Below are 115,343 nucleotides of genomic sequence, written 5' to 3'. Positions count from 1 at the left end.
TTCAAATGCCCTATCGCACAAGGCTTCCGAAAGGGGTCTGCAATGATCTATTTGCAGTTAGTGTTCGCTAACCAAAATAATTATATCACAGCTCCCCTTCCCTGTCAATAGCTCAAACCGCGTCATTAGTACCGATTATAAAACGTTAAAATCCCGAAAAAATGTACTAAGATACGATATTTCGTATGCCCCTTGACATTGACCGAAGGATGTGTTATACTGTGGTTAGTTGTAACTAATTATTTAAGCGGCATCATGCTGCTTTTCTTCCGAAGCAGAGTTAGCTTTAGCTAATTCGATCATTTCTATGAATGAAAGGTCAGATAAACAATGTATAGAACAACAGTTAAAATAGACGGTATGATGTGCAGTATGTGCGAGTCACACATCAACGATGCTATACGCCGCAAAATTGAGATCAAAAAGGTAACATCTTCACACAAGAAAGGTGAAACTGTTATCATCAGCAATAGTTCCCTCACCCGTGAGGAGATCGATGCTACACTTGCTGACAGCGGTTACAAGGTGACAGGCTTTGTGTGTGGGACATACGAGAAAAAAGGTTTGTTCCGTAGGTAAGTAATTTGACGCAATTTTATATAAAAGGAGAATAATGATATGAAAAAAATCAAAGCCCTTACCGAAAGCAGACTGAACGAAATATCGGCTATGATCGGCGAATCATTCTGGGACTATCCATATGAGGAGGGAGAGGGCGGACTAAAGCCATTTTTCCCTAACAAGCAGGCAATGTCTGACTATATGAAAACACTTGTAGTTGCAGGAATTGAAAGCGGTACTTTTTACAGTACTGACGGAGACGAAGGATATATTCTTATCACCGATACCGAGGGTAATCATCCCGGTTTCTTTAGCATCATACGCATGATGAGAGGTATGAAAACAGCTATTGGCGGCTGGAAAAAGCTGTTTGCGTTTTTAAAGGCAGCTAACTGCGGTGATGAAACGCTGGAACAGCATCTAAAGAAAAAAAAGCAGAAGTATATTAAAGTTGAAATGCTGATCGTAACTAAAGAACATCAGGGACAGGGCTATATGCGAAAGCTGCTGACTTATGCTTTTAAAATAGCTGAAAAAAAGAACTGCCCATGCATTCTTGACACAGATGCAAAGGGTAAGTGCGAGAGATACAAACACCTTGGTATGAAGCTTGAGAAAACACGATACGTTGCCGGTGCAAAAATCTATGATCTGATATGGAGACCTTGAGCTTATTTTTTCAGGGAAACCATACAAACACCTTATGAAGAATCAAATAGTGCAATAAACAGTCGATATCGATAGTTTGCAGTATTCTTCCCAACGCCGTAGGTAAGGAAAGAATACATCTCAAATATTTATTTTACCGGCATATGAAGTGTTGTGCTAAAGTGATAGCCCTGATATGACTTAGAAAAAAAACGGCGATGCGTTCAAAATCAAATCAACGCATCGTCGTTTTTTTGTTCGTTTATACAAATCATCAGAATAGCTTCTTGACATTGCAGTTAACATATGCTACAATGATAATCGGATTATCGATAATCCAATTTTCATAGGAGAACCAAAATGGCAATACCTGATAAAAGAATCGACCCACGACTTCTTGCCAGTGCACAGGCAGAATTCATGAAACATGGCTATCTCAAAGCAGAATTGAAAACTATCTGCGAGAATGCCGATATCACAACAGGTGCAGTTTACAAGCGCTACAAAGGCAAGGAAGATCTGTTCAATGCAGTTGTTGAAAACATCGTCAATGAACTGAATAACTTCGTTGAAAGCCGTTCAAATACTGATTTTTCTGCTTTTTCGGACGATGAAATATACAATTCATGTGAGATGTCGTATGAATCAATGATGCCGCTTTTCAAACTGCTTTATAAAAACCGTGAAACAGTTTCTTTACTGATAGACAAGGCAGCAGGCACACGTTACGAGAATTTCAACCACGAATATGTCACGAAAATGAGCTATGCATATGAGCAGTTTTATTATGAAGCATATAAAAGAGGACTTGCTCATGCAGAAGTCACCAGAGAAGAATTTCATGTTCTGATATCGTCTTTCTGGACTTGTGTCTGTGAGCCTATCATTCATGATATGTCATGGGAGCAGATCGAGGAGCATTGCCGTATCGTCTGTCGGTTTTTCAACTGGCAGGATGTAATAATGCTAAAGAAAGGCGATGAAAACAATGTTTAACAAGATAAAGCCATATATGGGAGGCTATATCAGATATACATATACGGCATTGGCGGTCATGTTTGCGGGACTGATCGCTTCAGCTGTGCCGTTTTTTATGCTGTACCGCATCATAAAACCGCTTATCGACGGTGAAAATCTTTCAGCCGGCTATTATGCAGTACATATAGCCATTATTTTTGTGTGCGAGTTAGTTTATTCTAACTTATATGTACTTGGACTGAAATACTCCCACATATCCGCATACAACACATTGAAAAATATCCGTATATCATTGCAGAAAAAGCTGGAGCGTCAGCCGCTCGGCACAATACAGGATATGGGCAACGGCAGGATAAAAAAGCTGTTCACCGATGATATAGATCAGGTAGAGCTGTTACTGGCTCACGCAATTCCCGAAGGTATATCCAACCTTGCAATGGCACTGATAGCAATTATATGTATGTTCTTTGCAGACTGGAAGCTGGCACTGCTGTCGCTCTGCTCTCTGCCGCTCGGACTGTTTGCAATGGGCATGATGTTCCGCACGGGTATGAAACGAATGAACGCCTACTACGCCGCATCAGCAAAGATGAATGCAACGATAATCGAGTATGTAAACGGTATGGAAGTTGTTAAGGTCTTCGGTCGTGACGGCGAATCCTATCAGCGATATGAAAGCGATATCAAAAGCTACCGTGATTTCACGCTTGCGTGGTATAAAGCTTGCTGGGGCTGGATGGCACTTTATAGTGCGATACTTCCATGTACGGCTCTTTTCATGCTCCCTGTCGGAACACTGTTTGTTATCAATGGTACATCTACACTGGCTGATCTGATACTGGTGTTCTGCCTGTCGCTGTCGATCGGTGTACCACTGCTGAAAGCGCTGAGCTTTGCAGGCAAATTCCCACAACTCGGCTATAAGATAGACGAGATCGAAAAGGCTATGGATCATGAGCCTTTAAAAAGTAAAGATAATCAATTTATCGGTAATTCACATATCGTCAGATTCGATGATGTCCGTTTTGCTTATCAAGAACAGGAAGTCCTGCACGGCGTTTCACTCGAACTCGGAGAAGGGACGCTTACGGCGCTGGTCGGCGAATCGGGCAGCGGCAAATCAACTCTTGCAAAGCTGCTTGTCCATTACTATGATCTGAACGGCGGACATATCACCCTCGGCGGTCAGGACATCACCGATATGAGCATTGAAGCGCTGAACGACAACATCTCCTATGTATCGCAGGAGCAGTTTCTGTTCAACACCACGCTGTATGAGAATATCCTCATCGGAAAGCCCGATGCGTCCCGTGAGGAAGTACTGGCAGCGGCAGAAAAAGCACAATGCGGTGAGTTCCTGAAACGTCTGCCGAAAGGCATTGACACAATGGCAGGCGACGGAGGTAAAATGCTTTCGGGCGGTGAGCGACAGAGAATTTCTCTTGCAAGGGCGATATTGAAAAATGCACCTGTCATCGTGCTTGACGAGGCAACAGCCTTTATTGATCCCGAAAACGAGGAGAAAATGAATGCCGCCATTGCCGAGATAATCAAGGGAAAGACCGTCCTTGTCATTGCACATCGCTTGCAGACGATAGTGAACGCCGACAAAATTTGTGTTATGAAGGACGGAAATATCATTGCCGCAGACACACATGAAAAGCACCTGCAAAGCTGTGCGGAATACCAGAAATTATGGAACAGCAGCGAAGCAAGAGCCAACTGGACTATCGGAAATGAGGTGAGGGCATGATAGGAATGATAAGACGTATCCTCGGCGTTTCGGGGAAATACAAGGGCAGGATATACGGTGCTATGGGCTTTTCATTTCTGAAAGGTCTGCTCATGAAAGTACCGATAATTCTCACATATTTCATCGTTACAACTTACATTGACGGTACGCTTACGAAGAAAACCGCTCTTTACGGAGCAATAGCACTTGTGGCAAGTATCATCGTGCAGGCAGTGTCCCAGTACCTCGCCGACAGGCTGCAAAGCGGCGCAGGCTACCTGATATTCGCCGATATGCGAATGAAGCTTGGCGAGCATCTGCGCCGCCTGCCGATGGGCTATTTCACCGAGGGCAACATCGGCAAGATAAGCTCTGTGCTGTCAACAGACATGGTGTTCATCGAAGAAAACTGCATGATGGTGCTTGCGGACATGATGAGCTATCTGTTCTCGCAGGCGATCATGAGCGTGTTCATGTTCGTGTTCGATTGGCGGCTCGGTATTGCTTCGCTCTTGATAACAGGATGTATGGTCATACTCGGCAGGCACATGATGAAAAGCGACCTCGTTCATTCCGATGAAAAGCAGGAAGCCGCTGAGATACAGACGCAGGCGGTGCTTGATTTCACCGAGGGCATCGGCATTATCAAGACCTACAATCTGCTCGGTGAAAAGTCAAAGGAGCTGACCGACAGCTTTGAAACCAACTGCCGTGTGAACCTTGATTTTGAGTTTTCTCACCACCCGTATAAGAGTGGCGTGTTCCTTATCTACGGTATCGGCACGGTCGTTATGCTTGCGCTTTCGGCATTTCTCTATACAAAGGGACTTATGGAACTGAATTTCTTTCTCGGAATTATGCTGTGTCTGTTTGACCTTTTTGTGCCGATAAAGTCATTCTACGATCAGGAGGCAAGGCTGACGGTGATGAGTGCTTGTATGGACAGGATAGAATCCCTCTTTGCTGAAAAGGAACTTGAAGATAACGGTACTCAGCTGCTTACAGACAGCAATGCCCCAGAGATAGAGTACCGCAATGTCACATTTGCCTACGGCGAAAAGGACGTGCTGAAAGATGTGTCATTCAAATCCGGTAAAGGCACAATGACTGCTTTGGTCGGACCGTCAGGCGGCGGCAAATCTACTATCGCAAGTTTGCTGACACGTTTCTGGGACGTAAAAAGCGGCGAGATACTTCTGCGTGGTACGGATATCCGAAAAATACCGCTTTCTATTCTCATGGATAATATCAGCATGGTCTTCCAGAGAGTATATCTGTTTCAGGATACGGTGTACAACAATATCGCTCTCGGCAGACCGGATGCAAACCGTGAAGAAGTCATCGAAGCTGCAAAAAAGGCTCGATGCTACGATTTCATTATGGAACTGCCCGACGGATTTGATACAGTCATAGGCGAGGGCGGTGCAAGCCTTTCGGGTGGGCAGGCACAGCGTATTTCTATCGCAAGGTGTATACTGAAAGATTCGCCAATTGTCATTCTAGATGAAGCAACTGCAAGCATTGATGCTGACAATGAAAGCTATATCCAGCAAGCGATTTCAGAACTATGCAAGGGTAAAACGCTGCTTGTAATCGCACACAGGCTCAATACTATCGCTCATGCTGATAACATCATGGTTATCAAAGACGGCGAGATAGCGGAATCCGGAAATCATAAGCGGCTTATGGATATGGGCGGTATCTATCATAACATGGTCACAAAACGAGCAGTCAGCACGGGTTGGAAGAATTAAAAAGTAGTATATTTATGTAAAAGAAATTTGAGATCCAAGACCTTATCACGGTAGGTGTTTTTACCGCACTGTATTTTGCGGTAACATTTGCCGTCACTTGTATCGGATTTATCCCGAAATTCATGGTATTTATGCCGTCGCTTGTTCAGATATTTGCAGGAATATCGCTTACAAATCCTGCAAACAATCCGAATCAATGGCTCAATGAAGATAATAAAAGTATTTGAAATTGCATTTTCACTTTTGATCTAGCCGTATTTTTCCCGATTTGCACGAAAGTACCGATATATATTTGTTAAGGTTTGCCCTTGTTTCTTAGGATTTTTCATGATATAATACATTGTTATGACAGTCAGATATTTGTCACATATCATTTTTATCAAATAAGAGGTCGATCTCATGAAAAAACAAATTATCTGCGGACTTGCAGCGGCAGTGCTCACTACATCAGGCGGCGGAACAGCACTCGGAAATGCAGTTGAAATGAATTTTGAGATTTCGGCAAGTGCGGCTCAAAATCTTGCATTCGGGGATTTCAGGTATGTAAACAGCGATACAGGTGTTACGATAACAAAATATGTCGGCGAGAATAATAAAGTCATTATTCCTGATACTATTGACGGAAAACCTGTTACGGCCATCGGGGACAATGCGTTCAAGTCGTGCTTTGATATTACAAGTGTAACTATACCGAATGGTGTTACAAGCATCGGAAACCAAGCATTTTACTCTTGCTGGAATCTTGCAAGCATAAATATCCCGTACGGTGTAACAAGCATCGGAGATTATGCGTTTGAAGATTGCCACATAACAAGCATAAACCTTCCCGACAGTGTTACTAGCATCGGAGATTATGCATTTTCATCATGTTCAAAACTGACAAGCATAGATATCCCGCGCAGCGTTTCGAGCTTTGGAAAGAATGTGTTCGCTGTATTCATTGATGGCTCCAATCTTAAAAGTATAAACGTTGATCCCGACAACAGTTACTATACCTCAGTAGACGGTGTAATGTATAATAAGGATATGACAGAACTCGTGGCTTTCCCTAATGGCAAAACAAGTGTGGTGATCCCGGACACTGTTAAGAGTATAGACGAAGCCGCTTTTCGATCCTGTAGAAATCTTGAAAGCGCGACTATTCCGGGCAGCGTTAAAAGTATAGGTAAAGAAGCTTTTTACGAATGCAGTAAACTTAAAAGCGTGACTATCCGTAACGGAGTTAAGCATATAGAAAAATCCGCTTTTGAAAGCTGTGAAAAGCTCGAAAGCGTATCTATCCCGAACAGCGTTGAGAGCATTGGTGATAATGCGTTTTATGACTGCAAGGCTATGACAAGAACGACTCTCCCAAATAGTAATGTTAGCATTGGTAAATACGCTGTCGGTTACTACTACTATGAAAACTGGGATAATCCATATGCTGACAATTCCGGGACACGCTTGCTCAAGAACTTCAAGATATACTGCTACGAAGGCACAAACGGCGAACAGTACGCGAAAGACAATAAGATCGCCTACGAACTGATCGAATCTGCAACCCCTGTCGTTACATACACCCCTGACAAAGGCTGTGTTACCCTCAACTGGGAAGAGGTCGCAGGCGCGGAAAAGTACGCGGTAGGGATCAAAATAAACGGCAGATGGACTGCCATAGAAAAAACATACGACACTTCATATGTGCTGAAAGGTCTAAAAGCAGGCGTTAAATACAACGTTGCGGTCATTGCGATGCTTAACGGCGAGTGGTACACCAATTTAAAGGGTGCAATAACCGTTACCCCAAATGAGCCTGTTGACAACTACCCTACGGTAACAGGTATCGAATACAATGAGCAGTTCCAACGGTTCAGACTGACCTGGGACGCAGTTGAAGGCTCGACAGAGTATGGCGTTGCATTGAAAATCGCGGGCAAGTGGAAAGTTCAGGCTTGTACCGACAAGACCACATATACTTCACCCAAACTCAAACCCGGCAGTATTGCTGAAGTAGTGATCTGTGCCAAGATAGACGACGAATGGGATACAAGAAATATCGACGGCAGGGCTTTCAAGGTCGCAACAAGTGACAAAACGGTTGTAGATAGTGGCACTTGCGGCAAGAAAGTGATATGGACGCTTGATGATGAGGGTACACTTACTTTCTGCGGCACGGGATCTATAGTACGTTCCGAATATAATAATAAAGATGTAAAAAAAGTCATCATCGGTGATGGTATAACAAGCATCGGCGGCGGCGCTTTCTCCGACTGCAAAAACCTTTCAAGCATCAATATTCCGGACAGTGTTAAGATCATCGGCAGTTACGCTTTTACCGGATGTACAAGTCTTAAAACCGTAACTATCCCCGAGACTGTTACGTTCATCGGCTATAAGACCTTTGGTTACATGGATGACAATTACTTGTATGGAGAAGGGATCTACGGCTTCAATATCCGTTGTTATAAAGGCACTGCCGCTGAGGAGTATGCTTACGATAATGGAATACCCTACACAATTATTGACGATAAGGTACCCGATCTTACAGCCGTTCCGGGCAAATATTGGGCAACGCTCAACTGGAAATCTGTCAAAAACGCAGAGAAGTATGCTATTGCTGTCAAAGTCGACGGAAAGTGGACTCTTGTCGAAAAGACAATAGACACTACATACACGCTGTATGGTTTAAAAGCAGACACAAATTACAACGTTGCGGTCATTGCAATGTTTAACGGCGAGTGGTACACCAATTTTTCTGGCGCTGTAACCGTTAAACCTAATGCACCTGTTTATATGTACCCAAAGGTAACTGATATTGAATACAACGAACAGTTCCATCAGTTCAGACTGACCTGGAACGAAGCCAAAGGTGCGGAAGAATACGGCATTGCAGTGAAAATTGCCGGCAAGTGGAGAATTCAGACTTATACCGACAAGACCACCTTCACATCTCCAAAGCTTAGACCTGACAGTATTGCCGAAATGGTCATCTGTGCCAAGGTAGACGGAAAGTGGGATACGAGCAATATAAACGCAAGAGCATTCAGTGTTACCGTGAAATAAAAACCCACCGAAATATATTTCATCTAAAGCCAAAAGAGGGACAGTATTTTCAGCTGTTCCTCTTTTGGTTTTCCAAACCGCATACACTGCGTTTATCTCGGTCTTATGCATTAAGCTTGACTTTTCAGATGGAGCATGGTATACTGATACTATCCAAAAAAACAGACTATCTTTTGATTTCAGACAAGCTTTACGGTTTTCTATGAGGTGAAAATATGGCTCAAAATGCTAAACGAGGCTTTATGCCCACAGATGAACGGGATTTTTCCGAAAAGGCGATACCAAAGCTTCGCAAAGCGGCTGAGGAGGTCTATTATCTGCTGAACCGCGGCTATCCTGTAACAGGCACCACAAGGTTCATCGGCGACCATTATCAGCTGTCCGAGCGTCAGCGCCTTGCACTGGCACGCACCGTATCCCCCGAGGAAAACATCATTTCCCGCAAACATCGCCAGCTCACGGATATCATAGGAAAGACCATTTATATCGACGGATTCAATGTCATCATCGGTCTGGAGATCGCCTATTCCGATTCAATGCTTTTCCACTGCATGGACGGCACTATCCGCGACCTGGCAGGTCTGCACGGCACATACAGGCTGATACCCCAGACGGATCAGGCAATTCATGCTTTGCTTGCATCTCTGGAGACCCTTGGCGTGGAAAAGGCAGTCATCTATCTCGACCAGCCTGTATCCAACTCAGGCAGACTAAAACAGAGGATACTTGAATTAACGAAACAGCTCCCCTTTTCACTTGAAGTTGAGATCGAGAATCCCGTTGATGCCATACTTAAAACCAAGCCCCTTGTCGCATCAGCTGACGCCATAATCCTTGATGAATGTCAACAGTGGTTCAACCTCGTGAAATACGTCATTGAAAAGCAGATAGGTGATTATCCTTACATTGAGATCACCCCAGGATTAGAGCTTATTTAAAATACTCCATTTGCCGTCATGAAATAAGTGACGGCTTTTGTTTTACTGCATTTTGATCATCTGATTTTTGTCAGTTAATCAACCACAGTCATGTTTTTTCTCAATTCACATAAAGTTCTTATTAAATTAACGTAGCTTTTGTAACTTTCCGGTGATTTGCTCGTCTAATATAGTGTATGATAGCAGAGCACATGGTCGAAAACTATTTATTTGAAAGTGAAGGTAATAAAAATGAAGAGAAAACTATTCTGTGAAATTTCCCCACTAACTTACGCATTATCAGTCAAAAAGTGCGAAGCCCTCAGGTTTTTGCACGATATCAAGGACAAGCACACATTCGCACGCACATTCTCCGAAAACAAACTTGAATACCTGATCTACAAGCACAACTCCCTTATCCGCAGAAGACTTGGCAACGTTGATATGCATCTTCAGGAAAACAAAGCTGTCAACCTTTCCCTTGCCGCACCCAAGATAAATACCGTGCTTATCCGCCCCGGTGAAACTTTCTCATTCTGGAACCTTGTGGGCAGTCTCACGGTGAAGAAAGGCTACCGCGAGGGTCTCACCATATTCTCCGACCACCCCTCATCTGGTCTCGGCGGCGGTATGTGCCAGATGACTAACCTTATCCACTGGATGATACTCCATTCCGAACTCACCATCACCGAGCACCACCACCACGACCAGATCGACCTCTTCCCCGATTTCAACAGGACCATACCATTCGGCACAGGCACTTCCATAATGTATAATTACCTGGATTACCGCTTCCGCAACGATACCGACAACACCTACCAGCTGATAATCTATACCACCGATGAATACCTCTGCGGTGAGCTGAGAGCCGAAAAAAGGCAGTCCTACAAGTTCCATATACAGGCTGAGAACGTGTACTTCTCCCGTGAAGACGGCATAGTATACCGCAACGGCGATGTTTACCGCGACAAGATAGACCGCCGTACAGGCGAGCACGTTTCAAGAGAACTGATAAGGCACAACCACGCAAGAGTATGCTATGATACAACAGGTCTGACAATCGTCGAGGAGAAGACAGCAGGCTGATAAAGCAAAAAGACAGATATCCACGCAGGATACCTGTCTTTTCTTTATATAATATCATCAGGTGAGGAAATCAAACCAATCAGTCCAGCAGTTCCAGCAGCTTTTCAGCCGCTTTCTCGGTGTCCTCGGGGCTGCCGAAGGTGGAGAATCTCAGATAACCCTCGCCGCACTTGCCGAAGCCCTCGCCGGGTGTGCCGACTATCTGTGCTTCGTTCAGCAGCTTGTCAAAGAACTCCCAAGAACCCATGCCATTAGGGCACTCCATCCAGATGTAAGGCGCGTTCTTGCCGCCTGTGTACCAGATGCCCAGCTTGTCAAGAGCCTTCATCAGGGTGCGGGCATTCTTCTTGTAAACGTTGATGTTCGCGTGTATCTGCTGCTGACCCTCAGGGGTGAATACCTCGCAGGCAGCGCGCTGTATAATGTAAGATACACCGTTGGTCTTGGTGGTGCGGTTGCGTACCCACATATCATTGAAGTTCATGCCGTTGCGCACAAGGTCCTTGGGTATAACGGTGTAGCCCAGACGTGTACCTGTGAATCCAGCAGTCTTTGAAAGTGAGCATATCTCAATTGCACAGGTACGTGCACCCTCGATCTCGAATATGGAATGAGGCAGACCTTCTTCCTCGATAAAGGATTCATAAGCCGCATCGAACAGTATAACAGAACCGTGAGCGTTAGCCCAGTCCACCCAGACCTTCAGCTGTTCCTTGCTGAATACAGCACCTGTGGGGTTGTTGGGGGAGCACAGGTATATCAGCTCAGCAGATGTATCATCATCGGGCAGGGGCAGAAAACCGTTCTCTCTGGAAGAAGGCAGATGAACTATCTCTCTGCCACCCATGATGTTTGCATCAACATATGCAGGGTATGCAGGCTCGATTATCAACGAACGGTTTGAACGGTCAAAGATATCAAGGATATCACCCAGTTCGTCCGAAGCACCCGAGGATACGAATACCTCGTCATCTTCAAGGACTACTCCCCTGCCGCGGTAATAGTCAGCGATAGCCTTTCTCAGGAAAGGCGCACCGCACTCTGGCATATAGCCGTTGAAAGTCTTGGCATCAGCCTGATCGTCAGCCGCCTTGTGCAGACCCTTGATAACAGCGTCGCAAAGTGGCAGAGAAACATCGCCTATGCCCAGACGAAGGATATGCTCATCGGGGTGTGCAGCCTGATAAGCCTTAACTTTCTGACCTATGTTATAAAAAAGGTACGAAGCCTTTAAATGGGAATAATTCATGTTAGGTGTAAGCATTTTTATCACTCCTGTATCTTCATTTCGTATTTATCCTTGTGTGCTTTTTCGGGAACGGGTGTGGGATAGCTTCCGTTGAAGCAAGCCTTGCAGCAGCCCGCACCCAGATTCAGCTTGTCCAGCGCTTCCATGGGCAGATATCCCAGACTGTCAGCGCCCATCTCAGCCGCTATCTCTTCGGGGGTACGGCGTGCCGCTATAAGGTTCTCTTCCGAATCTATATCAGTGCCGTAGTAGCATGGGTGCAGAAAAGCAGGTGCAGATACGCGGAAATGTATCTCCTTTGCTCCCGCCTCTCGGAGAAGCGCAACTATTCTGCCCCCCGTAGTGCCGCGGACTATGGAATCATCCACCAGTACAACGCGCTTGCCCTTTACAGTTTCTTCCACTGCCGAAAGCTTTATTCGCACCTTGTCAACACGGCTCTCCTGCGTGGGGGATATGAATGTCCTTGCAACATACTTGTTCTTGATAAGCCCTATGCCGTAGGGTATACCCGACTCCTGTGAGAATCCCAGCGCTGCATCAAGTCCCGAATCAGGCACGCCTATAACGATATCTGCATCAACAGGACAGCTCTCAGCCAGTATATGTCCCGCTCTCAGCCTTGCGGAATGTACCGATACACCGTCGATAACGGAATCGGGACGGGCAAAGTATATGTACTCGAATATACATATGCTCTTAGGCTTTTTGCCGCAGTGTGAACGGTCTGAACGCACACCGTCCTTGGAGAATACCAGCATCTCTCCCGCTTCGATATCACGGACGAACTTCGCACCCACAGCAGTAAGCGCACAGCTCTCCGATGCCACCACATAGGTGCCGTCAGGCATCTGTCCGAAGCATAAAGGTCTGAACCCGAATGGGTCACGGCAGGCGATGAGCTTTGTGGGGCTCATCACCACAAGGGAATAAGCGCCTTCGATTATGTCCATTGCGGAAAGCACTGCTTCCTCGATAGAGCCTCTGATAAGACGCTGCTTTGTTATTATGTAGGCGATGGTCTCAGTATCGGAGGTTGTATGGAATATAGCCCCCGAAAGCTCCAGCTCGCTTCTCAGCTCTCCCGCATTGGAAAGATTTCCGTTGTGAGCCAGCGCCATGCGCCCTTTCATGTGGTTGACAACTATTGGCTGACAGTTGCGCCTTTCGTTGCCGCCTGTTGTGGAATACCTTACGTGTCCCACAGCCATATTGCCCTCGGGCATATCAGCCAGTACGCGGTGGGTGAATACCTCACCTGCAAGCCCTACATCTTTGTGTGCGGTGATGACACCGTCCTCACAGACTGCGATGCCGCAGCCCTCCTGACCTCTGTGCTGCAAGGCGTAAAGTCCGTAGTATACTATCTCGGCAAGATGGGATTTCTGCGGGGAGTATAAGCCGAATACTCCGCACTCCTCATGCAGACCGCTCATTTGCTGCTCCTCTCTGCCGCCGCGGAAACGAACCCCATAAACAGCGGATGAGGACGGTTGGGACGGCTCTTGAACTCTGGGTGGAACTGTACGCCCACATAGTAATCACGGTCGGTGAGTTCAACAGTCTCCACCAGTCTGCCGTCAGGGGACATACCGCTGAGGGTAAGACCCGCATTTGAAAGTGTATCGCGGTAATCGTTGTTAAATTCGTATCTGTGGCGGTGACGTTCGCTTATCTCATTCTTTCCGTAGCATCTCTCCATGGTAGTACCCTGAGAGATAACACAGGGGTAAGCACCCAGACGAAGCGTGCCGCCCTTGTCGATGCTGTCGCTCTGACCGGGCATAAAGTCGATGACCTTGTGCTTGCATACCTCGTTGAATTCGCCCGAATCAGCATCGCTGATACCGCATACATTTCTGGCATATTCGATAACAGCTATCTGCATACCAAGGCATATACCGAAGAACGGGATATTGTTCTCTCGTGCGTACTTGACAGCCTGTATCATGCCCTCAATACCTCTTCCTCCGAAGCCGCCGGGGACTATAATACCGTTAACGCCTGCAAGGGACTCGCCGATATTTTCAGCAGTGAGCTTTTCGGAATCCACCCAGCTGATATCAACGTGTGTACCGATGGAATATCCCGCATGGCGAAGTGCCTCAGCCACCGAGAGATAAGCATCGTGAAGCTCGGTATATTTACCTACCAGAGCTATCTTTGTGGTGGTGTCAGCAGACTTTATCCTCTCCACCATCTCGCACCATTCATCAAGATGCGGGCGGGGAGCTGTTATTCCCAGTCTGTCACAGACAACATCGGAGAATTTAGCTTTCTCCAGCATCAGCGGAGCTTCATAAAGATCAGGCAGTGTGATGTTCTCTATAACACACTCGGGGCGAACGTTGCAGAAAAGTGCTATCTTCTGGAAGATAGAAGGCTCCAGAGGTCTGTCACAGCGCAGTACGATGATATCGGGGTTTATGCCCATGCCCTGAAGTTCCTTTACGGAATGCTGTGTAGGCTTGGACTTGTGCTCGTCCGAACCGCTCAGGAAAGGCACCAGTGTAACATGGATAAACAGCGCGTTCTCCCTGCCCACTTCAAGGGATATCTGCCTTACTGCCTCGATAAAGGGCTGAGATTCGATATCGCCGATAGTACCGCCTATCTCGGTGATTATAACATCAGCGTCGGTCTTCTTCCCCACCGAGTATACGAATTCCTTTATCTCATTGGTGATATGAGGAATTACCTGCACCGTGGAACCCAGATATTCGCCTCTGCGCTCCTTGTTAAGAACATTCCAGTATACCTTACCCGTGGTCAGATTTGAATACTTGTTCAGATCCTCGTCGATGAAACGCTCATAGTGTCCGAGGTCAAGGTCTGTTTCCGCACCATCCTCGGTAACGTATACCTCACCGTGCTGATAAGGGCTCATGGTACCGGGGTCTACATTTATATAAGGGTCTAGCTTCTGTGCTGCCACAGTCAGCCCACGGGATTTCAGCAGTCTTCCCAGAGAAGCCGCAGTGATACCCTTGCCAAGTCCCGAAACGACTCCTCCCGTAACAAATATATATTTTCTCATCAGGCTGTCCTCCTTATTCTGCACTTGCGCCGTAGTTTGAAAGTACTCTTGCCGAAGGGTCGTTGACGTTGCAGCCTTCCCAAGACTTGTTAGGCATCCAGAAATCAACGATCATCTCGCTTTGACCCTCGTAGTATTTCTCGAATATCTCGCGGTAAAGCAGAGATTCCTTAGTAAAGGGCTGAGCATGGGTGTACTTCTTTCTCAGTGTTTCAAACTCTTCCTCAGTGTAATAATCCTCAGCATAAGCTTTCAGATAGTTTACAAGAGAATGTCCCACAGCGTCGGAGAACGCAGCCTTTTCTCTCCAAAGTATGTTCTCGGGAAGAACTCCGTAAGCCTCAAATGCCTTACGCAGCAGGAACTTGCCCTTGCCGTAGGTGTTGAGTTTCTTTTCAGGGTCTATCGCCATTACATATTTTACAAAATCAAGGTCGCCGAAAGGTACTCTTGCTTCAAGAGAGTTTACAGATATACATCTGTCAGCACGCAGAACATCATACATATGGAGCTCGCGAACACGCTTCTCGGCTTCACGCTGAAATTCCTCAGCAGAGGGTGCAAAATCAGTGTACTTGTATCCGAAAAGCTCATCGGATATCTCACCTGTCAGCAGTACGCGGATATCGGTCTGCTCATGTATAGCCTTGCAGATAAGGTACATACCCATGCTTGCACGGATAGTGGTTATATCAAATGTTCCCAGCAGATGCACAACATCGTCCAGCGCCGCAATAACATCGTCCTTTGTGATGATTACCTCAGTATGCTCAGAGCCGATATAATCAGCGGTCTCCTTAGCATATTTCAGGTCGATGGCGTCTTCCGACATACCGATAGCGAAAGTCCTGATGGGCTTATCGGATTTCTGCTGTGCGATAGCGCATACCAGTGAAGAATCCAGACCGCCCGAAAGCAGGAAGCCTACCTTTGCATCAGCCACCAGACGCTTCTCGATACCAGCCACAAGCTTGTCATGAATGTTCTTGTAGATAGTCTCATGATCGTCATGACATACATGGTCAGGTCTTGCGATATCATTGTAGCAGTGGAACTTGCCGTCTATATAATAGTGTCCCGGAGGGAAAGGCATGATCTTGTCGCAGATGTCCACAAGGTTCTGTGGCTCGCTGGCGAATACCGCAGCACCCTCCTTGTCATAACCATAATAAAGGGGACGTATACCAATGGGGTCACGGGCAGCGATGAACTTGCCTGTCTCGCCGTCAAAGATTATGCAGGCAAACTCAGCGTCCAGCATAGCGAACATATCGGTCTTGTACTGCTCCCACATGGGTAGAAGTATCTCACAGTCCGAATCGCTCCGGAAGCGGTATCCCTTCTTTGCAAGGTCATCTCTTATCTTCTCAAAGCCGTAAAGCTCGCCATTGCATACAACATAGCTGTTACCCAACCTGAATGGCTGCATTCCATCGGGTGTAAGACCCATTATCGCAAGTCTGTGGAACGCCAGTATACCGCCGGGTACAGCCTCATAACGGCTGTCATCAGGTCCTCTTGATTTTGTCCTTTCAAAACATTTTTCCATAAGGTCACGGTCAGCTTTGACCGAGCACCAACCCATAATACAACACATAATCTGATTCCTCCGAAAAACGGAACTTGGCTGTCGCATTTCTGTGGCAGCCATTTCCTTATAATTTAAGATAGGATTTTAGTATAACGCTTATTTAACACCGAACAGCAGCTCGTCGTAGGTCGGGAACGGCCAGAACTTTGCAGCTGTGATCTTTTCTGCCTCATCGCAGGAAGCACGAAGCTTTTCCATAACACCGAGAAGTTCATCTCTGATGATGTAAGCGGTATCGGTAACGCTGTCTGAATCCTTCACCTTATCGAGAACGCTGTCAAGTTCGTCAAGGCTCTGATAAGCCTCTCCTGCATAGCCCGAAAGCTTCTTCACTGTCTCGGTCTCATAGGTGCAGGCAAGATCGGTAGCAAGTGATTTCTTTGCATTTGCGGTCTTTGCAACGAATGCTGCATATTCCTCAATAGCGGGAAGTATCTCGCGGCGAGCCAGCATCTCCATGGTCTTGGCTTCGATAACAACAGCCTTGCAGTAGTTCTCAAGAGTGATCTCTGTACGGCTGCGGAGCTCAGCTTCGGTGAATACCTTGTGAGCAGTCAGCATCTTGACGTTCTTCTCGTCAAGCAGATGAGGGATAGCATCGGGAGTTGTGCGGTAGTTCAGCAGACCGCGAACCTCAGTAGCTTCCTTGATCCATGTATCATCATAGCCGTTGCCATTGAAGACGATGCGCTTGTGATCGGTGATTGTCTTCTTGATCATCTGGTGGAGAGCGTCCTCGAAGTTGTCAGCCTTCTCCAGTCTGTCAGCGTAGATCTTCAGGCTCTCTGCAACTGCTGAGTTCAGCATGATGTTAGCACAAGCGATGCTGTCAGCAGAACCAACCATTCTGAACTCGAACTTGTTGCCTGTGAATGCGAAAGGCGAAGTACGGTTACGGTCGGTGGTATCTCTTGTAAATCTGGGCAGTACGCTTACACCCAGCTTCATTACAGTCTTTTCAATGCCCTCATAAGGAGTATCGTTCTCGATAGCCTCAAGGATGCCCTCAAGCTCCTCACCAAGGAAGATGGAGATAACTGCGGGAGGTGCCTCGTTTGCACCCAGGCGGTGATCGTTGCCCGCGGTAGCAACGGAGATCCTCAGCAGATCCTGATAATCGTCAACAGCCTTGATAACTGCACACAGGAACAGAAGGAACTGTGCATTCTCATAAGGTGTCTCACCGGGAGTCAGCAGGTTAACGCCTGTATCGGTGGCGATAGACCAGTTATTGTGCTTACCTGAACCGTTGACACCGTCAAAAGGCTTCTCATGCAGCAGACAAACCAGTCCGTGCTTCTGTGCCACCTTCTTCATGATCTCCATAGTCAGCTGGTTGTGATCGGTAGCGATGTTTGTGGTAGCGTAAATGGGTGCAAGCTCGTGCTGTGCAGGTGCGACCTCGTTGTGCTGGGTCTTTGCGAGGATACCCAGCTTCCACAGTTCCTCGTTCAGGTCGCTCATATAAGCCTCAACTCTGGGCTTGATAACACCGAAGTAGTGGTCGTCCAGCTCCTGACCCTTGGGAGGCTTAGCACCGAACAGTGTTCTGCCTGTATAAATAAGGTCTTTTCTCTGATCGTAAAGCTCCTTGGGGATGAGGAAGTATTCCTGCTCGGGACCAACAGAAGTTGTAACGTGTCTTACCTGATCGTTGCCAAAAAGCTTCAGGATACGCAGTGCCTGCTTGTTGAGAGCTTCCATCGATCTCAGCAGAGGTGTCTTCTTGTCGAGAGCCTCACCGCCGTAAGAACAGAAAGCAGTAGGGATGCACAGTGTCTTGCCCTTGATGAATGCATAAGATGTAGGATCCCATGCGGTGTATCCTCTTGCTTCAAAAGTAGCTCTCAGTCCGCCCGAAGGAAACGATGATGCATCAGGCTCGCCTTTGATGAGTTCCTTGCCCGAGAAGTCCATGATAACTCTTCCGTCGGGAGAAGGGCTTATAAAACTGTCGTGCTTTTCAGCAGTGATGCCTGTAAGGGGCTGGAACCAGTGAGTATAATGTGTAGCTCCCTGCTCGATCGCCCAGTCCTTCATAGCCTCGGCAACTGCATTGGCAACAGTGATGTCAAGCTTCTCGCCGATATCAATAGTATTTTTCAGTGAATTGTAGACCTTAGATGCCAGTCTTGATTTCATAACTCTGTCATCGAAGACCTTGCTTGCAAACAATTCGGGTACCGTACTCATTATGATTTCCTCCGTTCGTTATAAACAAAAGCGTCCCCGATGAACAGAGAGTATTATCCCTGTACACGAAGACGCCATTGCCTTATAATATAGAAATTATATTTAGGAAAGACTCTATACTTTACTTTCCATATGCCTTTCCAATGTCAACAAAAAAAGACAAAGAGCCTTGAAACCTAAGCTTCATTCAAGACCTCTTTGCCTTCCATGGTTTGTATTATACACCATGCCGAAGCATTTGTCAAGCACGTTTTTCACAAAACTCTTGAAAGTTTACAAAGCAAATCTTGCAAAAATTTCACAAATCTTGCAAAACCCCTTGACAAAAATGAAATTGTGAGATATAATACTTGCAAATACTGCATGAGCAATGGCGTTCATTCTTTTTTATTGCCGTGAAGCGATTCACGCCGATAAAAAAGGGTGAACGTTTTTTTATGATAAGGAGTGCTGAAAATGAAACTTGAAGGCGAAGTTCGTATACCGTCCGGCTGTGCGATAGCGGCAGTCATTTCAAGAGAAGGTAAAGGGATAACGGGAGATGTTATCTATAATGCCATGAAACCCATGCACGACCGTTCAAACGGTCTGGGCGGAGGATTTGCGGCTTACGGTATCTATCCCGAATACAGAGATCTGTATGCTTTCCATATCTTCTTCGATCACCGTTCCACACGCAAGGAATGTGAAGCTTACTTAAAGGAACGTTTCGAGATCGTAAAGGGTGAGCTGATACCCACCCGCAAGATCCCCCAGATCACTAATGAACCTATTATATGGAGATACTTCTGCGCACCGCTTGGTTCAATGGTTGCTTCCGAGCAGGTTGACGAAAATGAGTTCGTAGCCCGCACGGTAATGAAGATCAACACCGAGATGAAGGGTGCATACGTATTCTCCAGCGGAAAGAATATGGGATGTTTCAAAGCCGTTGGTTATCCCGAAGATGTCGGTGTATTCTATAAACTGGAAGAGTACGAGGGCTATTCCTGGACAGCCCACGGACGTTACCCCACAAACACCCCCGGCTGGTGGGGCGGCGCACATCCCTTCTCCCTGCTGGACAGCTCAATCGTCCACAACGGTGAGATCTCTTCCTACGATGCAAACCGCCGTTTCATCGAAATGTTCGGCTATAAATGTACATTACAGACCGATACCGAGGTCATCACCTATATCCTCGACTATCTGCTGAGAAGACAGGGTCTTACTATGGAGGAAGCTGCTTCCGTTATCGCAGCGCCTTTCTGGTCTACGATCAACTCGAAGCCCGAAAAGGAAAAAGAAAAACTTACATTCTTAAGACAGGTGTTCCCAAGTCTGCTGATAACAGGACCTTTCTCAATAGTATATGGCTGGAACGGAGGACTCATGGCACTCAATGACCGCCTGAAGCTACGTTCGATGATAACCGCCGAAAAGGACGATAAAGTATTCATAGCCAGCGAAGAAGCCGCAGTAAGGGTAATGGAGCCCGATGCCGAGAACTTCTACGCACCTGCGGGCGGAGAGCCTGTCATAGTAAGAGTCAAGGAGGGTAAATTCTGATGATAGATCATTTTATATATCCCGAGTTCGAGGTAGTGCGCAACGATAACCGCTGCATACAGTGCCGTGTCTGTGAAAGACAGTGCGCCAACGAAGTACACAGCTTTGACCCCGACCGCGGTATCATGCTTTCAGACGAAACTAAATGCGTAAACTGCCAACGCTGCGTATCTCTATGTCCCACAAGAGCGCTCAAGATAGTAAAGAGCGACTGCCGTCTCCGCGAGAACGCAAACTGGGCTGACGATACTATCAAGGAAGTTTATAAGCAGGCAAACAGCGGCGGTGTGCTGCTGTCTTCAATGGGTAACCCCAAGCCCCTGCCCGTTTACTGGGATAAGATCCTGATAAACGCTTCTCAGGTAACAAACCCGCCTATCGACCCCCTGCGTGAACCTATGGAGACCAAGGTCTTCCTCGGAAAAAAGCCCGAAAAGATCAAGCGCAACGAGGACGGCGAACTCATCACCGAGACATCTCCTCAGCTAGAACTCTCCATGCCTGTTATGTTCTCTGCTATGAGCTACGGCTCAATCAGCTATAACGCTCACGCTTCCCTCGCACGCGCAGCTACCGAGCTTGGTATCTGCTACAACACAGGTGAAGGCGGTCTGCACGAAGATTTCTACGTATACGGACCCAACACCGTAGTTCAGGTAGCATCAGGACGTTTCGGTGTTCACAAGGATTACCTGGAAGCTGCCGCAGCTATCGAGATAAAGATGGGTCAGGGTGCAAAGCCCGGTATCGGCGGACATCTCCCCGGCGCTAAGATAGTCGGCGACGTATCCAAGACCAGAATGATACCCGAAGGCTCAGATGCTATCTCCCCCGCACCTCATCACGATATCTATTCCATCGAAGACCTCCGTCAGCTGGTATTCTCCCTCAAAGAGGCTACCGAGTATAAAAAGCCTGTTATCGTAAAGGTCGCAGCCGTTCATAACATCGCAGCAATTACCAGCGGTATCGCCCGCAGCGGTGCGGATATAATCGCTATCGACGGCTTCCGTGGAGGTACTGGCGCAGCTCCCACACGTATCCGCGATAACGTTGGTATCCCCATAGAACTTGCACTGGCATCCGTTGACCAGCGTCTGCGTGACGAGGGCATCAGAAACAACGTATCCCTGGTAGTAGGCGGCAGCGTCCGCTCCGCAGCAGATGTTGTTAAGGCAGTAGCCCTTGGTGCAGATGCAGTATATGTTGCAACAGCAGCACTGCTGGCTATGGGATGTCACCTCTGCCGTACCTGCCAGAGCGGCAAGTGCAACTGGGGCATCGCTACCCAGAGACCCGAGCTCGTTAAGCGTCTGAACCCCGATATCGGTTCACGCAGACTTGTAAACCTCATGGACGCATGGCGCCACGAGATCAAAGAACTTATGGGCGGCATGGGTATCAACTCCATCGAGAGCCTCCGCGGCAACAGACTTATGCTGCGCGGCGTAGGGCTCACCGATAAGGAACTCGAGATACTGGGTATCTCCCACGCAGGCGAATAAGGAGGGTCATTAATATGAAAAGAGTATTTGTTAATGAGGAATGGTGCCTCGGCTGCCACCTCTGCGAATATAACTGCGCTTATGCCAATTCGGGACTTTCCGATATGGTAAAAGCGCTCAAAGGCAAGGATATATATCCCCGCATACACGTCGAGGAATCCGACGGCATAACCTATGCGGTATCCTGCCGCCACTGTAAAGACCCCCTCTGCGTCAAGAGCTGTATAGCAGGTGCTATCTCCATCGAAGACGGTACAGTAAAGATAGATAAGACCAAGTGTGTCGGCTGTCTTACCTGCGTACTCGTATGTCCCTACGGCGCAGTAGCAGCAGGTCCCGAGGGCGCAGCACAGAAGTGCGAGCTTTGCCTTGCAAACAGCTGCGGAGCTCCCGCCTGCGTAAAGGGATGCCCCAACAATGCCATAGTTTATGAGGAGAGGTGAGCAAAGTGGCTGAATATGTTATCATAGGAAACGGAACAGCCGCAGTCGGCTGCATAGAGGGTATAAGGAGCATCGACAGCGAGGGTGCTATCACCGTTATCTCAGGGGAAGAGCACCACGTTTACTCCCGTCCTCTTATATCCTATCTGCTCGAGGGCAAAACAGACCTCGAAAGAATGAAATACCGCCCCGCGGATTTCTATGAGAAGAATAAAGTAAATGTAGTATACGGCAAAGCCGCAAAGATAGATATCGAAAAAAAGGTAGCAGTTCTTGAAGGCAAAGGAAAATTCGGTTATGACAAGCTCTGTATCTGTACAGGCTCTTCTCCCTTCGTCCCCCCTTTTGAGGGTCTCGATAAGGTCAAGAAGAAGTATTCTTTCATGACCCTTGATGATGCTCTTGCACTTGAAAAAGTCCTCACAGAAAAGTCCCGTGTGCTGATAGTCGGCGCAGGTCTTATCGGTCTTAAATGTGCCGAGGGTATCGCTGAAAGAGTTGGCAGCATTACCGTCTGCGACCTTGCCGACAGAGTTCTCTCCTCTATCCTCGATGCTGAGTGCGCAGCATATATGCAGAAAGAACTGGAAGCCCACGGCGTAAGCTTCATGCTGGGCGATACCGCTGTAAAGTTCGATAAAAACAAGGCTTATATGAAGAGCGGTGCCGAGGTTGAATTCGATATCCTCGTCCTGGCAGTAGGTGTAAGAGCCGCGACCGAACTTGCAAAGCAGGCAGGCTGTGAAGCCAACAGAGGTATCATCATCGATACAAAAATGCAGACCACCGCAGCAAATATCTATGCCGCAGGCGACTGTTCCGAGGGTTATGACAGTTCCATCGGCGCAAACAGAGTACTGGCTATTCTGCCAAATGCCTATATGCAGGGCAGATGCGCAGGCATAAATATGGCAGGCGGTTTTTCCGAAATGACCGATTCCATACCCATGAACTCCATAGGCTTCTTCGGTCTGCACTGCGCAACAGCAGGTGCTTATCCCGAAGACGGCGAAGTTTATGAAGAACGCACCGATAAGGGCATCAAAAGGCTGTATTTCAAGGACAACAAGCTCGCAGGCTATATGCTCATAGGCGATGTCAACAGAGCAGGTATCTATACTTCTCTTGTACGTGAAAAAACAGTCCTTGATGAGGATGAGACCGAAAAGGTCAAGAAAATGCCCTCGCTAGCTATCTTCTCCAATGATAAGCGCAAAACAAAACTCGGAGGTGTGGTATGATGAATATAAATGCAACAGGGCTCGATTATAAAGAGCTCAACGAATCTTTAAGACAAGTACACGGCAGCTGTACCATAACAAACTGTCTCGGACAGAGATTCATCGCCGCAGGCATCTCCGATAAGACCCTGAAGATAAGCGGCATCCCCGGCAATGCCCTCGGCGCATACCTTAACGGCGCCAAGATAGAAGTTATGGGCAATGCTCAGGACGCTGTGGGTGATACCATGAACGACGGCACCATCGTTATACACGGCAACGTAGGCGACGCTGTGGGTTATGCAATGCGCGGCGGACATATTTATGTTCAGGGCAACGCAGGCTACCGCTCGGGTATACATATGAAAGCCTATAAGGAGAAACAGCCCGCCCTCATCATCGGCGGACGCGCAGGCAGCTTCCTCGGCGAATACCAGGCAGGCGGAACCATCATCGTCCTCGGTCTTAACAGTGATGATAAGCCTATAGTCGGCAACTTCCCCTCCACAGGTATGCACGGCGGAAAAATGTTCCTGCGTTCCGAATGCAAGGGTATCCACTTCCCCCATCAGGTACACGCCCGCCCCGCTACCGAAGAAGATCTCAAGGAGATATCTCACTATCTAAGAAGATTCTGCGTCTACTTCGGTCACGAACTCAACGAGGTACTTGACCACCCCTTCACTGTCGTTACCCCCGACAGCAGCAACCCCTACAGACAGATGTATGTTGCAAACTGATCATCATTACTGTTGACCAACATTGTTTAGCCCATAAGAATCAACACATATCGAAAAGCCCTTGCTCTCACCCCCTGAGAGCGGGGCTTTTTGCTTTAACCAAATAGCGATTTTCTGTAAACTGTCAAGAAAGAGAGCTTTGGCTCAAGCCTTTCGCGAAAGGCTTGCGGGAGTTAGAGGGCAGAGCCCTCAACTCAAGGAGCAAAAGCGACGTGGCAACAAAGCAATAAATAGCACAGCAATCTCCTGACCAAATAGGCGCGGCAATAACAAAAATCCGAGCGTGGACAATCGAACAGTCCACGCTCGTTCTTTTCGCGTAAAATATTGCCGCGCCCGCTGTCAAACAGCGAAGCGTCTTTGACAGCTCGACCCGAGAAACGATAGACGAAAACAAGCAAATAACCGCCTACCCCAATAACAACCGATGTATCTTAGCATAACTTCTAAATTCTTACCTGCCACATTGTGCAAACAACTGTTTTTAAATTTAACTCGGATATATTTCTGCAAGAGTTGTACAAAAACGTACAACTTTTCCGCCAAAAACACTGATAGTGAAAAGTATCTGCTCCCCACATCAGATACTTTCAAATCTTTCCCCACTGTGCGCACGTAGGCAGGCAGCTGCCCACTATGACTACGGCATACGAGGCGGCGTGCGGTACTGTACAGCGGGCAGCATCTTGACAATCAAATATTATCGTTCAAAAAGCAGAAACAAATTATGGGAAACTATCAGAAAAAAGCGCGTGAATTGTTGGATTTAACCATATCTGACAACCATTTTATCTGTATTTGTCACATTGACTTTCTTGCACAATTGTGATATAATATAATTAGTAATTTAGGTATTTTTATATACTATTAACAATATTTTAAGGAGGTATAACTAATGAGAAAACCGGCACTCAATAAAATTGCTGCCCTCGCTGCAGCTGTCTGTATGATTTTTACTTCTATCCCTGCGTGGGCGGCAACACAGACCGATCCATCAATGATAGATTACGACCAGAGCATCTCAGAAAAACGTGAGAACTATATCGAACTCGTCGGCAAAGCTGCGCTTTCCTACAGCACTGACTTTATAGATGTCAGCGCACTGAAACTAAGGGCAAATTCGGACGATATCAGCGATTTTCAATCGGCTGTTCAGGCTAATTATCCCGAGCTTTTCTACTGGAGATCCACAAGCTATTATTCCAGCGGTTCATATGTCACTAAGATCAGACCTGTGTATTCGTATGATAAAGATACTGCCATGAGTATGCTGGCAGAGTTCTACAATGAAGCTGACAAGTATCTTGCACTGGTGAATGACAGTATGTCTAACCTCGAAATAGCCATCGTTCTCCATGATGCCATAGTAAACGATGTAGCTTATGAGTATCCCGATGTGGCTGACAAGGAAACTTACAGCTTATTGATAGAAAAAGTCGGCTACTGCGACCTCTATTCAAAGGTCTATGCATACCTACTTTCACAGTGCGGTATACGTTCCGAGATAGTTTTCTCCGATGCGATGAACCATGAATGGCTGAAAGCCGAGCTTATCCCCGGCAGATATTTCAATATCGATATCACCTGGGACGACCCAACTCCCAACGTCAACGGCAGGGTCACACACACATATTTCGGACTCAGCGATACCGCCCTGCAAAGCGATAACTCCCACTATGATTATAGTACCATATATCCGGATGATAAATACTTCGACAACTCGGGCATAAAAGACTTGGATACCGCAATAGTCGAGCTGAACGGCGATCTGTACGCTATATATTCAAATTCCTCCAACTGGACAAGACAGCTTGTAAAGCTGAACATAGTTCTCGGTCAGAACAGCGGAAAGATCGAACGCAACACCGTTTCAAACCTTAATAATATGGTCTGGTCGGCAGGCAGTCAGGGCTACTGGACAGGCGTCTATACAGGTTTTTTCAAGCACGGCAGCAAGCTTTATTACAACACCCCCGATTCCATCTGCTGGTTTGATCCTGCAACTTCCGAAAGCGGTGTTCTTGTAAAGCCAAGCAAGCCATCGGGCAAGAGCATTTACGGCTGCTATACCGATAACGGCACAGTCTATGCGGTATACAAATCCTCACCAAATGATTCGGGAACTCCCACATACTCGGCTGTGTACGATCTCGGCGATGAACCATATGTACCGCCCGTACATGAGCACAGCTATTCCGGTGCAACGTGGAAATGGTCAGATGATATGAGCAGTGCCACTGCAAGTTTCAAGTGTATCAGCTGCACCGATACCCAGACAGTCAATGCAAAAGTCGTATCATCCTATAACAGCAGCGGCGACCTCATCTATACTGCCACTGCTCAGTTTAACGGCAAAACTTACACCGATGTTAAGACAGTTTCGCTGTACACGCTGACTATCTCCGAGGCGCTGGAGATAGTTGGTTCAGACAGACCCGCAGTAAACGGGAAGTATTACAGCGGCACAAAGGTCACTGTAAAGGCACGTGATGAGTTCAGTATTTCAAGATTGATCGTGGTCAATATCTCGGAATACAAACAGAACTCCGACGGTACGCTGACCGTTACCGTTTCGGGCAATTCTGAGATAAGGGCTGAATACAAGGTCAGCACTACATTTATAGAAGGCTTCAGCGTTACCCTTGGAAGTCAGATTGGGCTGAACGTTTATTTCAAACCCGAATATGATATTGTTGATGACGGCTATATCACTTTCAGCGGAAAATCAGGTGAAATCAGGATCGCTATAAGCGATATCACCCCCGATGAGAACGGCAGATACAAGGCGACTTTCTATATGTCCGCCAAGGATATAGATGAAAAGGTAAATATCAGTTTCGGTAACGGCAGCGGCAATAATGTTGAGTTCTCTCTGCTGAACGGCAAGCCCTTTGTTGAGAGCATAGCTTACAGCCCCACGGACTACCTCAACATTCTCAGCAAAAGCAGTGACAAAAAGCTTGCAGCCCTTGCCGATTCGGTAAAGGTTTACGGCAATAATGCTAAAGCTTTCTTTGATGGTATCACACCAGATAAGATGGTGACTGGTCTCACAGCCAGCGATATCAATAGCTTTGCTCCTTCCGTGACCGCAGGCAAGTCCACAAAATACTACGGACAGTCCTTGCTGCTTCGTTCAAATACGGCTCTCAGACTGTATTTCAAAGGCGATATCAGCGGATGCAAGGTAACAGACAGCAAAGGCAGAAACGTTTCATATGTTACTGGTACAGCATCGGGAATGAACTATGTTGAGATACCCGATATCACAGCCGACAACCTTGAAAGCAAATTCACCGTTGCCCTCGCAGACGGCGGCAAGGTGACACTCAGCCCCATGACTTATGTTTATGAAACTCTTCTCCACTACGAGAAAGATTCTTCAAATGCACAGCTTTGCAGCACAGTCAGGGCGCTGTACAACTACAATAAGGCAGTACAGAATTATCTGAGCTGACGATCAAAAGCCATAAATTTCCCCGGGAACGATACAATATCGTCCCGGGATTTTTATACGCAAAAAGGAGCTGTCCGCCAAGGAACAGCTCCATAGCTTTTATTCTGTTCTGAGTGCAATAACAGGGTCTTTCTTCGCCGCGATACGTGACGGGAACAGACCTGCAAGCAGAGTGAGAACAATGCTTATCGCAACCAGTATGACCGCTGCCGCAACGGGTATCGATGCCCTCATGGGTACGGTGGTAAGGTGTGCGATTATCATGTTGATGGGTATGGTCAGCAGGTAGGAAAGACCTACGCCAAGCACGCCCGCTACAAATCCGACTATCACAGTCTCGGCATTGAATACACGGGAGATATCGCGCTTTGAAGCACCTATGCTTCGCAGTATGCCTATCTCCTTCGTTCTTTCGAGAACAGAGATGTAAGTAATTATGCCTATCATGATAGATGATACTATCAGTGAGATAGCTACAAATGCTATCAGCACATAGCTTATTGCATTGATGATGGATGTCACTGAGGACATCATTTTGCCAACGATGTCGGTGTACTCTATCTTTGATGATTCATCTGCTTCTTTGTTGTATTCGTCGATTATCTCAACTATGCGCTCCTTAGCGGCGAAATCCTTGGGGTAGATATTGATACCGCTGGGACTTTCAAGTGTAGCATAACCCAGTGTGAGCATATTGGCATCATAGGTGGAAGTTGAATACTTTCCGCTGTTTGCCAGAGCCTCTGCGTTATCCTTTGCAGACTCGGTTATCATGTTCTGCATCATTTCCAGCTGCTCATCTGTCAGGCTTGCAAGGAACTCTTTCTGCTGGTCGGTGAGACCGCCCATGATACTTCCGCTGCCGCCGTTCTGCAAAGCGCTCATATCCAGTCCCGACATAGCATCCATGCCCATATTTGTGAGGTCGGACATCTGCTGCTGTGTACCGCCCTGAGCCATCAGCGCAGCAGCTTCTTCCTCGGTCATACCCTCGGGAAGCTGACCTGCCATAAGTGCGGCAAGCTGTTCATCGGTGAGCTGAGCCTGCTGTGCAGAAGCAGGAACTTCGGAAGGCATCTGAGACATCAGCGCTGCGAAATCCTCATCGCTCATGCCCTCGGGCTTCTGACCCTGCATCAGAGCCGCTTTCTGTTCATCGGTAAGTCCAGCCATAAGGTCGGTCTTGTCAACCTGAGTGCTGTCAGCAGTTTCAGCAGAGGTGGGATTCTCCTCGTTGGTGTTTTCGTCCTCTGGCTCGGGATTTTCCGGCTTGAATTTAAGACCTGTGAAAACATCTATATCGGGAGAAGCCTGCTGGTCTTTAACTATCTCGCTGTTCTTAACTTCGTTAACGAGATACTCCATAAGCTCGTGCTTATAAGCGATACCGCCGTTGAGAGAAGTTGCAGTAGCGTCCTCATTGGGTCGGATGATACCAACAACGCTGACTTTAAGACCGTTGTTAACAACATCAGTCATGTAAGCTTCGTCCTCTTTCATGTCCTCCCAGATGCCGTCCTTTTTGCGGTAAAGATCAGTGGAAGGAACTACCATGAAATCAAGGTCAAGGAGTTCATCATAGGTATAGCTGTGCTGCTCGTTTTTGAGCTTTACATCTTCGCCCATAACTGCACGGCGTACTATACCGTTTATCTCTGATGGGTCGAGAAGACCCAGAGAGTAGAGGATATAATCGTTTATCTCGTTGTGCTTGTCGATTATCAGCACTACCTCTTGGTAGTTTTCGGGCATACGTCCTGCAACTACATCGTACTGGGCATTGATAAGGTCGTCATTTTCAAGCATCTCCGACCATACATCCATACTGCCCATGCCCATTGAACTGCTCATGGACATTCCCATCATCTGGGTATCGCTGAGGTAGCCCATATCAAGAAGCACCTGAGAGGGGTTTACCTGATAAACGCCGTCGGAAGTATCAGCCTTGAAAACATTCAGCTTGGTAGCGTAGCTGTACTTGATATCAGTGGTCAGGCTCTTTATCTCATCATTGCTGTCAAGGAAAGTCTTGAACTTTTCAAGGTCGTTGACCTTGGTCTCCTGCATCAGAGTATTTATCATCTGTGCCATCTGATTCTGTGAATATACCTTATCCATATCGTGGTCGGGCTCAGCATCGCGGGCTTCAGCCATGGTATCCATTATCTCGCTGAGACTGGTGGTAGTCTTTTCGATAGTCAGCGGGAATGTGGACAGGGTATCCGACTGCACCTGATCAATATAGATCTGCACACCGTTGGATATTGAAAGTATCAGTGCGATACCGATAATACCTATGGAACCCGCAAAGGAAGTCAGCAGAGTCCTCGCCTTTTTGGTCATCAGGTTATTGCGGCTGAGGGAGAGTGCGGTAAGGAAATTCATTGAAGTTTTCAGCTTTTTGCGCTCTGCCTTTTTCTCGGAAGCAGACTTTTTATCAGCCTTTATATTCGCTTTGAACGGGTCGGTATCATCGGTAACCTTACCGTCAAGAAGCCTGATTATACGCGATGAATACTGCTCGGCAAGCTCAGGGTTATGGGTTACCATGATTATCAGCTTGTTCTTGGAGATCTTTTTGAGTATCTCCATTATCTGTACGCTGGTCTCGGTATCCAGTGCACCTGTGGGTTCATCGGCAAGCAGGATATCGGGGTCGTTTACAAGTGCTCTCGCAATAGCCACACGCTGCATCTGTCCGCCTGACATCTGGTTGGGCTTTTTGTTCAGCTGGTCGCCCAGACCCACCTGTTCAAGGGCTTCCACCGCACGTTTTCTTCTTTCGCCCTTGGATACACCCGAAAGAGTCAGTGCAAGCTCAACGTTTGCAAGCACTGTCTGGTGGGGTATCAGGTTGTAGCTCTGGAATACGAAGCCTATGGAGTGATTTCGGTAGCTGTCCCAGTCGGCATCTTTGAAATCCTTGGTTGACTTGCCGTTGATATTCAGGTCACCAGAGGTATACCTGTCAAGTCCGCCGATGATGTTCAGCAAAGTGGTCTTGCCGCAGCCCGACTGTCCCAGTATGGAAACAAATTCGTTCTCACGGAAATCGATGCTGACACCGCGGAGGGCATTGACCTTGCTGTCACCGACCTCGTAATCCTTGGTGATGTTATTCAAACTTAACATACATTACTTTCCCTTCTCTAATTTAACACTTTCTAGCTCTCCGGCATATTCGTCGAGATTGTTTATAAGTTTACAGCTGACCTCATAGAAAGTTTTAAGGTCTTCCTTCGGGATATCCTTTGAAACTTCCGAAGATATCTTCAGAAATTCCGCCGAAAGCATATCACCGAGTATTTTTCCCTTTTCGCTGGGGATATAGCGCATACCGCGCTGTTTGTCCTTATCCTCGGGGTTTCGGATTATATATCCGTCATTCTGCATATCCGTCAGCATTCTGGAGATAAGCGCTTTATCATAGCAGGACATCTCTTTCAGCTCAGTGGCAGAACATCCGCCCTCGGTACCGTTGATGATACCTAAGCATACCGCCGATGACATATTCAGTTCCTTTGATGCGGGGATACAGGAATATATCCTGGCAAAATAATGACCCTTCTGTATCATCAGCCCCGCCAGATTTTCCAGCAGCGACCTGTCCAATCTATCGCCCCTTTCTGTACAAAAGTCAAATAAGTTGATTTCTCAACCTATCGTGAAGTATAGCACATTTAAGTTGATTTGTCAACAACGCAAACGTTTGCGTTTGTGAATTCTATGTAAATAATATGCAAAAAGTCCGACAACATTCACAAAGGCTGTCGGACTTATGATAGTATTATTCTTCTTCGTTAGTGCCTAAAACGGCAGTCAGCTGCATTATAAGCTCGCTGAAATATCTGTCGCCAACCTCGCCGACTTTTATCGGTGTTGAACGGTAGTGGTCTGCATTGGGGCGGTGGAGTTCAAGTTTTTCAATGGTGACATCTTCGCCCTCGAAATCGTAGTTGACTATGCTTGCGCCTGAGAAAGCAAGCTCGGCATGGACACCCTTGTTTACGGTGGTACCGTCGGGCAGGTTCTCGCGGCTGCTGATATCATCACGCCAGAAGTAGTAGAAGAATCCTGCGTCCTCGGCGTAACCCTTATACCAGCCTATCTTGGTAAGTTTGCCGATAAGAGACAGGCTATTGAGTTCAACGCCCTCAAAGCGGAGTATCTCAGTGGATTCTCTTTCCTCGTCGGTCATGGTATAGATCTTTCTGTCCAGCTGTGGGAAAGGCTGTTCGATCTCGTAATCGGAGAGCTGTTCTTTCCATGCTTCTATGTCATCCTTGGTGAGTTCCAGCGGGTGTACAAGACCTATCTGACCGTTCTCGGGGAGTTCTGTCTCATCGTCATCTACTGTATTGAAGCTACCCTCTTCGGTATAACGGAATGACTGGGTCAGCTTGCCGTCAGCATCGTAAAGTCCCCAGATAAGACCTGTTGCAAAACCGTGCATAACTGCGTTCTTTACAAACAGAGCTTTCCAGCCATCTATCGACCATTTTCTGTCGTTCATCAGTACACTTTCAAGGCGGGCTTTCTGGTTAGTGGCAACGGTTTTCAGCTGCTTTTTCATCTCCTTGAAATCTGCGGCTGCGTTTGCTGCCTTTTCAGCATCGTCATTTGCACCGGGCTTGGGCAGATTCTTTACCTGTTTATCGCCGCAGAATATCTCAAGGGTATTGCCTGTGCCAAGGTATACCTTGAACTGACGGGGACCGAAGTCGAACTCGCGGCACATATTTTCATCAAAGCCCAGGTCGGGTACTATCTTATCAGCAAGTTCCTCGGTGGTAAGACCAAGTTCCATTGCTGCGTTGCTGAGAGCGTCTGCCGCTGCGGAGCGAACCATCTTGTTTTTGAACTTGCGTGACATACCGTCAACATTCATTAGAGCTGTGGTGCTTCCGCTGAGTGCCATAGCGCGTACAGCCTCGGAAGCGATAGCGCCTCTTGAATTTTCGCCCCACTGCTTGATGTACTGCATGAATATATCCACCATGGCTTCACCGCCATGGATAGCCGCGAAATAGAGCACCCACTTTGTCTTTGCCTGTGCGCCAAGGTCTACCCATTTGCCGAAAACGTTCTGGGCAAAGGTGTTGAGTTCACGGGTGTTTAGGTTCTCAGCAAGATTATTTGCGGCGGCGCTGACACCAAGTTCGCTCATATTAGCGTAGCAGAGCAGCATAGCTTCAAGATACTTCTGCTCCACCTCACTGCCGTCAGCATTATGTACGGAGTAATTACAGCCCTCAAATGCCCACGCGACTTTCTTCGCCTTGCCGCCCTTGGTCAGTTCCTCAACGGTATCAACCGCGGATAGTGGTGCGCCGCCTGCGGTGTCTCCCGATACAGCTGCGCCTATAAGTACAGCTATCTTGTCCTTTATCTTTGCGGATTTCTCCTTTTCAAATGCGGCTTCAAGAGCTTCCTTATATTCGGCACTTCCCTGTCTTTCAATAGATGCCAGAGCAAGTTCACGGGCGGAAGCTTTTTTGTTTGAGAGAAGTGCGATGATATCATCTTTCCACGCGGGCTGACTGCCAAGTATCTTGGCGAGGGCTGTCTTAACTGCCTTGCTGCTGTCATCAGCAGAAGCAAACAGCTTATCCTTGAACATCTCGGGTTCTGAACCATATGCCAGAACGCCTATCTGTCTGGCAATAGCAGAAAGCGTTGAAAGCTCTGTTTTGAGCAGGAGGTCTTTGTGCTTGGCGGCTTCGGCGGCGGTTTTGGCGATAGTTTCGTATTTCTTGGAGTACATATTATCGATATAATCGCCTGTACAGCTGAGGATAGCATTCATGGGCAGACCTGCCTTTACAAGGCAGTCAAAACCTTCACTTACATTTCTGCCATAGTCGAGACCTGTTGCCCTCTCGGTGAACCACGACTTGCTGTAGCCTGCGTTAACAGTCATTTCGGCTGCATAAAAACGGCAGAAGAAATCGTCTGCACCAACATCATGGAAATAGTCAAAAGTATCGCTCATGCCCCTTGAAGTGGGAGCATCCATCATTTTATCCAGAACTTCCTCGATGGGCTTGTTACCTTTGATATACTCGATGATATCGGTGGCATCATCGCGGTGGGTGTTGCTTACTATGGTCAGAGCCTTTTCACGAACAGCACTGAGTACATCGGGACAGGACAGACCGTTGGCTTTCAGCATTTCAGCCATATTTTTGGCAGCTCCTACGCTAACATCGTGGAGCATGGTATTGGTGAAAACATCGGTATGCTCTTTAAGCATATATTCAAGATGAGAGCGCAGTTCAGGCACACTATGCTTTTCGGCGAGAAATCTGAGGTATCCGCCTTTGATAGCGGCAGGTTCTTTATCCAGAGAATCGAGGAATTTAGGGCAGAAGTGGCGCAGAGCGAAATCCGGGAGATTTTTCACCTCATATTTACAACGCTCTGAGAATTTAGCCTTTCCCATGTCAGAAAAGCGCAGACACTCACCCAGCAGGACGGTATACTCCCAGCCCTCGGAGTTACGGACGGGCTTTGGGATATTCAGCGATGCCGCATAGTTTACTATTTTCTTTATGAGTACTGCATCCTCTTTCTCATCTGCTTTATCGAGAGCCATTGCATACATTACCCTTGCGACCCAGTCGTTTGTTTCGCATACCAAGTCGGCAATAGCGGCTATCTCGTTAGCGGTGCGTCCTTCTGCCACGAATTTGCTTTCATTCGCCCTTAGTATGGCGAATATGGAAGCACCTGCTGTCGCCCAGAGCTTTGCAGTTGCATCACCGACCCAGGGTGTAAGGCATTCAAGCAGTACATCGTAGTATTTGACCGATTCATAGCTGTTTACAACATCCATCATATTTGCCACACAGCTTGCGCCGAATGCCGCCCAGAGGAAGCACACAAACCTGCTTTTCAGTTCAGCGTCATGGGGACGGAGTATCGATTTTTTTATTGCCAGTGAGTAATTGGTAAATGATGTTATACTTTTTCCGTAGGCGGATGTCATCTTTACTTTTTCAAGCAGGCTGTCATCACGGGGAGAATCCATATCCATATACTTAACGAATATATCCTCGTTGCTTTTTATCATGCCCCTCTCACTCAGGTAAGAGGCAAGCTTTGCCATGCTTTCAGAAACATCACCGTAGATCATTTTAAAATCTCCTTTCGTTTATTGGTCTAGTTCACGAATATCATCGGGCTGCATACGCGACAATGCGCTGATTGTCTGCAGCCTCTGTTCACCTGTTTTGATATAGGCTGAGAGCTTTTCCATGCTCAACAGCATTTCTCTTGCATCACCGCCTGTGCTGTGGCGGAATGCTGATGCGCCCTCTATCACTTTTCCTGCCAGTTCTGCAAGACCTTTCATGCCGCAGTTATTTGCATATTTTACCAGCTTGTCCTCATCGCGTATCTCGGAACGAAGTCCGCAGTGCAGGATAGCGCTCATCATTTCCCTGAGTTTTGAAAACAGGTTCAGCAGAGTTTCCGCGTAGCCTGCATAGGCTGCTGCGCCCTCGTATTTTTCGGGGAGAGTATAGCCGCTGCACTCAAAAGGTACGATGAAATCGTATATCTCTATGGGGAAGAGAGTGAGCTCTCCGTCTTCGATACCTGCCACCGCAAGCAGTGTGAAGCAGGTGTCCTTATCGCTGAGCATACGCTTGCCTATCTTTTCAAGGGTCTCGATGAAAGACTTGGTCTCGGCGCGGAATTTCGCCTTGATATTTATTCGGCAGCCGTTAACGTCCTCGATCTCCATTATGAACTGCTGATCGTACTTATCATAGCGCTGACTAAGGCAGGCGGTGGGTCTTACAAAGAATATCCTGTCTGTTTCAATGTCGCCCGCTTCGTCAAGGGCAGCAGCTATCTCCCTGAAATCGTCCTTGATAAGGTCGTAGACCTCGGGGGAATTCAGGCTGACCTTTGACTTGTTCATGACCTTGGTCTCAGCGGAAGTTGATAGTTTATCGTCGCTTATCTTTGCGTTATAAAGCACCAGACTGTTCTTCATCACCGATTTAAGGGGCACAGCAAGATCCCATGGGCAGACCGATGGAGTTCGGCGGCGCTTTTTTTCGTTCTCGTAAAAAACAGGTCTTAGGTCGGACACGGTAAGGAAGTTCCTGCCCGATGTTTTATTTACGTCAAGGAAGTAGTATATCTCCCCCACATAATCGCCGATATCCACATCGCGGGCACCTACGGGCATGAGAGAAAGCTCGCCGTCAAGGGTGGAATACTTTCTTTTGAACTCGCCTAGGTCATCTTCGGTGAGCTTTTTTTCTTCAAGCTCACGGAGAAGCTCATCGCATTTCATGAGCCTTTCGGTGAATTTGCTCAGGTCAAAAGCTGCGCGGCGCTCGGTATAATCCGATAGCCTGCCGCCTATCTCACGCATTATTTTTTCTGCCGCGGCGGCTTTTACGCTGTGGCATCTCACGGCGGCGGCTTCGATCCTTGCGGGCATATCTGCGGGGGTGCGCACAAGTCCGTCGGCGAGGATATCTGCCAGAAGTCCTCTGCAAAGTTCAGAACAGGCACGTACTTTAGCTGTGTCCTTTTCAGAGAGATAAACCGTTTCGGGTTCTGTTGGTACAGGCTCGTCAGCGGGTACTTCTGCGCTCTCGGCGGAAATTTCCTCTGCCGTGTTTTCAGCCGCAGGAGTTTCCTGCTCGGGTTCGGGAGCGGCGGCTTCATCGGCAGGGATCACGCCTTTCATCACCACGAGAGCGCCCACGATATGTCTGCAAACGGCTCTTGACGGACAAGTGCAGGTGCTCTTATCAAGAGGCGATTTAATGGTTACAGTCTCGCCGCCGAAATCAAGAACTATGCTGTCATCGTTCTCGGTAAAGTCAGCGGGGGCACCCTCAGCGTCCTTGCAGGCACGTTTATATGTGCCTTTGTTGGCAAGGCTCACAAGGGTATCCTCGTCGGCAGAAGCTATTAGTTTTCGTATTTCTTTAACTGCGTCTGTCAAGCTTTCACCCCCCGCTGAATATCCTGCCTACGTAATCCCCCAGCTGGTCGGGGGTAAGAGCGCCCACGAAAGCGCCCATATCTGCCAGCCGCTGACCTAAGTTCCTGTCGAATGCGGCATTTGCGTTTTCATCCAAAGCGGTAAGGTAGCTGAGCTTCGCACCGCTGGTTATTATATTCCTGCTGACGTTCATCAGCGTATTTACCGGTCCACCCTCGTAGAGGTCTGTCACGCATATCACAACTGTCTGTGCGGGAGCAGTTATCAGCTTTTCGCAGTAGCACATCGCCTTGCCGATATCAGTACCGCCCCCAAGCTGTACGCTCATCAGTACTTCGGCAGGGTCTTCTGCCTGACCCGTGAGGTCAACTATATTGGTATCAAATATCACAAGCTTGACCTCGGCAAAAGGCAGTTTTGAGATTATCTGCGCCATTACTGCGCTGTATATCACCGAGCCCACCATGGAGCCGCTTTCGTCAACGGCAATGATGACTGTCTTGTTGCTGTACCTTTTCACGCGGTTCGAGAAGTATATCTCTTTCAGCATGAGCTGTCCGCTCTCACTGTCATAGTTTTTGAGATTGCGACGGATAGTCTTTTTGAAATCCAGATTTCGCGCCGTATGCACGGGGCTGGAGCTGTTGCGGTCAATCCTGCCGAGTATGGACTGTCTGACGCTGTTTTCCAGCTTTTCACGGAGCTCATCTGCTACCTTGGCGGCTATGCGCTTTGCTGTTTCAAGGACTTCGCCTTTCATCAGGTGGCGCAGCTGCATGATGGTCTTTAACAAGTCCATATTAGGTGTCATCTTTTCCAGAACTTCCTTATCGGTGAGAAGCTCGGTCAAGTGGAATTCATCGAGGGCGTGCTTTTCCAGAACGTCTGCTGTTTTGTTCGGGAAAAGCTCACGGACTTTGTTTATCCACTTAGCGGCACTGAGGGTTGAATCTCCCCTCCCCCCCGATCTGCTGCCATCTTCGCGGACATCTTCACCCGATGAACGGCTGTAGAGGTAATCCAGAAGGTCTTCCATATCAGCAAAGGCGCGGAGTTCTGAGGGAGTACCCGAAAATTCAAGGTCACGGTCAGACTGACTGCCCAGAACCAGCCTCCAGCGGTTCACCGAAAGTTCTCTGCGTTCATCTTCCGTCACTGCACCTCACCTCCATTCAGCCGTGCTGTTATAAGGCTGTCGAGCTTTTTACCGAACTCGAATAAGCCCTCGTCTATGGTATCTCCATATATGATATCCTTGTCCTTAACGCCGTGTATGCCTGCCACTGCCTTTGCTATGGACTGTATCTCCGATGGCGTGAAATATGAGAAAGCAAGGCGCATTGAGGGCAGTATCTCAAGGTAGTCTTCCCTTTCAAAGCCTGTTATCAACTCGTCTGTCATGTATAGGAAAGAGTCATCGGCTAGGACGATATCCCCTGCGGTGCAGAACAAGCCTTTGAGGTAATCCGCACCCTGCATACGAACCTTTTCGGAGCCTTGCAGGAAGCCCCGCATAGCATCCTCAGCGGCGCTTCTGCGGGAAGGCTCGAGGGCATATAGCAGACCCATAGCCGCGCCGTAGACTTCGGGGTTTTTGTCCTTGGATCCCACAAGAGTAAGCAGAGCACCTTCAAGAGTCTCCCGCCAGTTTTCAAGCATACTTCCTGTCAGGCTGTACATCAGGCGCATAACATCTACCACGTCAGAGGATGTTTCTTTGGGAGAATTTGCCATTGATGGCAGTGCGGGTATAAGTCTTGACATACATTTTTCAAGGCAGTCGAAAGAAGAACTGTCCTCAAATTCGTACAACTTTTGCAGGTCGCACAGTCTGGCAAAGCAGCGCAGACCCTCGCCGATGGAGAAGAAATCGCCGTCTTCGGAAACTATATCGTACAGCAGTTCTTTCTGGTGACCTGTGAGGGGTATGCCCATGAGGAAACAGTCGATGGCAGTCTGTGCCGCGTCCTGACATCTGCGGTGCTCGGTGAGAGCACGTGCCGCAAGATTGGTGCAGGCTTCTTCAATTGTGAAGCCGTCAGTGGTGTGGTCAATAAGTGCGGCATCCACCTGTGGAGTTCGACGGTATTTCCACAACTCACGCACACGGCTCCTGTCCTTGCCGCGTTTCAGGTCGGGACCTTTTGTGAGGGTGGCAAAGCCTGTATCAAGGTAGGTTATCCTGTGCATAAAGCGGCTGAGGTTCTGACCTCTTTCCCCCAGGAAAAGGGGTACATCTGCTTCCTGCGGGATAACGCTGGCGTATTTCAGCTTGAAGCTTTCACACTGCTTTTCAAAATCTGACACAAGGGGCGGAACATGGGTCTTATCGCCGATATGACCGATGCCGTCTCCTGTTGCCAGGCGCTTCATGATATCAAGAGGCATGGCGGAAGATATGGTTTTTTCGCCCTTGATGAACGCCGAAGTGATACCGTCAGCAAGCTCGGAGATACCACACTGGCTCACATTTCTAAGTGCCGCAAGACCGTTCATAACAGTCTGGGCAGAGGTGATATCAGCGATAGATATAGCGATATCCTTTTTGGAGCTTTCCTTGGCTGTCTTGATAAGAAGTTCAAGGGTGGCATCGTTATAAACATTTGCGGGGTCAGAGCCGTTCACGATGCGCTTCATTATCCTGTCATAGAACCCGGGAAAGCTCATACCCGAAGCATAGCCGTGAAGTGCGTCTGCGGCTTCGTAGGAATATGCTGTTGGGAAAGAACCCTGAATATCGGGGGTCATTTTGTGGAGCTTTTCAGCTTTGAATTTCCCCGATTTAAGAAGCTTTGCAAGACCAAGGCTGTGAAGTCCGCCTGTGACCACAAGAACTTTTTCACCTTTGTCAAGAGCTTCTTTTATGCGTAGAGCCATGTGACGCTCACGGGCAAGGGTACCGTCTGCTTCAAGCTCGGATTCCTTTTCCTGTGCGCGGGTCAGTACGCAATAGGTGTGCATATTTTTGCAGAATTCGGCAGGGGTAAGTTTAAGACCCTCGATCTCAAAATACTTTTCCCAGAACTCCTCAAAATTGCGTATGCCTGTTTTCTCGCAGAGCTTTTTGTAGAACTGCGAGCGGATAAGGCGGGTGTCATCGGTATAGCTGTGCTTTTCGCTCTCGGTGCGCAGACCTTTGCCTTTTGCGGTGTTGATAAGTATCTCGCAATATGGCAGATCGATGAATGCAACGCGTATGCCTTTAGCCGCAGCGGCGGCAAGAGCATTGAATTCAGGGGATGAATAGAGGAACGGGTAGTAGCACTTGTAATCCTCTGCGTCCTCGCTGACAAGCTTCTTTTTGTCCTTGTAGAAGTAGTAAAATGCGGCAGGAAGTTCAGTGCGTTCATCGGTCAGCACGGGTATAAGGTCATTGGCATTTTCGGGACCTTCCACCAGTATCGCAGTGGGCGAGAATTCTTCCACTGCACGAAGAAGCTGATATGAACACACAGGGCTGTGGTGCCTTACAGGAAAAAGCAGAAGATCCCCAGAAGTATCATATTTTAAAAGCTCCCCTGCTTCACCTGTTATCTCAGCAAAGAGGCTGTCTTTGAATATTCCTTCCATGCGCCACCAACCTTTTTCGCTTTCTCCTTAACTGCTGTTCTGAAATATGCTTTCAGCTTTTCCAGATCGTCCTTATTCTCCTTGCACACCGCCCCGAGAAGATTCTCGGTGAGTATGCCAAGGTCGGCTGTACCGTCGCCGTAATACCAAGCGTGGCTGATAGTCTGATAATAAACGGACACAGCTTCTGCGGTACTCATAACAGCGGCAGGTTTTTCCACCACTGTTCCCTCGGCTGTTTTGCCCTCGCGGAGTTCATGGTAGGTAACTGCCAGAAGCTCCGCAACATCAGTATCTACAGGACAATCGATATGGCCTGCCTTAGCCATGTTTTCGGCTTCACGGATAATGATCTCCTTTTCAAGGCTGACATCGCTGACAGGCTCTACAGTCTCGAAGTTGAAACGTCTTTTGAGAGCGCCTGACATTTCGTTAACGCCTTTATCGCGGGTGTTTGCGGTGCCTATTATATTGAAGCCGCGTTTCGCCTGAACAAGACCCTCATCGCCAAGTTCTGGGATGTTAAGAATCTGGTCACTCATTACGGAGATTAGGCTGTCCTGTATCTCAGCGGGGGTACGGGTTATCTCCTCAAATCGGGCGAAGATGCCTTTTTCCATGCCCACAAGTAAGGGAGACGGAACAAGCGCTTCACGGCATGGACCCTTTGCAAGGAGCAGGGCGTAATTCCAGCTGTACTTTATCATATCCTCGGTAGTACCCGCGGTGCCCTGAACGGTGTTGGTGCTGACTCCGCAGCAGGCTGCTGAAAGAAGTTCTGAGAGCATGGTCTTTGCTGTACCGGGTTCGCCCACCAGCATAAGACCTCTGCTGCCCGCAAGGGTGATGATGCATCTTTCAACAAGAGCATCATTGCCGTAGAATTTGCGGGGTATCTTAACCTTTCCCTCGGGGGTATCAACTTCCCCGCCGAGTATGAAAGTGCGTACTGCTTTAGGTGAAAGCAGCCAGTTTTCGGGCTTTTTACCCTTATCATTATCCCGCAGAATCTTCAGCTGATCGGCATATCTGATCTCCACGGGTGGCTTTATAAAGTTCTGTTCCATAAGGCTTATCCTCCTTAGTCGTTCACGAAATATCCATGCATTGATTATACCATATTTATTTTCAGATTACAACAGATTTTTATAAAAAATGAAATGCAGTACAACTTTCTGTACTAAAAAGAAATGTTCGTGGCAATAAAAAACTGCTCTCCGCAAAAATAGAGAACAGTTAAAAAGCTATTTATTTACCAGTATTTTCCTTCCCCAGGACAGCTTTGTTCGGGTTTCAGCGCACGGAGTTCAACATAACACCCGCACACAGCACACATACCGTTCATCAGCTGGTCGCACTGTTTACAGAGTTCAAGGCGGCGCTGATATTCTTCCTCGCCGACCCGCTTATCCTCGGGTACGGCGGCGATGTACTCCATCAGTTTTTCGGTATATGCATCGCGGTCGATATCCGCAAGCAGACATTTTTTGCAGATTATTTTCATGGTGACCTCCGTATGTTCTTCAGTCTGATGATATATAAAAAAGACCGCCCATATGAACGGTCTTTTACTGGTCGGAGTGACGGGACTTGAACCCACGGCCTCTACCACCCCAAGGTAGCGCGCTACCACCTGCGCCACACCCCGACGAATCGTTTATATTTAAGTAGTTGAATCGAGGTGACGTGATTTGAACACGCGACTTCTACGTCCCGAACGTGTTCCGTTCATTGGCTGATTGACTATTAAGTTGTTCTGCTCCCGCCTGCTCCAGCTCCTGCCGTCTGCCCCTGCTCTTGTCTGAATGCTCATTTCCCTGCTCCGCAGGTAGCATACTTTTCCTTTCTTTGCTCCATTAGCACATACAGTATTATGTCATTGAAATCTTGCGGAATGTGTAAAATCGTGGAGCTTGCGGAACGAATTTACACAGCTCCGCGAGAATTCAATGTCATAATACGGTATACTCACAGGGGCAAAGGAAGAAAAGCGCAGCACTTTGTGCTCTCGGCTTTGGTCGCTGTTCTTCGTTGCATTATCGCGGGAATAACGGTTATTTCACCGTCTTGCGGTGTTTTGATGTGACAAATATATCACTTATTGTTTATATTGATGTTTTGGGTGCTGTTATCATGTGATGATATGTTGTAATTGTTAGTATATGTTTCTCTTTCTATTCCTAGTATTTCATCAGCAGATACATTGTATATTTTACATAATTCTGCGAAAATGTCTAAGTCTGGGTTAGCATTACCGTTTTCATATTTTGAAATATTACTACGAGAAGTATTTAATAATTCTGCTACTTTTTCTTGGGATAGTTTAGCTTTTTTTCTCGCTTCTTTTAAGCGTTTAGCTATCATTTATTTCACCTCTTTGTTCTAGTTTAGCACATTTTCATAAATTTGTCTGTTCGATTTTGGAACATATTGCTATTGACTTAATTAACGAAATATGATATTCTTTAATTGTTCCAAAACGGAACATTTTGATATAAGCCACGCGGAAAAGGCAAGAACCGCAGAAAGGATTTTAATTATGGCAAACACAAACACAAAAATAGTCGGTTGGACTAAGAAAAAGGCATTTGACGGCGTTATCGATGGCAGACACATTACAAGTCCTGAAAAGATAGTTTTTCATATCGAAACATCTAATGTTCAGGGTCATCACGGTGTTGCAGTTGATACCCTCAAAGTTAACATTGATAGCCCTATGGCACACAATGGTGACGAATTCATGCTCAACGGTCTTATCGGCAGTTATATCCGCCTTGACTATCAGATCATCAACGGCAGACCTCAGCTTATTGATATTACCGTTGTATCGCAGGACGGCACACCCCTGAAAACAGATAAAAAGTAAAGGGGGTCTGTATCATGGATTCCTTTGTTGCTTGGGGTCAAGCCTATGGCTTGTATGTAACGATTGCTTTGCTTGTCGGTATGTATATCGTTCAAAGCATTGAAAACTCGCGTTTAAAACGTAACCTCGGCATTATGCGTAACGAGAGAACGTTTTATAAATCTCATTATATCGCTCTCGGGGGTGATAAAGATTATAAATATGATGACCCTCACAGTGAACGAAAATGAGGAGATAGTAAGCGAAGAGATAACAACAGACGAACTTACTTCTTCTGATATGGATACGCTTGTTTCCATCGATAAACACCTAGAGAATATAGATAAAGGTGTTTCCGTGATATGTGTAGTTCTTATTTTAACTGTTGTCTGGTTAGGGGCTTGGACAGTAGTTAGTAAATGGTTTTTCGGCGGTGTCGGTTTCTAACTCGTACTGCACCGAACTGCCTAGAACATATAATTAAATAAAGAAAGGAGATTGCAAATGTTTGGTCTTATGTCTGCGGGTGCGATTGTAGCCGATGAGGTTTCACCCTCTCTTCCTAGTGATACTCTTATCACTTGGGCTACTTCTAACGGTGAAAGTCTGAATCAGGTTCTTGCAACTATTGCGGGTCTTACTCCTGCTCTGCTCCCTGTTGCGGTCGGCTGTATTGCTTTCCGTAAAGGTATCGGCTTCCTGTTCTCTATCCTGCGCGGTGCGTAATTCGTGTTGCGTAAAGTTTCCATTGTTTTCGGGGTATGCTTTCCGCATATCCCGACTTTTTTTGAAAGTTGGTGAATTATGAAAAAGATATTTTGTTTCTTATTTTTATGTTTCTTTTCCTCTTTTGCTTTTTATATATCTGCTTTTGCTCTTGATGTTCCTGCTGAATCTTTTTCTTTAGTTGGTGCAGATTATAATGCGGGAGAGGATTATTGTAATTCTTTTTCTTCTATCGGTGGTTCTGTACCGTCTGGTTATTCTTTAGCTTGTATTGTTGTTGAACCTCATGATTTTTCAAATGGTCATACTCGTGCACGATATTTTTATCTTCCCTCTTCTTGTACTCAACTTACTTTTTATACTGATTCCTCTGGTCGTGTTGTTCTTTCTAAATCTCCTAATTCTTCAAGTTTTTATGAGGTAGTTAACCGTTTTGATTTTGATTCTCAACAATTTAATGTTTCTTCTGGTGGTGGCTATGTTTCTTCTTTTTCTTCTCCTGATGCTAACTGGCTTTTTATTTCATATCTTCAAGTTTTAGACGAAAACGGTAATGTTTTTATTCCGGATGCTCTTCCACAATTTCATTTAAATCTTCTTTCTATTTCAGATCAACTTCATTATAATGTTTCTAATGTTTCCTCTGATATCGGTTCTATTGATTATTATCTATTTCCATCTTCTTTTCCTGCTTCTGGTGGTGCTGTTAGGAATATAATTACTTCCCCTGTTGCAATATCTGAAATTCCTGCTTCTGTTTATTATGAAATTGAAAATGATGGATTTGCATCTGTTATTGATACTGCTTTTGATGTTTATAATTCTGTGCATGGTCTTATGCCTGCAGTTACATTTTACTCCCATAGTTCGGTATCACGTTTAAATCGTATATTTGATGTTTCTTCCTATTCTCTTCCTTATGTCAAGTTAGGTACATATAATATTAATGGTCATTTCGGTGTTTCTGGTGGTGGTCAATATCTTGATTTGAATAAGATTGCTAATAATAGTTCTGGTGTTTATGCCTATGATAATCTTTGTATTATTGCTGTTGGTCATAAGAATGAGCGTGATTTTATTGCTCGTGTAGATTTTAATGTATCTTCTTTGCGGAATTCATCTGTTGTTCCTCCGAATGATGTTATTGATTCCAATACTTATCAAGGCGGTACAATTACTGACTTGCAGGAGCTTGCTAATTATTTAAAATACCTTTTTGAAAACTCAGATCATAATTTGTCTGTTGAGTTTCATAACTTTACTGCTTATATCCAGCATATTCCTTGGAAAAGCATGATTGAAGAGGGTATTTATTATGGATTCTCCGATGTTATTCCACGTTTACAAGACCTTGTTTTTGATACTGATTTCGATTTACCCTCTTTGATGAATGAGCTTGCACCCCTTTTGCAGAATAATCAGCTTTCTTTACCTGATTTAACTGGTGCTTTAGCTCCTTATTTCAATGGTCTTGATATTACTCCTACTGGTAATTTTGCAGGGCTTTTAGGTAATATGAATAATAACTTTCAATTGCATTTAGATTCCCTTTTTGATGATATAAATAATTCTGTTACTGACTTATCTACTGATTTACATGATTCTGTTACCGATTTGTCTACGGAGATAAATAATAATACTACTGAAATTTTTGTTCCTGATCTCGATGATATGAATGATAGGCTTGAACTATCTGGTACACTTCTCTCTAATAAATTCAAGTTTGTTGATGATGTAAAGGATAATTTAGAAGATGTTCGCGATACTATTGCAAATTCTTCTGAATCTCCCCCGGATTGGCATTTTACTGTTTTTGGTGTTCGTCTTTTTCTTGTTGATTGGTCTGTTTATGAACCATATCGAGGAACTGTAAAGAATATCTTTGTTTGTATCGCGTATATCCTTTTATTCAAGCATATTTACAAGACTATTCCCTTGAACGGTGGTGATGATTCATGATTTTTAATAAGATTCTTGATTTTACCTTAGATGCCTTTGACCGTCTTATAACATATATCCCCTCTGTGGATATACCTGATAGAGATTTTACTATGTTATATGACGGTCTTCATACTCTTTGTGCTAATGTTGGTTATGTTCTTCCGATAGCAGCACTAATTAATTGTTTCAATGTCTGGCTTGCTTATACTTCATTTCGTATTGGTGTCTATTTTTATCGCAAGCGTATAAATATTAGATCGTAAAGGAGATTTTATTATGAATTCAATGTTTCTTACTTTTTTAAAAATGATTATATCGTTAATGATACTTGCTATTAAATGGATAATTATCCTGCTTATTCCGTTTCTTTTCATGTGTGCTGTGTTCTTTTGTTATTATCGTGCTCGCGGGAAAAAACTTCCCAAAAAAGAACATGAAAGCACCTTTAAACAGCGTCCTATGATTTTGCGTTTGTTCTGGGATTTTCCTAAAAGGTTTATAAAAGATGTTTACGAAAAAGACCCCGATCAGTTTCCTATTGATGGTCTGCACCTTTTCGCAGGAGAACAGGGGTCAGGTAAAAGTATTGCAAGCGTTGAATTCTGTTTGCGTATGAAAAAAATGTACCCTAACTGCCGTCTTCGTTCTAATATAAATCTTAGCTTCCAAGATGAAAAACTTGAAAGTTGGGAACAGATTGTATTTGATGATAATGACAAATACGGTGATGTTGCTTATATTGACGAGGTGCAAAACTGGTTCAATTCTGCGGATAGTAAAAATTTTCCGCCTGAAATGATTCAGGAGATTTGTCAGTTAAGAAAACAGAAAAAATGTATTATTGGCACTTCTCAGGTCTTCGCTAGGGTCGCTAAACCTATAAGAGAACAGGTGCGTGTACTTTATAAGCCTATGACGGTTCTCGGTTGTTTGACTATTGTTAGAGCATATAAACCGCTTGTCAAGCAGGACGGCACTATTGAAAAGCTTCGCCATCTTAAAACTTATTTCTTCGTACATACTCAGGAGCTTCGAGATGCTTATGATACCTATGAAAAAGTTCAAAGGCTTGCTCTTACAGGTTTCAAGCCCATGCAGGAGCGTTTGTTAGATATGGGAGCTAATGTTATAGATAATAAGAAGAATCCCGCCGAAAAGTGACCCACGCACACCCGCGCTTTGCGCGGGTGCGGGGGGCACTTCGGCGGGGGTGGCTATTACTTGATATTAGCCACATAAAACAATCACTTTGTCAGGGGGTGGAAAAATGCAAGCAAGCAAAAGGGTAAAAACCACTTTAAATAATCTTAAAAATATACGTGGTTCTCCCTCTGCTGTTTTTAAAAATACCAAGATAAAACATTATCGTGACGGCTGTTTCACTCTCTGTCGATGTAGCCACCGCATATTTAAGTCTTCTAACTGGGAATGTCATGATACTGTCAATACTTCTACGATTGAAAATAACGCTATCTGGGAACTTCTACAAAAGGAATTTATCGAAAATATTATTACACTTCGTTCTGACGATGGTTTACCGCTCCGCTTCTGGGACGTTTCTAAGGATAACCGCTTTCATGTAAAGCGGTTGAAGTATGGTGATATTCGGTCAGATTCCCTTAAACGTGCTAAGGATTCAATATTTGATATCGTATATGAAAATGATTGGTCTTGGTTTGTTACATTCACATTCAATAATGATGATGTTGACCGTTTTTCCTCTGTTGATGTTATGAAAAAACTTCGGGTCTGGCTCGATAATGCTGTACGTAGGAAAAATCTTTCTTATGTCTTAGTCCCTGAGCTACATAAAAAAGGTGGTATTCATTGTCATGCTCTTTTCAATGATTGTGATTTGAAATTCTTGGATAGCGGGACCCGCTGTGTAAAGGGATTTGATAAGCCTGTCAAGCTATCAACTATCCGTGAAAAAAATATGCTTTTTCGGTCTGGTCTTTCCGAAGATGATTTAAAAGTTGTTTATAACATTAAGGATTGGAAATATGGTTTTTCTACTGCAATTAAAACTTATGGTGACCCTGCTAATTTAGCCTTTTATGTCACTAAATATCTTACTAAAGATGTAAAAAAGATATTTGGTCGTTTTTACTGGCACTCTCACAATATACGTACAAAACCTGAGATTGAATACTTGGATACTGATTTTGAATTAAAATCTCCTGTTGTTTCTGTTTCTGGTGTCAATAGATCATATCAATATTTATCCTCGTTTACGTTCGGCAATAATGGAAATTTTACGGAGCATGAAAAAACTCAAAAGCAAATTGATGAATGTAGAGAAGCTGAACGAAAATTTAATGAACTTTGTAAGGAGTTGGGCTTGTGATTTTTTCTAAATGGTGGAATTATTATTTTAATGCTTATGTGGACGGTATTATAACACATGATAAAGCCGTTGATTATAAGACTATAATCAATAATTGTTTTTCAGATCTCTTTGATTCTGAGCTTGATTGTATTCGTCCTGTTGATGTTCAATTGTGTTTGAAGTCTACTAAGCAGTACTGTGTTACTCGTCAGCGTGATGCTTTTTTTCTCATACGTCGTGTTTTCACAGAAGCTGTTAAGAATGGATTTCTTTCTGATAATCCTGTTAATTGTCTTCGGTGTCCTAAGAAGATTAAAAAAGATGCAGAGTTTTTTAATCCAGATCATATAGAGCATCTTTTTGAAGAAAATAGCCGTGTATCTCGTATGTTTGAATTTGACCTTTGGTCTGGTCTTCGCCGTGGTGAGCTTCTCGCTTTGCGTTGGGAGAATGTGGACTTGGATAATGCTTTTATTCGAGTATGTCAGACACTTGTACATACTGCTGACGGTGATAAGATAGTTAATACAACAAAGTCCCGCTGTGACCGTGTTGTACCGCTTCATGCTCATGCTGTTGATATTTTGCGCTCTGTAAAGCTCCTCGATAGCTCTGACGGCTTTGTTTTTACTTTGGCGGGTATGGATACCCCTTTTAGTCTTCGAGCCTATAACGGTGCTTTCCGTAGGTTCTATGATAGGCGTGTAAAGTTCTATCCGGATATTCCTTACCTTAGTCCTCATAAGCTTCGGCATACATATGCAACTTTTCTTTTACAGTCTGGTGCAGATATTGACGTTGTTCGTGCTATCCTCGGTCACTCTGATATTGCTACAACTCAGCGTTATATACATAGTAATTATAATTCAATGCGCAGCGCTGTTATAAATCTAAAGTTTTCATACTGAAAAGAGGTTTATCATGATCTATTATCTTTTTGCTATCATTATTATTTTGATTACTGTTTTTGTTGAGCTTCCTGTTTTAGATTATCTCGATGACTTACGCAAAGCAGGTCTTTCAAAACAAACTTATCATAAGTGTATTTTTATTACTATCTTGTCTTTTGCACTTCTTGCTATATTGCTTTTTTTTATCTTCTCGGGTGTTGTATTCTGTTTGAATACTAAATAAAAAAAGCGGGATTATTCTCCCGCTTTTTCCATGTCCTCGGCTATGAGTTTGTTAATGTATGCGTTAAGGCTTAGTCCTTGGCTTTCGGCATATGCTTTTATTTTATCCTTTTCGCCTTTTTTTACAATTACTCTTAGCTGATCATATGCTTTTGCATTCCATGCGTTTTTAGTTGCTGTACTTGCTTTTCCCATGTTATCACCTGCCTTTATTATATTTTATCATATTCACGTATGTTGTACAAGTATCAAAATAAATAAAAATACTTGTACAAGTTTATCTATTATGTCAATTGAAATAGTTGTACAAGTATGATATAATATATACAGAGATAAGGGAAAGCCCCTTATAAAATGAAAGTGAGGTAATTTTATGAAACTTAATATTTATTCATGGTCTATTATGAATTATTATCGTCTTTATCGTCGTGCTTTGCATAGTCGTTCTATGTATGCTTGCCGTCGTGCTATTGAAAAGTTAAATGAGTTGATTGGTGTTATTTCTTGCTCTGCTTCTCTTACTGTTGATGAACGTATGAAATATATCTATTATATTAATGAGCTTAATGATAAAGCTTTTGACTTGTTTATTGAACTTTGTAATTCTAATGATTAAGGGGGGTGATTCTATGACAAGTATTGAAGCAAAAAAAATCATTTCTCACGCTATGGAGTTGTCTTTCGGCTTTGCTCCTGCTCATAGTAAAATCGTCCTGTCTTATTTCTCAGATGATGAAGATAATAACGGTTCTCTTCAGATTGATATTGACTTTAGAATTTGCGACACTGAGTATGGTCTGATTTATCATCGTGGAGAATATCAGCTTACACGTAAGGACTTTTACGGCTACGGTCATGATTTGATTATGACTTTTCTCAATGAATAACAAAAAGATAGACCGCCCAAAAATGGACGGTCTTTTTTATGGTCGGAGTGACGGGACTTGAACCCACGGCCTCTACCACCCCAAGGTAGCGCGCTACCACCTGCGCCACACCCCGACTAATCGTTTATATTAAATTAGTTGAATCGAGGTGACGTGATTTGAACACGCGACTTCTACGTCCCGAACGTAGCGCTCTACCAAACTGAGCCACACCTCGATATAACAAGACCGCCCAAAATGAGCGGTCTGTTCTTTAGTCTGGTCGGAGTGACGGGACTTGAACCCACGGCCTCTACCACCCCAAGGTAGCGCGCTACCACCTGCGCCACACCCCGACGACTTAATTATTATAGCATATCAGTGTCGATTTGTCAAGAACTTTTTTCAGATTTTTTTGAAAAATTCTCGCAAGCTGAAACTGCGTGATTTCCGATAAAAACGCACAAACGGAGTGTTTTGTAACACTCCGTTTGCAAACTATTTACAATTATCTTTTTACGAAATATTCCTCATACCATACAAGGAATGTGTATATCGTCCATATCTTACGCCAGTTATCGGAGTTTCCACCGACATAATCAGCATAGATAGCATTGATCTCATCGAGATCAAAGAACTTTGCTGCCATATCGCTGTTGAACTTCGCTCTGACATCTGCATTATAGCGCTCGTCAGCGAGCCAGAAGCGGATAGGAACGACGAAGCCCAGCTTCTTGCGGAATGCTATCTCAGCGGGCAGTACCTTTGCTGCTGCGGTACGGAATGCCACCTTGTTCTGCTCCTCGTTTACCTTGAAGCGTGAGGGCATACGTGATGCGATATCGAATACTCTCCTGTCGGTCAGTGGCATTCTTATCTCCAGACCTGCGGCTTCGCTCATCTTGTCAACGTTGAGGTAGATGTCGCCCTCCAGCCATATCTGTATATCCACATCGGACATTTTTGTCAGCGGGTCAAGACCCTCGGTCTCATCATAGATATACTTGACCAGGTCTATTGGCAGATAGTTAGGGTCATAGTGCTTGAGTATGCGCTGCTTCTCATCTTCCTTCATGATGTTGGTATTGCCAACATAGAAGGTCTTTAGGTTATCGCCGTAACGCTCGGCGTTGCGGTACATATTGTATCCGCCGAAGAATTCGTCAGCACCCTCACCGGAATAACAGAGCTTTGTATGCTCGGCGGTAGCTTTGCAGGCGATGGCGAACACGATAGCGGAAGCATCACCAAGGGGCTGCTCCATATTATACATAACGTAGGGTACGATATCGAAATACTGCTCGGGAGTGATCTTGCAGCGGTTGTTCTTTCTGCCAAGGATATCAGCGGTCTGCTTTGCAAGTCCGCTCTCGTCAAAACGCTCTTCGTCGTAACCGCAGGAATCTGTCACCTGAGCATCGGACATAGCCAGCACGTAGGAAGAATCAACGCCGCCGGAAAGGAAGCTCTCAGCAGTCTCCCCATCTTCCTTGACCTCGGGGAAGATGTTCTGTATGGTGGTATGTATCTCGTCAGCCCAGTCTTCGAGAGACTTGCTCTCATCGGGGTGAAACTCGGGATGCCAGTAACGTGTAATGGAAGTCTTTCCGTTTTTGTGGACAAGATAATGTCCGGGCATCAGCTTCTTCACGCCCTTGAAGAAAGTGTCCTCACCTGCTACATAGGTCAGGGTCATGTATATCTGGAGCATTTTCTCATTGAGCTCCTTAACGAAGCCCTCCTGCTCCATTATGCGTCGAATAGTTGTACCGTAGAGCAGTCTGCCGTCAGCTGTTTCATAATAGTAAAAGGGCTTTGTGCCGAAATGGTCACGGACGCAGAAGATCTCGCCGTCGTTCTCAACAGCAAAAGCGAACATACCGTAGAGATGGTCTGCCACAGCAGTGCCCCACTTATCAAAAGCCTTTACCACGATAGCCTTTTCTCTGTCAGCACGGGGAAGACTGCTGTCAATCCCCAGCTCTTCGCAAAGCCGACGCCAGTTGCGTATATGACCTCTGTATTCTTTTAATTCTATCATTGATTACACCTCTCAAAATTAATATATACTTATATATTATACCACGCTCAGCCGATAAATGCAAGTGCGGGTAAAAAAATTCAGCAAAAAGACACTTCCGTCCAAAAGCAGAAGTGTCTGTATAAACATTATTTGGCTGCAAGTGTCATTTTCTTGAATCAATAACAAACTTGTGGCAGTAGTGTCTGATGAAGTGATCCATATTCTCGTTGAACATTCTTTTCAGGGTATCGTTGGAATACTGAGAACAGCTATCCTCGTCGATGAGCCATATCTTGTAGGCTTCGTTTGAAGCATGAATGGAAGCCACCCTGTAATCATACTCATCATCGGTGAGTTCTTTGGGTCTGGAGCCATCCAGTGCAAGCTTATTTACCTTATCACCGACAATGCCTGTTCCCATCAGATGATGTGCCATTTTCTGAGCAGTAAACTCAGCATCACCGCTAGTCTCGGATTCGATTATCGCACGCTCAAAAAAGCTGTCCTTATCTTCCAGCATCTGATACGCATACACAGCATATCTCTTTTTTCCTGCAAGCACAGAAGTATCGGTAAAAGCGTGCTCACCTATTTCCCTTACGCTATCCGGTATAGGCATGGGCTCCATTTTTTTATTGCTGAAAAAAGCGGTAGCACCGATAGATCTTACTGTATCAGGGATATTTACTGTCCTTAGATGACGGCAGCAGCCGAAAGCATAGTCACCGATCACCTGCAGACCATCGGGCAGTTTGATATGTCTGAGAGTGCTGCAGCCGCCGAAAGCAGCTTCACCTATCTCAACAACGCCATCGGGAACCACTATATCAGAAACGCCTTCTTCTTCAATATAGCCAACAAGCACGCCATTTTCTATCTCAAATGCCATATTATTTTCCTCCGTATTATGTCACCAAATAACTGAGTATTGCTTTATTATTCTTCAATTTTCATTGATTAACCCGACATTATCATATATAGATATTATACAATATCAATAGTTGATTGTCAATGGATTTAAAAACATTTTAACAATCTAAACATAAAATAAAATCTGCTAATGTGTACGATAACAATTTGATATATGCTATACTTTGACAAACAGCAAGCTTATCATTTTCACTGTTTTTTAGGGGCGACATTTCGAGTGCAGAAAACCAATTGCATTAATATCATCTGAATTTCAGAGCAATTCAGATCTGTAAGTGTGCCATTTCCACGGAAAATTATCAATAAAAATGATAATTACCACTTAACATATTCTATAACGCCATTCGCTAACCTATTGAATATTTTTCGTTTAACAGTGTACACATACATATTACGAAAACGTTTTTGAAAGACGAAAATATGTCATTAAATATTCAGTTTGTTCCCAATTTTCGTTATTCATCTTGAATTTTCAGGCTTTCATCACCTTGCGAAACTTGAAAATTATCAGTTTGTATGTTATACTAACATTATAACAGATTAAACCTTGACCTAAAAGGAGCAATATATGAGCATTAAGATTTGGGGAGCTTTCAACGATCGCACAGAGCATGAAAGCTTTCATATAAATATACCCGGCGAGCCCTGCTATATGCTGGTGCATTTTCATGACCCCGTGGAGCTTCTGCTGAACGGTAACACCATCATTACCGAGCCTCACGCCTGCGTGATATTCCCACCCGACAAGCCTGTGGACTACAAATCTTTGCAGGGGGGATTTACCAATGATTATGTTAAATTCACGTACGATGACGAAAGGCTTCTGGAAAACAGCGAACTGCCAATAAACAAAGTATTCTACATTGAACCCAGCTGGAAGTTCATCGAGAGTATTTCACGCATCACATGGTGGCTCACCGATGTTATGATAGACCACAGCCGCGAGATGGCTGATGCTCTGCGATGTGTGATAGACGAACTGTATATTAACCGTGTAGATATAAGCCCGAAAGCAAAGCGGGATAATCTGACTGTCCAGCGTTTGCGGCAGATAAGGGCAGAGGTAAGTTCTGCGCCAGGGGAATGGTCGGTGGAGCGTATGGCGGAGGCTTTTTTCATGACCCGCAGTCATTTCAGCGTGCTTTATAAAAAGCAGTTCGGGGTATCTCCCGGAGAGGATATACAGCGGATAACCATGGATCTGGCGGCATCACTGCTGAAAGAAAGCCAAATGAGCGTGGAGGAGATAGGGCATAAATGCGGTTACAGCAGCAGTGAGAATTTCATAAGGAGTTTCAAGAAAATTTTTGGGATCACCCCGCTGAGGTATAGGCATGAAGCGAAGGAATGAACGTAATCTCACGTAAAACGCCAAAGGGGAGAGCTTTTGATCAAGCTCTCCTCTTTGGCAGTATATGCGAAATTTTGATTTTATTCCGTATCTTCGATTTCGACTTCTTCCTCTTCATCTTCATCTGCGTCCTCGATGGTCAGTTTATAGTAGTCGTCTTCTCCGCCGTTCAAAACAACCATTTCCAGAAAATTATGATTCTCATAGAAGCTGAATTTTACACGGCTGCTGTATCCCCAAAGATCTGCTCGAACGTCTTTGGGAACCTTTTTATATTCACTGACGTACCATATGGGGCAGTCATCAAAAAGCTTCGCACTTGCTATTTTTTCGTAGAAATCGGAATCGCACTTTATTATCGGAGTGCAACCGTATTCCTCTTGTATTTTGTCAACAAAAGCACGAAGTCTATCGGCTACCTTCTCTTCATCTGACGGGAGTACCGAGTAGAATACACTTAGGTCACAATCAACGACAGGACGCAGTCTTCCGCCCATGCCGCCGCATACTTCAATGAAATGGTCTGCCTGTTCCTCGCCGTCCCGCATTGGGTCGAAGACGTGTATCATACCCGTGGGCAGACCTGACTGACCCGAACCCTCTTTATTCTGCTCGAAGAGCTTATCCTCGAAAGAAACGCCCTTGGTGGCACGGATATAGCATATCTGGATATTCTGCTGTGCAAAGCGTTTCCACTGTACCTCACCAGCTTTTTCGGTGATGACGGGTCCTCTTATGGGATAGTCACGCTTTCTGGGTTCGTTGAACCACAGATGTCCCGTGAAAAAAAGAAGTCCGATGTCAACTGCTATGACTGTAAAGCAGAGGACTATAACGCCAATTATCAGTTTTCTCAGCCAGTGCTTTTTTTTCTTCTTTTTGGGAGGCTGTTCTTCTTCGCCCTCGGGTATTTCTCCTTCGGTAAATTCAGCGAATTCGTTGTCGGGGATATCGTCGAAATCATCAAGATCGTCGGGATAATCCTCGGGGATATCTTCGTACTCGTCCTGAACATCTTCGTATCCGTCCTGAATGTCCTCGTATTCGTCGTAAGGATAGTCGTACTCTTCGCTATCACCTGCGTACCTATCGGGATGATCATCATACTCCTCAAAGTCATTGTTATACTCATGGTAGTTACTGAAGATATTATTTGGCACCACAGTGCGTGGTCGGATATAATTTGAATAATCATCGGGGACATCCATGTATTCCCTGTCAATTTCAGCTCTCGCCTCATCACTGAGACGAAAGCTGTTTTTGGGCTTATCATTATCAGGTCTATTTTCCATCAGAAACCTCATACTTGCTGTTAAGCTCTGCAAAATTATGGCTTTCAAGCTTCTCGGATACTAAAGCGGTGATATCGGCAAAGGCATCCTGAAATGGGCATCTTCCCGATGCACCTCTGTTACACTCTGAATCAGGCTGTAGACATCTTGAAAAGCAGTATGTACCCTCGATAGCCTCTATCACCATTTTCAGCGTGATATCCTTTGGTTCCATTGCGATAACATATCCGCCCTGAGTGCCTTTGAAGGACTTCACTATCCCTGCCGACACCAGTTTGCGCAGTATTTTCAGCGAGAATCTCAGGGTAACACAGGTCTGTTCGGAAATAGTTTTTGCATCGAGCCTGCTCTCTGATCTGCACAGCAGGGACGTTATCCTTACTGCGTAATCAGTTTCGAGAGTTATGTACATCTCGCCCTCCCTTAGTCAAGATAATCTCTGACCTTGTTGCTTCTGTTGGGGTGACGGAGCTTACGCAGTGCCTTTGCTTCGATCTGGCGGATACGCTCTCTGGTTACTTTGAATTCCTGACCAACTTCTTCCAGAGTTCTGGATCTGCCGTCCTGGAGACCGAATCTCAGTCTGAGCACCTTTTCTTCACGCTCGGTAAGAGTGGAGAGAACCTGATCTATCTGCTCTTTCAGCAATACCAGAGAAGCAGCCTCTGCGGGAGCGGGAGCGTCATCATCGGGGATAAAGTCGCCGAGGTGGGAATCTTCCTCCTCACCGATAGGAGTTTCAAGGGAAACGGGATCCTGAGCGATTCTCATGATCTCACGTACTCTTTCAACGCTCATATCAAGCTCTTCAGCTATCTCCTCGGGTGACGGATCGTGACCGTTCTTGTGCAGGAGCTGAGAAGAAACTTTCTTTACCTTGGTGATGGTCTCAACCATATGAACAGGGATACGGATAGTTCTTGCCTGATCTGCGATGGCTCTTGTGATAGCCTGTCTTATCCACCATGTAGCGTAGGTCGAGAACTTGAAGCCCTTTTTGTAGTCGAACTTTTCAACTGCCTTGATAAGACCCATGTTGCCTTCCTGAATGAGGTCAAGGAAGCTCATGCCTCTGCCCACATATCTCTTGGCGATGGATACGACCAGACGCAGGTTAGCTTCTGCAAGACGCTTTCTTGCCTTGGTAGCTTCCCTGTCGTTATCACCTGACATCATTTCAGCCAGCTGTATCTCTTCCTCGGAAGTCAGCAGTGGAACTCTGCCTATCTCCTTGAGGTATATCTTAACGGGATCATCAATGGCGATACCGTCGGTTGAAAGGGCGATATCAACATCGTCCTGCTCCAGCTCGTCATCGGGATTTACAAAATCAAGAGTATCGTCAACAACAACGTCGTCGATGATCTCGATATTAAGGCTGTTGCAGGTATCATAGAAATTATCCATCTGCTCAACATCGAAGTTCAGCTTTTCCAGTGCGTCGGTTATTTCCTTGGTGGTCAGCTTGCCTGTCTGCTTGCCGTGTTCCATCAGGTTTTCCATTATCTTGCTCTTATCAGTCATGTTCAACTCTCCTTATTTAGGTGACCTTTATTTTCTGCTGCGTCAGCATTTTTTTCTGCGCAGTTCCTCCATCATTTTCAAGTAGTCCTCGCTGGTCTTCTCTTCCTGCGCCGGCGGAGCATTTCTCTTATTATACGCCTTTATGGAAGAAATATACTGCTCAGCGACTTCCCTGTTGACATTCAGCTTCGCGTACTTTGCGAAAGACCGTCTGACCCTGTTTTGTTCCTCCTCCGAAAGCTGTTCGCAGATAACGTCCAGCGATATGATATCGCCTACGGAAAGTCTGCCCGAGATATCAACAAAAAGCTTTCTGTTGAATTCATCTGTGAACTCTTCGGGTGATATGCGCTGACCTATCTCCTGTGCAGCATCGCTGTTGCAGCATATGTAGTAGATAAGTCCACGTTCGCAGTAGACTGCTTTATTCGCAGCCGTTTCTTCATCGGCTAGGATGGTCTGTCTTACTTCTTCACGCTGTTTTGAACGCTTTTCGGAATCCATCAGGCGCATCTTTATATCATCTACCGCCGCTCTTATAACATCAAAAGAAACATTGTACTGCTCCGACAGCTGTCTTTCCATGGTATCTCTTGCGGTGCTGTCGGGTTCGCCCGCTATGGACGTATAAGCCATTTTCAGAAAACGTATCTTATCGTCCCTTTTATCAAGATCAAGTCCCCGCGAATAGTACCCTAATTCAAAATCAAAGCCGTCAGCGGCATTATTTATCAGATATCTGAAATGGTCTTCGCCGAACTTGTTTATATACTCATCGGGGTCTTTAGCACCCTCCATATGGATAACGCTGCTGCCCAGACCTCCGCTTCTCAGCATACCCACCGCTCTCAGGGCGGCTTTCTGTCCAGGGTCATCGGCATCGTAGCAGATAACAACCTTATCGGCATAATTCTTCATCGCCTTGACCTGTTCGGGAGTAAGCGCTGTACCACAGGATGCCACCGCATTGGTGAATCCGTGTTGATACAGGGATATTACATCGAGATTGCCCTCGCAGAGAAGCAATTCTCTGGTTTTTACAGACACGTCTTTCGCGTAATTCAAAGAGAAAACGAAACGCGCCTTTGAATAGCCGTCAAGCTTTTTCTCGTCATTCGTCCTGCGGAATTCTTCGGAAGTGGTATCGCCTGTGTTAAGGTACTTTCTTTTATCGTCCCCCAACGTTCTTCCGCCGAAGCCGACTATATTTCCCGCAACATCTATAAACGGGAACATCGCCCTGTCCATGAAAAAATCGTAGGTTCTTCCCGAAGTCTGTGAACGTCCCAGAAGTGATGCGGAAACAAGTTCATCCTCGCTGTACCCGCAGCCCAGCATATAGGACTTAAGCGCAGTAAAACTTTTGGGTGCAAATCCCATGCCGTACTTTTTTATAACATCGGCTGAGAGTTTTCTGGTGTGTACCAGGTAATTCAGGCACCTGAGACCGTCCTGAGTTTTCAGCTGGTCACGGAAAAATCTTGCCGCGCATTTGTTCATCTCGTATATGCGCATCCTGCGCTTATAGCTTTTATCATCGCTGCCATTCCATGTGGGGACTGTCATTCCCGCACGCTGGGCAAGGTAGTTGATGGCATCCATGAAACCAAGGTTTCTGTACTTTCTGACAAAGCTGACAACATCTCCGCTGACACCGCATCCGAAGCAGTGGAAAAATCCCTGTGAGGGAACCACACTGCACGAAGCTGTGCTGTCATCATGAAAGGGACATTTACACATATATCCCCGTCCAGAAGTTTTCAGCTCGATGCCATTTTCACGCATGACCTCATTGATGGGGTTCTCATATTTCAGCTTTTCAAGAAATTCCTGATCCAAAAAAATGACTCCCCCTCTCCTGTGCGGCTTAAACTTTTGCTTTACTTTATCATCCACGCCGCCGGGATGAAAAGTTCCTTGAAAGTTTCTACCGCGAAAACATCGGTCATACCCGATATGTAATCGCAGACCGCCATATCGATGCCGTAGTGATAGGCAAGGTTCATATACATGGCAGGAAGTCTTTCAAGATGGTCTGTATAATACTTGTATAAATATGCTATCATATCCTGCGCCTTGCGTTCCTCGGATTTGCAGACGGGATTTGTATAAACACTGTCGAACATGAATCGGTGCAGTGCTTTATATGCTGTTTCGACCTCAGGGGTCATTTTCAGCGAATCCTCGTCACCAGCTTCACCGCTAAGTCCGCACTCGATGAGGGAACTTACGAGGGTGGTTATGCGCGAGGATTTATCGTGACCCAGCACAGAGGTTATCTTCGAGGGGATATCCTCTTCCCTGAGGATACCCGCCCTGATGGAATCGTCGATATCGTGGTTGATATAGGCAATAACATCGGCAAAGCGCACGGCATAGCCTTCGTAGGTCTTGGCGACGCTGTTGGTATGCTTCAGTATGCCGTCCCTGACCTCATGGGTGAGGTTAAGACCCTCGCCGCCCCGTTCAAGTTTATCCACCACTCTGAGACTTTGCTCGTAATGATGAAAGCCGCAGGGGCTGAGTTCGTTCAGCATACGTTCACCCGCATGCCCGAATGGCGTATGACCCAGATCGTGACCCAGCGCTATTGCTTCAGTGAGATCCTCATTCAGCCTGAGTGCGCGGGCTATTGTGCCTGCTATCTGGCTGACTTCAAGGGTATGGGTCAGTCGGGTACGGTAATGATCTCCCGCAGGAGAAAGGAACACCTGGGTTTTGTGTTTCAGCCTTCTGAAAGAATTGCAGTGAAGAATCCTGTCCCTGTCGCGCCTGTATTCGGAGCGTATGGGGCATTTATCCTCATTTCTTTCTCTTCCTGCGGAACTATCCGAGAAAGCGGCTTTTTCACAAAGGATACTATGTTCAAACTGTTCCCACTGTTCTCTTGGCAGCATATCATCACCTCCGCCTATTTTCGCCGTTTACTAGAATATACTTCATTTACTCAAAAAATACCTTTATTTTTTTGAAGCATTCAAATCGATTTGTAGGATATCACAAATTAACAATACAAATCGATCGCATAATATACAAATCAACGGTTATTTTCGGAGAAATCCGCCCACAAGCCATCCTGTATCTCATATTTCAGCTGACCGTTTGAGATATCCGTCAGCTTTTTGGCTAAAGGGTCGGTCAGCTCGGACTTCACAAGCAGTTCCATATTGACTGTATCGGAGAAATCCTCGCTTTTGGTGATGGCTTCAAAATCGGGCAGGATATATTTTATCTTGCCGTAGAGGTTATAATCGCAGGAAAATGAGATCATTGAACACTCGTACATATTCAGGATATCAGCTTCGGTTATCGCCAGTGAACAAGCCTGAGAATACGCCCTTACCAAGCCGTTTGCACCAAGCAGTATCCCGCCGAAATACCTTGTTACCACAACGCATACATCGGTAAGACCCGCCTTGTTTATCACATCGAGCACGGGTACTCCCCCTGTGCCTTGGGGTTCACCGTCATCGGAATACCGCGAAACATTACCCTCACGCACAACATAAGCATATACGTTATGCCTTGCCTTGCGGTTTTCAGCCTTTATCTTCTCGATAAACTCAACTGCCTGTTCAGCTGTTTTTACGGGGGCTATCTGTCCTATAAAATCGCTTTTTTTCTCGGTATAAGTGCCTGTGGCACAACCGTAGACCGTTTTGTAGTTCATACACTGTCCTCTTTCGATGATGTATCGGTACTTTCTTCGTATTCCTGTTTCAGCCTTGAAAAATAGTTCTCCCACTTGGCTTTGTGGATATCTGCATCGGGCAGGCTGTCAAGTGCGTTGCTTTGTTCGATCTCATTTATGGCGCACATATCTAACGCATTCAGATCAGTGATCTCTGAATCCAGATAAAATAACACATAAGGCACATTTGGATATATTATCATCTCACTGCCGTCTTTTTGATATATCCATGCGATATAGCTGTTTTTAGACATATCAATGAAACGGATATCCTGCGGCAGTGCTTCCTTTGGTTTGTTATAGTTTAAATGGTAAAGGGACACATATCTGAATTCATCTTTGCGTATATCGAGATGGCTATGATCAGGATCATCTCTGCTTTTTATGATCTCAACTTTATATTTGTCACCAGCCGAGTTTACAAATTCACCTTTATAATCTGTAATATACGGAGAATCACTATATCGAATCCACAGTATAGCTATTTCCAATATGGTTATAACAATCACCGATACCAAAATAACCGAAGATTCTTTATTTAACGGTAAGCATTTTTTCATTGTCTACCATCCTTGTATATACAAAAAAGAGCGGAAAATTTCCGCTCTTTAACTTCTTGATAATTAGTCGAGGTTGAATCTCTTCTTGAATCTGTCAACACGTCCGCCGCTGTCAACCAGCTTCTGCTTACCGGTGAAGAAAGGGTGGCACTTGGAGCAGATCTCGACCTTGATGTTCTCCTTGGTGGATCTGGTCTTTATAACGTTGCCGCAAGCACAAGTAATTGTAGTCTCGACATAGTTAGGGTGAATACCTTCTCTCATCAGAACTTACCTCCTTCCAAACTAAAAATTATGGCTCATAGAAGCCCATCATCCTTAGTTCAGACAGTAGTTCTATGCAGCATTCATTATTACGTCCCATTCAGACTAAAATATTATACCATCATCAGGCGGGTTTGTCAACGTCTTTAACAGTTTTTTTACAATTGATCATCCTCCACCGTATCCTTATCGGCATAGCGCTCTCTTGCTTCCTCGATCTTATCGTAGGCAGACTTGAAAGCTTCGACGACATCTTCATCGAACTGAGTGCCGGAGTTTTTAACTATCTCGTTATAAGCGTCTTTGGGATCCCAAGCCTTTTTATAGCTTCGGCGGCTAGTGAGAGCATCGTAAACGTCGGCTACTGCGACTATACGGCTCTCGGGTGCGATCGCGTGACCCTCTTTGCCAAGGGGATAGCCGTTGCCATCGGCACGCTCGTGATGTTCGAGAGCTATGGTCTTGGAAAGCTGCATAATATCGCCTTCAACACGGCTGAGGAGCGCTGCTCCGTAGGTGGTATGGGTCTTTATAGTTGCGAATTCTTCGTCATTCAGTCTGCCGGGCTTATCCAGTATCTCAGAGGGCACTATCAGCTTGCCGATATCGTGCATTGTTGAGGCAAGACCGATAAGCTGTACCCTGTCGGCATCCAATCCCATCTCGCAGGCTATTATCTTTGAATACTCAGCCACGCGCCTGATATGCTGACCCGTCTGACCCGATTTGTTCTCGGTAATTTCCGCAAAGGACACGATTATCTCTTCCTGAATTCGGTTGGTCTCGTTGGCTTTCTTTTGCAGATAAGTGCCGTATTCAAACAACACGGCGAAAAGCCTGAGTATCATGAACATCAGAATGGTGACCACGGGATTGCCCGATAATACGAAAAGTAATGTCAGGTAGGAATACTTTTTCATCATTCTGCCTGTTTCCTGTGTAAAAGGCTGACCCTGACTCACAACAGCTTTTACAAGCTTCTGATAAAAGCTGAGTATCATCACCACGAGACCCGAATACAGGGAATATAAGAAGTATCCGATACCTGAAATGTAGTATTCATCAAGCTCATCGAAAGCTACGGTCAGATCAAAGGCGTTGAAATCGTAATCCTTGATGTAGATGCTTTCTGCAAATCCTTTTGGAAGTTTATCATAGATAAGCGAACCTGCCGCACAAAGAAAGCTCAGCACCGCCGAGATCAGGAAGCCGATTATCAGCACGGTCATAACTTTTGAAAACCGTCCGCCGATCTTTTCTATGTGGGCTATCATGCCCTTTAACTCGTTCTCTTCCACGCAAAGACCACCACCTTTTGAACAACCATCACCACCAAAAGAAGCGCGGTTAATTTTCATTATGTATATTTTATTTTAACATACCATGAAGTAAATGTCAATTATGTGCTTTGACGAAATATTATGCTAAAATAGGGTGTATTTGCTGAGGAGTGGTTATTTTACAGATGTTTATATTGACCGGACGAGAATGATTTTGCTTGTAATAGATTGTTGGTATTGGCGGATATTTGCTACGGTCTTGAGTTTGCGAATTTTTGTCCCTCGTTCCTCGGGTCGAGTCATTGGATTCGCTATCGCAGTCCGATGACAGGCGCGGCAATAATTTACAGACACAGTTAGAGCGTATGCAATAGTTTTGCATACGCTCTAAATTTTGTTATTGCCGCGCCATATTGGGGCGGGAGTTTGCTTTTCTATTTACAGCACTCTTGCCACGTCGCTTTTGTGCCTTGACCGAAGGGCTCTGCCCTTCGAGCTTCCCGCAAGCTTTTCGCGAAAAGCTTGACCAAAAGCTCTCTTCCTTGACATATTCCGCCAGATTGCAATTTTATGTTTCAGAAGCCTTATTATCTTCACCGCGCTTGAATTTTCCGCCGTTCATATTACCGGGTTTGCCCATGCCGCCGAAGCCACCTTTGCTATTGGAAGTGATAACGCTTTCAAGGGTTATCTCCTCACTCTCGCCGCCTGCGGATACTGTATAAGACTCACCCTGTTTCAGGTCGGGAGAGGAGAATATCACGCCCTGCCATGTTTTGGGATTGGTGAAACTCAGCACAACATTTCCGTTCTTATCGGTGACGGTGAATTCGGTATCAGCTGAGAAACTTTGTGTGAAATCGTGGAGAACTGCGCACTGCGTGGTGCCATCTTCGTCAAACATTTCTTCCATACCTACAGCGCCCGATGCGATAATCGTACCGCCTGTGATGGTAGCTTCGCCGTTATGATCGACAGAGCCGTTTGCACCGTTTTCGGTACCGCTGACGTATATGGTGCCGCCCTCGATGATGAGGTCGCCGTTGGAATCAAGACCGTCGCCTGCTGAGTTGACATTCAGTGTGCCGCCGCTGATTTTCAGGAAAACTCCTTCCTGTGCCGCGAACATATCCATGCCCTTGCGGTCGGATGAACCCGTATCACTTCCGCCTGCGCAGTTGATGCCATCGTCCGATGCGGTAACACTTACATCGCCGCCTGAGATGGTAACTGTCATGCCCTCGATACCCTCATAGCTCTTGGAGATATCCACTGTTCCGCCACTTATAACAAGGTCGCCGGCGACATGGATACCGTCGTCACCCGAGCTTGCGGACAAGCTGCCGCCGCTGATATTTGCTGAACCGTCACAGTGCAGGCTGTCGTCTGCGGAATCTATGGTGATATTTCCGCCGTCGATTATGATATTTCCGCCTGATTTAAGAGCTTTTGCCGAGGTGGTTTCGGTCTGCTCGGTATCGGTGGGCTTTTCAGCCGAAGTATCAGTGTTTTTCTTATCCGAGTTATAGTCGTCTGGCTTATCGGGTGGAGTGAAATCGCCCTTATCCAAATCACCCATATCAGGTGGTGTAAAATCACTCTTGTCAAAGTCACCCATATCCGGAGGAGTGAAATCACCGTTGCCGCCGAAATCCTGTTTCCAGTCGCCGTTGGGGAATCCATCGGACTTCATGGAAGCATTAGCACTTCCGCCGCCTGTGGTGATGTTTATGTCACCGCCGCTTATCTGGAGTTCCTTCGCCGCAGAAAGGCCATCACCGCCTGCATTTATTGTGAATGTGCCGCCTGATATGCTAACAATGCCCTTCCCTTCCTCTTCGTCATTGGTGGACTTCACTGCATCAGTGCCAGAGGTCAGATCAAAAGTGCCCGCACTTATCTTAACGCTGTCCTTACCCGAAAGTGCAGATGAAACCGCGTTAACCGTGACATTTCCGCCTGTTACTACAAGATCATCCTTTGAAACGATGCCATGCTTATAGTTGCCTGCGACATTAAGCGTACCGTCGCCGTTTATGGTGAGGTCGCACTTTGCAAATACAGCCGCATCGGTGTTTTCGCCATCAGCGAGGGAATATTCTTTTCCGTCGGTGAGCTTGTTCTCGGTGCCGTTTTCAAGCAGAAGGTAGACTTTATCTGCGGATTTTGCGGTGATAACAGCGTTGTCGGTGCAGGTGAGATCGAGACCGTTGAGCACCAGCTTGACTTTCGACTTTTTATCAGCTTCTATGACAATTCTGCCGTTTGCACAGCTGCCGCTGAGACGGTATGTGCCCTCGGCGGTGATGTTAAGGACAGTGCCCTCTGCTGAAATGCCGCTGCCGTTTACTTCGATGCCGCTGTCAGAGAAAACTGCATCGATAGCATCGTTTTCTTCGTATCCGACTTCTATATCATCAGCCGAGATACCCGCATCTGCCGCTGTTACAACAACTGAATTATCAGCTTTTGAGGAAGAGCCCTTTCCCTTTCCCTTTCCAGTATCTGCACAACCTGACATTGCAAGGATCATCAATGCCGCCGCTACAGCAGCAGCTCTTTTCATCGCACTAATTCTCATCGCAGATTGCCTCATTGTTAAATAATTAAATTTTATAACATTATAATTTTCTTTTTTTACTCACCCGAAAAAAACGCTTTCGGGCGAGTAAAAATCCTAATTATCAAAGTCTGTCAGCGTTTGCCATTTTTCTTGAGCAGAGTATCTCAAGATTGCCATTGCGAACACGGAGCTCGTCAATAAATGCTTTTTCGCTTACGCCCTTTTTGAGTGTTACATTGTATTTCAGCTTGAAAAGGCTGCCCATATTGGTGGTCTTTACCTGATCGAGAGTAGCATTTGTTGTGAACTTTCTGAAAATGTCGTCAAAAACATCGCTGTAGTCAAGGCTTTCGGGGATAGTGATGGTCAGCTCCTTTTCGCTGGTGTCATTTTCGATGAAAGGTATATACAGATAAGCAATGTTCAGCGCACATACGATCAGTGTGAGAATGACTGCAAGTTTCAGACTATTGGTGCCTGTTGCGAGACCTACTGCCATCGCCAGGAATATCGCCAGGATATCTTTGGCATTTCCCTGCATGGAACGGAACCTTACCAGGCTGAATGCGCCTGCAACGGCAACGCCTGTACCGAGATTTCCGTTTACCAGCATAATAACGACCTGTACTATCACGGGCAGAAGTGCCAGCGTTGTCAGAAAATTCTTTGACTTATTCTGCTTGTAGCAGAAAGCAAATGCTATAACAGCACCTATTAACAGTGACACAAGGGTGCACACTGCAAATGTCCCGTTGGATATGGTCGTATTTCCGACAGATGATGTAAGATCCGCCGCATTCAAGTTTAATTCATTAAGCACAATCGTTCACCTTACCTTTTAGATTTTCGCAGTTAAGTCTGAGATATTTTTCCTGATCCTGGGCTTCGCTAAAAACACGCTTGTAAGCCTCACCGTATTTTGAGAAGCTGCCGGGATAGATCTTCATATCATCAAGAAGACGGCTCAGCCACAGCGGCATAGCACCCGGGATCTTTATCTCCATTATTCTTGTATGAGGGTCGAGAAGTTTATCACCCCATACACCTTTTTCAAGCCTCACCTCATCCTCACGGTAGGTGATATTGCCGTCAAAAGTGATTCGCAGATCAGGATTATCGACCCCTGCAAACGCTATCCTGTCGTAGCTCAGATACATCGCAGGTGCGATATCGCGATAGTATTTCAGGAAATACTCTATCTCCTTCTCTATCTGCGGGTTTTTGCCAGGGTTCACGCCGAAGTTCACGAATTCGTAGGAATCTATCAGGGACATATCAACGCGCCTCTTATAGACCACGCCTTTGTACTTCTTCTTCAGCTCAACAAAGACCTTGGAGTCCTTGTCGGGAACGCCGTAGCTCCTGATACGCAGCTTTTCCTTGTAGACGGGCTTCTCCATAGAAGTCCTGATAAGCTGATGGTCGGGAGTATCGTAATATATGTTGCATATAGTCGTAAGCCCGTAGTTGTCGGCAGCTGCTCTGCCTGTCATAGCACGCACAAGCTCTTCCTGCTGTTCATCGGTAACTATGTACTTCTTTTCGACTCTCTTGAAAATTTCCTGTATAGCGCCCATATATCATCACTTTCCTTTCCGTTTCTTTTCTCTTACCTTAATCCAGGTTTTCTTCTATGATTCAGAGTATAAACCCTCAACCTTAAACCTAGCTTAACCATTTTTGATTCTTCCATATTTTTTTTACAGACACCTGAGTTTTACAGTAAATACGATCTTGCCGTCCTCAGCCTTGCAGGATATTTTTCCTTTGTGGGACTCGGTTACGGCTTTGGCTACCGACAATCCTATGCCGTAGCCTGATTTTGTTTCACCGTCCTCGCGCTTACGGGACTTATCTGCCCTGTAAAAGCGGTCAAACAGGCGTTCGGGCTGTGAAGGAGGCTCTGCACAGTCGTTCTTAACCCGTATGACAGCGTGTCTGCCGCTTGACGTCTTCTCGACGGAAGCTTCTATACTGCCGCACGCATCACAGTACTTAACGGCGTTTTCGGTAAGTATGGATACGAGCTGTCGTATCGATGATTCATCGCCGTTCATGCGGATACCTTCCTGAGTGCTGATAGCAAGGGAAAGTCCCTTGTTCTCCGCAAGTGTCCTGAAAGGTCCTGCGATATCGGCGAAAGCGTTTGATAGATCGAACTCGGCAAATACGAGCTTTACGCTCTCTTCGTCCATTCGTGACAGCCTCAGCAGATCAGCTATCAGTCCGTTGAGCCTTTCGATCTGATTCTTGATACTGACCGTCCACTCGCTGGGCTCGCTCAGCATCTCAATAACTTCGGTATTAGCCTGAATTATCGCCAGCGGTGTCTTTATCTCATGCCCCGCATCAGTTATGAACATTTTCTGCTTTTCGTAGTTCTCGATGAATGGTCTGACAGCGAACCGTGAGCACACGATTATAAGCAGGCAGACCAGCAGCCAGCCGCCTATGGATATCGCTGCTGATATCAGCAGGAAAAGGCGCTGTGTGCGTATGTCTTCGCGGCAATCGAGAAAGACGAACAGCTTTCCTCCAATGGTATCCCTGACCTCAAAGCGGTAATTGCCTTGAAATCCCGAGGTCTTACCCGAAAGGCTGACCTCTTCGGCATAACTGAGTGCCTCGGCAGAGGTAACTGCAGCTACATGACCTGTATTGATCTCCACCGGTTCAAGTTCCCTGTTATAACGGACGTAGAAGTACCTTGTCTGGTAACGGGTCTCCTCATTGAGTTTGAAGCCCAGATCCGGAAACCGTTTGTTTTCGCCGTTCATATCAGGCGGGAAGAATCGCCCTCCTCCGGGAACGCTGCCGTTGTTGTACATCTGCTCGCGCCACATACCGAATTCGGGAAAATCTCCGTCATTCTCGCAGAGAATATTCATGAGCTGCGTCTGGCGCTTGTGCATCTCGCCGATATTTATGACGTTTATCAGCCCTACGACGATAAGTTCCACCGCAAGCACGCTTGCAGCGGCTATCAGCACGAATTTGCGCCGCAGCCTTTTTATCATTCTCTGACCTCCAGAGTGTATCCGACGCCTCGGCTGGCTTTTATCTCAACATCGGCGCCTACCGAAGCAAGTTTTTTTCTGATATATGAGATATATACCCACACCACACTTATCTCAGCTTCCGCGTCAAAGCCCCATATCCTTTCCATCAGTTTTTCTGTGGAGATGAGGATATTGCGGTTGAGCATAAGCATCTCCAGAACTTGAAATTCCTTGTTGCCGAGCTTTGTCTCACCGTTTTCGGTTGATATTACAAATCTCTCCCTGTCCAGCGTTACATTGCCGACTTTCAGCGAATTAGGTGAGAATTCGGTCTTGCGCCTTGTCATGGCTCTTATCCTTGCCAGGAGCTCACCCATGGCAAATGGCTTGGTGAGGTAGTCATCAGCCCCCGAATCAAGACCTGTTATCCTGTCTTCTACCTGAGATTTGGCAGTCAGCAGCAGCACGGGAGTTTGTATACCCTTTTCGCGGATACGCCTGAGCACAGTGATACCATCAAGGCCGGGCATCATGATGTCAAGTATCACTCCGTCATACTCAGCACCTATGATATAATCATAAGCGTCGTTTCCGTTGTACACTGCATCGACAGAATAGTTGTTGTGTTTAAGGACTGCCACCAGGGCATTAGACAGTTCCTTTTCATCTTCGGCAAGTAGTAATCTCAAAGATATCAGCTCCTTTGCATAGTTTTAATTGATTTATTTTTACCATGCACTGCTTAAAATTAATTTAAATTTTAAATCATTATACCATATCTCACCCCGTTTTGCAAGTTGATTTGTAAATCTTTTGTACTTATTCAGCCTTTTGTACAAATATATGCCGCGAATTACACTTTTTATGATAACATCAAAAATTAGCAAAATCAAGCACGATATTGCGCAAATACGCGGTTATTCTGACAGTTTTTGCTTTACTGACTGAAAAAATAACAAAATTTCGTCATATACTATTGACGAATCGCGATTAATATGATACAATGAAGCTGGTATAGTATTACTATTTAAGAATGTTCTTTATCTTAACCGCTACCACAGTATAAACTGTAAAAGTAAGAATAAGGTTAGAAAAAAAGCATCTTCATAAGTTATTTAATCATTATTTACTTTTTTGATATTTTTAACAATACTACGTGCTGTGTTCCTCAGCGGCTCAGCATTCACATATTCGGAGGAACCAATGAGAAGATTCAAAAAAGCTGCTGCCATAACAGCAGCCGCAGCTATAGTCAGTATATGCACAATGGGTGCAGGTGCTGAGGGCGGATCTGTGGATATAGTCGTTGATCTTTCAAAGGATAGCAAGGAGATATCACCGTATATCTTCGGGGTCAACGAGGAGCTGATGGGAACATCGGTCATGCCTACCGCGATACGCGCTGGCGGAAACAGATCATCTGCCTACAACTGGGAGACCAACGCTTCAAATGCAGGCTCAGATAAAGATCATTTTTCAGATAACTATTTTCCGCAGATGATGGATAAAGAACTTGCAGATGTTCCAGGTGCTATGTCAATAAACCTCAAAAGAAAATGCGAGGAAAAGAACAACGCCTATGCTATGACAACTCTCCAGCTTGCGGGATATGTTTCTGCTGATATGAACGGTGCGGTGTCAGAAAGTGAGAAAGCACCATCGGACAGATGGAACAAGGTGGAGATCACCAAGGGCAGTGATCTCGCAGATACACCCGACCTCACGGACGGGACTGTATATATGGACGAGTATGTGAACTATCTTGTAAAGACTCTTGGTCCCGCCAAAAACGGTGGCATACAGGGGTATTCGATGGATAATGAACCGTCACTGTGGCATATGACCCATGCGCGTATGCACCCCGAGCAGTGTACCTGCGCGGAGATAGTCGAGAAGAACACAGCTATGGCAAAGGCAGTCAAGGATATAGATCCCGATGCCGAGATATTCGGGCCTGCACTTTTCGGTTACAGCGCTTTTGATACTTTCGCTTCGGCTAAGGACTGGAAGGATATCAAGGCGGAAAGAGATGATTACCACTGGTTCGTGGACTACTACCTTGACCAGATGAAGAAAGCCGAGGATGAAACAGGCACCCGTCTGCTGGACGCCCTCGATGTTCACTACTACACTGAAGCTAAGGGTCCATGCGGTGAGCGTTCATGTAAGCATTACAGCGATGAGGCATGCGTTAAAGCAAGGTTCGATTCTGTGAAGAGCCTTTGGGACGATACCTACAAGGAGGACAGCTGGATAACCGATACGGGCGGAACTTTCCTGCCGCTGCTTCCCAATCTGAAGCAGTCCATCGACCAGTATTATCCAGGGACGAAGATAGCCATTACCGAGTATGATTTCGGCGGAAGCTACGATATCTGCGGAGCTATAGCCGAAACAGATGCGCTGGGCGCATTCATGGAGAACGATGTTTATCTCGCGACGCTTTTTGCAATGGAAGCAGATTATCAGTGCGCAGCGATAAACCTGTTTACTAATTTTGACGGCAACGGCGGTCACTTCGGTGAAACGCTGAGACATACCGAATCCAGCAATTTTGATATATCGTCAGCTTACGCTTCCACTTTCGGTGACAACAGTGATGTTGTGACGCTGGTGGTAACGAATAAGTCATTCAAAGACAAAACTACAGCGAATATCAAGATCAAGGGTGGAGAATACAGCTATGTGCATCTGTACGGGCTGAACAATTTCGCACCGCAGGTATTCGATATGACCGACAGCAATGATGCCGTTCAGGTGATGGACAACACCATAACATACACAATGGAACCCGAGACCGTGTCTTTGCTTCTGATAGCAAAGGACAAGGACTGCATACCCGATTTATCTGCAGGGATATCCAATGAATCGGAAAACTCTGCTGTAGAAAAGAAAGAAAAGACTTCTTCAAATAGCAAAGGCGTGATAGCTGCTGTTATCGGAGCTGTTGCTTTATGCGGTGCAGGATTCGGAGTATTCCGAGCTAAGAAAAAGAAAAAAACTTGATCGTATTAAGTTTTACGCCGAAGGGAGTGATGTACGGCAAAAGTTGACTAAAAGCCGAAAGGAGTGAGAAAATAAGGAGCAATTGGAGAACATGACTGAGGGTTATGTTAGATTTTCGATATTTAAGTTTCATTTTTTATATAAAAAAGTCAATTTTTAAGCTATAATTAAGTCAAACTAAGGGCTACGAACGCCCTTGCTAAATAGTTTTACGGAGGAAATAAACATGAAGGCAAAAAGAATTTTTGCGGGACTTTCCGCAACAGTAATCGCAGCAACAATGGCAATGACAGCATCAGCTACAAAGCTGACTGATAAAGTATACCCCAGCGAAACTGATACAGATATCAATGACGCATACTATAGCATTGGTGCTATGGGATTTTACATGAACAACAATTGGAAGTGGAATCAGAGCGACTGGTTCGGTATCGATGCAGACGGAAAGATCTCTGTTGAGTACCATATAAGCAAAGTACTTACTGATACTACTCTGTCAGACAAGGGTAATCTTGGTGAGATGGGCGTTATGGTATGCAACGTTGATAAGGCTCTTACTAAGGCAGGCCTTGACGAGACAAGCTATCCTCTCGAGGTTAAGGTTACCGAGGCTAAGTTCGTAGCTGAAGACGGAACTGAGACAGTTTTCAACGATATGCTCAATATAACTGAGATGGAGCGTGACGCTGAGGGCGATATCAGATTCCACATCCGTCCTGCTGAAAAGGTGAATGAGGAAACCGGAGCGGTTGAGCTCCCCGCTAACCCCGAAGTTGCAGGATGGGATGAGGAAGGCGCTTTCGAAGGTGGTACTCTGTACTTCTCACTTGACTTCGGCACACCCAGCGCAGGAACTACAGATAGCACTGCTGAGTCCAAGACCGAGTCTAAGACTGAAAGCGCTGCAGATTCCAAGACTGAGAGCAAGTCTACAACAACCAATAACGGCACAGCAGCTACTTCTTCCAAAGCTTCCGATGCTACTGACAACACAAACTCCAACACAGGTGCAGCTACAGGTGCAGTTCTGGGTCTGATGGCAGTTGCAGCAGCAGGCGCTATCGTTGCTAAGAAGAAGCACTGATAACCGATGACCAAAGGGTCAACACGGAGGGATATAATATGAGAAAAATTAAGCTTACAGCAGCAGCACTTCTTGCACTGGCACTTTCTATCGGCATGGCAGCCTGCAATTCAGGCAGCAGCGATGATTCAGACAAAAAGAGCGGCGACGCTTCTTCTATGCCTGAAAAGAAGCTCGAAGAAAACCAGCAGGACATTGTAACAAGACTTGCCGGCGAAATGGATGACAAAGAGCTTGCAAACAGCGAGATCGTTTGGTTCTCTTTCTACGATATCAATCCGACAGCCTCGGCTGACAAGGATATCGGTGTCGATCTGGCGCTGTTCCAGACAAAGTACAACGGCAAGATCACATACAGGCAGACCACTTGGGAAACTAAGTTCGACGACCTCGCTAACGCCATTCTTTCAGGCGATTCACCCGACTTTATCGGTGCAGACGATATGGACGTATTCCCCAAGGGTGCCATCAAGAACATGATCGAGCCGATGGATGATTATGTCGACTTCGACAGTGCACTGTGGAGCCCGATGAAATCTGCTAATGACCAGTTCATGTACAAGGGCGGTCACTATGTGGCAGTTTCACGTGTTGACCCCAGTTATATCTGGATATATAATAAAAATGTAATCGAGGAAAATGGTCTCGAGGATCCCGCCGAGCTTTACTACAACGGTGAGTGGAACTGGGACAAGCTTTCAGAGATGTGCGTAGAGTTTACCGACGAAGAACTTGACAAGTGGGCTATGGACGGCTGGTACTACGAGAACGCTCTGACTGAATCCTCAGGTAAGCCTCTGGTAGGCATGGAGGATGGCAAGATCGTCAACAACATCAATACTCCCGAGCTTGCAAAGGCTCAGAACATGATGTACAATCTTCAGAAGAATAACGTCGTATACCCCAAGCATCTGCACGAGTGGAAGGTAAGAGGCGACGTATTCGGTACAGGTATCGCTTCCGGCGAAACACTGTTCTACCCCATCGGTCTTTGGGCAATAGAGGACGCGCCCAGCACTACCGCTCCCTACGGCGATCTGTCCGCAGGTGAAGTAATGTTCGTACCCGTTCCTTGCGCTAAGGATTCCGACAATATGTATGTTCCTTCAAGAGTTCACGGCTTCTGCATTGCTAAGGGTGCTAAGAATCCCGAGGGCGTTGCTGCTTGGCTCGACTGCACAAGATATGCAGAGATCGATGAGGCAGCTCACCAGATCACTCTTGATCAGTATAAGAACGACTACGGCTGGACTGACGAAATGCTTAAAATGCGCGACGAGATTTATGCAAGAGCTGCTGAGCATCCTGTATTCGAGTTCGCACAGGGCGTTTCCAGTGATTTGTCGAATCTGACTGATAATATAATCAAGAATTCTATGAACCCTGCTGAGTCATACACCTGGACCTCTACTGTTGCTGAGAACGAGAAGGCTCTCGATTACCTCATCAAAGAGGCACAGGAACAGACTGCGGAATAATATGATCTTGCTTTAATATCCTTCATTTTTATATTCCGGTTTTTCAAAACGGCGGGCTTTTCCAGTCCGCCGTTTTGGTTTCTCGAAAATTTGTATATTTTTTGAACAAATAGTGTAATTTTGTCACATTTCACAGAATATCGGGATTGAAATTTGTCATGGCCTGCGAAATTCTGTGAAATCTGACAAAGATTTAAGAAGAGCAGCTTAATAACGAGCTGGCTTAGTTTTGACAAGGAGACAAAAATGTGGTATGATATTGTTAAACAGACTTCTGTGAAGGGGGCGCTCTTCGTGGGCATCAACAAGGAACTTTCCCATCGTGAATTTATTCAGCGCGAAACGGGTGAAACTCACTCGCCTTACGAAAAGGAGTTGGAGTTCTATTCTGCTGTGGCAGCGGGCAATATCGAACGAGTTCGCAAGCTGTATACTCCACTGGCTGTTGAAGGTTACGGCAAGCTCAGTGATGATCCCGTACGCAATGTAAAATACCATCTAACTATCACGATAGCGCTGATAGCAAGATTCTGCATTGAAAAAGGTCTGCCTACCGAGACCAGTTACACTATAAGCGATATTTTCATCAACAAGCTTGATGTTGCCACTGATCTCATTCAGCTTGAGGATATCCACCGCGAGGTGTTTATTGAATATGCAAAGCGTATGCAGAAAGTAAATTCCGGCAACGCTTATTCAAAGCATGTTCTGATGTGTCTGGATATAATCTATGACAACATTTACAATGGTGTGCGTGTTCAGGAAATAGCTGACAGGCTCGGGCTTACTCCCCAGTACCTCTCGAAGCTTTTCAAGCAGGAGGTTGGCATGACCATATCCGAATACATCATGTCCAGGAGGATCCAGGCGGCTGAAAATATGCTGAAATTCTCGGAGTACACTCCGCTGGATATCGGCAATTACCTGAATTTCAGTTCACACAGCCATTTCATTTCCTGCTTCAGAAAGCACACTGGTCTGACACCGAAGCAGTACCGTGAGAATTATTTTCGCATCAGCTGGCAGGACAGAGAATAATTCTGTCCTACAGCAATTTTGAAAAAAACGATGAGCCATAGTATTTCTGATGTGGATATCAGGAATGCTATGGCTTTTCTTTTTTGGAAGTAGCTGTTCTAATCATTTGGGATAGTCGGATATTTGCTATGATTGGTAGTTTGCTGGTTTTTGCCTGTCCGGCGTTAGGAACTTTTCGCGAAAAGCTTGAACAAAAGCTCTCTTGTTTGGCATTCAGCGAAGGATAATGTTTTTCAAACCGCAAAAGAAAAGACCCTCGGAAAGGGTCTTAGTCTTTGCCGGACGCGGGTGACGTCCGACGGATATATGGATATGGTTGGGTATCATTGCTCCCCTTGCGGGAAACAACGGAAGATAGCTTATTATTCAGCTGCTGTGAAGCGTGCGAACTGATATTCTGCTGTGATAGGAGTTGTGCCGTCGTATTTACCGAGCCAGCCGTCAACGCCCTTGCCGTTCCATGCATTCATCATGATCTTGCCGGGAGTTACAGGCAGATTCTCGGTTGCTGTGTAAACAGCTTCGCCGTCAACGTACCAGGTGATAGAATCCTCTTTCCACTCAAAACCGTAGGTGTGGAATTCTTCGGAAGCATCAAATCCAAGGTCGTAGAGGTATTCGTGATTGCCCTTGCCGTTGGTGTAATAGTTGAACTGAACCTTAGTGGTATCCTTTCCTAGGAACTCGATATCTATCTCGTCCCAAGGATTGCTGTCGGAAGGACCTGTATAGGTGAAGAAGGAGGATACAACACCTACATTCTTCATAGGCTTCATGCTGACTTCGTAAAGTCCGTAGCCGTAGAAATCGTTAGAGCGGTATTCAGCCGCATTGTATTCGTCCTCAATAACACTGCTGATAGTCAGCTTCATCAGACCGTCCTCAAAGGTAACGTTATCCTTTTTCCAAGTGCAGTCGAAGGGCGAGCCGTTAGACCAGCCATCGGAACACATAAAGCTGCTGGATTCACCTTTTGAGAAATCAGCCAGAACGGTGTAAGGACTGTCGTCCTCAGTTACTTCAGCTGCAGATTCAGTCTGCTCAGCAGATGATACCTCAGCGGCGGAAGATTTTGTTTCAGCCTTGCTGCTATCGGATGATTTTGTATCCTGACAGGAAGCAAAAGACACTACAGTTAAAAAAGCAAGCATTGATGCAACTATTTTTTTCATGTGAATATCCTCCGTTCACTTCATACTATATATTCCGTATTATTTACCCTTCAATCAAACCTTTGTAGTCGTTTTCATTGAGTATATAATACATCTTTTTCCGAAAAAACTATATCATGTAAATAATTTTTATATCAAAATTTTAACTCAACCGTGATAATTTATCCTTGAATGTTTCGCGGAAGGCTGTTACATTTTTTCCGTCTGTTTTGCCGTATACAGCAAAAACTATGTGGGTGAAGCACTTTTCATAGCATTCGTCTATGAGAACTTTTCTGAAATACTGTGATACTTTCTGCGGAGAATTTCCAAAAGCGCCGCAGCCCCATGCACCAAGAACGAGCTCTTTACAGCCATGCAAAGCCGCTGTATGCAGCATTATCCTTATACGGCGGGTCATGGTGCTTTCAATCAGGCTGTCTGAAGCAATAATTGCTGCACCTCGCCTGTTTGGGGCAGGTATGGTGATGACTGACACCTTGAAAGGTTTAGCTGTCAGCTGCAGGTCACTGTCTCGAATGACCCATACCTCAGGGGAATAGAGCATATGATCTGATTCTACCTTGCTGAGGTGAGTGTTGTTGTAGCGGTACATTTCGCTTGCAGCCTTTGATGATATGGAACTATAAAGGGTACTGCACCTGCACAGTGCTTCTTCCTGAGCTGACGCACCCAAACGGAAACCTCCGCCTGCATTGTGGGCATTTGCGAAGTTCATAACCATGGGTTCATTCAAGCGCTTGGCGGCTTCAAAGGAATCTTCGCAGGTGACTTCGATGATACAAGGCGAACCCACATGGTATGCCGAAATATCCTCTTTCAGAATCGCCTCCCCCATCGCAGGAGTTATAACCTCAACAGCTGATGTATCGTGCTTTGGCAGAGTGATCTTTTTACCATCGACAGTGTATTCAAGCTCGGAAGAGATTTTTATCGTTTCTTTTGCTATCGCGATATTATTCATATGATCACCTTCTCAAAAAAGCCGGAAACGTATCTGGGCTTATGGTCATACAACAACGAATCTGTTCTTGCCGCCGTGTTTAGCATCGTAAAGTGCGGAATCTACACGTATCAGAAGTTTATCCAGAGTGTCGTCCGCTCTGGCTTCTGTCACGCCGATACTTATGGTGCGCTTCCCTGCCAATAGGAAATCTATCTCCCTGAATGCCTCACACATCTTCCCAGCTGCATCGATGGCGCTGTTGACGTCATTGGGCAGAAGCACCATGAATTCCTCACCGCCCCATCGTCCTGCGGAAGCAAAATTACCACGGCTGGAAATTCCGTCTTTCAGCATTTTAGCAAGACCGATGATGACATTGTCACCCTCGTTATGACCGTAGGTATCATTAACGGACTTGAAGTTGTCGATATCTATCATTATCAGCGAGAGCTTTTCACCGCTGATAAGACGCTCATTTATCCTGCGCTGTATCTCGGCACGGTTGTAAAGCTTGGTAAGGCCGTCACGTATAGCGGATTCTTCAAGTTCACGGAATGCGGCGTTTATATAGTTCGCCAAACGGTTTATCAGCGCCATTTTACCTGTGAATTCACTTTCATCTATCTCAAGGGCCTTTGCAGGCTGATCGTCAGCAAGACCCTCACGCATACCTACAAGCACCATAGTTACGTTATGCTGATTTACATACTTATCGGTACGCAGGAACTCACCTGAGGTATAAAAACCGGAGGTAGGCGCGATGCCGCCGAAAGGCATGGATTCCTTGGATATCTCATTATTGCCCCAGAAGCTTCGTCTTGCGGCGCAGGAGAATATCTGCACTATCTCGGGGCGGAAATCACGTATCCTTACACCCTCTTCGCGGACACTTTCCAGTATAGTGCCGGGGTCGCCGTAGGCAAGCTGTGCAAATTCATCGGACTCCATATCCGAAGTCATGATTAGCGAACCGTCTTCAAGGCTGGCGGTTGGAGCACGCAGGATATTTATGCCGTGGCATTTATAGAAGAACGGGAATTCCAGCGAGTGGTTGAAGAAGTGGGCATCGTTTTTGATGTTGAGGTATTTATAGTAAACATCATAGGCAGGTGCACCGTCCAGTTCATAGAGCCTGCTGCCCTCGGAACGGGTGACATGGAACACCTTGCCGAGAGGTTTCCAGCCTGTGACATACGTCGAATCTATATCCAGATCTTCGCCGCCCAGCAGCCAGAAAACTACTCCACCCGAAGAGATACCGCAGCTTTTTGAGAAAACGCAGGCTTCCTCATTGTTGATATCCGAAGCAAAAGCACCGCCGCCGAATATCTGTATATCCTCTCTTGCCTTGCTGAGATTCTCACAGAAGACAGTCATGGACATACCACGGATAGTAGTCAGAAGTTCAACCGCCTTGACCCAAGGGTTCTCTTCAATAATGCGAAGTAGATCCCCTGTTACGCTGTCGGAAGTTTCCGCCGAGAGTTCATACTGTCTGAACAGCATTTTAGTAGATGGATACTCAAATACGGTGCAGATGATGGAGATATCATTTCCTGAAAATTCTCCGCCGATGATATTACCGTTTGTCGAACATCCGAAATACTCAGCCTGCGGCAGTTCTCTTTCGATCACGGAACAGATATTTTCTATCTTCTCCCTATCCACCTGTTCTGAATATATCTGAAAAACTATATGTGAATAAACACTGGAATCACACCAAAGACGAATTTTAGTAAGCTCGTTCTTCAGCGTGAAGTCGTTATAATAATCAAACTGAAATTGTCTCAACGACACTGCCTCCATTCAGTAGAAATCAGTTATATTTATAGAATATTATAACACATTTTTTCTAAAACTTCAAGATAATTTTAATATTTTTTCAATTTCTTTGACTACTGTGCCCATGTTAGCATTTATGTCGCAGTTCATTTTCAAAACTGCATGACAATATGATTATACATGAAATTAGTTATCACGGATTGACTTTTTGGTTTTAGCTTGGTATAATATTGATAAGCGAGGTGAAAATGCGCTATGAAAAACAAAGACTATTTAAAAAGCATAATCCGCTATATTGAAGATAACGAAGAACTTGCTGACTATCTTTCAGGTGAGTGTGACTTCGATATTGAAGATGACGAGGAACTTGCAGATGATCTGAATTTCCTTACTGAGAACACCGAAAGCAATTACAAGCTCGAACCTTTTGCCTGCGATGGTGAAGGCGGTATTTACGCTCTGCTTGACGGTGAGATGGTTGGTATGATAGATTCAGAGGGACAGGCAGGGATAATCGCTAAAAATATCCGCGACTTTTTCAGCATAATCATTCACTGCGGCTGCCTTGAAGATTTCGGAAAGTTCGATTGGCTGGAAGATCCTGATGAATTTTCAGAACATTTTATTGAGATCGAAGATGATTTTCTGGAAGATTTTTCAGAAGAATTTCAGCTTGAGAACGATATGCAGAAAATATATCAGATGTTCAGAGAAGCTGTTCTTACACAGCCACAGTTGAAGATCACTGCAACATCAAGCGACTATGAAGATTACCAACAGATATTTGAAATGTAATGGTATAATAAATAATTTCGTATACAGCAGCAAAAGGAGGCGGTCACGTGAAAAAGAACTGGCTGGTATCTCCGCCTGACAGGAGCGGAAATATCCCGAAGCATGGCAGAGGCAGACAGACTATGGAAAATCTTGCACACAATACTGCAATATTCGCAGACAGCAAACGCAGACCTCTGCACGGACAGCGTACAAAGCCACTCTGCGATATGCGATACGGCACATATCCACTCAGCTGGAACGGCTGTGAACTAATCGCCTGCTATAACTGCGCTGTTCTTCTGGGACGTGAGATAACATTTCCACAAGTGGTGTTCGAGTTTGAGATAAACAAGATGCACTATATTTTCCCCAACGGATACTGGGGAACTGCCCCGAAGAAGCTTTGGTACTTTTTCAAAAAGCACGATATGCCTTACCGATCCTACCGCGACGGAGGAGAGTTTGCGAAATACGCAAAAACCACGAGAGCATCCTGCGGGATAATCTCTTTCTGGAACAACGAGCGTTCGACTGCGAAATTCCACGGGCTTGATTTTTTCAGCGGCGGACTTCACACCGTAGCATACAGATACCGCGCAGGGCGATTCTACGTATACAATCTCTATGGAAAAGATACGTCTGTGCGCACCTTTGTGGATATAAGCGAAGTATACAGTGACAATCGGTTTATCATAGGGTATATTTTTGACGGCGATATCAAGTATTGATATTTCTCTGAAATACTATGTTTGGTTCAGGTTGACAATGAGCTTGCAATGTGATACAATAAAAGTATACAAAATTTGGAGGTAATCACAATGACAGAAATCAAAATTTCAGAAAGCATAGTATATATAGGTGCTGACGACAAGGATCTGGATCTTTTTGAAAGTCAGTATGACGTTCCCAACGGTATGGCTTACAATTCTTATGCTATACTCGATGAAAAGGTTTGTATCATGGATACAGCTGACAAGCGCGTCAGTGATGTATGGCTGGCAAACGTTAAGAAAGCTCTGGGCGACAGAAAGGCTGACTATCTGGTAGTTCAGCACGTTGAGCCCGACCATTCCGCAAACATCGCAAAGCTTATGGCTGAGTATCCCGATATGAAGGTCGTTGGTAACGCAAAGACATTCACCATGCTGGGACAGTTCTTCAATATACCCGATATCGGTGCTCGTTCTGTAATAGTTAAAGAGGGCGACACACTGGAACTTGGCAAGCATACCCTGAAGTTTTTCATGACACCTATGGTACACTGGCCTGAGGTCATGATGACATTTGAAGTAAGCGAGGGCGCTTTCTTCTCCGCTGATGCATTCGGTAAATTCGGCACTCTCGATACCGATGAGGACTGGGCTTGCGAGGCAAGGAGATACTACTTCAACATTGTCGGCAAGTACGGCGCACAGGTTCAGGCTGTTCTTAAAAAGGCGGCTGCGCTGGATATCAAGATGATACTTCCTCTCCACGGTCCGATACTGACCGAAAATCTGGGGTATTATATTGACCTTTACAATACATGGTCTAACTATGAACCCGAGAACAAGGGCATATTCATCGCTTGTGCATCGATACACGGCAATACTCTCGCTGCAGCTGAAAAGCTGAAAGAAATGCTGGAAGCAAAGGGCGCTGAGAAAGTCTCCCTCTCCGATATAACACGTGACGATCAGGCTGAAGCTGTTGAGGACGCATTCCGCTATGACAGATTGGTGCTGATGTCTTCATCATATGACGGCGGCGTATTCCCTCCTATGGAAGAACTGCTGATGCATCTGCGTGACAAGACATACAGAAACAGGAAGATCGCCATTGTTGAGAACGGTTCATGGGCACCTTCTGCTGCAAGGGTCATCAAGAGCTATGTTGAAAAGTTCAAGGATATAACCCTTATTGAACCTGTTGTTACCATAAAGTCTGCACTTAATGCCGAGAGCGAAAAGGCTCTGGAAGAGCTGGCAGACGCGCTGACTGCTAAGTAATATTAAATACAAACAAAATACCCCGAAGCATTTCACAGTGCTTCGGGGCTTATTATTTTTACTGTTTATCCGCCTGCTAAAAGACCATCTTCAACCTTGAATACCTTTCCGCTTTCATCATAATATATCCAATAATAATGCTCCATATGGTCAGGCATGATGGGTCCGTTATCAGTATAGATGTAGTATCCGACTTTTCCAGATATGCCTTCCTGCACCTCTCCGCGATCAAACGCTCCGTATTTACTCATTACAGAATTGATATCAGAGTTTAATATGACCCGATCATTGTATCTGTAATAAGTAGAATGTGACAGAATAAAAATAAGTGAACAAGCGAAAAGCACGATATCAGCAGATATCATAAATATGTTCTTCGCTATTGGATTATTATATTTTTGGGCTTTTATCAGTTTCACAACAAGAACTATAAAGCATATTAACATAACAGCAAGTATGGATATTTTGATCAATCCAACATACCATGGATTCATATTTTTCACTCCTTAATTTCCCAATTTGATCCGGGAACAATTATATCACATCCATACTCCCCTGTCAATGGCTAGACCCGGATAGATGTCTCATCTTCCGTTATGTATCATTATCAGCAGTATCAAAAACCAGTGGAACACGCTTCCGCCAATGGTGAAAAGATGCCATATCGAATGGAAGTAGCGCTTTTTCTTCATCACATAGAATATCACACCTATGGTGTAAAAAAGTCCGCCGATTAGCAGGAACAGCAGGGATATCTTGTTTATCGTCCTCAGCATGGGATTGATCGCAAAGACAACTGCCCAGCCCATCAGTATATAACACACAACCGAGGGCTTGCGGAATTTTTCCAGATCGATGGAATTCAGCACTATGCCGACCACCGCCGCCGCCCATATCACGCCAAAAAGCGTCCAGCCAAAAGCACCCCGCAGTGGTACCAGTGTGATGGGTGTGTAAGTTCCCGCAATCAGGAAAAATATTGTGTTGTGATCCATTATGCGGAAAAATCCCTTTGCTCTGTCATTCGTGATGGCGTGGTACAGGGTGGACATGGTGTACAAGATTATCAGCGAAGCGCCGTATATCGCACTGCTGACAACGCCCCAGGCATCGGAGTAGATCACTGCAAATACTATCAGAATCACCGTTCCCGCGATGGAAAGTCCACCGCCTACACCATGGCTGACGGAGTTGAATATCTCTTCCCCGAGGGTATATCGTTTCTGTTCCTTTTTGCTGTCAGTGCTCACATTACCGCCCCTTTCGGTCTGTTTGGTCTTAGGTATATGATAGCACCGATGCTTGAAAAAGTCAATAGTTTTTTAGACAGTTGTCAAAAAAGCTATCGATGATCCGGGCATGATTTTAGCTTTCTCTTTTCTCTATCAGGATATCTTTATCGGGGGATTCAATCTCAAACTTATCGTGATCTACGCGAATTATCAAAGTCCCGTATGGCGCGGATATCAGCTCGTTCAATGCAGGTTCAAACATCAGCACGGAACCTATCTTCCACAGTTCAAGATTATCCGCATTATTAGCATAATCCTCGGTCTCGTTGCCGACACCAAAGTACCAACCGCTGTCGCCATCTCTTGTAGGTTCATCACGGATACCAAAACATATCTTCCAGCCTTCTGCACGAACTTTTTTTGAAACTATCGCTGTCTTTTCCCAAAGCTTTCTTCGCTCGATCATGGGCATATAGTATTTTTCCGAATCAAGAAAAACTCTCACCGACTGTTCATCACAAATATCACCCTCGGGAAGATCTCTGATATCAGCATCCCATATCTTTTTTTCGTCAGCATTATCTGTCAGAAAAGCGGCTAATTCAATAAGCTGATCTGCATCTGCTTCTACAGTATAATTGATCTCTTCCGCATCAGCATGACCCTTATCCCCGAAGACATAAACGGATAATCTGCCGTCGGAATAAAGGGTCGCCTTTACTGCACCGAGATTTTCTTTGTCACCGTAGAAAATGAAAAAGCACGGAAAATGCTCGTTGACGAACCATTCGAAAGCAGTTCCGTTTTTTCCGTTCATGTAAAAAACTGCACCATCTTTTTCAAGATCAGCCGAACTTACTTCGGGTAGTTTGCTTTTCAGCGCATCGTGCATATATTTATCTACCTGTTCCAGTATCTTGTTCATATCTTTCCACCGCCGTATCATAATGTATTTTCTTGATTATATCAAAATCCATACTCCTTGTCAACAGCAAAGCCACAGCATTTTTGACTTATCATCAGAAATGCTGTGGCTAAAAATTATATTTCACCAGAACACGTTCATCGGTAATCTATCCAAATTTAGCTCCACTGATAAACATCATCAGAGCCGTAGTATATCCAGTTGTAGGTGAAGTAAACTGCTTCACCGTCGTGCATATCCAAGAAATAATATCCGATAACTGGCTTTTCACCGTAGAGGTTCACTTCGTCAAGCTCAACAAGGCAGTAGGTGCTGTCATAAGGACGTTTATCAGTTGCGGGTATAGCACAGTACGAGCCAACATTTTTTGTCATACTGTATTTGCTTACACCGTGTCCGTTGTGGAAAAGTTCATCGGTAAGGGTACAGCCCTGTGCTTCGTACATAGCGACCATGCCGTCATAATTCTGATCGGCGCAGTGGTGGCATATCCCTCCCGGGAGCCACAGATTATCATCTGTGCTACCTCCCTCACTCTTAAAGCACATTATCACAGCATCGGCAACTGTGCCGCTACCCGATACCGGTGCTGTTGCTACCATTTCCATAAAGAGATCTGTACCCTTTAAAGTCGCCTTGAGGAAACGGAAAAACTTTGTATCAGCTTCCATAGTGAGGTCGATCTCGGAGCAGTCCCATCTGTCGCCGTAGTTTTCAACGAACTCCCCTACTGTCATGTAGCCGCCCTCTTTGAAAACGTCATTTGCTATCTGGACATAGCCTGATGAAAGGGTCGCGTCCTTTATCTGCTGAGTAGGCTGAAAATCCATAGATGCGGGAGCTTCGGAAGTTTCACCGGTATCAGCGGGAGCATCTTCACTTGTTGGTGCAGGTTCGTCAGCGGTATTATTTTCAGCTTTATCCGCTGATGCTGAAGCCGCAGGATTATCGGTGGGCTTGGCGTTCTTTTTCACATTTTCTCCACAGCCTGCCATTGCAAGACATAAACATACTGCTGCTGCCACTACTGTTATTTTCTTGAAATTCATTTTTATTCCTCCGTTAAGTCAATTTCAGTTTTTTGATAAATTGTCGATAAACATATCTATCCTGTGCTTGTTATCGAACCACTTGATATCAGCCTGTTTATCGAATGATGCAGGACATGTCGTCACAGGGGCGGAGATCCCATATAATCTGGTGTGAGATTCCATGAATAATTCTTTCTCGATCTCATTCTTTCCCCTGAAATACACAAATCCTTTGTCGGTCACATTGAAAGTATCGCTTATACCGCCGTCATACTCAAAATGGCCATCAACTATCCTGTGCCGCAATTCGGTGTACTGCACAGTGTTTTCGTCTAACCTCAGGGGATTGACAGTACACACATTCTCGTTTTGTCCCGTGAATGAAAATCCGCCTACAAGTTCTGTATCCTCACGATGATTGTAATCTGCACTCGTAATAGAATCGCGCTCACCGCTGCTGTCACAGGTGACCATCTCAGCATCACTGCCTATGTGTTTTCCATCATCTGTCACCTCGATATACGATTCAAGCAGAAGTTCGGGAACACCGTCGGCATTAACATCATAAAGCCCGCAGCGGACATTGTTGTGATGGTTGGCATAAATATCGATATACTCAAAATAAGAATTCTGCCATACATTCAGGTTATCGCAGGACAGCAAAGGCGCATCTTCGGTCTTTAGTTCGTAGTTGCCACTCCAGCTGTCCAGCCATTCGGCGAAATCGCCTATCTCTTCAAAACCCATATTCTCATCCGCGATCAGTCTGTGAGTTTCGCTGTCAAAATCATATTCTTTCTTTGAGTCCTCTACACTTAATTCAGAACCGATATTGAGATCATTGTTCTCTGATGTCCTCATTACCCGACGATCCTTTTCATTGATCGAGATACACAGTAAATTATCGTCCGACGGTTCCCCAGCGCACCATATCTCAGGCACAACTTCAGGGTCTGCATGACAGATGATCGCCGAAGGTCCATAGATACACATTGTATACATAACGAAGCCTTTGGGATCATTTTCATCGCTGTAACTCGATGCGCTCTTCGTAGCCTTGCCGTATATGAACAATTCGGGACTGCCGTCACCGTCAGTATCATACATTGCGCCCATCAATTCCGACGCATCACCGTAATTCTCGGTCAGATGTTCAAGATATATTGCTTTCCAGTCAGGCTGATCGCTGATAGCATCTGACTCGGTCTTTACCAGCTGAGGTTTCTGCCTTGAATCGCTGTCTTTTCCCGAATCGGGTACTTTCTGAACTGCGGCATGAAGCTGACCACTGCGGTCTTTGTCATTCTTATCCGATCTGTTAACAGCTACAGCCACACCGCCTGCCACAACACCCGCCGCGATGACAGCCGCTGCCACTTTTGCAGCTATGCCCGATTTTACAGCCGTTGAACTATTTGCGGCTGCGGCGGCAGCTTTTGCAGCAGCCCCGGCAACGGTGGCTGTTTCCAGTTTTCCCGCATTTTCGGGTACGAACTTGATGAACGGAACAGCGCACAGAACAACTCCTGCTTTTTGCAGTTTTTCAAGATTCGCTTTCAGCTTTTTACGCGCATTGAAGAGCCTGACCTTTGCGTTGTTGGCATTTGTACCTGTTAGTTCGGCTATCTCGGCGATGCTTTTGTTCTTATAGTAAAACAGGAAGAGCGCCTCCTTGTATTCGGGGCTGAGTGCTTCAAGCTGTTCAGCTATTATCTGCTTGATGTCTTCATTTACAGCATAATCCTCGGGAAGCATCACCGTATCCTCTCGGGCTTGTTCATAGGCAAGTTCAAGTGCGCGGTCGGGGTCATCGTCCTCGGATTCGGCTGAGATATCCTGTCTGCGTGATGCTTTTTCCTTGGCTTCCCATGCCTTTCGCTTCGCTATGGTATGTAACCACGAATTGAATGACGATGGTTCTTTCAGCTGATCGATGTGTTTCATCATTTCAACAAAGGTATCAGATACAACGTCCTGCGCATCAAATTCGGTGAGCCCCTGCTTCATCACGAATTTTGTCAGGGTATCGCTGTACTCTCTGTATATCTCGTCAACTGCGGACTTATCGCCGTTTTTCGCCCTTTCAATAAGCTGTTGAATATTTAAGTCACCCATTTTCGTTACTCCTTATCATTGTATTTACCAAGCAGATCATCAAGCATACCATTTTCTGCCATATAAGCCAGGATAAGCGCGATAAGCTCATCAAGCAGAACTTCATCATCTTTTTGTTTCCATTCCAGATCTATCCCTCCTTCAATGGTATGAAAGGCTTTTTTAGCCACTCTGTATGTTAGAGGGTCTATCTCTGCAAAAGGTTAAAGCTTTTTGAAAAAAATTTTTTTATTTTTTGATTTGATGGTTTTTGCATATCCATTATACTATTATAATGCTTATCAGTCAAGATTACAGAATACAAAAAGGCAGATGCGGATCTTCCTGCATCTGCCTGAATGCGTTATCTTCTCTTATATAGAACGATCTCGGGTTCACTGCCGTCAACGCTGTATGAAGATATCAGTACGAATGAGGTATCAGCCGCCACGCCGTAACAGACTCCCATATCTGCAAATTCAATCTGGGTTCCAAGATAGATATTCTTGTCATTAAGAAGCTTCACTTTTTCACCGCTGGGCATGGTGTATTCAAGGTTGATGAAGCTTCCCGCCAGCTCGCAAAGTTCTTCCGCTTTTCCTAAGCCCTCGGCTTTCAAAAGTTCATTAATCTCCTCAAGAAGCTTAGCTTTGAAATCTTCATAGCCTTTTTTTCCACCGGCTTTTATGTACTCCGCCGCAACACATCTTCCCCCGAAAGGTGAACCGCAGGTGGCGGTACAGCCTTTACAGTTTTCCTTTATCCCACAATTTTCGCAGTTTGCTCCACAGTAGTTTTCCATATTTATCTCCTTTCTTTAGACAAACAGTTACTATTGATTCTTCTCCCGCGGCATTTTATAAAGTGATACTGCTTTCAGTGCCAGCAGAAAAAATGCCGTCACTGCAGCATAAGGCACTCTGGTCATTATAAGAAACAGCACAGCCACAACGCTCATCACTAGGGATATAGCCGTTAAAATCCGCTGTCCCTTTTCAGCTTTCAGCATATTCAGAATGATACCCGCCGATCCCGCTGATGCCAGTGAAATGAACAGTATCCAGTAAATCATAAGTATCGGCTTTTGGTGCGTACAGTGCCACAATGTCACCGAGGTGATATGATCGCTTTTTTCGCTGGGGTACAGCGGCAGAAGTATAAGCATGATGCTCATGACATCGGCTATGCCCGAAAGCAGGCGGTAAATGCTCCGCATATTTGAATCATTCTCGTCCCGCGCGGCTGTGATAAGTTCCTCGGAAGAAAGCAAGGAATCTATCGAAACAGAGAAATATCGGGATATCTCTTTGAGAGAATCTATGCTCGGGTATCCCCTGCCGGATTCCCATTTTGATATCGCAGTCCGCGAAACATACAGCTCTTTTGCAAGCTCGTCCTGCGTAAGACCCCGCTGTTTTCTCAGTTCCTGTAATTTTTCGTTGAATTCCATTTCTGCCTCCGTCAATCTTTTTCGGTCAATAAAACAGCACCGTGATACAGAAAATACAGCCCTCCGCCGAGTATCACCGAGCCGATTATATCAGTCAGCCAGTGTACCCCAGAAACAGTTCGTCCGATGACCATAAAAAGCGAGAAACCAACGGCAAATATATCTGCTGAAAGTATCAAACCTCGCCCCGAAGCTCTGCGGTGCGCCTGAAAACTCAGAGTTGGCATTACACTCAGTACCAGCAGAGTTGTGGATGATGGGTAGGAAGCTTCCATATAGCCGTTTATCGGTATGGGGCGGTAGTTTATCGGTATCATCTCGAAAATCAGATAACCGAATATCACCAGAATATAATAAACGCCCAGCAGTATGATATTAACATCGACCTTTAAAAGACTTTTTCTTTTGATAAGCTGTGTCATCCCCAGTAAACCAAAACCCATGCAGACAGCTATCGGCACAAGCCCCAGCCAATCCGTTATGGTGTATATGCTCATATGCACACCTGTGATCTCATGAAACCTGACATTCAGATCAGCAAACCCGATATCAGTCCCCTTTTGTCCCACAGGCTCAACATTGACCGTCTGTATCAGATACGTCCACAGCGCAAAGATCACCAGCATAATTACTCCCAAAATCGTCAGTTTCTTTCCATTGTTTTTCATCGCTCATTCTCCTTTATGGTATTGCCTTTCGGCTGACCTTATGTTACCATATGAGCGGAATATTGTAAAGAATCTGTCCGTCACAGCCGTGATACGATTCGTGTCATGGCGTATTTTCGGGGTTTTAGAGCCATCACGCAATTTGCTATCGACCTTTGTGTTTCTCTTTTTTCTTTTGCTGTTTCAGTTCAAAAAGGCGCTTCGCTTCCTCCTGTTTCTCCTCTCGTGTCCTGACCTTTCGCTCCAGTTTGTTCTCTTCCAGCTGTTTCTGAAGCGCCTGCTGAGACTTCGTGCCGATGCCTTTCTGCGCCATTTGCTTTCTGGCGTTCCGCTGTCTTCTTTTGGGATTATCTGCGGTCTTTCTCTTTTCAGCCTCTATCGCTTTGCTGAAAGGTAGTTCATCCCAGTGCCTCAGCGCAAATCCATATACCTCGCAGTCCGTTGGTTCAGCGCCGAAAGTCACACGACAGACAGAAAGCTTTCCGACGTCACAGCGCTCAAATACCCCGACCCAGAAAGGGTCGTCAAAATAGACCGTCAGCTTTCCTTCCATGGCTCAATAAATATGATCTTGTTTTTCATGGATATCTTTGCCACCCTGTATCCATAGGCGGTAAGCTCTTTTTTGTAATTAAGGAAAGAGTGGTCAATGGGTGTCCCGCATATCTTTTCCACCTCGTCAAAGGTGATTTCTGCAGGGGAATTATCCCTTATGTATTCCCATAGTTTTCTGTATTTGCTCATGATGCTCCCTCTTTTCAGATATCCAGCAAAGGCACCCAGATTCCGCTTTCATAATCGGGTGATTTAGGATCGCCTGCCGAATAAACTTCAATCGTGGCGGTACCGTCAGCGTGATGTTCCTTACCGTCTTTAGGGAACCACTCCTGCCATACGTAAGTGTTCAGGGCTTGCAGAGATTCTGGGATAGCGCCTTTTGTCGAGAATACCGCCCAATTGCCTTCACGGAAAGAGAAAAGCTCCAGTCCCTCGGGAACTTCTCCGCCCTTATAAAGACCCGCTATCCAGTAAGAAAAACAGTTGTCGGATTCCGCACAAATAGCATACATACCTATGCCGTTTTCAAGTATAGCCGCTTCCACGGGAGTTTCGGGCTTCATGGTCTGCCACAGTCTTGCATATTTCGCGTTGTATTCCTTGTCCCAGAACTCGGGGCACTTGGTATAGCCCTCACCGTAAGTTATCTCTGTGTGAAAGCCTATAAATGTCATTTTCTGTTTCTTTTCATAAGTTACGTTCATTGTTACACCTCTCAGTTTTCTGTTTAAGGCAGAAGCCATTCCTTCGCCTTTTCATAATCATCAAAAGTTTCCACGGCAACTCCATTTGCTTTCAAAGCTTTTATCTCTCTGCGTAACCGACTGCCCACACCGACAAAAGCTATCTTCCTGAACACTTTTCCGCTGTTTTCAAAAGCAGAAAAGATCGTTTCCGTTATTCGGTTGGTAATGTCGGTCTTATCCAGATCGATTATCATAAATGCGGAAGAAGACGGTCTTGAAAAAGCCTTTTTGTCACCGAGAAATTTTGTGATGACTTCATCTTCATACCAGCCCATGCCGTCAAGATGTTCGCACCAGATCGTACCGCCGTTATAGTTCAGTTCAAATGATTTTTTTCTTATCGCCGCCTGCTGAATACTATCCATATTCTGTCACCTTATCCCGTATGTGCTTACAAAATGCCTGCTGAATTTTTCTATCTTTGCGATGGCTTCATCCGTCTTATCGGGTTCGCGGTCACAAAGATGTATCAGCGCCGAGATAGGGGCAGTATAGGCAAAAGCCAACATTTCAGGGTCGTCACATCTCAGCAGACCTTTATCCGCCATGCCACTGAAAATATGAGCGAACATATCCGTCAGCCCGGTAAGGAAATACTTCGTCGCCAGTGCCTTTGCCCGCTCGTCGCGGTACTGCTCTATCGAAAGAAGTTTTCTCGTCATAACTACCCGCTCATCATGCACCGTAAAATCCACCATACGCATCGTCATAGCCGTCAACCCTTCAAGAGAATCGGGAACAGGCGGCAGATTATCCGCTGAGCCGAAACGCTCATCATAATAAGCTATCATCTCATCAAGCAGACTGTTCCAGATATCATCCTTGCTTTTGAAATGCTTGTACATCGATGATTTCACCAGCCCAAGCGATGCAGTAAGCTCGCGGATATTTGTACCCGCATAGCCCTTTTGCGAAAACTGCTCCAGCGCCGCTTCCAGAATTCTTTCTTTCGTATCCTTTGCCATCGTTACCTCCGATAAAACAGTGATCAATCGTTCACTTATATTATAGTGAACTATCGGTCACTTGTCAAGGGGGTATTTGAAATTTAATCCGATTTTTTTCATTACGACCAAAAAACACCGCCGATGCGCTATTCAACACATCGACGGTAAATAGTTTATAATTCCATGACTTTTTTATTCAGTCCTGAGGGCTGTAACAGGATCTTTCTTGGCAGCTTTTTTCGCAGGGATAAAGCCACCGATAAGTGTCAGCAGGATACTTAGGGCAATCAGAACAAAAGCACTCAGCACAGGCAGAGATGCATTTACATCCTCAGAATCAGCCACCGCATGGATGACCGCATTTCCGGGTATCAGTATCAGAAGTGTAAGTCCGATACCGATAAGACCTGAGCAAAGTCCGATGATAAATGTTTCAGCATTGAACACCTGAGAGATATTTCTCTTTGAAGCACCTATCGCACGAAGGATACCTATCTCCTTTGTTCTTTCAAGAACGGAGATATATGTGATAATGCCTATCATGATTGAGGATACTATCAGCGATACAGCAACAAATGCTATCAGCACATAGGATATAGTGTTTACTATCGTCGTTACCGAAGACATCAGAAGACCTACATAATCGGTATAAGTTATCTGGTCTTCATCGCTTGCCTCATTGTTGTACTCCTGGATACAACGGGCTATTTCGTCCTTTGATTCAAAATCATCTGCGTAGATATCTATAGACGAAGGCGCGTCAAGGCTTACAACACCCAGAGTCGAGAGAGTATCATCATAGTCGCCGCTGGAGATATACATATCGTAGATCATCAGCATCATATCATCATCGGGAGATTCGAGATATGCGTCAAGGAAAGCGGACATATCATTCTCGCTCATATTTTCCGGGTCAATCATCGCCGCTGAGATCGCATCCATGTCTCCGGTAGTCTCATCACCATCGGGCTGCATGAATTTTTCGTCACCGACAGGAATATCCAAGCCCTGGATACCACCGGACATTCCGGAAATAACACCCGCAAGGTCACCGATAGACATTCCGTCCATCGACATCATGGTAGAGTAAAGGCTTGCTTTTTCACTGGTGTTCAGGTTTCTGATATAAGTCTTCGCATCCTCTATCTTCTGCTTGTCATCGGAAGCCTCATAACGCATACCATTGAGAACATTTATGTCCTTGTCTGCCATCTGGGCTTTAACTATCTCGCTGTTGTTGGTATAGTCTATAAGATAATTTGTCAGCGCCGAAGTATAGCCGATAGGTGTGCCGATAAGCTGAACATCGTTATTGCCGTTTTGTTTAATAACACCGACTATCTTCAGCTTTACAGCGCTATCCAGCATAGCTTCTATTGCGGTATTGTCATTGGTGATATCATCATATGTTCCGATGTCATTCTTCACAAAGAGGTCGCACTGAGGGATAAGGTAATAATCCTTCGCACAGATATCCGCATAGTCAAGCTTTTTCACATCTATCTTGACCTCTTCGCCCTCATCGATCTGAGCCATAAGGTCTTTATATTCCTGCGTCGGAAGAATACCCAGCTTATAAAGCGCTGTGGAAGATACCTCATTGTTCTCGTCGAGCACTAGCACCACTTCATCGTAATTTTCGGGATATTTTCCATAAAGGACATCATAGTTCTCGGTTATTACATTGCTTACCTGTTCGCCGTCAGCCCCCGCGATAAGCTGTGAAAAATCAGATGAATTAGCACCACCCATCATACTCATCATGCTTCTGTTGCCAAGGAGAGTTGCCTTTGTGTCATTTAAGGTGCTTCCGTCGGTGTTGACAAACTCACCGTTATCATCATAGGTGTATACACCGAATTTTGTATCGTAGGAATAAACTATGCCGTTCTCGCCCACGTATTTATTTATCTCGCTGTCCTTGTCATCGAGATATTTCTTGAAAGCAGTCAGGTTGTTTTCGGTTATGCTCAGCTGCATTTCCGATTGTCTTTCAATGTCCGAGACGTCAGCATAAACACCGTCCATATCATGATCTTTATCATCATCTTTTCCCCTGCCCATAGGCGCCGATTCTATCACAGCGCTCATATCGAAAGTCTGAGCTTCGATGCTGATAGGATATGAAGACATTGTGCTCTTCTGCACATCGCTGATATAGTTGTTTACACCGTTTGAAAGGGATAGTATCAGCGCGATTCCGATTATACCGATCGACCCCGCAAATGCAGTTAGCAGAGTTCTTCCCTTTTTGGTTCGCAGATTGTTGAAACTCAGTCCCAGAGAAGTCAGCGGTGACATTGAAGACTTACCCATGTTCTTGTGCTGAGGGGCTGCAAGTTCTGCTTCATCAACTTCAAATGGATTTGAATCGTTGATTATCTTTCCGTCCTTCAGCTTGACTATCCTGTTGGCATATTCTTCAGCAAGCTCCGGGTTATGCGTAACCATGATAACCAGCCTGTCCTTTGCGACTTCGGCAAGCAAGTCCATTACCTGTACACTTGTTTCGGAATCCAGTGCACCTGTCGGTTCATCGGCAAGTAGGATATCGGGATCGTTGACCAGCGCTCTCGCGATAGCCACACGCTGCATCTGTCCGCCGGACATCTGATTCGGACGCTTGTGAAGCTGTTCACCCAACCCTACTTTTTCCAGTACTTCTTTCGCACGTCTCTTTCTCTCGGATTTAGATATGCCCGATATGGTCAGCGCCAGCTCAACATTTGAAAGAACTGTCTGATGCGGTATAAGATTGTAGCTCTGGAATACAAAACCGATGGTGTGATTTCGGTAGCTGTCCCAGTCCCTGTCTTTGTACTTTTTGGTAGATATACCGTTGATGATAAGATCGCCGCTGTCGTAGCGGTCTAGTCCACCGACGATATTAAGCAGGGTCGTCTTACCAGAACCCGAGGGTCCCAAAATCGCTACAAACTCATTGTCCCGAAAATTCAGGCTCACGCCGTCCAGCGCAGTCTGCTTCAGATCACCCGTGATGTACTCCTTACGGATGTCTTTGATCTTTAACATTTGCTCTCCTTCTTTCGTTGTTTTTTATCTGAAATGTCGCAGAGTTTTTTTCACCACGAAGCAGATATCCCCTGCCCTGCGGTATCTTTTTCTCCGACTTGATTATTTTAACACAGTTAGGATAATTGAAAGTTATCATCGTGTGATAGATATGTGAAATTGAATGAAAATTATATGAGATATAGAAAGCACTAATTTTCAGTATTTTTTCATATTAATGGTAATGTGAAAAAATAAGCAGTTATTATGTTAATATCAAGGTTCGTGATACAGTATTGATTAAGTTTATGAACTACGTGATTTCCTTGTCGTGAAAGTCGGGAATGATTACTAAAAATACCATTATAAATAAAGACAGAACCGAGATGACTATTGCCATCTCGGTCCTTAAATTTATGCTTTTAATGCACTAAGTTATCCTATGGATTACTTAACAGTAACAGTTATAGCATTCTTGATAGGATCAGTTGTATTCCACTTACCGTTAACTCTTGCAGCAACAGCAACCTTGTAGGTCATGCCGGGAGTCAGGTTCTTAGGAGTTACATAGCTGTTTGTAGTGATGTTGGAAGTCTGAACTCTCCACTTACCAGCCAGGTATACAGCGATGCCATATCTGTCAGCGCCCTGTACCTTGTCCCATACGAACTGGATCTGATGATACTGAGTATTGTAATTAGCCTTAACGTTCTTAGGATAATCACCGGAAGAAGATCCGCCCTTAGAAGGCATCTTATCAGGCTCCAGCTGAGGATACAGTGTAGCCATAACACCCATAGCCATCATATCGTCGCCTGCGTGCCAGAATCTGTGGTAGTTGAGGTCAACGTTTGCAACGGTCTTGAACTTCTCAAGCTCTGCCTGACCTTCAGGATCGGATGCAGAATACTTGTTGCTCCACTTAGCGCCGTTAGCAACGTCCTGCTTGTAAGCTGATCTGAGCTTCTCAACAAGAGCAAGACACTCGGAAGAAGTCTGAGCACCTGCGCACTTGCCGCCGGTGTACATAGAACGGATGCTCTCGAATGTAGCACCATTCTTCAGACTGTCGCCGTTAGGCATTGTGCCATTGTAGCTCTCGGGGATATATACGGTCTGGCTGAAGAAACGAGCCAGAGAACCATTGTGCTCAGTTCTGGACATACCGATATCGTCACGACCAAGCTTCCAAGAACGGTCAATGAGCATCTTAGCCAGGAACAGAGAAGCAGTAGGCAGAGAAGAATCCTTAGCTGTGTAGGTCTTTGTGCCCTTCGAAACATTTTTAGCTCCATCGATTTTGAAGTTGAAGGATCCACCAACATCGCTGTAAGTCATACCAGCAATATCGTCATACTTAACGCCCTTAGCCTTAGCATAGTAAGTCAGAGTGTTTGCAAGAGAGTTTATGCAGCCGAGGTCAGTGTTGCCGTAGCCGGTGATCTTGCAGGTAAGGCCGCTGTTGCTTGTAGCAGAGCCGTTCCATGTATCAGGCGCACCGCTCCAATCCAGGTTGGAAGGCATATAGAAGTCGCCATCAGATGTGAGGACGGTGTTGTTAACGAACCATGCGCACCACTTGTCAAGGATCTGCTCCAGAGCAGCTTCCATGGACATTCCGCCGGGTCTAACGTTAACAGAGCTAGAGGGGTTAGTCTTAACCCAGTAATACAGCTCAGCAAGTCTCTGTACTGCCCATACCTGGTTACCAGTCCAGTGGTTGGAACCGGGGTCAGCATATACAGGATGCTCAACGTACATCATACCATAGAAGGTAGGTACGCCGGAAGGATATGCAAGGTAACGGCCCTTGTAAGAGTTGGTAGCACCACCAGCGATAGGACCATTAGAGGACTGCAGCCACAGATAGAATTCCAGCTGTCTCTCCAGAGACTTGGTGTAATCCTGCTTAGCACCGTCAGCCTTCATGTTCATGCTTGTCAGCAGGCCGTAAGCAGCCAGGGGGTTCTGATAGAACTCGTGAGCGTGCGAGCAGCCGATCTGCCAGCACCAATCCTGACCTGTGCTCTTGAGAGCTCCGCCCCAAGAAGTGTACCAGTTCATCAGATAGTGCTTGGACTTGTCACCAGCATTGCCGTTGGACCAAGAAGTGTTAGTGGAGATCTCCTGATAGTACTTATCGTACATATTGTTACGGAGTTCGTCACCCATCTCGGAAGCCTTAGCAGTGATAGAAGAATCAGCAACGTTCCACTTGATAGCATCATATACACCCTGGATAGCTCTGTCTTCTGCGTCAGGAGCGTTGGTGTAAGCCCACTGATTTGTAACCTGGCTGTCCTTGTTGAAGATACCCTTGATACCCTGCTGAGAGTTACCATACTTCTTCTCTTCAACGCAGGGGAAAGGAACTGTTTCCCAACAAGACTCCTGCTCACCACGCTGGAATGTGTTGATGAAAGTGAACTCTGTGCCCTCGCCGAAACCATACCAGTTGTCAACGTCAGCCAGCCAGTGCATCAGATACAGACCGCCATTGCCGTCCTTACCCTGATATACGCTTGTGAACTTGTTGAAGATAGGGTTGGAAGCAGTCTTATCAGGCTCACCTGCCCAAGAGTTGGGGCACTGATCGGGAGTATCATACTCACCGCAGTACTGAGCGCTTACGCTGCTTGCATTCCAGAAGCTGTCCTGAACATCAGGGATCATGTTTTCCATGGTCTTCCAAGCCTTAGCAAGGTCATTTGTGGAAGCGCCGGAGAACTTCTCACCGGAGTTCTTAACGATGTTGTCGTGCATTGCTGCTACCCATACCAGATAGGACATAGCCTCGGAAGTTGTCTCGTGGCCGTAGTCAGGAGCCTCAACGATCAGTTCTTCCTTGGAGTGGTAAGGAATGCCGAAAGAATTGGAACTTGCGCCATTCTTCGACAGATAGCCGTTCTGCTGTCCGTTGGTGATTACATCATCATACATGGACATGAAACGCTGTGCATAAGTCTTGTCGCCATACTTGTTAGCCTTAGTTCTTGCTGCAGATGCAGGAACTACAGTTGCTGCGATGACATTTGTTGTCATTGCTGCTGTAAGAATACTAGCAACAACAGCCTTTGTTTTCTTAGGAAGCATTTAATATTCCCCTCTCGTAGATAGTTGTGCCGGCAGTGTCTGCCGAGCATTGTTTGCAGGTCTTGCCTGCGCCATTCTTTACGGTAACAGTGGTACTGACCATTGTTAACCTCCATAAACAGTTAACCAGAAAAACTTTAACACCCGTGTGTTTCTGCTGCCCACAAAAGCCACACAATTATATCACTGTTTCCACAAATTATTATACACGTTTTTTTTTATTTTTCAAGCTTTTTACTGCACTTAATCGATTAAAAACTTTATTTTCAGCGGTTTGCCTACCTAAAATAAACGGCATTTGTCTATTTTATCTAATATCTTCACTTTTCAATCTTTTTGGGGCACTTAATCGTTTACTAACAATTTTTCGGCGCTTTTAACAGCCAGTGCGAATATTAATTATTTATTTTATCTGACAATTTCCACAGAGTTTGAAATAATAGTTAATTCGATATGTCTAATTTTCGATAAAGTCAACTTTTATGAAGAATTTGAAAACAATACAAATCTGAGTACACTCTTCCTACTTTTTTTCGGCTCTGTCGGATAGGTTTATTAATTCTTACCAAGTGTTATTGAAATGTACATATTCTGTACATTTCAAGTCCATCTTTATGTAGGATAATACTAATTAACGTGTGTTCGTGTAAAAAGGTGTACAGCGACACATTGACAATTCGGTCTTTTTGACCTGCTATTTTTATGATATGAAAGGAGCCTTTTAATGGTTGAAGTTAAAAACCTGACTAAGCACTACGGTCACGTTACAGCTGTAAATGATCTGAGCTTTGAGATCAGGGATAATGAGATCCTGGGATTTCTCGGACCCAACGGTGCTGGTAAATCCACCACGATGAATATCATCGCAGGCTATCTGCCATCTTCTGAAGGTACCGTGACCGTCTGCGGACACAATATTAAAGAGGATGCAAGAGCCGCCAAGAAATGTATCGGCTATCTCCCCGAGATCCCTCCCCTTTACCCTGATATGCGCGTTGAGGAGTATCTTCGCTACTGTGCGGGCATCAAGGGTATCCGCAGAGGTGAGATCAAAAAGGAGATCGAGAAGGCTATGGAGCGTCTTCAGCTCACTGATATGCGCCGCCGTCTGATCGCTAACCTTTCTAAAGGTTATAAACAGCGTGTTGGTTTGGCTCAGGCTATAATCGGTGACCCTGATCTGCTGATACTCGATGAGCCCACTGTTGGTCTTGACCCGTCGCAGGTATCTGAGCTGCGTGATTTTATCCGTGAGCTTGGAAAAGATCATTCTGTTATACTGTCATCACATATCCTCGGAGAGATAAGTGCTGTCTGCAACCGCGTTGTTATCATCAACAAGGGCGAGCTTTGCGCGGTGGATACTATTGAAAATCTTGAACGCAAGGCAGCGGGCGATACTATACTTAATCTGACTATCGAGGGCGATCAGCTTGCTGCTTCCATGGTACTTGACGGTATCAACGGTATCAAAGAGATCAAGGAAGTATGCGAAATGGGCGGAGATACATTCTTCTTCAAGATCAGTCTTGAGAACGAAAAAGTCCGTCAGGATATCATGTCCGCAATGGTCGAAAACAGCATAATTGTAGTTGAGATGTCGATGGATAAACCTGATCTTGAAAAGGTATTCCTTGACCTCACACGCAAAAAGAATCGCCGTAACAAGTCCGACAAATAGTAAAAGGAGTGTGAAAAATGTTTTCTTTATATAAAAAGGAGATCCAGTCGTTCTTTTACTCGCCGTTTGCTTACGTGCTGTCGGCTTTGTTCATGCTGATCTTCGGATTCGCCTTTGTGGGCAGGATAGTAAATATGAAGACCAGTGTGTTCCAGTTCTCCTTCCCTGATATGTTCTATAACAATTTCTTCTATTTTATATTCATCATACCGCTGCTGACCATGCGTTCCTTTGCTGATGAGCGCCGAGGCGGTACGGAAGTTCAGCTGCTTACAAGCCCGCTGACGATCCCGCAGATAGTTCTTGCGAAGTTCTTTTCGATAGTAACAGTATTTATATTTATGCTGGTTCTTTCGCTGTTCTTCCCGATATATGTTTCTTTCCACGGAACTGTTATATGGCCATCGCTTATATGCGGCTATGTGAGCTTTTTCCTTTGGGGAACTGCCTGTATCGCTATCGGTATGCTGATCTCAGCTATGCAGAGCAGTTCCATCATCGCTGCGATAATCGGTGAGATAGTTATGGAAGGCTTCCTGACTTTGGATCTGATCGGTGCATCTAAGATGATCGAGAGCAATCCTCGTCTTAATTCTGTTGTTACATGGTTCTCCATGCAGCGCCGCTTTGTATTTATCGCACAGGGTATGTTCCGCCTTGAAGATCTTGTATTCTTCCTAAGCCTGACCGCTATGGTGCTTTTCTGGATCGTACTTTACATCGAAAAGCGCCGCCGCAGCCATAACTGATTGGAGGGAATGAGACATGGCACAGAATGAAACCAAAAAACCGAAAAAATCACATGGCTTTACTGCCGTTGCAATTGTTTTTGCTGCGATATCACTGGCGATCGTCGTATTTATCAATCTGATGGTATCACGCTTGAATATCATATGGGATCTGACTTCAACAGGTATTTACAAACTCACGGATTCCACCAAGGATTATCTGAATTCCGTAGACAAGAAAGTAAATTTCTACTTCCTGTTCGATATGGATGTGCTTTCAACCGATACCGACAGTATGCCGCTTTACAATGCTATGAAAGAGTATTCTAAATTCGACTGCATAAACTTCCAGGCTTTCGACCCCGATAGCGACCCCGACAAGACTAAAGAACTCCAGAATATGGGCTTTTCCGTTTCTCAGGGCGATATCGTTGTTGAATGCGAAGGCAGAAGCAAGCGCATACCCGGCAACACTATGTTCCAGACAAAAGTGGATGACAATCAGACTACAAGCACTTTGTATTTCACAGGTGAGAATCTCATCACAGGTGCGATAGATGCTGTTGTATCAGGCAGAGAAACAAAGATGTATTTTCTGACAGGTCACGGTGAGAAAGCTCTTAATACTGATTATACCACACTGAAAAAGAATCTTGCGGCACGAAATTATATTGCGGAGACTCTTGACCTGACCAGCAGTAACTCAGTTCCAGAGGATGCTGCTATCGTTATACTGGCTGCACCCAAGAACGATATCTCTGATTTTGAGCTGAAAGCTCTGAATGACTATCTTGACAAGGGCGGTAATATCTGCTTCTGGATGTCACCAAACGATGCTGAGTTAGATTATGTCAACATCGAGAAACTGCTTAAAGAATACAATATAGCTATGGACTATGACATTGTTGAAGAGACTGATCCCGAACTGGCTAACGTAAATTACCCTACAAGCTTTATTTGCGCTCCTGTTTATCCGGACGAGACAACCAATATTGATATTACAAGTGAACTCAAACAACTTGAACAACAAGGTGCTACTCCAATAATGACAGATACCAGAAGTTTTGTACAGATCTACGGAGAAGGCGATAACAGCACTCATGTTTTTGCTGGTGGGCTGCTTGATACTGTTGACAGGATAGGCGATGGTTCTTCAACTGCTATTGGTAAGCCTATGGGCGGTGCAAAGCCCCGTGAAACTCTTGGTAACAGTGTTCTGGAACTTGCAATGTATTCTACAGATACCCAGCGTGCGGATTCAAAGATCATGGTCATCGGTACAGCTGAATTTATGGACGATGAGAACATCAATCAGGCTTACTCAATTGTAGCTGTGAATCTTCAGCTCTCCGTATTCTCATGGATGTATGATTCCGAACTAGCACTTGATTTCGGTATAGGCAGCAAGGAGCGTACTTTCGATGAAATGAGCATCGAATCTGCTTCAAAGGCACAGGTAACAAACGTCATCTTCATTGCTGTACCTGTTGTAGTCGGTCTTATCGGCGGCGCAGTATGGCTCAAGCGGAGGTATACAGAATGAACCGTAGATCAATGATCGCCACAGGTGCAGCCCTTGTGCTCCTGCTTGGAGGTGCTTGCGGTGCGTACTACTATGTTGATCACAAGAAGGCATCGGAGGAAGCAGCTGAAAAGGCTGAGGCTGATTCGCTTAAACTGATGACCTTTGATCCCAATAACGTAAATGCGATAGATATCACCACCGCCGATGGCTATTTTAAGCTGAATCATGATGAGGACGGTGAATGGACTATCGAGGATACGGATTATCCTTATAAGTTCACACCGTACAGCTATCAGATGAACGTTATCGCATCTTCCATGAGCAAGCTTACAGCGGATCATAAGGCTGATGCGAAGAAAGAAGATCTTGGCAAGTACGGTCTGGATTCTCCCGTTACAGTTGTATGCCACACAGCTGAGAAGGATTATACAGCTTATATCGGCAGCAGCTCTGTAACTAATGAGTTCTGTTATGTAATGCTGCCGGATGATGATACAGTTTACTGCATCGACTATAATACGGGTCTTGAACTGCGGGGCGATATCGCCAAGATCTGTGACCCGTATATAATTGAATGTACCGATAATGAGATAATGCATTTCGCACTGGTTCATAACGGCGAAGTGGCTTATGATCTCTCACGAAATGAAGAAAATACAGCGGTGTGGGCGTTCAATGGTCCTGTGACCGATGTTGTAATAGACTCTATCACTGTAAATACCATACTTACCAACATGGTGAGAATAGAGTCTAATTTTGTATGCTTTACAAAGGACGAAGCCGAACTTGCAAAGTACGGGCTTGACAAGCCTGCTTACACTTTCACGCTGGAGACTGCTGATAAAACCTTCAATCTTGTATTTCCTGAGATAAGCGAGGACGATGAACAGGTATGGTGCTATGACACAGATACCTACGAGGTTTGCTCTATATCCAGCAGCAATGCTGCTTTCCTTTCTGGCAAGTGGCAGGATCTCACCACAAAGCAGGCGATGAGTGTTTCCTTCTATAATGCGGAAACTCTGGAGATCAATGTTGACGGTGAGACCCACAAGCTGGCTATCGATCACGAAAATTCGGGATATACATTCGATGATATCGATGTGACATCCAAGGAAAGTGAAGATGCTACAAAGGATTTTGAATATCTGTATGCCTCAGTTTCCGAGATAAAGCACGGTGATTTCCGCGATGATATCCCCGAAAAGATGGGCGAACCCACCTGCACATTCACCTATACCCTTACCGATGGCACCAAGCGCAAGCTTGAACTCGTGCCAATAGACGACAGTAACTACTGGGCGTATACAGACGGCAGGTGTATCGGTATGACAGTTGAAAGAAGTGCCATTGACGGCACCAACGGCTGTCTGAGTTTTATCGAAAAGCTCAATGCCGATCTTGGCATTTAAAAGAAGTAGACGAATGATCGTTACTGACATATGATCAACTGATTATCCCTCTGCAAATGCAGAGGGATAATTTTTCGATAGAAATCATCATATCAAAATAGAGGATATGTTAAATGATTTTTTAGAACCAATATATGGACAAAACGGCAAGAATAAAATCATCGTGAAATTGTACAATGATATAGTGAAATAACATAATAGAAAAGAACAACATTTGATTAATTAGGCGTCGGAATATGTTACAAATATTTTAAAAATACAGTGCGAAATATAGTAAAACTGCAATATAGCAATTTTTGAATATTGGAAGCTGATAAATAGCAAAAAACGATTTGAAATTATCCACTAAAAAATATAAAATATTAACAAAAGATAATATATAGGGTCCGAAGCCGAAAAACGGGGCTTTCGACGTGGTAAAACCGGGCTCTGCATAAATCTTTTGATTTGATCTTTTAACCTACATTGTTTGGAAAGAGAGGATTTTTGCTTATGAAGAATTATGTTACAAAGCGTGCGGTAAGTGCTCTTATCGCAGGTATGATGCTAACAGCTCCTATGACACCTATGATCAGCCAGTCTGTTATAAGTGTATCAGCTGCTAAGATGCTGACAACAAGCCCTTCGCACACACAGGAAGTCGGCTGGTATAACGACTACCACCACGAGATCTGGCAGGCAGATACCCCTAACTCATCTACCATGACACTGCACGACAATGACGGCGGTTTCAGCACATCCTGGAAGTGCGGTCCTAACGGCTCAAGAGGTAACTTCCTTGCTCGCCGTGGTCTGTACTGGGGTCTGAATAACCCTAAGACCTACAAAGATTACGGTGATTTCTACTGTGATTACGACTGCAGCTGGTACGCAGGTAGTTCTGGTAACTCCAGAATCTGTATCTACGGCTGGGCTCAGAATCCTCTGGTAGAGTACTATATCATTGAAGACTGGAAGAACTGGTCTCCCGCACAGGATGCTTCTGCGCAGTACAAGGGTTCCGTAACTATCGACGGAAGTGAATACAAGATCTATACAAGTGCTAGAAATTCTTACACCATCGAGGGTAACAAGAATTTCACACAGTATATCAGCATCCGTCAGAACACAAGAACCAAGGGCACAATAAGCGTTTCCGAGCACTTCAAGGCATGGGAATCCAAGGGTCTGAAGATGGGCAATCTGTACGAAGTTGCTTTCAACGTCGAAGGTTGGGAGTCCGACGGTCAGGCTGATGTTACCCTGAAGATGTACGAGGGTAAGGGCAATGGCGGCAACAACGGTGGCAACAATGGTGGCAATAACGGCGGAAACAATGGCGGCAATACTGCTCCCAATCCCGATTCTAACGGCGATTATTTCACCAGCACATTCGAGTCCGGTGCAGGCAGCTGGGAAGGCAGAGGCTCAGCTTCCGTTTCTGTTGACAGCAAGAACTACTATGCAGGCAGCAAGTCCCTGTTCGTAAGCGGCAGAACAAACAACTGGAACGGTGCATCCATACCCCTTAGCACTTCCACATTTGTTCCCGGCAACTCTTACAGCTTCAGCACAGGCGTTCTGCAGAAGAGCGGTTCTTCTACTTCTATGAAGCTGACTCTCCAGTACAAGGATTCTTCCGGTACTACACAGTATGACGAAGTAAATTCCGCAACAGCAAGCAGCGGCGTATGGACTAAGCTTGAGAATAAGTCTTACACCATTCCTTCCGGCGCTTCTGATCTGATCCTTTATGTAGAAGCTCCCGACAGCCTGACTGATTTCTATATCGACAACGTACAGGCTTCCAAGGCTGGCAAGGCTTCTTCTGTAACAACAGGCAAGGGCACAGTTGATTCTTCTTCCTCCGGCGGCAACAACGGCGGTTCTTCTAACATCGATACTACTAATGCTGGTCTGAAGGACGTATTCTCTACCGAATTCAAGGTAGGTACTGCTGTAAGCTCTTATGAAGTTAGCTCACACCCTGACTTTATCAGAAAGCACTTCAACAGCATCACTCCCGAGAACGAACTGAAGCCCGATAACATTCTTGACCAGAATGCAAGTAAGTCCTACGGCAACAACGTAAATCCTCAGGTAAAACTGCCCAGCAACTTAAAGACTATCCTTGACTTTGCGGTTAAGAATGATATACCTGTAAGAGGTCATACACTCATCTGGCACAGCCAGACTCCTGACTGGTTCTTCAGACAGAACTTCGACAGCAACGGTTCAGTTGTTTCTCAGTCGGTAATGGATCAGCGTATGGAAAACTTCATCAAGAATACATTCGCAATGATCAAGCAGAATTATCCTACTCTGAAGCTTTATGCATATGACGTTGTTAACGAGGCATTTGAAGTAAGCAACGGCAACCTCAGACAGGCAGGTATGAACGGCGCTTATGGTCAGTCTCCTTATATGGCTATTTACGGCAACGACAGCTATATGCAGAAGGCATTCGCTTATGCAAGAAAGTATGCTCCTTCTGACTGCAAGCTGTTCTACAACGACTTCAACGAGTATGACGATGGCAAGGTAACTTCCATCTACAACTTCTGCAAGAAGGTTCACGAAGCAGGTAACCTGGACGGTATCGGTATGCAGTCTCACCTGGGTACAAACTATCCTGATGCTTCAAGATATAAGAACGCACTTGATCTGTTCTCTTCTATCCCCGGCATCGAGATCCACGTAACTGAGCTGGACGTTATGCAGAAGGGCGCAAGCGACTCCGCATTTGCTAGCTACTACAAGGGCATCGTTCAGAATATCGTTAACTGCGACGCTGTAACTTCACTGACATGGTGGGGCACCAACGACGGCATGAGCTGGAGAAAATCCGATACTCCTCTGCTGTTCGATTCAAGCTACAAGCCTAAGCAGGCTTACACCTCTGTTATAAGCATTATTCCTACCGATCTGTGGGGCAAGACCAACGGTAATAACGGCGGCAACAATGGTGGCAACAACGGTGGTAATAATGGCGGCAACAACGGCGGAAACAACACCGGCGACACCTATCCTACAAACATCAAGGTAAATTACAGCACTCAGTATCACCAGGTACAGTTCACTTGGGATAAGGTACAGGGCGCTGACAAGTACGGCATCGCTGTATACCTGGCTGGTAAGTGGAGAGTTCAGACTTCCAACATTACTACCAACAGCTATGTAACTCCTAAGAACCTGACTCCTGGCATGAGCTACAAGGTAGCTATCGCTGCAAGAGTGAATGGCAACTGGGATACCGCTAATGCTATCAATAACGCTGTAAATGTAACTGTTAGATAATTTCAGTTTTACAAGTACATCAATAGCATAAACAGATACGGGACGACCGCTTTGGCCGTCCCGTATTTTTTGTTATTATGAAACTATGCCGATAAAAAGACCTCCCGCAAGACAACGCAGGAGGTCTTTGCATTGTTATTATCAGAGATTTTTGCGCCAGTTTTTCTCGGGGTGCAGGCGGTAGAATTCTTCCTTGTGCTGATACATACTCTGGTCGGCTGCCTGCATTGCGGTGAAAATGTCGTAGTCGCCGTCGTACCATTTTGCACCTGTTGCAAAGCTGACGTTCGGGGTGTTTTCGGCAAGGGCATGGAGCCTTGCAACGCTTTCTTCCAGCTTTTCGGAAGTGATATCGGGGCAAAGTACCACGAACTCATCACCGCCGGAACGGTATATCTCATACTCATCGAAAGCTATTTTCAGTAAAGCTGCGGCATTCTGTAGAAGCTTGTCTCCCGCTGCATGACCGCTGCCGTCGTTGACTGCTTTCAAACCGTTAAGGTCGGCAAATACCACGCCGATACATTCAGGCTTGGCAGACTTGTCGTTGGTCAGCTGTTCAACACGTTCGTTCATTGCATTGCGGTTCAGCAGCTGTGTGAGGCTGTCAGTCCTGCTCATTACTTCCAGCCTTGAAACAAGGTGGTGGTGAGCAATTCTTGCGCCCAGCATGAAAGTGGTGAGTTCAAGAGTTTCCTTGATCTCCATTGTCTTTTCGGTATCGAAATTGATCGCCCAGATAAATCCCACAAGGTCGTGGTCGTAGCGTATGGCTGTCAGTATCAGTTTGTTAACATTAAAACTCTTCAGAGACCTGTACCATACGGGGTCGCGCTCTTCAATCAGGCTCAGGTCATCCAGCAGCAGGCAGTCAGTGCCGTCAAGGTCTTTTTCCCAGGCGAGAGCTGTTTCATAGGGGGTGCGTCCCATTCCGGATGTCATGCTTTCAAGCATCTCGGGCTGTTCGCCGTTTTCGTTATAAAGTTTACACTCCTTTTTAAGGGCATCAATGGTGTATAGTGCACAGGATTTGGCACGGCATATTTTTTTGAGTTCGCTCATGCACTCTTTCATAGCCATATCAAAGCTACGCATTTTATTGAGCTTGACACTGAGCTCCATTATTGCAGATGCAACTTCCCCCGAACGCTGGGTCATATATTCTGTTTCAACTTCTTTGGAGCGGGTCGTTATATAAAGGCAGTATGCAGTTCTTGGGGATGTATTTGGCTCGCCTTTTTCGTTCAGTAGATTGCCCTCTTCATCAATGGGCAGGTAGAAACCCTTTATCCACATACCGAAAGCATTGACGTATGAATACAACGGCTCGTTATTGATGGCGCTGTTATATATAAAATTTTCGAGATTTACCTCGGTGAAATATCTGCGAAGGGGTACTCCGGGATAGAATTCGGGTGCATCGGGGAGCATATTGAACATCATCGTGTTTATATCATTTATCGCCATTATGCGGATCTCGCTCTTGCTGCCGTCGGGCAGTATATCGAAAGCGTAAACTCCCGCTATGATCTTGAATTTATTGACCAATGCCTGAAGATCCATAAAAGCCTCCTTGATGGTATGTATGATATGATGTGTTTTAGAGTAACATCGATTAACAAAATTATACTATATTTTTCACAAAAAATCAATAGTAAATATAAATAAATATAGATATCTCTTTAGCACACCACTTCATACGCCGGTATAATAGTGATTTTTTATTTGAGATATATTCTCAACCCCCGCCTGCGGCGCCATTGCATTAAATTCTGTTTTGTGATATAATAGTAAAAAATGAGGTGAGATCATGGCAAAAATACTTATAACAGACGATGATGCAAACATCAGCGATATGATATCCGAAGCCCTTATGAACGAGGGACATACCGTTATAAAGGCGTATTCGGGGACTGAGGCGCTGATGGTGCTTTCACACAGCAAGCCCGACCTTGTGCTGCTTGATCTTATGCTTCCGGGGCTTACGGGTGAGGAGATACTGCCTAAGATAAAGGATATACCTGTTATAATCGTCAGCGCAAAAGCCGATATCAGCGATAAAGTAGGTCTGCTGATGGGCGGGGCTGCAGACTATGTCACAAAGCCATTCAATATAAGCGAGCTTCTTGCAAGGGTGGCTGTTCAGCTAAGGCAGAAAGACCGCAGCACTTCTGATTACATTACCTGCGGCGAACTATCATTATTCTGTGACAGGCTTTCTGTAACAGTGGATGATACAGAGATCCAGCTTACCCGCACCGAATGTGCTATACTTAAACTGCTGATGCAGAATCCCGATATGCCCGTGGGCAAGACCACGATACTCGATAAGATAAGCTATGATACCCCCGACTGCACCGAGCGTTCGCTGAAACAGCATATCAGCAATATCCGCCATAAGCTTTCAGCGGTAAACGGCAGGGATCATATCGAAGCGGTGTACGGCATAGGGTTCAGATTCAAATCTTGACGAAATCTTGACAATTTCTTTGCCGCTGTCTTGACCATTATGTGTTATTATGTTTTCAGAAAGGAAAGGTGATACATCATGAAATATGTTCTGAAAACAAAAGATATCTGCAAGAACTATAAAGATTTCAAAGCACTGAACGGTCTCACGATGAATGTGCCTCAGGGTTCGATATACGGATTTGTTGGTAAGAACGGCGCGGGCAAGACCACTCTTATCCGACTGGTATGCGGTATGCAGCTGCCCACAAGCGGTGAGCTGGAACTTTACGGGGCTAATCTCACTGATAAGGATATCTCCAAGTCCCGCAGAAGAATCGGTGCGGTGGTTGAAACTCCGTCCATATACCTTGATATGACTGCGGTGGATAATCTGAAACAGCAATACCGCATTTTAGGTCTGCCAAGCTTTGAGGGCATCGATGAGATACTTAAGCTTGTGGGTCTTGAAGATACGGGCAGGAAAAAAGCAAAGCATTTCTCGCTGGGTATGCGTCAGCGTCTGGGCATAGCTGTGGCGCTTTGCGGAGATCCCGATATGCTGGTGCTTGACGAACCTATCAACGGTCTTGACCCTCAGGGCATAATCGAGATAAGAGAACTGATATTGAAGCTCAACCGCGAAAGAAAGATCACGGTGCTGATATCCTCACACATACTTGATGAGCTTGCAAGGCTGGCGACACATTACGGCTTTATCGATAACGGCAGGATAGTCCGCGAGATGAGCGCCGAAGAGCTTGAAGCCGCTTGCCGCAAGTGTATGCGCATAACCGTTACTAATACGTCTGTTCTGGCGAAGGTTCTTGACGATATGGGGCTTGAGTATACCATAATCGACGATAGCCATGCGGATATCTACGCTAAGCCGAACATCACTCAGCTTTCGATGGCGCTTGCAAATGAAAACTGCGAAGTTCTCACTGTGGAAGAGCACGACGAAAGTCTGGAGAGCTTTTATATATCACTTGTGGGAGGTGCAGGCAATGACTAAACTGCTTAATGCTCAGTTTCACGAGCTGTTCAAATCAAAATACTTTTATCTTACCTCTATAATATGCGTTATTTTCGGAGCAGGTCTGACAACGGGTATGTATCTTTTCCCGCAGTATAACCAGCCCGAAAATTCAAGATTGATACTTACAAAGGAAAATATACTCGGCGTAGTGCCTTCCTTTGCGACTCTGCTGTTGCCCTTTGCGGCGGCTGCAACAGTTGCGGTGCTGCTGGATTCACAGTACAATCACGGCACTATCAGGAACATGATCTGCTGCGGACATACCCGTACTGCTATATTCTTTTCAAACCTTATAACCATGAGCGCTGCAGCGGCGATATATTTTGTATTGTATCAGGTCGCAGCGATATTCATGGCAGTGTGCGTTTTCGATTTTGAGGGATATGATCTTAAAGCGACAGTGATATCCCTTTCGGCGATGCTGTTGATGCTGATATTTGAAAGCACAGTGATCTCGCTCCTGCTGGGAAATCTTCTGAGGGGCGGAAAGCTCACGATAGTGATACTTGTGGTACAGTACATTTTGAATATATCGGTGGTTTTCGGAATGTACAAATATGACAGCATTATCGCTGATATTGCGGCAAAAATATTCCCCCAGAGCTGTGTGTTCTATTTTTCCTGCTTTGCGGTGCCCGAGGGCATATGGAAGAACTTTGCGGTATCGACAGGACTGATAGCTGTAATGAGTCTGATAGGACTTCATCAATTTAAAAAATGTGATATAAAGTAGGTGTGCAAATGGTCTGGTGTCTTGCGGCGGCGATAGTAGTTATAATATTGCTTTCGGTGAAAATATATCTTCTGAAAAAATCGGCAAGGGAGATCGTGGACGGATTTTCCGACAAGCTGCAGAAGGACACCAACACGGTGATAGATATCACAAGCCGTGACAAGGATATGCTTTTTCTGGCTGACAGCATAAACAAACAGCTGAAGATACTGCGGAAAGAGCATTTGCTGTACCACCAGGGCAACACTGAACTAAAAACAGCGATAACCAATATATCCCACGATATACGCACACCGCTTACAGCTATATACGGCTATCTCGATATGCTGCAGCAGACCGATGATCCCGAAAAGCAGGCAAAGTATATCACAATAATGAAAGAACGTGCCGAGCTAATGAAGCAGCTTACAGAGGAGCTTTTCCGATATTCGGTAATAGTATCGGATGAGAACGAGATGCGGACCGAGTCTGTAAATGTGGGACAGGTACTGGAGGACAGCATCATGGGATACTTTGCTGCCCTCAACGAAAAGGGGATAGTCCCCGAGGTAGACCTGACCGAACACACTGTCATACGTGAACTTAACAAAGAGTATCTTGCAAGGATATTTTCAAATCTGCTGAACAATGCACTGAAATACTCTGACGGTGATCTGCATATTGTGCTTTCGGGAGATGGTGTCATCACGTTTTCAAACACGGCAAAGGATCTGTCATCGGTGGATGTTGAACAGCTGTTTGACAGATTTTACACGGTGGAAGCGGCACACCATTCAACGGGATTGGGACTGTCCATCGCACGAACGCTTGTGGAGCGCATGGGCGGAACTATAACAGCGGAATACATAAACAACAAGCTTATCATCAGGATAGTACTGTGAGTATTCAGAAAGGTCTGCTGAGAGCGTGAAACAGAAAAATAATCCATGCTGAAAATTTAGCTGGCCTTGGAAAAAGACAACAAACGGATAATATAAAGACAAAAATACAGGCAGTACCATTGACGGGTACTGCCTGTTTCGGTCTGTCAGAGTTTTGCTTTGCCCTGTTCGGTCATCTTTTTCAGTCTGCCTTTTTCGACTATGTACACATTGTTTGCCAGCTTCATCAGCGGCTTATCGTTGAACGAATCTGTGTAGAAGCTGTCAATCGGGGTATCGCCATAGACCTCTTTATAGCGCTTTGCCTTGTTTTCACCGAAGTTGAAATATACCATTTCGCGCTTGTCGGGATCGATAACACTGCTGATGATATTCTCTGTGCCGAGTTTATCCTTGATTGCATTTATCAGCATATCAGGACCTGCGGTAATTATAACATCGTCTTTGCCCACGCGTTTTATTATGTTATGATCCAGCCTGTGGATATTTTCAGCCCAGAATCTTTCGACTATCTCGGCGGCTTCGTACTTGTCCTTTACTGCTATTTTTAGGAAATCGTTGATCTCCTGTTCAGCCTTTTCTCTGTCCACAATACACATTTTGTACTTGGCAAGGTTTATCAGTATCGATGGCATGTAAAGCAGTATCCTTTTGTTTCTGCGGATCAGATAAAAGGCAAGGTCTATCGAGCTTTCGCCGTGGTATAGAGTGTTATCGAAATCAAATACTTTTATATTGTCCACAACCTTTCGGAGTAAGTAAATTATTTAAGATGTATTTTTTCTTCTAATTGATTCATTTTTTCACCGCAGAATTATAACGATCAGTTTATATTTCGCAGACCATTTCTGTTATCAAAGCGATATAAATGTACAATAGCCGTGTTCCTGCCTGATATCAAGATATTCATCGGGCAGCTTGCCGCTATATTTCTCTAAGGTCTCTTTGTCTACATCTTTTATTTTTATAAAATCGTTTATCATGATATGTTCTTCGCTCCTTGAAGCTCGATATTTAAATCATCTACGAGCAAGTATAAATTATATTTCGCCGATAATATCTATCATAAGAACGAAACGCTCACGAATCTTGATCTTTATTCTTAAATAAAAAACTTCTGTGTATTTAGAGATCCTCGAATCAAATATCGTACATGGAATATTATAGCACAAAATTACCGGCAAGTAAAGCTTTTTGATGAAAGATTCGGGTAGGGATAGTAGGATGAATTGTATAGTCGATAGTTTACAGGATGTAGCTGCAGCAACCTTTTCATGGAAAAAACATGGTCAAAGCTCACTTACCGTGAATTTTACGAGGTTTTACGCTTTTCCACACAAAAAAGCTCCGACCCGAAAGTCGGAGCTTTTTAAAATCAATATTACTTGATGAGACCAATGCCCCAGATGGTGAACTGTCCGCTTCCGCTGATGGAAACGTCAAGATCGCCGCTTGTGTTCTGATAATAGCCAAGTTCTGCGTCAGGACCGCCCCATGTGTATAGCTTGTTGCCGCTGATCTTAGTTGTCTTGCCGTTAACAGTAACATCTATGCTGCCCATACCCGAGCTGTTAGCCTTGAATACGATTATCAGACCCTTGCCCTGTGTCTTGAACTTCATAGGATTCCAGCCGTTGAGGTTGTACGAATAGGTCAGACCTGAGCTGCCGTAACCTGAGCCCGAAGTCCATGAACCTGCACTGAAATTGTTCAGATTCTTGGGATCAACATTGACACAGCTTGAATACTCTGCACCGTATACGTAGCTGGTAGGCGGTGTGTAGCTTGAAGAGCTGTTCTTAGTCTTCAGTGCCTGACGTACATAGTAAGCCATGCAGTCAGCCACAAGCTGTCCACCCTTCTGGTGAGGATGATACTCGTCGGTATAATAATCGCCTGTGTTGAGGAATCCGCTGTTGAATGCCTTTGTAAGAGCATCGTCCATGCTGATAACAGGGATATCGAAGTTCTTGCCGATAGGATACATCTGACTCTGGCTGGAGAATCCGCCCTTTGCACGAGTGATGATGATACCTACTGCGGGTGCATTAGGCATATCCAGGAACTTCTTTATGCAGCTCTCGAAGCACTTCTTATACAAAATGTCCTCGTGGTCGTTAACAGAGAATTCCATGAAGATGATATCAGGCTTCTTAGCAACAATCTGTGCTTCACTTCTAACAAGTCCCACAACAGAGGATGTACCGGAAAGACCTGCATTTATCTCGGTGAAACCTCCCTTAGCAAAAGTATTCTTCAGATAATTGGAAAAAGGTGTGGTATAGTTCTTGCCCTCAGTGATAGAACCGCCCAGATAAGCAACCGTCAGATGCTGACCCTGCTCAGCAGCCGCAAGCTTCTGAGTAAGTCTGTAAGTGTTGCCCATGTGCTTTATAGAGTTCTGGTAGAAGTTGATGTACTGCGATGAAGCAGTTTCCTGATAATTGTCCCACTTTGAATGATCTATCGTTGTTCCACTTCCTGTTCCTGTGCCGCTACCCGAACCCGGAACTTTACCCGTTCCGCCTGTCTTAACCGAAGACTTGCTGCCCTCAGGCGCAATAACAACATCGTCTATGTAGAAATCCATCAGATCGCCAGTGGACTGAACTGTCTCAACATAAAGGGTCATATCACCAGCATTATCGGGGATAGTGAAGCTTGTGTTCTCAAGCTTAGTCCACTCACCACTCTTGCAAGTAGCCGAAGCTATATGAGAGTATACAGCGGTTGTGCCATTGCTGCCACCCTGCTGGAGAGATATCTGAATCTCAGCCGAGCCGCCGGAAGTCTGGAGAGCTGCACAGCTTATGCTGTAAGTCTGACCTGCTTTGAAATCGGAACCGAGATTTACAGCTGCGCCGTTCCACTCGGCAGTTCTGTCTGAAACATACATTGCCTTGCCTGAAGTACCGTAATATGCGTTATCGGTTGCTGTAACAGTTGCAGGACCTCTGCCTGTCCATGAGCCTACACCAGAATTGAAATCATAATTCAGAAGCGCATTCTGGGGCGGGATATTAATGGAAGGTTCCTCAGGAAGTTGTGAAATAAGACCTGTGAGGTACTTCTGTATAGAATCAACATCGTCCATAGTAATACCGCTACCTACGTTGAATGCATCAGCATTAGCAAGTCCCTGCTTGGAAATATAGGTCTTGCTGGGATTCTTGACATACTGAGCAACTAAAATAGCATCATGTATATCAACAACGCCATCGGTGTTAGCATCACCGTACAGCGTATTATTACCGGCAGCACTAACACTGAACGGTAAAGAAGCACCGATCATACTCAATGCAACAGTTGCGCTGAGTACCCTCTTCATTTTTGAAAATTTCACTCTTATCACTCCTTATATAATTGTAGTCCTGTAATGATTATATAAAAATAATAAACAGAACAACCCTTCCGAACAGATATTCGAAAATAGAGACATTAAAAATTTACTCTTCCAACATTTGTCATATTTCATAATATATGACATGATTATCTAGTCTCTTATAGTAAGAATACAATACATTTAAGTAAAAGTAAATAACAAATTCCAGACATCACAATTTATGGTTATTATATCGCAATATTTGGTTAGTTGATTTGCGATATGATTATATTTTTGTTAAATCAAAAATATTCATATATTACATTAAATCAATTAACACATTGCAATTATCTAATTTATATAAATATATTAAGATACACAAAAATACTCCGCAAACAGAAATTAGCGGAGTAAATATTAATACCTGTTATACGTGAATTATATCCTGAAGTTTCCAAAATTTAACTCAAACGCTGAAATAGCTTGAGATGCTGCTCTTAAATCCACTTATCCAATAATATTTTTATAACTGAATATGTTTTTTTCTTCCCCTACAATGTCCAGACATAGAAAACAAGCAAAACCAAAAAACTCTGAAACAACGCATGTGCGTTATCTCGAGTCTATCCTAAAATTTGTGTAAACCTCTGAAGTAGTGTATAATAGAAGAGACACTACTTTGGAGGTTTTAATTATGAGCAGAAGACGAAGA

The 115,343-nt window shown here is 45.3% G+C and carries 96 protein-coding genes and 4 tRNA genes; 42 read left to right on the top strand and 58 right to left on the bottom strand.

The window, feature by feature from the left end; all coding sequences use genetic code 11:
- Positions 1 to 330 precede the first annotated feature (330 nt).
- From BMY75_RS12235 to BMY75_RS12195, 9 genes are all read left to right on the top strand, one after another.
- Positions 331 to 579, top strand: a complete 249-nt coding sequence (locus tag BMY75_RS12235; protein WP_074834154.1) for a heavy-metal-associated domain-containing protein — start codon at positions 331 to 333, stop codon at positions 577 to 579.
- 39 nt (positions 580 to 618) lie between these two features.
- Positions 619 to 1,230, top strand: a complete 612-nt coding sequence (locus tag BMY75_RS12230; RefSeq protein WP_074834153.1) for a GNAT family N-acetyltransferase — start codon at positions 619 to 621, stop codon at positions 1,228 to 1,230.
- Positions 1,231 to 1,569: 339 nt separating this feature from the next.
- Entirely contained in the window at positions 1,570 to 2,205 is a 636-nt protein-coding gene (locus tag BMY75_RS12225; RefSeq protein WP_074834152.1) for a TetR/AcrR family transcriptional regulator, read from the top strand.
- Positions 2,198 to 3,940: an ABC transporter ATP-binding protein gene (locus tag BMY75_RS12220; protein ID WP_074834151.1), complete on the top strand. Its 1,743-nt coding sequence runs from the start codon at positions 2,198 to 2,200 to the stop codon at positions 3,938 to 3,940. The genes BMY75_RS12225 and BMY75_RS12220 overlap by 8 nt, the downstream gene beginning before the upstream one ends.
- Positions 3,937 to 5,673 carry an ABC transporter ATP-binding protein gene (locus tag BMY75_RS12215; RefSeq protein WP_074834150.1) on the top strand — a complete coding sequence of 579 codons (1,737 nt, stop codon included), beginning with the start codon at positions 3,937 to 3,939 and terminating at the stop codon, positions 5,671 to 5,673. Before BMY75_RS12220 ends, BMY75_RS12215 begins: the two co-directional genes overlap by 4 nt.
- A gap of 32 nt (positions 5,674 to 5,705) precedes the next feature.
- A complete protein-coding gene (locus tag BMY75_RS18820) occupies positions 5,706 to 5,900 on the top strand; it encodes an MptD family putative ECF transporter S component (protein WP_081350543.1) in 195 nt (64 codons plus the stop codon).
- Positions 5,901 to 6,072: 172 nt separating this feature from the next.
- The gene (locus tag BMY75_RS12205) at positions 6,073 to 8,715 is read left to right on the top strand and encodes a leucine-rich repeat protein (RefSeq protein WP_074834149.1); all 2,643 of its coding nucleotides are present in this window, start codon (positions 6,073 to 6,075) and stop codon (positions 8,713 to 8,715) included.
- 215 nt (positions 8,716 to 8,930) lie between these two features.
- Positions 8,931 to 9,653, top strand: coding sequence for a DUF434 domain-containing protein (locus BMY75_RS12200; RefSeq protein ID WP_074834148.1), 723 nt, complete (start codon positions 8,931 to 8,933; stop codon positions 9,651 to 9,653).
- A gap of 231 nt (positions 9,654 to 9,884) precedes the next feature.
- On the top strand, positions 9,885 to 10,718 hold the full coding sequence (locus BMY75_RS12195) for a VanW family protein (protein ID WP_074834147.1): 834 nt from the start codon (positions 9,885 to 9,887) through the stop codon (positions 10,716 to 10,718).
- A 79-nt stretch (positions 10,719 to 10,797) separates the two neighbouring features.
- On the opposite strand, the gene BMY75_RS12190 is transcribed toward BMY75_RS12195, so the two are convergent.
- The 5 genes from BMY75_RS12190 to BMY75_RS12170 form a co-directional block, all read right to left on the bottom strand.
- Entirely contained in the window at positions 10,798 to 11,982 is a 1,185-nt protein-coding gene (locus tag BMY75_RS12190; protein WP_074834146.1) for an LL-diaminopimelate aminotransferase, read from the bottom strand.
- Between the two features lie 5 nt (positions 11,983 to 11,987).
- On the bottom strand, positions 11,988 to 13,403 hold the full coding sequence (gene purF / locus BMY75_RS12185) for an amidophosphoribosyltransferase (protein WP_074834145.1): 1,416 nt from the start codon (positions 13,401 to 13,403) through the stop codon (positions 11,988 to 11,990).
- Positions 13,400 to 15,004, bottom strand: a complete 1,605-nt coding sequence (locus tag BMY75_RS12180; RefSeq protein WP_074834144.1) for a CTP synthase — start codon at positions 15,002 to 15,004, stop codon at positions 13,400 to 13,402. The genes purF and BMY75_RS12180 overlap by 4 nt, the downstream gene beginning before the upstream one ends.
- Positions 15,005 to 15,017: 13 nt before the next feature.
- Entirely contained in the window at positions 15,018 to 16,601 is a 1,584-nt protein-coding gene (gene asnB, locus BMY75_RS12175) for an asparagine synthase B (protein ID WP_074834143.1), read from the bottom strand.
- Positions 16,602 to 16,691: 90 nt separating this feature from the next.
- On the bottom strand, positions 16,692 to 18,788 hold the full coding sequence (locus BMY75_RS12170) for a glutamine synthetase III family protein (RefSeq protein ID WP_074834142.1): 2,097 nt from the start codon (positions 18,786 to 18,788) through the stop codon (positions 16,692 to 16,694).
- A 456-nt stretch (positions 18,789 to 19,244) separates the two neighbouring features.
- Here BMY75_RS12170 and BMY75_RS12165 point away from each other — a divergent pair, with 456 nt between their 5' ends.
- The 6 genes from BMY75_RS12165 (at position 19,245) to BMY75_RS12140 (ending at position 27,701) form a co-directional block, all read left to right on the top strand.
- The gene (locus BMY75_RS12165) at positions 19,245 to 20,336 is read left to right on the top strand and encodes a class II glutamine amidotransferase (protein WP_074834141.1); all 1,092 of its coding nucleotides are present in this window, start codon (positions 19,245 to 19,247) and stop codon (positions 20,334 to 20,336) included.
- Positions 20,336 to 21,841, top strand: a complete 1,506-nt coding sequence (locus tag BMY75_RS12160; protein WP_074834140.1) for a glutamate synthase-related protein — start codon at positions 20,336 to 20,338, stop codon at positions 21,839 to 21,841. Before BMY75_RS12165 ends, BMY75_RS12160 begins: the two co-directional genes overlap by 1 nt.
- 14 nt (positions 21,842 to 21,855) lie before the next feature.
- Entirely contained in the window at positions 21,856 to 22,284 is a 429-nt protein-coding gene (locus BMY75_RS12155; RefSeq protein ID WP_074834139.1) for a 4Fe-4S dicluster domain-containing protein, read from the top strand.
- 5 nt (positions 22,285 to 22,289) lie between these two features.
- Positions 22,290 to 23,525 (top strand): NAD(P)/FAD-dependent oxidoreductase, encoded by a 1,236-nt coding sequence (locus tag BMY75_RS12150; RefSeq protein WP_074834138.1) that lies wholly within the window; start codon positions 22,290 to 22,292, stop codon positions 23,523 to 23,525.
- The gene (locus tag BMY75_RS12145) at positions 23,522 to 24,244 is read left to right on the top strand and encodes a GltB/FmdC/FwdC-like GXGXG domain-containing protein (protein ID WP_074834137.1); all 723 of its coding nucleotides are present in this window, start codon (positions 23,522 to 23,524) and stop codon (positions 24,242 to 24,244) included. Before BMY75_RS12150 ends, BMY75_RS12145 begins: the two co-directional genes overlap by 4 nt.
- Positions 24,245 to 25,139: 895 nt before the next feature.
- Positions 25,140 to 27,701: a transglutaminase domain-containing protein gene (locus BMY75_RS12140; protein ID WP_074834136.1), complete on the top strand. Its 2,562-nt coding sequence runs from the start codon at positions 25,140 to 25,142 to the stop codon at positions 27,699 to 27,701.
- A gap of 99 nt (positions 27,702 to 27,800) precedes the next feature.
- Here BMY75_RS12140 and BMY75_RS12135 read toward each other — a convergent pair whose 3' ends face one another.
- From BMY75_RS12135 to BMY75_RS12090, 10 genes are all read right to left on the bottom strand, one after another.
- Positions 27,801 to 30,833 (bottom strand): ABC transporter ATP-binding protein/permease, encoded by a 3,033-nt coding sequence (locus tag BMY75_RS12135; RefSeq protein ID WP_074834135.1) that lies wholly within the window; start codon positions 30,831 to 30,833, stop codon positions 27,801 to 27,803.
- A 3-nt stretch (positions 30,834 to 30,836) separates the two neighbouring features.
- A complete protein-coding gene (locus BMY75_RS12130) occupies positions 30,837 to 31,313 on the bottom strand; it encodes a MarR family winged helix-turn-helix transcriptional regulator (protein ID WP_074834134.1) in 477 nt (158 codons plus the stop codon).
- Positions 31,314 to 31,488: 175 nt separating this feature from the next.
- Complete coding sequence (locus tag BMY75_RS12125) at positions 31,489 to 34,836, bottom strand: DUF4132 domain-containing protein (RefSeq protein ID WP_074834133.1); 3,348 nt, start codon at positions 34,834 to 34,836, stop codon at positions 31,489 to 31,491.
- Between the two features lie 18 nt (positions 34,837 to 34,854).
- Complete coding sequence (locus BMY75_RS12120; RefSeq protein ID WP_074834132.1) at positions 34,855 to 36,672, bottom strand: SWIM zinc finger family protein; 1,818 nt, start codon at positions 36,670 to 36,672, stop codon at positions 34,855 to 34,857.
- A gap of 4 nt (positions 36,673 to 36,676) precedes the next feature.
- Positions 36,677 to 37,828, bottom strand: a complete 1,152-nt coding sequence (locus tag BMY75_RS12115) for a VWA domain-containing protein (RefSeq protein ID WP_074834131.1) — start codon at positions 37,826 to 37,828, stop codon at positions 36,677 to 36,679.
- Entirely contained in the window at positions 37,825 to 40,242 is a 2,418-nt protein-coding gene (locus BMY75_RS12110) for a DUF5682 family protein (protein ID WP_074834130.1), read from the bottom strand. Before BMY75_RS12110 ends, BMY75_RS12115 begins: the two co-directional genes overlap by 4 nt.
- Positions 40,203 to 41,309, bottom strand: a complete 1,107-nt coding sequence (locus BMY75_RS12105; protein ID WP_074834129.1) for an ATP-binding protein — start codon at positions 41,307 to 41,309, stop codon at positions 40,203 to 40,205. The genes BMY75_RS12110 and BMY75_RS12105 overlap by 40 nt, the downstream gene beginning before the upstream one ends.
- Before the next feature lie 185 nt (positions 41,310 to 41,494).
- Complete coding sequence (locus BMY75_RS12100; protein WP_074834128.1) at positions 41,495 to 41,746, bottom strand: DUF6171 family protein; 252 nt, start codon at positions 41,744 to 41,746, stop codon at positions 41,495 to 41,497.
- A gap of 68 nt (positions 41,747 to 41,814) precedes the next feature.
- Positions 41,815 to 41,890, bottom strand: a tRNA-Pro gene (locus BMY75_RS12095).
- A 446-nt stretch (positions 41,891 to 42,336) separates the two neighbouring features.
- A complete protein-coding gene (locus BMY75_RS12090; RefSeq protein ID WP_074834127.1) occupies positions 42,337 to 42,606 on the bottom strand; it encodes a helix-turn-helix domain-containing protein in 270 nt (89 codons plus the stop codon).
- Between the two features lie 175 nt (positions 42,607 to 42,781).
- Here BMY75_RS12090 and BMY75_RS12085 point away from each other — a divergent pair, with 175 nt between their 5' ends.
- From BMY75_RS12085 to BMY75_RS12045, 8 genes are all read left to right on the top strand, one after another.
- On the top strand, positions 42,782 to 43,108 hold the full coding sequence (locus tag BMY75_RS12085; protein ID WP_074834126.1) for a hypothetical protein: 327 nt from the start codon (positions 42,782 to 42,784) through the stop codon (positions 43,106 to 43,108).
- Between the two features lie 14 nt (positions 43,109 to 43,122).
- On the top strand, positions 43,123 to 43,338 hold the full coding sequence (locus tag BMY75_RS12080; RefSeq protein ID WP_074834125.1) for a hypothetical protein: 216 nt from the start codon (positions 43,123 to 43,125) through the stop codon (positions 43,336 to 43,338).
- Entirely contained in the window at positions 43,325 to 43,534 is a 210-nt protein-coding gene (locus BMY75_RS12075) for a hypothetical protein (protein WP_074834124.1), read from the top strand. The genes BMY75_RS12080 and BMY75_RS12075 overlap by 14 nt, the downstream gene beginning before the upstream one ends.
- Before the next feature lie 57 nt (positions 43,535 to 43,591).
- Positions 43,592 to 43,813 (top strand): hypothetical protein, encoded by a 222-nt coding sequence (locus BMY75_RS12070; protein WP_074834123.1) that lies wholly within the window; start codon positions 43,592 to 43,594, stop codon positions 43,811 to 43,813.
- 78 nt (positions 43,814 to 43,891) lie between these two features.
- Positions 43,892 to 45,772, top strand: a complete 1,881-nt coding sequence (locus BMY75_RS12065; protein ID WP_074834122.1) for a hypothetical protein — start codon at positions 43,892 to 43,894, stop codon at positions 45,770 to 45,772.
- 258 nt (positions 45,773 to 46,030) lie between these two features.
- Positions 46,031 to 46,915 (top strand): zonular occludens toxin domain-containing protein, encoded by an 885-nt coding sequence (locus tag BMY75_RS12055; protein ID WP_074834120.1) that lies wholly within the window; start codon positions 46,031 to 46,033, stop codon positions 46,913 to 46,915.
- 106 nt (positions 46,916 to 47,021) lie between these two features.
- The gene (locus BMY75_RS12050) at positions 47,022 to 48,101 is read left to right on the top strand and encodes a rolling circle replication-associated protein (protein ID WP_074834119.1); all 1,080 of its coding nucleotides are present in this window, start codon (positions 47,022 to 47,024) and stop codon (positions 48,099 to 48,101) included.
- On the top strand, positions 48,098 to 48,991 hold the full coding sequence (locus tag BMY75_RS12045; protein ID WP_074834118.1) for a tyrosine-type recombinase/integrase: 894 nt from the start codon (positions 48,098 to 48,100) through the stop codon (positions 48,989 to 48,991). The genes BMY75_RS12050 and BMY75_RS12045 overlap by 4 nt, the downstream gene beginning before the upstream one ends.
- Before the next feature lie 237 nt (positions 48,992 to 49,228).
- Here BMY75_RS12045 and BMY75_RS12035 read toward each other — a convergent pair whose 3' ends face one another.
- Positions 49,229 to 49,411 (bottom strand): antitoxin, encoded by a 183-nt coding sequence (locus BMY75_RS12035; protein WP_074834116.1) that lies wholly within the window; start codon positions 49,409 to 49,411, stop codon positions 49,229 to 49,231.
- A 178-nt stretch (positions 49,412 to 49,589) separates the two neighbouring features.
- Between BMY75_RS12035 and BMY75_RS17705 the strand changes: the two genes are divergently transcribed.
- On the top strand, positions 49,590 to 49,832 hold the full coding sequence (locus BMY75_RS17705; protein WP_139199810.1) for a hypothetical protein: 243 nt from the start codon (positions 49,590 to 49,592) through the stop codon (positions 49,830 to 49,832).
- A gap of 13 nt (positions 49,833 to 49,845) precedes the next feature.
- Positions 49,846 to 50,103 carry a hypothetical protein gene (locus BMY75_RS12030; protein WP_074834115.1) on the top strand — a complete coding sequence of 86 codons (258 nt, stop codon included), beginning with the start codon at positions 49,846 to 49,848 and terminating at the stop codon, positions 50,101 to 50,103.
- 39 nt (positions 50,104 to 50,142) lie between these two features.
- On the opposite strand, the gene BMY75_RS12025 is transcribed toward BMY75_RS12030, so the two are convergent.
- The 5 genes from BMY75_RS12025 to BMY75_RS12005 all read right to left on the bottom strand — a co-directional run bounded on the left by BMY75_RS12025 (position 50,143) and on the right by BMY75_RS12005 (position 52,994).
- Positions 50,143 to 50,218, bottom strand: a tRNA-Pro gene (locus BMY75_RS12025).
- 28 nt (positions 50,219 to 50,246) lie between these two features.
- Positions 50,247 to 50,320: transfer RNA gene (locus BMY75_RS12020), tRNA-Pro, on the bottom strand.
- A 42-nt stretch (positions 50,321 to 50,362) separates the two neighbouring features.
- Positions 50,363 to 50,438: transfer RNA gene (locus BMY75_RS12015), tRNA-Pro, on the bottom strand.
- 152 nt (positions 50,439 to 50,590) lie between these two features.
- Positions 50,591 to 52,123, bottom strand: coding sequence for an asparagine synthetase B family protein (locus BMY75_RS12010; RefSeq protein WP_074834114.1), 1,533 nt, complete (start codon positions 52,121 to 52,123; stop codon positions 50,591 to 50,593).
- Between the two features lie 145 nt (positions 52,124 to 52,268).
- Positions 52,269 to 52,994, bottom strand: a complete 726-nt coding sequence (locus BMY75_RS12005) for a leucine-rich repeat domain-containing protein (protein WP_074834113.1) — start codon at positions 52,992 to 52,994, stop codon at positions 52,269 to 52,271.
- A gap of 609 nt (positions 52,995 to 53,603) precedes the next feature.
- Between BMY75_RS12005 and BMY75_RS12000 the strand changes: the two genes are divergently transcribed.
- The gene (locus BMY75_RS12000; RefSeq protein ID WP_074834112.1) at positions 53,604 to 54,386 is read left to right on the top strand and encodes a helix-turn-helix transcriptional regulator; all 783 of its coding nucleotides are present in this window, start codon (positions 53,604 to 53,606) and stop codon (positions 54,384 to 54,386) included.
- A gap of 80 nt (positions 54,387 to 54,466) precedes the next feature.
- On the opposite strand, the gene BMY75_RS11995 is transcribed toward BMY75_RS12000, so the two are convergent.
- The 14 genes from BMY75_RS11995 to BMY75_RS11930 all read right to left on the bottom strand — a co-directional run bounded on the left by BMY75_RS11995 (position 54,467) and on the right by BMY75_RS11930 (position 69,248).
- Entirely contained in the window at positions 54,467 to 55,678 is a 1,212-nt protein-coding gene (locus BMY75_RS11995) for a glycoside hydrolase family 25 protein (RefSeq protein WP_074834111.1), read from the bottom strand.
- Positions 55,668 to 56,090, bottom strand: a complete 423-nt coding sequence (locus BMY75_RS11990; RefSeq protein ID WP_074834110.1) for an RrF2 family transcriptional regulator — start codon at positions 56,088 to 56,090, stop codon at positions 55,668 to 55,670. Before BMY75_RS11990 ends, BMY75_RS11995 begins: the two co-directional genes overlap by 11 nt.
- Positions 56,091 to 56,101: 11 nt before the next feature.
- Entirely contained in the window at positions 56,102 to 57,202 is a 1,101-nt protein-coding gene (gene rpoD, locus BMY75_RS11985) for an RNA polymerase sigma factor RpoD (protein ID WP_074834109.1), read from the bottom strand.
- A 42-nt stretch (positions 57,203 to 57,244) separates the two neighbouring features.
- Positions 57,245 to 59,041 carry a DNA primase gene (gene dnaG, locus BMY75_RS11980; protein WP_074834108.1) on the bottom strand — a complete coding sequence of 599 codons (1,797 nt, stop codon included), beginning with the start codon at positions 59,039 to 59,041 and terminating at the stop codon, positions 57,245 to 57,247.
- Positions 59,042 to 59,082: 41 nt separating this feature from the next.
- On the bottom strand, positions 59,083 to 60,099 hold the full coding sequence (locus BMY75_RS11975) for a deoxyguanosinetriphosphate triphosphohydrolase (RefSeq protein WP_074834107.1): 1,017 nt from the start codon (positions 60,097 to 60,099) through the stop codon (positions 59,083 to 59,085).
- A gap of 140 nt (positions 60,100 to 60,239) precedes the next feature.
- On the bottom strand, positions 60,240 to 60,872 hold the full coding sequence (locus BMY75_RS11970) for a YigZ family protein (RefSeq protein WP_074834106.1): 633 nt from the start codon (positions 60,870 to 60,872) through the stop codon (positions 60,240 to 60,242).
- Complete coding sequence (locus tag BMY75_RS18260; RefSeq protein WP_155267799.1) at positions 60,869 to 61,147, bottom strand: hypothetical protein; 279 nt, start codon at positions 61,145 to 61,147, stop codon at positions 60,869 to 60,871. The genes BMY75_RS11970 and BMY75_RS18260 overlap by 4 nt, the downstream gene beginning before the upstream one ends.
- 369 nt (positions 61,148 to 61,516) lie before the next feature.
- Positions 61,517 to 61,717: a 50S ribosomal protein L31 gene (gene rpmE / locus BMY75_RS11960; RefSeq protein ID WP_074834104.1), complete on the bottom strand. Its 201-nt coding sequence runs from the start codon at positions 61,715 to 61,717 to the stop codon at positions 61,517 to 61,519.
- 158 nt (positions 61,718 to 61,875) lie between these two features.
- Positions 61,876 to 63,075 carry an HD-GYP domain-containing protein gene (locus BMY75_RS11955; RefSeq protein WP_081350541.1) on the bottom strand — a complete coding sequence of 400 codons (1,200 nt, stop codon included), beginning with the start codon at positions 63,073 to 63,075 and terminating at the stop codon, positions 61,876 to 61,878.
- Positions 63,076 to 63,565: 490 nt separating this feature from the next.
- Positions 63,566 to 65,563: a carbohydrate-binding domain-containing protein gene (locus BMY75_RS11950; protein ID WP_170844292.1), complete on the bottom strand. Its 1,998-nt coding sequence runs from the start codon at positions 65,561 to 65,563 to the stop codon at positions 63,566 to 63,568.
- A gap of 118 nt (positions 65,564 to 65,681) precedes the next feature.
- Positions 65,682 to 66,380 carry a DUF4956 domain-containing protein gene (locus BMY75_RS11945; protein WP_242940232.1) on the bottom strand — a complete coding sequence of 233 codons (699 nt, stop codon included), beginning with the start codon at positions 66,378 to 66,380 and terminating at the stop codon, positions 65,682 to 65,684.
- Entirely contained in the window at positions 66,373 to 67,137 is a 765-nt protein-coding gene (locus tag BMY75_RS11940) for a polyphosphate polymerase domain-containing protein (RefSeq protein ID WP_074834101.1), read from the bottom strand. The genes BMY75_RS11945 and BMY75_RS11940 overlap by 8 nt, the downstream gene beginning before the upstream one ends.
- A gap of 123 nt (positions 67,138 to 67,260) precedes the next feature.
- Positions 67,261 to 68,577, bottom strand: a complete 1,317-nt coding sequence (locus tag BMY75_RS11935) for a sensor histidine kinase (RefSeq protein ID WP_074834100.1) — start codon at positions 68,575 to 68,577, stop codon at positions 67,261 to 67,263.
- On the bottom strand, positions 68,574 to 69,248 hold the full coding sequence (locus BMY75_RS11930) for a response regulator transcription factor (RefSeq protein WP_081350538.1): 675 nt from the start codon (positions 69,246 to 69,248) through the stop codon (positions 68,574 to 68,576). The genes BMY75_RS11935 and BMY75_RS11930 overlap by 4 nt, the downstream gene beginning before the upstream one ends.
- Before the next feature lie 514 nt (positions 69,249 to 69,762).
- Here BMY75_RS11930 and BMY75_RS11925 point away from each other — a divergent pair.
- From BMY75_RS11925 to BMY75_RS11910, 4 genes are all read left to right on the top strand, one after another.
- Positions 69,763 to 71,565 carry a glycoside hydrolase family 44 protein gene (locus tag BMY75_RS11925; protein WP_074834098.1) on the top strand — a complete coding sequence of 601 codons (1,803 nt, stop codon included), beginning with the start codon at positions 69,763 to 69,765 and terminating at the stop codon, positions 71,563 to 71,565.
- 226 nt (positions 71,566 to 71,791) lie between these two features.
- Positions 71,792 to 72,649: an NPXTG-anchored protein gene (locus BMY75_RS11920; protein WP_074834097.1), complete on the top strand. Its 858-nt coding sequence runs from the start codon at positions 71,792 to 71,794 to the stop codon at positions 72,647 to 72,649.
- 38 nt (positions 72,650 to 72,687) lie between these two features.
- Entirely contained in the window at positions 72,688 to 74,127 is a 1,440-nt protein-coding gene (locus BMY75_RS11915; RefSeq protein WP_074834096.1) for an ABC transporter substrate-binding protein, read from the top strand.
- Positions 74,128 to 74,373: 246 nt separating this feature from the next.
- Positions 74,374 to 75,165, top strand: a complete 792-nt coding sequence (locus tag BMY75_RS11910; RefSeq protein ID WP_081350537.1) for a helix-turn-helix domain-containing protein — start codon at positions 74,374 to 74,376, stop codon at positions 75,163 to 75,165.
- A 362-nt stretch (positions 75,166 to 75,527) separates the two neighbouring features.
- Here BMY75_RS11910 and bglS read toward each other — a convergent pair whose 3' ends face one another.
- The 3 genes from bglS to BMY75_RS11895 form a co-directional block, all read right to left on the bottom strand.
- The gene (gene bglS / locus BMY75_RS11905) at positions 75,528 to 76,337 is read right to left on the bottom strand and encodes a beta-glucanase (protein ID WP_074834095.1); all 810 of its coding nucleotides are present in this window, start codon (positions 76,335 to 76,337) and stop codon (positions 75,528 to 75,530) included.
- Between the two features lie 142 nt (positions 76,338 to 76,479).
- Positions 76,480 to 77,301, bottom strand: a complete 822-nt coding sequence (locus BMY75_RS11900) for a TIGR02452 family protein (protein ID WP_074834094.1) — start codon at positions 77,299 to 77,301, stop codon at positions 76,480 to 76,482.
- Positions 77,302 to 77,346: 45 nt separating this feature from the next.
- Positions 77,347 to 79,080 (bottom strand): sensor domain-containing diguanylate cyclase, encoded by a 1,734-nt coding sequence (locus BMY75_RS11895; protein WP_242940231.1) that lies wholly within the window; start codon positions 79,078 to 79,080, stop codon positions 77,347 to 77,349.
- A gap of 240 nt (positions 79,081 to 79,320) precedes the next feature.
- Here BMY75_RS11895 and BMY75_RS11890 point away from each other — a divergent pair, with 240 nt between their 5' ends.
- From BMY75_RS11890 to BMY75_RS11880, 3 genes are all read left to right on the top strand, one after another.
- On the top strand, positions 79,321 to 79,860 hold the full coding sequence (locus tag BMY75_RS11890) for a hypothetical protein (protein ID WP_074834092.1): 540 nt from the start codon (positions 79,321 to 79,323) through the stop codon (positions 79,858 to 79,860).
- 47 nt (positions 79,861 to 79,907) lie between these two features.
- Positions 79,908 to 80,570, top strand: a complete 663-nt coding sequence (locus BMY75_RS11885) for a hypothetical protein (protein WP_074834091.1) — start codon at positions 79,908 to 79,910, stop codon at positions 80,568 to 80,570.
- A gap of 90 nt (positions 80,571 to 80,660) precedes the next feature.
- A complete protein-coding gene (locus tag BMY75_RS11880) occupies positions 80,661 to 81,830 on the top strand; it encodes an FprA family A-type flavoprotein (protein WP_074834090.1) in 1,170 nt (389 codons plus the stop codon).
- Between the two features lie 65 nt (positions 81,831 to 81,895).
- Here BMY75_RS11880 and BMY75_RS11875 read toward each other — a convergent pair whose 3' ends face one another.
- From BMY75_RS11875 to BMY75_RS11805, 16 genes are all read right to left on the bottom strand, one after another.
- On the bottom strand, positions 81,896 to 82,324 hold the full coding sequence (locus BMY75_RS11875) for a hypothetical protein (protein WP_074834089.1): 429 nt from the start codon (positions 82,322 to 82,324) through the stop codon (positions 81,896 to 81,898).
- Positions 82,325 to 82,414: 90 nt separating this feature from the next.
- Complete coding sequence (trhA, locus tag BMY75_RS11870) at positions 82,415 to 83,080, bottom strand: PAQR family membrane homeostasis protein TrhA (protein WP_074834088.1); 666 nt, start codon at positions 83,078 to 83,080, stop codon at positions 82,415 to 82,417.
- A 115-nt stretch (positions 83,081 to 83,195) separates the two neighbouring features.
- Entirely contained in the window at positions 83,196 to 83,987 is a 792-nt protein-coding gene (locus BMY75_RS11865; RefSeq protein WP_074834087.1) for a DUF2185 domain-containing protein, read from the bottom strand.
- 158 nt (positions 83,988 to 84,145) lie between these two features.
- Positions 84,146 to 85,036 carry a hypothetical protein gene (locus BMY75_RS11860; protein ID WP_074834086.1) on the bottom strand — a complete coding sequence of 297 codons (891 nt, stop codon included), beginning with the start codon at positions 85,034 to 85,036 and terminating at the stop codon, positions 84,146 to 84,148.
- Positions 85,037 to 85,060: 24 nt separating this feature from the next.
- Entirely contained in the window at positions 85,061 to 87,133 is a 2,073-nt protein-coding gene (locus BMY75_RS11855) for an RNA polymerase sigma factor (RefSeq protein WP_074834085.1), read from the bottom strand.
- A gap of 5 nt (positions 87,134 to 87,138) precedes the next feature.
- Positions 87,139 to 87,303, bottom strand: coding sequence for a hypothetical protein (locus BMY75_RS18005; protein ID WP_170844291.1), 165 nt, complete (start codon positions 87,301 to 87,303; stop codon positions 87,139 to 87,141).
- 173 nt (positions 87,304 to 87,476) lie between these two features.
- On the bottom strand, positions 87,477 to 87,914 hold the full coding sequence (locus BMY75_RS11850; protein WP_074834084.1) for a hypothetical protein: 438 nt from the start codon (positions 87,912 to 87,914) through the stop codon (positions 87,477 to 87,479).
- Between the two features lie 30 nt (positions 87,915 to 87,944).
- The gene (locus tag BMY75_RS11845) at positions 87,945 to 88,562 is read right to left on the bottom strand and encodes a helix-turn-helix domain-containing protein (protein ID WP_074834083.1); all 618 of its coding nucleotides are present in this window, start codon (positions 88,560 to 88,562) and stop codon (positions 87,945 to 87,947) included.
- Between the two features lie 11 nt (positions 88,563 to 88,573).
- Positions 88,574 to 89,230 carry a phosphatase PAP2 family protein gene (locus BMY75_RS11840; RefSeq protein ID WP_074834082.1) on the bottom strand — a complete coding sequence of 219 codons (657 nt, stop codon included), beginning with the start codon at positions 89,228 to 89,230 and terminating at the stop codon, positions 88,574 to 88,576.
- A 145-nt stretch (positions 89,231 to 89,375) separates the two neighbouring features.
- Positions 89,376 to 89,783, bottom strand: coding sequence for a YjdF family protein (locus tag BMY75_RS11835; protein WP_074834081.1), 408 nt, complete (start codon positions 89,781 to 89,783; stop codon positions 89,376 to 89,378).
- Positions 89,768 to 89,974: a hypothetical protein gene (locus tag BMY75_RS11830; protein WP_074834080.1), complete on the bottom strand. Its 207-nt coding sequence runs from the start codon at positions 89,972 to 89,974 to the stop codon at positions 89,768 to 89,770. The genes BMY75_RS11835 and BMY75_RS11830 overlap by 16 nt, the downstream gene beginning before the upstream one ends.
- A 14-nt stretch (positions 89,975 to 89,988) precedes the next feature.
- Complete coding sequence (locus BMY75_RS11825; RefSeq protein ID WP_074834079.1) at positions 89,989 to 90,492, bottom strand: GyrI-like domain-containing protein; 504 nt, start codon at positions 90,490 to 90,492, stop codon at positions 89,989 to 89,991.
- 23 nt (positions 90,493 to 90,515) lie between these two features.
- Positions 90,516 to 90,899 carry a hypothetical protein gene (locus BMY75_RS11820; protein WP_074834078.1) on the bottom strand — a complete coding sequence of 128 codons (384 nt, stop codon included), beginning with the start codon at positions 90,897 to 90,899 and terminating at the stop codon, positions 90,516 to 90,518.
- Positions 90,900 to 90,905: 6 nt separating this feature from the next.
- Positions 90,906 to 91,499: a TetR/AcrR family transcriptional regulator gene (locus BMY75_RS11815; protein WP_074834077.1), complete on the bottom strand. Its 594-nt coding sequence runs from the start codon at positions 91,497 to 91,499 to the stop codon at positions 90,906 to 90,908.
- 174 nt (positions 91,500 to 91,673) lie between these two features.
- A complete protein-coding gene (locus tag BMY75_RS11810; protein WP_074834076.1) occupies positions 91,674 to 94,514 on the bottom strand; it encodes an ABC transporter ATP-binding protein/permease in 2,841 nt (946 codons plus the stop codon).
- A 426-nt stretch (positions 94,515 to 94,940) separates the two neighbouring features.
- A complete protein-coding gene (locus tag BMY75_RS11805) occupies positions 94,941 to 97,586 on the bottom strand; it encodes a glycoside hydrolase family 48 protein (RefSeq protein ID WP_074834075.1) in 2,646 nt (881 codons plus the stop codon).
- Between the two features lie 724 nt (positions 97,587 to 98,310).
- On the opposite strand from BMY75_RS11805, the gene BMY75_RS11800 reads away from it, so the two are divergent.
- The 5 genes from BMY75_RS11800 (at position 98,311) to BMY75_RS11780 (ending at position 106,208) form a co-directional block, all read left to right on the top strand.
- Positions 98,311 to 99,267 (top strand): ABC transporter ATP-binding protein, encoded by a 957-nt coding sequence (locus BMY75_RS11800; protein ID WP_074834074.1) that lies wholly within the window; start codon positions 98,311 to 98,313, stop codon positions 99,265 to 99,267.
- Between the two features lie 17 nt (positions 99,268 to 99,284).
- The gene (locus tag BMY75_RS11795; RefSeq protein ID WP_074834073.1) at positions 99,285 to 100,016 is read left to right on the top strand and encodes an ABC transporter permease; all 732 of its coding nucleotides are present in this window, start codon (positions 99,285 to 99,287) and stop codon (positions 100,014 to 100,016) included.
- Positions 100,017 to 100,032: 16 nt separating this feature from the next.
- Positions 100,033 to 101,538, top strand: coding sequence for a GldG family protein (locus BMY75_RS11790; RefSeq protein WP_074834072.1), 1,506 nt, complete (start codon positions 100,033 to 100,035; stop codon positions 101,536 to 101,538).
- Positions 101,535 to 102,932: a DUF4340 domain-containing protein gene (locus BMY75_RS11785; RefSeq protein ID WP_074834071.1), complete on the top strand. Its 1,398-nt coding sequence runs from the start codon at positions 101,535 to 101,537 to the stop codon at positions 102,930 to 102,932. The genes BMY75_RS11790 and BMY75_RS11785 overlap by 4 nt, the downstream gene beginning before the upstream one ends.
- A 492-nt stretch (positions 102,933 to 103,424) precedes the next feature.
- Positions 103,425 to 106,208 carry an endo-1,4-beta-xylanase gene (locus BMY75_RS11780; RefSeq protein ID WP_074834070.1) on the top strand — a complete coding sequence of 928 codons (2,784 nt, stop codon included), beginning with the start codon at positions 103,425 to 103,427 and terminating at the stop codon, positions 106,206 to 106,208.
- Positions 106,209 to 106,349: 141 nt separating this feature from the next.
- On the opposite strand, the gene BMY75_RS11775 is transcribed toward BMY75_RS11780, so the two are convergent.
- Positions 106,350 to 107,771, bottom strand: coding sequence for a GGDEF domain-containing protein (locus BMY75_RS11775; RefSeq protein ID WP_074834069.1), 1,422 nt, complete (start codon positions 107,769 to 107,771; stop codon positions 106,350 to 106,352).
- A 247-nt stretch (positions 107,772 to 108,018) separates the two neighbouring features.
- Between BMY75_RS11775 and BMY75_RS11770 the strand changes: the two genes are divergently transcribed.
- From BMY75_RS11770 to BMY75_RS11755, 4 genes are all read left to right on the top strand, one after another.
- On the top strand, positions 108,019 to 108,678 hold the full coding sequence (locus tag BMY75_RS11770) for a response regulator transcription factor (RefSeq protein WP_074834068.1): 660 nt from the start codon (positions 108,019 to 108,021) through the stop codon (positions 108,676 to 108,678).
- Positions 108,679 to 108,756: 78 nt separating this feature from the next.
- Positions 108,757 to 109,671: an ABC transporter ATP-binding protein gene (locus BMY75_RS11765; protein ID WP_074834067.1), complete on the top strand. Its 915-nt coding sequence runs from the start codon at positions 108,757 to 108,759 to the stop codon at positions 109,669 to 109,671.
- Positions 109,664 to 110,428 (top strand): ABC transporter permease subunit, encoded by a 765-nt coding sequence (locus BMY75_RS11760; RefSeq protein ID WP_074834066.1) that lies wholly within the window; start codon positions 109,664 to 109,666, stop codon positions 110,426 to 110,428. Before BMY75_RS11765 ends, BMY75_RS11760 begins: the two co-directional genes overlap by 8 nt.
- Before the next feature lie 8 nt (positions 110,429 to 110,436).
- On the top strand, positions 110,437 to 111,309 hold the full coding sequence (locus BMY75_RS11755) for a sensor histidine kinase (RefSeq protein WP_074834065.1): 873 nt from the start codon (positions 110,437 to 110,439) through the stop codon (positions 111,307 to 111,309).
- Between the two features lie 146 nt (positions 111,310 to 111,455).
- On the opposite strand, the gene BMY75_RS11750 is transcribed toward BMY75_RS11755, so the two are convergent.
- The 3 genes from BMY75_RS11750 to BMY75_RS11740 all read right to left on the bottom strand — a co-directional run bounded on the left by BMY75_RS11750 (position 111,456) and on the right by BMY75_RS11740 (position 114,652).
- A complete protein-coding gene (locus tag BMY75_RS11750) occupies positions 111,456 to 112,052 on the bottom strand; it encodes a haloacid dehalogenase-like hydrolase (RefSeq protein ID WP_081350534.1) in 597 nt (198 codons plus the stop codon).
- Positions 112,053 to 112,163: 111 nt separating this feature from the next.
- Positions 112,164 to 112,292: a GAD-like domain-containing protein gene (locus tag BMY75_RS17700; RefSeq protein WP_242940230.1), complete on the bottom strand. Its 129-nt coding sequence runs from the start codon at positions 112,290 to 112,292 to the stop codon at positions 112,164 to 112,166.
- Between the two features lie 398 nt (positions 112,293 to 112,690).
- Positions 112,691 to 114,652 (bottom strand): carbohydrate binding domain-containing protein, encoded by a 1,962-nt coding sequence (locus BMY75_RS11740; RefSeq protein ID WP_074834064.1) that lies wholly within the window; start codon positions 114,650 to 114,652, stop codon positions 112,691 to 112,693.
- Positions 114,653 to 115,343: the final 691 nt, after the last annotated feature.

The sequence above is a fragment of the Hominimerdicola alba genome (assembly GCF_900109655.1).
Lineage (GTDB): Bacteria > Bacillota > Clostridia > Oscillospirales > Ruminococcaceae > Hominimerdicola > Hominimerdicola alba_B.
The sequence above is the reverse complement of the archived record's forward strand: the minus strand, read 5'-3'. Positions and strand labels throughout refer to the sequence as shown.

Excerpts from the sequence above, each read along its gene's own strand:
- BMY75_RS12235 (WP_074834154.1), top strand. The coding sequence starts at position 331 with ATGTATAGAACAACAGTTAAAATAGACGGTATGATGTGCAGTATGTGC.
- BMY75_RS12230 (WP_074834153.1), top strand. The coding sequence starts at position 619 with ATGAAAAAAATCAAAGCCCTTACCGAAAGCAGACTGAACGAAATATCG.
- BMY75_RS12225 (WP_074834152.1), top strand. The coding sequence starts at position 1,570 with ATGGCAATACCTGATAAAAGAATCGACCCACGACTTCTTGCCAGTGCA.
- BMY75_RS12220 (WP_074834151.1), top strand. The coding sequence starts at position 2,198 with ATGTTTAACAAGATAAAGCCATATATGGGAGGCTATATCAGATATACA.
- BMY75_RS12215 (WP_074834150.1), top strand. The coding sequence starts at position 3,937 with ATGATAGGAATGATAAGACGTATCCTCGGCGTTTCGGGGAAATACAAG.
- BMY75_RS12205 (WP_074834149.1), top strand. The coding sequence starts at position 6,073 with ATGAAAAAACAAATTATCTGCGGACTTGCAGCGGCAGTGCTCACTACA.
- BMY75_RS12200 (WP_074834148.1), top strand. The coding sequence starts at position 8,931 with ATGGCTCAAAATGCTAAACGAGGCTTTATGCCCACAGATGAACGGGAT.
- BMY75_RS12195 (WP_074834147.1), top strand. The coding sequence starts at position 9,885 with ATGAAGAGAAAACTATTCTGTGAAATTTCCCCACTAACTTACGCATTA.
- BMY75_RS12190 (WP_074834146.1), bottom strand. The coding sequence starts at position 11,982 with ATGCTTACACCTAACATGAATTATTCCCATTTAAAGGCTTCGTACCTT.
- purF (WP_074834145.1), bottom strand. The coding sequence starts at position 13,403 with ATGAGCGGTCTGCATGAGGAGTGCGGAGTATTCGGCTTATACTCCCCG.
- BMY75_RS12180 (WP_074834144.1), bottom strand. The coding sequence starts at position 15,004 with ATGAGAAAATATATATTTGTTACGGGAGGAGTCGTTTCGGGACTTGGC.
- asnB (WP_074834143.1), bottom strand. The coding sequence starts at position 16,601 with ATGTGTTGTATTATGGGTTGGTGCTCGGTCAAAGCTGACCGTGACCTT.
- BMY75_RS12170 (WP_074834142.1), bottom strand. The coding sequence starts at position 18,788 with ATGAGTACGGTACCCGAATTGTTTGCAAGCAAGGTCTTCGATGACAGA.
- BMY75_RS12165 (WP_074834141.1), top strand. The coding sequence starts at position 19,245 with ATGAAACTTGAAGGCGAAGTTCGTATACCGTCCGGCTGTGCGATAGCG.
- BMY75_RS12160 (WP_074834140.1), top strand. The coding sequence starts at position 20,336 with ATGATAGATCATTTTATATATCCCGAGTTCGAGGTAGTGCGCAACGAT.
- BMY75_RS12155 (WP_074834139.1), top strand. The coding sequence starts at position 21,856 with ATGAAAAGAGTATTTGTTAATGAGGAATGGTGCCTCGGCTGCCACCTC.
- BMY75_RS12145 (WP_074834137.1), top strand. The coding sequence starts at position 23,522 with ATGATGAATATAAATGCAACAGGGCTCGATTATAAAGAGCTCAACGAA.
- BMY75_RS12140 (WP_074834136.1), top strand. The coding sequence starts at position 25,140 with ATGAGAAAACCGGCACTCAATAAAATTGCTGCCCTCGCTGCAGCTGTC.
- BMY75_RS12135 (WP_074834135.1), bottom strand. The coding sequence starts at position 30,833 with ATGTTAAGTTTGAATAACATCACCAAGGATTACGAGGTCGGTGACAGC.
- BMY75_RS12125 (WP_074834133.1), bottom strand. The coding sequence starts at position 34,836 with ATGATCTACGGTGATGTTTCTGAAAGCATGGCAAAGCTTGCCTCTTAC.
- BMY75_RS12110 (WP_074834130.1), bottom strand. The coding sequence starts at position 40,242 with ATGGAAGGAATATTCAAAGACAGCCTCTTTGCTGAGATAACAGGTGAA.
- BMY75_RS12105 (WP_074834129.1), bottom strand. The coding sequence starts at position 41,309 with ATGGAACAGAACTTTATAAAGCCACCCGTGGAGATCAGATATGCCGAT.
- BMY75_RS12100 (WP_074834128.1), bottom strand. The coding sequence starts at position 41,746 with ATGAAAATAATCTGCAAAAAATGTCTGCTTGCGGATATCGACCGCGAT.
- BMY75_RS12090 (WP_074834127.1), bottom strand. The coding sequence starts at position 42,606 with ATGATAGCTAAACGCTTAAAAGAAGCGAGAAAAAAAGCTAAACTATCC.
- BMY75_RS12085 (WP_074834126.1), top strand. The coding sequence starts at position 42,782 with ATGGCAAACACAAACACAAAAATAGTCGGTTGGACTAAGAAAAAGGCA.
- BMY75_RS12080 (WP_074834125.1), top strand. The coding sequence starts at position 43,123 with ATGGATTCCTTTGTTGCTTGGGGTCAAGCCTATGGCTTGTATGTAACG.
- BMY75_RS12070 (WP_074834123.1), top strand. The coding sequence starts at position 43,592 with ATGTTTGGTCTTATGTCTGCGGGTGCGATTGTAGCCGATGAGGTTTCA.
- BMY75_RS12065 (WP_074834122.1), top strand. The coding sequence starts at position 43,892 with ATGAAAAAGATATTTTGTTTCTTATTTTTATGTTTCTTTTCCTCTTTT.
- BMY75_RS12055 (WP_074834120.1), top strand. The coding sequence starts at position 46,031 with ATGAATTCAATGTTTCTTACTTTTTTAAAAATGATTATATCGTTAATG.
- BMY75_RS12050 (WP_074834119.1), top strand. The coding sequence starts at position 47,022 with ATGCAAGCAAGCAAAAGGGTAAAAACCACTTTAAATAATCTTAAAAAT.
- BMY75_RS12035 (WP_074834116.1), bottom strand. The coding sequence starts at position 49,411 with ATGGGAAAAGCAAGTACAGCAACTAAAAACGCATGGAATGCAAAAGCA.
- BMY75_RS17705 (WP_139199810.1), top strand. The coding sequence starts at position 49,590 with ATGAAACTTAATATTTATTCATGGTCTATTATGAATTATTATCGTCTT.
- BMY75_RS12030 (WP_074834115.1), top strand. The coding sequence starts at position 49,846 with ATGACAAGTATTGAAGCAAAAAAAATCATTTCTCACGCTATGGAGTTG.
- BMY75_RS12010 (WP_074834114.1), bottom strand. The coding sequence starts at position 52,123 with ATGATAGAATTAAAAGAATACAGAGGTCATATACGCAACTGGCGTCGG.
- BMY75_RS12005 (WP_074834113.1), bottom strand. The coding sequence starts at position 52,994 with ATGGCATTTGAGATAGAAAATGGCGTGCTTGTTGGCTATATTGAAGAA.
- BMY75_RS12000 (WP_074834112.1), top strand. The coding sequence starts at position 53,604 with ATGAGCATTAAGATTTGGGGAGCTTTCAACGATCGCACAGAGCATGAA.
- BMY75_RS11995 (WP_074834111.1), bottom strand. The coding sequence starts at position 55,678 with ATGGAAAATAGACCTGATAATGATAAGCCCAAAAACAGCTTTCGTCTC.
- BMY75_RS11990 (WP_074834110.1), bottom strand. The coding sequence starts at position 56,090 with ATGTACATAACTCTCGAAACTGATTACGCAGTAAGGATAACGTCCCTG.
- rpoD (WP_074834109.1), bottom strand. The coding sequence starts at position 57,202 with ATGACTGATAAGAGCAAGATAATGGAAAACCTGATGGAACACGGCAAG.
- BMY75_RS11975 (WP_074834107.1), bottom strand. The coding sequence starts at position 60,099 with ATGCTGCCAAGAGAACAGTGGGAACAGTTTGAACATAGTATCCTTTGT.
- BMY75_RS11970 (WP_074834106.1), bottom strand. The coding sequence starts at position 60,872 with ATGAACTACAAAACGGTCTACGGTTGTGCCACAGGCACTTATACCGAG.
- BMY75_RS18260 (WP_155267799.1), bottom strand. The coding sequence starts at position 61,147 with ATGTCTAAAAACAGCTATATCGCATGGATATATCAAAAAGACGGCAGT.
- rpmE (WP_074834104.1), bottom strand. The coding sequence starts at position 61,717 with ATGAGAGAAGGTATTCACCCTAACTATGTCGAGACTACAATTACTTGT.
- BMY75_RS11955 (WP_081350541.1), bottom strand. The coding sequence starts at position 63,075 with ATGAAAATTAACCGCGCTTCTTTTGGTGGTGATGGTTGTTCAAAAGGT.
- BMY75_RS11950 (WP_170844292.1), bottom strand. The coding sequence starts at position 65,563 with ATGAAAAGAGCTGCTGCTGTAGCGGCGGCATTGATGATCCTTGCAATG.
- BMY75_RS11940 (WP_074834101.1), bottom strand. The coding sequence starts at position 67,137 with ATGGGCGCTATACAGGAAATTTTCAAGAGAGTCGAAAAGAAGTACATA.
- BMY75_RS11935 (WP_074834100.1), bottom strand. The coding sequence starts at position 68,577 with ATGATAAAAAGGCTGCGGCGCAAATTCGTGCTGATAGCCGCTGCAAGC.
- BMY75_RS11925 (WP_074834098.1), top strand. The coding sequence starts at position 69,763 with ATGAGAAGATTCAAAAAAGCTGCTGCCATAACAGCAGCCGCAGCTATA.
- BMY75_RS11920 (WP_074834097.1), top strand. The coding sequence starts at position 71,792 with ATGAAGGCAAAAAGAATTTTTGCGGGACTTTCCGCAACAGTAATCGCA.
- BMY75_RS11915 (WP_074834096.1), top strand. The coding sequence starts at position 72,688 with ATGAGAAAAATTAAGCTTACAGCAGCAGCACTTCTTGCACTGGCACTT.
- BMY75_RS11910 (WP_081350537.1), top strand. The coding sequence starts at position 74,374 with ATGTGGTATGATATTGTTAAACAGACTTCTGTGAAGGGGGCGCTCTTC.
- bglS (WP_074834095.1), bottom strand. The coding sequence starts at position 76,337 with ATGAAAAAAATAGTTGCATCAATGCTTGCTTTTTTAACTGTAGTGTCT.
- BMY75_RS11900 (WP_074834094.1), bottom strand. The coding sequence starts at position 77,301 with ATGAATAATATCGCGATAGCAAAAGAAACGATAAAAATCTCTTCCGAG.
- BMY75_RS11890 (WP_074834092.1), top strand. The coding sequence starts at position 79,321 with ATGAAAAACAAAGACTATTTAAAAAGCATAATCCGCTATATTGAAGAT.
- BMY75_RS11880 (WP_074834090.1), top strand. The coding sequence starts at position 80,661 with ATGACAGAAATCAAAATTTCAGAAAGCATAGTATATATAGGTGCTGAC.
- BMY75_RS11875 (WP_074834089.1), bottom strand. The coding sequence starts at position 82,324 with ATGAATCCATGGTATGTTGGATTGATCAAAATATCCATACTTGCTGTT.
- BMY75_RS11865 (WP_074834087.1), bottom strand. The coding sequence starts at position 83,987 with ATGAACAAGATACTGGAACAGGTAGATAAATATATGCACGATGCGCTG.
- BMY75_RS11860 (WP_074834086.1), bottom strand. The coding sequence starts at position 85,036 with ATGAATTTCAAGAAAATAACAGTAGTGGCAGCAGCAGTATGTTTATGT.
- BMY75_RS11855 (WP_074834085.1), bottom strand. The coding sequence starts at position 87,133 with ATGGGTGACTTAAATATTCAACAGCTTATTGAAAGGGCGAAAAACGGC.
- BMY75_RS11850 (WP_074834084.1), bottom strand. The coding sequence starts at position 87,914 with ATGGAAAACTACTGTGGAGCAAACTGCGAAAATTGTGGGATAAAGGAA.
- BMY75_RS11845 (WP_074834083.1), bottom strand. The coding sequence starts at position 88,562 with ATGGAATTCAACGAAAAATTACAGGAACTGAGAAAACAGCGGGGTCTT.
- BMY75_RS11840 (WP_074834082.1), bottom strand. The coding sequence starts at position 89,230 with ATGAAAAACAATGGAAAGAAACTGACGATTTTGGGAGTAATTATGCTG.
- BMY75_RS11835 (WP_074834081.1), bottom strand. The coding sequence starts at position 89,783 with ATGGAAGGAAAGCTGACGGTCTATTTTGACGACCCTTTCTGGGTCGGG.
- BMY75_RS11830 (WP_074834080.1), bottom strand. The coding sequence starts at position 89,974 with ATGAGCAAATACAGAAAACTATGGGAATACATAAGGGATAATTCCCCT.
- BMY75_RS11825 (WP_074834079.1), bottom strand. The coding sequence starts at position 90,492 with ATGAACGTAACTTATGAAAAGAAACAGAAAATGACATTTATAGGCTTT.
- BMY75_RS11820 (WP_074834078.1), bottom strand. The coding sequence starts at position 90,899 with ATGGATAGTATTCAGCAGGCGGCGATAAGAAAAAAATCATTTGAACTG.
- BMY75_RS11815 (WP_074834077.1), bottom strand. The coding sequence starts at position 91,499 with ATGGCAAAGGATACGAAAGAAAGAATTCTGGAAGCGGCGCTGGAGCAG.
- BMY75_RS11810 (WP_074834076.1), bottom strand. The coding sequence starts at position 94,514 with ATGTTAAAGATCAAAGACATCCGTAAGGAGTACATCACGGGTGATCTG.
- BMY75_RS11805 (WP_074834075.1), bottom strand. The coding sequence starts at position 97,586 with ATGCTTCCTAAGAAAACAAAGGCTGTTGTTGCTAGTATTCTTACAGCA.
- BMY75_RS11800 (WP_074834074.1), top strand. The coding sequence starts at position 98,311 with ATGGTTGAAGTTAAAAACCTGACTAAGCACTACGGTCACGTTACAGCT.
- BMY75_RS11795 (WP_074834073.1), top strand. The coding sequence starts at position 99,285 with ATGTTTTCTTTATATAAAAAGGAGATCCAGTCGTTCTTTTACTCGCCG.
- BMY75_RS11790 (WP_074834072.1), top strand. The coding sequence starts at position 100,033 with ATGGCACAGAATGAAACCAAAAAACCGAAAAAATCACATGGCTTTACT.
- BMY75_RS11785 (WP_074834071.1), top strand. The coding sequence starts at position 101,535 with ATGAACCGTAGATCAATGATCGCCACAGGTGCAGCCCTTGTGCTCCTG.
- BMY75_RS11780 (WP_074834070.1), top strand. The coding sequence starts at position 103,425 with ATGAAGAATTATGTTACAAAGCGTGCGGTAAGTGCTCTTATCGCAGGT.
- BMY75_RS11775 (WP_074834069.1), bottom strand. The coding sequence starts at position 107,771 with ATGGATCTTCAGGCATTGGTCAATAAATTCAAGATCATAGCGGGAGTT.
- BMY75_RS11770 (WP_074834068.1), top strand. The coding sequence starts at position 108,019 with ATGGCAAAAATACTTATAACAGACGATGATGCAAACATCAGCGATATG.
- BMY75_RS11765 (WP_074834067.1), top strand. The coding sequence starts at position 108,757 with ATGAAATATGTTCTGAAAACAAAAGATATCTGCAAGAACTATAAAGAT.
- BMY75_RS11760 (WP_074834066.1), top strand. The coding sequence starts at position 109,664 with ATGACTAAACTGCTTAATGCTCAGTTTCACGAGCTGTTCAAATCAAAA.
- BMY75_RS11755 (WP_074834065.1), top strand. The coding sequence starts at position 110,437 with ATGGTCTGGTGTCTTGCGGCGGCGATAGTAGTTATAATATTGCTTTCG.
- BMY75_RS17700 (WP_242940230.1), bottom strand. The coding sequence starts at position 112,292 with ATGATAAACGATTTTATAAAAATAAAAGATGTAGACAAAGAGACCTTA.